The following is a 112667-nucleotide window of genomic DNA, read 5'->3' as shown; positions in this document are numbered from 1 at the left end:
TGGTGTGCAAATGTGAGGTGACCATCGGATGTGATGCCACTGGGGCAGACAGGATGGCTGGCACGGATTCATGCAGGAGGCAAAAGATGGGATCCCTGGTATTGACGGTGGGCACGGGCTCCACCTGGGCGATGCGGGCGGCGCTGGTGTTCGCCATGAGCGGACTGGAGTGGCAGGTGCAGGTGTTCGATCTGGACGACGCAACCGCCCTGGCGCGGCTCAAGCGACAGGCACCGGCCGGGCTGGTGCCCTGGCTGGATCATGACGGGGTACGGGTACACGACTCGCTGGCTATCGCCGAATATATCCACGAGCTGTGCCCGGATCGCCAGCTCTATCCCCCCTCGCTAGCCGAGCGGGCCCTGGCCCGCAGCCTGTGTGCCGAGCTGCATGCCGGTTTTCGCCAGATACGCACCCTGCTGCCCTTCTTTCTGGGAGCGCCGACCCGCGTCGACCCGCCGGTGGAGGCCATCGGCGAGCTGGCCAGATTGCAGGAGATCTGGGGGTTGGCGCGGGGCCCCTTCTATTTTGGCGAGGCGGGCATCATAGACGCCTTCTACGCCGTGATGGCCTACCGGCTGGCGAGCTATGGTATCCAGTTGCCCGGTTTGGCGGGAGAGTATCAAAAGGCACTGCTGGCCTGGCCCCTGTGGCAGGAAACCCTGGTCAAGGCACGGTTGCAATGGCCCACCGAGGCGTAGCGCCAGGATGCCAGCGCCTAGCATCAGGCAAAAAGAGGAGGGGAGCCATGGGCTCCCCTCCTGTCAAATGGCGGGTGTTAAACCGGCTGGCTTACGGTTGGCGCCCGGCGAACACCACCACCACCTTGTCATCTCCCTTCTCCCGCACGAAGGCGTAGGGGGCATCCGAGAGCTTCCGGTGGCTGCCTGCCGCAATGGCCGGATGGGCGGCGCGGAACTGGCCGAGGTGCTGCCAGTGTTTGACCAGCTCGGCCTTCTCGCCGCTGGCCAGCTCCTGCCAATTCATGTCGGAGCGTACGCTTTGGTCGAACACGCCCCCATCCCTGGCGAGCCCGCGGCCGGACTCATCGCCGTAGTAGATCTGAATGCCCCCCGGCAGCAGCATAAAGCTGCTGGCGACCCTGCGCTGCAACGGCACGTCCTGATAGTCGCCGAAGAACAGCTTGGTGTCGTGGGAGCTGATGTAGCTCAGCACGTTAAACCCGGGATCCTGGTTGATACGGCTGGCGTAGCTGGCATAGGTGGGCTCGGCGCCCGCCAGACACTGGGCCTGGGGCAGGGCGAACTCACGCTGGTAGTCGAAGTTGATGAGGGAATCAAAGCCGTTCTGGTACCAGAAGTCCTTGGCGACCCCGTGATCCCACACCTCGCCCACCATGTAGAAGGGCAGGTCATCGAGCTTCTTGTCCGGGTTGGCAGCCTTCCACTCCTTGAGGGCGGCGGTGCCGGCTTGATTGAGCTTGGCCCACACCTCGGGCTCCAGATGTTTGACTGTATCGGCGCGAAAACCGTCGATGCCGAAGCGGCGCACCCAGTCGGTGTGCCAGGTGATCAGGTAGTCGCTCACAGTGGCGTTGGGCAGCGTTTTGGCCCTGGTATCCTTTTTCGCCGTGAGCAGGGGCGGCAGGCCCACCGGTTTGGTGGACTCGGTCAGGAAGTCAGGGAGCCCGGCCACCGAGCCGGCCACGTCGTCGGTGCCGGGTTGCGGATAGCCCGGCAGGCCGGCGCGCACCCAGTCGGGGCCCCACCACTTGCTCCAGGCGGGTGATTGATAGTCGATAAACTGGTTGTAGCCATGCCAGTCGAGGCCGCCGCTCGGGCGCCACTCGTTCCAGCGGCTTGGCAAATTTCCGGTATTTTGGACCAGATCCGTGAGCCCCAGATCTTGTAAATCGGCCAGGGTGGCGTAACCGGCGTGGTTCATCACCACATCCAGGATGATCCGCATGCCGCGTTTGTGCGCCTCGTCCACCAGGATTTTCAGGCTCTCCTCGTCACCGTAGTTGGGATCTATCTTGGTGAAGTCCAGCGCCCAGTAGCCGTGGTAGGCATAGAAGGGAAAGTTGCCTCGCTCGCCGCCACCGATAAAGCCATGCACCTGCTCCACCATGGGGGTGATCCAGATGGCGTTGATGCCGAGCTGCTTGATGTAGTCAAGCTTCTCGGTCAACCCCTTGAAATCTCCACCGTGCCAGGTGGCCACCTCATCCTGACCATCCTTCTGGCGGCCGAAGCTGTGGTCATTGGCGGGGTCGCCGTTGTGAAAGCGATCGGTCAGCAGGAAGTAGACGCTCGCCTGATCCCAGCTGAAGGGAGCCGGTTTGGCCGCCTTGAGCGGTTCGAGCAACAACAGGCCGCCGCTCTCTTTGGCCGGCGTCAGTGTCAACTTGCCCTGTTTCACCATGCCCTCCTGCCCCGAATAAGCATCCCGCAACCGGGTGCCGTCGGGCCAGACCCCGTTTAGCGATACCGTGACCGGGCCGCCATCCCAGCTGATGCAGGGCTCTTGTGGTGGCTGGCGCTTGAACTCGCTCTTTTTGGTGGCGCGCAGCACCTTGAGGCTGGGGGTATCCGGGTTGAAGGTGAACTTGTAGTCCCCCGCCATCATCACCCGCAGGGTAAAGCTCTCTCCCTTGCTGCACTTGTCCATTGGCTGGGCGGTGCCAAAGGGGAGCGGCTTGGCCTCGCTCGGGCCAAAGCTGGAGCCACAACTGTTGGCGGCGTCGCCGATGCGAATTTTGTGGCTGCCCTTGGCCAAGGGATGGGTCAGCGTCACCGTCCCTTTGTCCAGCGCCAGCGGAGTCGCTACTGCCTGACCATCCACATAGAGGTGGATATCGGGGGCGGCCAGAGCTTGGGAGCCAAAGGGCTGGCTGGCCAGCAGGACTAGCCACAAGGGGGAGAGACGATAAGCGCGACGCATAAGCCATTCCTTGAGCGGGGCGAGGTGAAGGTGCGCCCATTCTAGGAGGCAGGCCCTTGGCCCTGGAGCGCAAAAACGCTGATTTGTGACGTTAGTTCAAATGGTTACGTTTTCAAGAAGGGGAAAGTGTGATGCCTGCCGTGTCGGTGTAAAAACCGCTGCCATAAAAAATGCCGGTCAAGGGACCGGCATTGTCAGGCTGTGGTGTCGTCAGACGGTAAAGAACTTGAAGTTGACGAAGGCGACCGCGATGAAGGAGGCCACCATGCCGCTGATGCAGAGCACTGCCGGACGAATGGCCGGCCAGCGATGAGTCATCAGTATGATGGCCAGTAGGGTCGGGTAGAGGCCGAACATGTAGCGCGGCATGGCGTTGAGCCCCGTCATCAGCGGTATGGTGCAGCAGATGAACATCAGGGTCGCCTCGGCCCAGCGCTTCTGGCTGAACAGATAGGCATTCAGGCACCAGCCGAAGATCACCATGATGGAGAGGTAAGCCTTGCGACCGCCGAGCTCGAAACCGCTCAGCCACCAGTCCAGCGGGCTGTCCATGGAACGGCCCCAGGCCACCTGAATGTGCTTGAAGGCAAACGCATCCCCGGTGAGGTGATAGAGGTAGAGCATATAGGCGAACAGGCCAAACGGGATCAGCCAGAGGGTGAATACCACCTTGAAGGCGCGCTCGGTGAAGCGGAAGAACTCGCGCCAGCCGTAGGCTTGCAGCGCCAGGATCAGCACGGGGAACACCATCATGACCCCCAGGTTGCGGGTGGCCGAGATACAGACCCCGAGCGCCGCTACCATCAGCCACTGCTCCCGATAGGCGAACAGGAACATTCCCAGCATCAGCGCCATGAACATCGATTCGGTATAACCGGAGACGAAATAGGCAGAGAAGGGGGAGAAGGCGAGCAGCCAGACACCGAAGCGGGCGGTCTCGTCACCCAGCTTGAGCTGGCGCAGCACCAGCAGCATCAGCGGCATGCTGGCGAAGAAGCCGATGTTGGCCACCAGCATCAGGCCGATCAGACTCTCGACGTTGAGCAGGCTGGAGAGGGTGCCGGCCAGCATGGGATAGAGGGGCATGAAGGCCCAGTTGGCCGCATTGCCCTTGCTGAGCCAGCGCGGGTAGAGGTCGTAGCCGTTTTCGATGATGCGCTGGAACCAGACGCAGTCGAACTGGCAATAGGCCTGCAACGGACCGATATCGGTGGCGCCGTAGAGCTGGACCCCGAAGTAGCCCATGCCATAGAGAGCAACCCGGCTCAGCACGAAGGCGGCGATGATCATCAGCCAGTCACGGCCGCTGATCCGCAATGATGGACGATAGGGGCCCGCCTGCGCGGGGGCCATCATGGTGGTCATGTCATTCATCAGGCAAACACCCAGACGCGAGAGAGGAGATAGGTCAGCACGGTCACGGTCAGCGTGGCGATCACCACGGGCAGCAGACCGGAGAGCCCTGCAAACAGCAGGCCGCTCAGAATGAGGTTACGTACCGCCAGCGAGAAGAGGGCGACCAGCAGAAACTTGCTGGCGGCACCCTGCTTCTGGAAGGTGATGTAACGATGGCCGAAAAAGGAGAACCAGAACGCGATGGCAAACGCCAACGTCGTAACCAGATGCTCGGAGATGGTGGGCCAGGTGTGAAACAGCGCGAACGAGGTGCCGAGATCGACGAGGGTCGCGCCCCCGCCGACAAAACCGAACCGTACCAGCCGCCAGAATTCCTCGCGGGAGATCATTGGGACGCCTGCTCCTGCTTGTCAGCTTCGGGCTTGTCATCCTGCCCTTGGCTGGCCTCCTGCCGGGCATACTGGCCATAGACCCCTTCGATAAGGTAAACAGGGCGCTGCTTCACTTCCACGAACATGCGACCGATGTACTCGCCAATGATGCCGAGCGACAGCAGCTGGATACCACCGAGGAACAGCACCACGGACATGAGGGACGCATAACCGGGGACGTCAATGCCGAAGAAGACCACCTGGGTGATGATCTTGATGAGATAGAGGAAGGCGATGAAGGAGACACCGACACCCACATAGCTCCAGACGCGCAGCGGCCAGCTGGAGAAGCTCAGCAGACCGTCGAGGGCGAAGTTCCACAGCTTCCAGTAGTTGAACTTGGTCTCACCCGCGTGGCGGGCAGGACGCTCGTAGGGAACGCCAACGGCGCGAAAACCGGCCCAGGCAAACAGCCCCTTCATGAAGCGGTTGCGCTCCGGCAACTGTTTGATCGCCTCCACCACACGGCGGTCGATCAGGCGAAAATCGCCGGCGTTTTCCGGCAGCTTGGTGCTGGTGGAGAGGGCGTTGAAGAAGCGGTAGAAGCCACCGGCGGTGACACGTTTCATCGGAGTGTCGGCACTGCGATCCACCCGGATGCCGTAGACGGTGTCATAGTCGCCAGTCTGCCACAGCTTGACGAATTCGAGAATGAGGGCGGGGGGATCCTGCAGATCCACGTCCATCGGGACTATGGCATCCCCTTTGGCCTGGTGCAGACCGGCGGTGAGGGCCGCCTCCTTGCCGAAGTTGCGGGCCAGGTTGACCAGGGTTACGCGGGGATCGCGAGCGATGGCCTGCTCGACCACTTCACGGGTGCGGTCACGGCTGCCGTCGTTGACGAATACAATTTCAAGCTGGTCTTTCAGCGGGGCCAGTTCGTTGTCTATCGCATTGATGAAGGCATCGATGCTCTCTTCCTCGTTGTATACGGGAACGACCAGAGAGAGTCGAAAATCTGGATACGACATAAGAACGTCCTTATTTTGGATAGTTGCTTTTATCAAACCGTGCGCGGGGCAAGGCTCACTGGGCAAGGGTCATGCGTACCGACTGCACATTGATGGGAGTCGGTGCCGACAGGGCCAGAAAGTTGGGGTGTTTAGGGTCTGCCGTCAATGAATTGCCCGGCAGGCTGAGGCGGATCTCGTTGATGCCCGCTTTCGCCAGCTTCACCGTGGTGGTGAAGTTGTTGCCCAGGGCCACCTTCAGCAGGGCGCCGGCTTGCGGGCTGTTGATGCGGGCATGCACGGTCAGTTCATCGGGGTTGGCTGCCTGCTTGGGCAACACGAAATAGAGGCCACCCTGACCGCTAAGCTGGGTGCCCTCGGCGCCGGGTTTCTTGGCCCAGCCTTCACTGGAGAGAAAACGGCTTGGTTTGGTCAGATTGAGCTCGTTGCCCGGCTGATAGGTCATGCTGGAGTTGTGCTCCCAGAAGCGGGTCTTGCCCTCCAGGTAATAGAGCCGGTAGGCCAGGCTCACATTGGGGTGAGCGGCCAGATAGAGGGTGTAGAGGTAAAAACCGCTCAACGCCAGGATTGCAGTCAGAAAACCAAACTTTTTGTACGTCATATCACTCTCTACGCCTGACAAAAAATAGGTAGGCCGATTTCGCGCATATGCTAATCCAATTGCAAAAAAAGCATAGTGGATCACAAAAAAATATTTGCTCACATATTAACCCCTTCACTCCCTGTACCCAACCCCGGGAGTTCAAAAGGCAGGACTTGGTAATTTGCCGCTCAGACGGCAAGGCGTGCTGACGGCAAGAGGGGCGTCGGTCTGGGAAGAAATACGAGCCGATTGCTTGCTGCGTCAGCTTCCTGCACATATAGATCGTCATAGGAGTGCTATCGCCATTTTGGCGAGGCCGTTTTATGATGACTCATCTGTTTGTCAAGGACGACATATGAAATGGACTGCCTACTGTTTGCTGCTTTGCTGCTTTGCTGCTGGATGCCGCAGGCATTTTCCGCCAGCCTCTGCCCGGCTCCACTTCGGGTCGGTTTTGACAACTGGCCACCCTATCACTACTACGACGGGGAGGCACGCCAGCAGGTGCACGGGTTTGCCGTCGAGACGCTCAACGGCGTGCTGGCCCGCATCGGCTGCCAGGCCAATTATGTGGAACTGCCCTGGAAACGGGTGTTGCACGAGATTGAGCTCGGCAAGCTGGATATGGCGATGGAGGTCTATTTCAACGAGGACCGGGCCCGCTACGGCTATTTCTCCGATACCTACAACCCGGGACGCACGCTCCTGTGGGTACGCAAGGGGCAGCATTATCACGAGCAGGACCTGGCGAGCTGGCTGGTCAGTGGTCACAAACTCGGGGTGACCAAGGATTACTTCTATGGTGACGAGGTGATGGCCCTGCTGGCTTACCATGGCGCCCAGGTGAGCACAGTCAACGATGAGCAGAACTACGGCAAGCTGGTGCTCGGGCGGATCGACGGTTTCCTCGGTGACATGCTGGCCACCCCCTGGGGGCTCAAGGAGCAAGGGCTGGCCGGCCAGATCGTACCCCATGGCAAGCCGGTGCATGAGTTGCCCACCTTCTTTCTTTTCAGCAAAAAGCGTTTTTCTCCGGACTTTATTGCGCGTTTCAATCAGGAGCTGGCCGCCTTCAAGGTGACGAGCGAGTATGACGCCATCTGGCGACGTTATGTGTCGCCAGAACTGGCAAAGTGATAGCCATTCGCGCATCATGAGCAGCCCGACCGCAGGGTCGGGCAGAGTAAACAAATCGTTTTTGAGGTATCCATGGGGATGAAGTATTGGCTGGCTCTGGCCAATCTGGTGTGGCTGGGCTGCCTGCCCGCGACTGTGGCACAGGCTGCAGAGACGCCCATCGTGGTGGCTGTCGGTGAAACCCGGCATGACTGGTATCAAGGTTCCCAGGCCGAACTGGCCCGGGCCGAGCTGGAACAGCAGTTGCAGGAGGCTGTGCTGGCCCGCTTGCATCCGGATTTTTTTGCGTTGTGGAAGCGTTTGAACGCCACACCCGCCTCCCAGCGTGGCGCCATTTATGACGAGGTCTTTACCAAGCTCACTCGCTTCCAGCATGCCTGGCGGGGGATGGATCTGGTCTCTCGCGAGCAGATGAAAACCCTCAAACTGGCTCTCAATCAGCCAATCAACCAGGCCCCGACGACTGATGATCTGCTGACTCAGGTCAGGGAGCTGCGTCCGCAGGTCGCCGAGTATGAAGCTGTGCGGCAAAAAGTGCGCAAGTTGCTGGCCATGCCGATGGCTCGCAAGTGGCCTTCCCTCGACATTCCTACCCTGCGTGCCGGTGAAACCTCCGCCGAGCTCGGGACGATCCGCGCCATGCTGAACGAGCTGGGGGATGTCGCACCCCTGCATCAGGATGCCGTTTATGATGCCGAAACAGAACAGGCCATCAAGGCATTCCAGCGTCGTCATGGCCTCACCGCCGACGGCATCATAGGCCGTCAGACCCGTACCTGGCTCAATACCGGCCCCGAGGTGCGCGCCAGCTTGCTGCTGCGCAACCTGTGGCGTCGCGATCTGGTGGATCAGCTCGCCAAGCCCCGTTATGTACTGGTCAATATCCCCGATTACCGCCTGAGCGTGGTAGAGTCCGGCAGCGAGGTGTTTACCAGCCGGGTGATCGTCGGCAAGGAGCAGCGGGCGACCCCCATCCTGGCCAGCGAGATCCGATCCATCGTGCTCAACCCGGCCTGGCATGTGCCGCGATCCATTCTGAGCAAGGATATTCTGCCCAAACTCGGGCGGGATCCCGCCTACCTGAGCCGTGAGCAGTTCGAGGTGGTCGACGGGGAAGGCAATCCGGTGCAGTTTACCGAAGAGGAGTGGCATCAGGCTCTGGCTGCAGGCTTCCCTTACCGCCTGCGGCAAAAGCCGGGGGATCACAACGCCCTGGGGCGCTACAAGTTCTACCTGCCCAACAACGATGCCATCTATCTGCATTCCACCCCCCGCAAGGGATTGTTCGAGCAGGGTGCGCGGGCCTTCAGCTCGGGTTGCATTCGGGTGGAACATGCCGACGATCTGGCTGAACTGTTGCTGGCGGACTCCCGCTATCAGCCGGACAAGGTCGCCAGCATCCTCAAACAGTCCCAGACCAAGTGGCTGCCGCTAACCTCCCCGATCCCGGTGTTTACCGTCTACTGGAGCAGCTGGGTCGACGAGACCGGGCGCCAGCAACTGCGCAACGATATTTACGGATTTGATCGAGTCAGCTTCCAGAGCCGTTTGTTGTGATCCCTGCCACAGTGTGAAAAGCCCGACCCCGGTCGGGCTTTTTCATGGGGCCTTGCGGTTTGACATAGTCCCTCGCACACGGGTAGTTTCAAGCGTCTTTGTCACATTTACTTACCCGTTTTGCATCAATGAGCGATGGATCAACTCCTTATGCTGGAACAAGAGATAAGTCGACGTCGTCTGCTGTTGGGAGCCGGTTGTCTGCTGGGTGGCGCCCTGCTCCCCCTCCCGGCGCTGGCAAGCCGCAGTACGGCCGGGCGTGAACTGAGCTTTTTCAATCTCAACACCGGCGAGCGGGTGCGCGCCAGTTACTGGGAGAATGGTCATTACCTGAGCGACGGACTGGCCGAGCTCAACCACATACTGCGGGATTACCGTCGCAACGAAGTGTTCAATATCGACAGGCGGTTATTCGATCAACTCTATCTGTTGCAGCAAAAACTGGGGCGGCGCAGCGAGATCCAGCTCATTTCCGGCTATCGTTCACCGGCCACCAATCGCCAGAAGCGCAGCAAGAGCCGCGGTGTGGCCAAGCAGAGCTATCACACCCTGGGGCAGGCGGTGGATGTGCGGATCCCCGGGGTGCAACTGGCCCACCTGCGCAAGGCCGCCCTCAATCTGGGGGTCGGCGGGGTCGGTTATTATCCCCATGACAACTTTGTCCATCTCGATACCGGCCCGGTTCGTAGCTGGTAAATGTATCAACAAGCTGACAAGATCGTCGCTCCAGTGAGGAGATAACGATGAAACAGATAATGATTGGCGCTCTGGTCGCCCTCTTGCTGACCGGTTGCAGCAAACTCAACCGCGATAATTACGACAAGTTGAAGATGGGCATGACGTACGCGCAGGCCAGTGAAATCCTTGGCAAGGCGGAGCGCTGTGACGATGCGCTGGGCACCACCAGCTGCGTCTGGGGCGGGGAAGGCAAGAACATCAAGATCCGCTTCATCGCCGACAAGGCGACCTTCTTCAGCTCGGAAGGGATCAACTGACACCTGAGTCTGTCATGACAAAAAAGCGCCCGAGGGCGCTTTTTTGTGTTCTGAATTTAAGCGGCTTTGCCAGAAGCTGGCGTAATCAGTGGGTTGCGTACTGGTAGTTGAAGGTGGGGAGTCCCCACTTGAAACGTACCGCCAGCAGGCGCAACACAAAACCGATACCGATAGACCCGAACGCCGCCCAGTCATTGGGCAACCCCTGCTCCAGAGCAAAGCAGTAGAGGGCGGCTGTCACCAGCGAGATGGCGGCATAGAGTTCGCGGCGAAACACCAGCGGAATGCGCTGGCAGAGCAGATCCCTGAGCACACCGCCAAACACCCCGGTCACCACCGCCATGATGCAGGCGATGCCGGCACCATGGCCCATATCCAGAGCCCTGGCTGCACCGAAGATGGAGAAGACCACCAGCCCCAGGGCATCCAGCGCCATAAACAGCTTGCCGAGGTAGCGCATCAGCGGTGCAGAGATAACTCCCGCCATGGCGGCGCCTGCCACCAACAGCACATATTCCGGATGCTCAACCCAGAGCAGGGGATAGTGGCCCAGCAGCACATCGCGGATGGTGCCCCCCCCGATGGCCGTCGCAGACGCGATGATCACTACGCCAAACAGATCCATCCGCCGCCGACCCGCTGCCAGCGCGCCGGTCATCCCTTCGGCCACCAGGCCGAGCAAGAAGAGAGCATGTAACATGAGTTATCCCAGGGTGCGATTCAGGGCTGCATCCTATCAAGTCGCGACATATGGGACAAGGAAAGCAAACCATCCATTACTTTAATTCATGCGAAATGGAGCGAAAAAGAAAAAGGCACCCTTGGGTGCCTTGATTGCATCAGGTTTGGGGATCAGCGGCCAAGCTGATCCTGGCGGTAGTGATCGACCCACATGGCGGTCGCGCCACAGATGGCGACCGGCATTACGAACAGGTTCACCACCGGGATGGCGGAGAAGAGGGTGACCAGGGCACCGAAGCTCAGGCATTTGCCGCGGCGTTGCTTGAGGGCGTCGCGCATGGTGATGAAATCGATCTTGTGGTTGTCGAACGGATAGTCGACGTACTGGATCGCCATCATCCAGGCACTGAACAGGAACCAGAGCACGGGGGCCAGGGTCTGGCCGACCACGGGGATGAGGAACAGGATGAGACAACCGATCGCCTTGGGCAGGTAGTACTTCAGCTTGATCCACTCGCGGCCGAAGGTACGTGGCACATCCTTGACGATATCCAGCATGCCGCTGTCGTTCGGGGTCTCGCCGGTGAGGATCTGCTCCACCTTCTCCGCCAGCAGGCCGTTGAAGGGGGCGGCTATCCAGTTCGCCACCGAGCTGAACACAAAGGAGAAAACCACCAGTATGGTCACCAGGGCGATGGGCCAGAGCAGATAGTCCAGCCAGTCGAGCCAGGCGGGGATCTGCTGGTGCAGCCAGGCGAACAGACCGTCCAGCTGCAGCAGCAGGGCGTAGAAGGCGCCGGCAAACAGCACGAAGTTGACCAGCAGGGGGATCAGGACGAAGGTGCGGATACCGGGTTGGCGGATGAGAGAAAAGCCGCGCAGGAAGTAATCGGCGCCGCTGATTGAATCTTTTACCATACGGGGTGATTGGCTCATATGAGCTCCATCTGTTCATGGGAAAGTGCCTGCATATTACAAACAAGCCTTTGATTTGGTAAAGTCGCCAGTCCATTCCTTTTCCGACTCGGTTCAGCCGGGCTCCGGATGTTGTTGCGGGGAAGCCGCCTGCCTGTGACAAACCAGGCTCCGGTTTGGATTTGGTAACGTCGGCTGCTCGCCCCCCTCTTTATTTTTTATTTGTGTAGGCCTCCATGCGTCTGAAGTTGATCAAACTCGCCGGTTTCAAGTCGTTTGTCGAACCGACCCGTATCGAGCTTGATGCCGACATGACCGCCGTGGTCGGGCCCAATGGCTGCGGCAAGTCCAATGTGATCGACGCGGTGCGCTGGGTGCTGGGAGAGAGCTCGGCCCGCCACCTGCGCGGCGAGAACATGACGGATGTCATCTTCAACGGCTCCATCAACCGCAGCCCCCATGGGCGCGCCTCGGTGGAGCTGGTATTCGACAACCCCCACAACCGGGTGCCCGGCGAGTTCGGCCGCTTCACCGAGATCTCGGTACGCCGCGAGGTGCTGCGCGATGGCTCCAACCACTACCAGATCAACGGCCAGAAGTGCCGCCGCAAGGATGTCACCGATCTCTTCCTCGGCACCGGCCTTGGGCCGCGTAGTTACGCCATCATAGAGCAGGGCACCGTCAGCCGGCTGGTGGAATCGCGCCCTGCCGACCTCAAACTCTTTATGGAAGAGGCGGCCGGGGTCTCCCGCTACAAGGAGCGGCGCCGGGAAACCGAGCAGCGTATCCGCCACACCCAGGAAAACCTTGAACGCCTCGGCGATATTCGCGGCGAGCTGGGATCCCGCCTTGAGCACTTGAAGTCCCAAGCCGAGACCGCCGAGCGTTACAAGCAGCTCAAGAGCCGCTCGCGCGCCGCCCGTGCCGAGCTGATTGGCTCCGAGCTGTGGGCGCTGGAGACCCGCCTTGGCGAGGCGAAAAGCGAACTGGCCCAGGCCGAGCAGGCGCTGGCGGCGCTCGATGCCAAGCGCACTGCCGACGAGGGGCGCCACGTCACTCTGTCGGTGGCTCGCCAGGAGGCCCAGGCCGAGCAGGCGAGCCGCCAGCAGCAGCTCTTTCTCGGCGGCCAGGCCATCGCCCGTCTCGAGCAGCAGCAACTTCACCAGCACGAACTGGGTCGCGACTGGCAGGCCCGTCAGCAGACGCTGGGGGAGCGGATCGCCCAGCGCAAAGCCCAGCTCGCCAGCCAGCAGGAACAACTGACCGACGGGGTACTCAAAGCCGAGCTGGAGGATGCCAGGCTGGAGCAGTGTGAGCAGTTGCTCACCGAGCAGCAGGAGGCGCGGCTTATCGCCAGCGAACAGCTGGAGCAGGCTCGTCAGCGACAACAGCTGTGGCAACAGCAACTGGCGCAACTGCAGGGGCAGATCAACCAGACTCGCGCCCGGGTCGGAGGCCTGCAGGAGTTGCAAGCCAAGACCCGGCTGGCGCGACTCAAGCTGGAAGATGAGCGTGCCGGTCCCATCAAGGGGGACGATGAGACGCTGCAACCCCGTCTCGACGAGCTGGGCGCCGAGCTGGAGCTGACCCGGGCCGGATTGGGGGAGCTGACCGCACAATTGCAACAGGCGGTGGATGAACATGAGCGGCTCAGGCAGGAGCATGGCCAGCAGCAGGGCTTGCTGCGCGAACTCGAAGCCAGGCTGACCACCCTGGATCAGATCCTCGGGGAGCAGATGGAAGGGGACACCCTGGCAGACCGGTTGCAGGTAGCCCCCGAGTGGGCCCAGGCCCTGGACAAGGTACTTGGCCGCTGGCTCACGGCCACCCCGTCCGATGAGTGCAATTTGGCACAAGAGGGGCTCTGGATTGGTCCAGCCCAGCCCGTGGTTCCCGGCACCCTGGCGGCGCAACTCGATGGCGACCATATTCCCGCCTTTCTCAACGCCATCTGGCTGGCCGATACGCGGGACGCAGCCCTGGCCCGCCAGCCAACGCTGTTGGCCGGTGAGTCGGTGCTGACTCCTGCCGGAGATTGGTTTGGTTCCAACTGGGCCGATCTGGGGCAGGGCGGCACCCTGGGCACCCTGGCGCTGCTCGGCGAGCGTGAGCGGTTGCATACCGAGCAAAGCACGGCCATGGCGCATCTGGCACGGCTGGCCGAGCAGTTAACCGCGGCCGAGGCCGGACGAGCCCGGCTGTCGAGCGCGCAGGAGCTGTCGCAGCGAACCCTGCGCGAGCAAGAGCAAAAGTGGCAGCAACTGCGGGAAGCCTGGAGCCTGCAACAGGGGCAACGGCAGGAGCGAATGCAGCGGCTCGGCCAGCTGGGTGAAGAGCTTGCCCGGCTTGACCAGGAGCAGGCCGACGAGGTGCAGCGGCTGGAGCTTGCCTGCCTGCAACTGGCGCAGGAGGAGGCGCAGCTTGCCGAGTTGCAGGAGCAGGGCGAGCCGCTGACCCATGGGCTGCAAGCCGCCCAGGAGCGGGTCAGCCAATGCGAACGAATGCTGGAAGAGGCGCGTGTGCGGCGCGAGCAGCAAGGGGGGGTCTGTCAGCGTCTGCAACTGGAGCAGCAGAATCTGCGTCAGCTGATCACTCTGGGGGAGGAGGAGCTGGCGCGGCTCGGGCTGGAGCTGGCCAGCCTGAAAGGGCCGGATAGCGAAGGGGTGCCGGATCTCGCTCCCCTGCTCGCCGAGCAGCGCAATCTGGAGGTGCAGCAGCTGGCCTGTCATCAGAGGCTTGCGGAGCTGGAACGTCAGCTGACCGAGCTGGAACAGGCGCGCAGTGCCGATCACAAGCAGCTGGTGGCCTTGCAGGAGAAGCTGGCCCAGCTCAGGCTCGAGCGCGAGCGCAACCTGACCCGCCGCCAGGGACTGCACGAACAGTTCGAGGAGCTGGGCGTGCGGCTGGTGGATCTCGATCAGGCGGTGTTGATTGCCGCCGATCGCGGCAAACTGCGCCAGGAGATCCAGACCCTGGAGGCGCAAGTGGAAGCGCTCGGCGCCATCAACCTGGCGGCGCTGGAGGAGTATGAGGAGGCGAAAACCCGCGCAACCTACCTCGAAAACCAGTGTCAGGATCTTGAGCAGGCCCTCGAAACCTTGAGCCAAGCCATTAAAAGAATTGATAAAGAGACACAAATACGGTTCCGGGACACTTTCGATAAGGTCAACGAAGATTTAAAATCCCTGTTTCCAAAAGTGTTCGGGGGAGGCAGTGCCTGGCTTGAACTGACCTCGGATGATCTTTTGGAGGCCGGAGTGAGCATCATGGCGAGACCTCCGGGTAAGAAGAATGCTACCATTGCCCTGCTTTCCGGGGGGGAGAAGGCGCTAACCGCCCTTGCGCTGGTTTTTGCCATCTTCAGACTCAATCCAGCACCTTTTTGTCTGCTGGATGAGGTGGATGCACCGCTCGATGAAGTGAACGTCGGTCGCTTCTGTTCTCTTGTCAAAGAGATGTCGAGCACAGTACAGTTCGTTTACATCAGTCATAATAAGGTCTCCATGGAGATGGCTGAGCAGCTGGTTGGCGTCACGATGCAAGAGCCCGGAGTTTCGCGCATTGTGTCGGTCGATATCGGTGAAGCCGTCGCTTTGGCTGAGCAAAACTAGAAAGAGAAGCAGCTAATGCAGGAATTGCGTTACATCTTGGTTGCCCTGGGCGGTATTGCCATCGCGGCATTGCTCATTCACGGGTTGTGGAGCAACAGAAAGAATCGTCAGGCACCGATCAAGGAAAAACCGCTTGGCCGGATGGACTCCAAATCGCGGGATCGTGATGACGATGCCTTCGACAGTGATGGCATAGGTCAGGTTCGTGTAGTCAGTGGTGGCCGTCGTGCCGAGCCCAAGCTCCACCGCGAAGAGCGTCAGCCCGAGTTGAGCCGTCGTCCTGCCGCCCCCGCCTTCGATGAAGATGAAGAAGACGATCTGCCGCCCCCCGTCGTGCGCAAGCCTGCCGCCCGTCCGGTTCCGCCCCCTCCGGTTTACGAGGAAGAGGATGCCTTCGACGAGCCGCTGCCCGAGCCGCTGGAAGAGGTGCCTGCCGCCCCCGTGCGCAAGCCTGCCCAGGTCAATCGCCGTACTCCGGTTTACCGTTCCCGTCCCCAGCGTGAACCCGTGATGCCGGTGGCCGACGATGAACCGCTGGTCGAGCCCGCTTACGCCACCGCACCGACCTTCGGTGCCCGCGAACCGGCTCATGCCCCCGAATACCAGGCCCAGCCCCGTCATGTGGCCCCCGAGCCCGTGCATGAGGAGCCGGCCTATGAAGCGCCCGTGGCCGAAGAGCCGCGTCTCGCCCCGCAGCCGGTTGAGAAAATCTGGCAGGATGTTTATGTCATCAACCTGATGGGTCGTCCGGGTCACGATCTGCAAGGGGCAACCCTGCTCTCCTCCCTGATGGCGCTAGGCTTCAAGTTTGGCGAGATGGACATCTTCCACCGCCACGAAGATCCCAACGGCAAGGGCGAGGTGCTCTTCTCCATGATCAACATGGTCAAGCCGGGCACCTTCAATCCGTACCGGATGGAGCAGTTCTCCACTCCGGGTGTGTCGCTCTTCATGCAGCTGCCCCTGCGCAGCAACGCTGCCTTCGCCTTCGAAGACATGCTGCAGGCCGCCGATCAGCTGGCAAGCGATCTGGATGCCATGCTGACCGACATGGAGCGCAGCCCCTTGAGCGACGAGACCATCGCCCGTTACCGCCAGGAGCTGGCGGCCTACGAGGCCAGTCGCGACTAAGACGCCACGGGCTCTGAGCAATAAAAAGTGCGGTACCTGGGTGCCGCATTTTTATTTGTCCCCTGGCAGGTTTTACCCATCACACTTCGAGACTTTTTCATGAGCGATATCCTCTCCCGCCACCGTCAACTGTGTGAGCTGCTGACCGAATATGGGCATCAGTACTATGTGCTGGACAACCCCACAGTGCCGGACGCCGAATACGATCGCCTGATGCGCGAGCTGCTTGAGCTGGAAGCGGCCCACCCCGAACTGAAAACTCCGGCATCCCCGAGCGTGCGGGTAGGGGGTCAACCGCTGTCCGCGTTCAAGCAGGTTCGCCACGAGATCCCCATGCTGAGCCTGGACAACGTATTCAGCGACGAGGAGCTGCAAGCGTTCGAGCAGCGCATGAGCGATCGCCTCAAGCGCGAGGTTCGCTTCACCTTCTGCTGCGAGCCCAAGCTGGACGGTCTGGCGGTGAGCCTGCTCTATGTGGATGGCCAGCTGGTGCAGGCTGCCACTCGCGGCGATGGGGCTACCGGTGAGGAGATCACCGAGAACGTGCGCACCATCAAGGCCATTCCGCTCACCCTGCGGGGCACGGGCTGGCCGGCAAGGCTGGAGGTACGCGGCGAAGTCTTTATGCCCAAGGCCGGTTTCGAGGCGATGAATGCCAAAGCGCTGGCGGCGGGCGAGAAGGTGTTCGTCAACCCGCGCAACGCCGCCGCCGGCAGCCTGCGCCAGCTCGATTCGCGTATCACCGCCGCCCGTCCGCTGGCCTTTTATGCCTACGGTGTCGGGGTCGGTGGCGACGAGCTGGGGGATTCCCACTTCGGCCGCCTAAATCAGCTGAAAGCCTGGGGGTTGCCGCTCAGTCCCGAGGTGAAACTCAAAGAAGGGGCGGCCGGTTGTCAGGCCTTCCACGACGACATCCTGGCCCGCCGTGGCGAGCTCCCTTACGAGATTGATGGCGTGGTCTACAAGGTCGATAACATCGCCCTGCAGCAGGAGCTGGGCTTTGTGGCCCGTGCCCCGCGCTGGGCCACCGCCCACAAATTCCCTGCCCAGGAGGAGATGACGCTGCTCGAGAACGTCGAATTCCAGGTCGGTCGTACCGGCGCCGTGACCCCGGTGGCCAAGCTCAAACCGGTTTTTGTCGGCGGTGTCACCGTCTCCAACGCCACCCTGCACAATGCCGACGAGATCGAGCGGCTCGGCGTCATGGTCGGCGATACCGTGATCGTGCGCCGGGCGGGGGATGTGATCCCGCAGATTGTCGCCGTGGTGGAGGCGCAGCGCCCGGCGGATGCCCGCGCGATCCTGTTCCCGACCCAGTGCCCGGTGTGCGGCTCCGCGGTGGAGCGGCTGGAAGGGGAGGCGGTGGCCCGCTGCTCCGGCGGCCTGTTCTGCGAGGCTCAGCGCAAGGAGGCGATCAAGCACTTTGCAGCCCGCCGCGCCATGGACGTAGACGGCCTTGGCGACAAGATTGTCGAGCAACTGGTGGACAAGGGGTTGGTGAAGACTCCGGCCGATCTGTTTGCTCTCAACGCCATCCAGCTGGCTGGGCTCGAGCGGATGGGGCAAAAGTCTGCCCTCAATCTGGTGGCCGCCATCGACAAAGCGCGCAGCACCACGCTACCGCGCTTCCTGTTTTCCCTCGGTATTCGCGAAGTGGGGGAGGCGACCGCGCTGAACCTGGCCAACCACTTTCTGACTCTGAATGCATTGCGCGCGGCTTCCGTCGAGCAACTGCTCGAGGTGGCGGATGTGGGGGACGTGGTGGCCAAGCATGTCTACTACTTCCTGCGCCAGCCCCACAACGTGGAAGTGCTGGAGGCCCTGCTGGCGGCCGGCATTCACTGGCCCGCCATCGAGAAGAAGGAGGCTGCGGAGCAACCCTTTGCCGGCAAGACCTTCGTGCTGACCGGTACCCTCACTACCCTGTCGCGCAATGATGCCAAGGCGGCGCTGCAAGCGCTTGGCGCCAAAGTGGCGGGGTCGGTATCGGCCAAGACGGACGTGCTGGTCGCCGGTGAAGCGGCGGGCTCCAAACTGGCCAAGGCCCAGGAGCTCGGCATCACCATCTGGACTGAAGAGGAGCTGCAGGCGGCGCTGCAGGGCTGACCATTGGGTACGTCGTTTCATCATGAAAATCCGGCCATCAGGCCGGGTTTTCATTTTGGGGGATTAGTCACGCCATTGGACCTTGTTTTGCCATCTTTCTGGCAGGGTCAGGCCCCAGCGGGCCAGTTCGTACTTGCTGAAGACATACTCTCCGCGCAGCGCAGCCCGGGGGGATAAGCGTCGGGGGAAGGTACCGGCCAGTATGGTGTTGATCAGTTCGGCGGCCTTGATCCCCTGTTCGTGGCCATCCAGCACCAGACCGCCGATGCTCTTGCCCTTGCCTACCGAAAATTCCCAGAAACTGAACAGGGGAACCGGGCTGTGAGCACTGGCCCAGGCCAGCGCAGTCTGCTCGTTGACATGCTGGCCGTTGGGGTCCGCCAGGGTGTGGTAGAGGCCGATGAAGATGGCCTGGTAACCATTTTTCCTGGCATCGAGAATTGCCTTCTGCCAACTGGCGTAGTCCCCTATCTGCTGACTGTCGATCAGGGTACGGCCGATGCGCAGGCTGGTCTGCTGCTTGAATTCGTACTCGATGGCGGTGCGTGCCACATGACTGGCATCAAACAGCACCAGGGCTTTGCCAAGGCCGCCCATCAGCTGGCTCATCTCGCTGATGCTGCGCTTGAGCAGGGGGCGCTCCAGTACCCCGGTGATCTTGACGTGACCGACCAGTCCGTTGTTGCGGGGGTTTTCGTTCATCCCGAGAAAGACTACAGGGGTGCCGAAGGACGCGATATCGTTGGCCAGATACTGAATGGCGATGTCGTCTCCCAATACCACCAGATCCGGTTTGACCCTGTGGTAGTAGACGAGGGCCCTGTCGGCTACCTCGTCGTAATTACTGGCGGGGTGGCGTTTGGTATCCATGTAGAAGTGGCTGAAGGTGTGATCACCCTTGAGGCCTTCACGTAGCCCCTCGTTGTAGCTCTGATCCCATGAATAGCCGGCGTGATAACTGCTGATCACCAGAATATGGGCCGCCCACAGGGGAAGCGGCAGGGTGCAAAGCAGAACCAGCATCAGGGATTTGAGCATGCAGTTTCCCGTTTTTTGTATGTGGTGTGTGTCTTGCCAGTATGCGGGGGCAGGGGGCGGCTTGTCATGTGTCGCATGCTGGCGCAGGCATCAAATTTTCTGATGAGGCCGGATCGGACGCCAGCCCGCACCCCCATTGAGAAGAGGTCTGTTTGGCGCTCTTTTTGGCTGGTTGTGATCTGTCCCGCCAATGGCAAAACCTGTTCTGGATCAATAAATGATGGTCGGCTTTCGGGCCTAATAGACCCCACATATAGGTCTGCATTCGATTTTAATCCCTATATGTTGTGTTATTAAGCTGTGTATAAGCTGTTCCCTTTCTATCTTCAGCCCTGGCTTGTCAAGCCTCGGCTGAATTTATTTGCGTCCAGGACGAGATGCGGGGAGGGGAGCTCAACAAGGGTGAGCCATCGGCACAGAGCCTGGCCTTTTAACGGGGAAAATCCATGAAACCGGTTGTGATCAAACGTGACGGATGTCGCGCACCATTCAATGCCCAACTGATCGGCGAAGCGGTCAGTCGAGCGGCGGAAGCGGTCAATCAGGCCAATCCTGCCCTGGCGGAGCGCATTGCCAATGCGGTCAGCCAGGAACTGGAGGGGCGTGGTGAAGTTGATATCCACGAGATCCAGAACCGGGTCGAAAACCATCTGATGGCTTCCGACGACAAGGCCATCGCCCGCGCCTACATCGAATATCGTCACGATCGGGATCTGGCCCGCGAGGCCCGTGGCCGCCTGGCCCAGGAGATCCGCGGCCTGGTGGAGCAGACCAACGCGGCCCTGCTCAACGAGAACGCCAACAAGGATTCCAAGGTGATCCCGACCCAGCGCGACCTGCTGGCGGGCATCGTCGCCAAGCACTACGCCACCAGCCACATGCTGCCCCGTGATGTGGTCCAGGCGCACGAGAGCGGCGATCTGCACTTCCACGATCTCGACTACTCTCCCTTCTTCCCCATGTTCAACTGCATGTTGATCGACCTGAAGGGGATGCTGACCCACGGCTTCAAGATGGGCAACGCCGAGATCGATACCCCCAAATCCATCAGCACTGCCACCGCGGTGACCGCCCAGATCATCGCCCAGGTAGCGAGCCACATCTATGGTGGCACTACCATCAACCGCATCGATGAAGTGCTGGCGCCCTATGTGACCATCAGCTGGGAGAAGAATCGCCAGGTGGCCGAGGAGTGGGGCATTGCGGACGCCGAGGGCTACGCCATGGCCCGCACCGAGAAGGAGTGCTACGACGCCTTCCAGTCCCTCGAATACGAGGTTAACACCCTGCATACCGCCAATGGCCAGACCCCGTTCGTCACCTTCGGCTTTGGCCTGGGCGAGAGCTGGGAGTCGCGGATGATCCAGCGCGCCATCCTGCAAAACCGCATCGCCGGCCTTGGCAAGAACAAGAAGACCGCCGTCTTCCCGAAACTGGTGTTTGCCATCAAGGATGGTCTCAACCACAAGCAGGGCGATCCCAACTACGACATCAAGCAGTTGGCCCTGGAGTGCGCCTCCAAGCGCATGTACCCGGATATCCTCAATTACGACCAGGTGGTCAAGGTGACCGGCTCCTTCAAGACTCCCATGGGCTGCCGTTCCTTCCTCGGTGCCTACGAGGAGAATGGCGAGCTCATTCATGAGGGGCGCAACAACCTGGGGGTAGTGAGCCTCAACCTGCCGCGCATCGCCCTCAAATCCCGCGATGAGGCGGACTTCTGGGACAAGCTGGATGCCGCCCTGCGGGTCGCCAAGAAGGCGCTCATGTACCGCATCAAGCGTCTGGATGGCGTCAAGGCGCGGGTTGCTCCCATCCTCTATATGGAAGGGGCTTGTGGCGTGCGTCTGAAAGCGGACGACAACGTCAGCGAGATCTTCAAAAATGGTCGCGCCTCCATCTCGCTCGGCTATATCGGGATCCACGAGACCATCAACGCCCTGTTTGGCGACAAGGTGCACCTGTTCGACAATGGTGAGCTGCAACAGAAGGCCATCGCCATCGTCGAGCGCCTCAAGGCGGCCACCGACGAGTGGAAGGAGGAGACCGGATACGGTTTCAGCCTCTACTCCACCCCGAGCGAGAACCTCTGCTCCCGCTTCTGCCGCATTGATGCCAAGGAGTTTGGCGTGGTGCCGGGGGTGACCGACAAGGGTTACTACACCAACAGCTTCCACCTCGACGTGGAGAAGCAGGTGAACCCCTATGACAAGCTGGACTTCGAGGCGCCCTATCCGCCCATCGCCAGCGGCGGTTTCATCTGCTACGGCGAGTACCCCAATATCCAGCACAACCTGGAAGCGCTCGAGAACGTCTGGGACTACAGCTATGACAAGGTGCCCTACTACGGCACCAACACTCCCATCGACGAGTGCTACGAGTGCGGCTTCACTGGCGAGTTCGAGTGCACCTCCAAGGGCTTCACCTGCCCGCGCTGCGGCAACCACGACCCGGCCAAGGTGTCGGTGACCCGCCGTGTCTGCGGCTACCTCGGCAGCCCGGATGCGCGCCCCTTCAACGCGGGCAAGCAGGAAGAGGTCAAGCGCCGCGTCAAGCATATGTAAGCGCAATCGTGATGAAGAGCTGGCCCCTGACTCAAGGGGCCATTTTCATTGGGCGGCGACAGGTTTCTGTCGTTGCCTGAGCGAGGCAGGAGAGAAGCGATGCACTACCACCAGTACTACCCGGTCGACGTGATCAACGGCCCCGGCACCCGAGCCACCCTGTTTGTCTCGGGTTGTGAACACCAGTGCCCCGGCTGCTACAACCAGAGCACCTGGCGGCTCGACGGTGGCCACCCGTTCGATCAGGCCATGAGCGATCGCATCATTCGGGATCTCAACGACACCCGCATCAAGCGGCGGGGTCTGTCGCTCTCCGGCGGCGATCCGCTCCATCCGGCCAACGTGCCCTACGTGCTGGCGCTGGTGAAGCGGGTGCGTGCCGAGTGCCCCGGCAAGGACATCTGGTGCTGGACCGGCTATCTGCTTGGCGAGCTCTCCGATGCCCAGCGCGAGCTGGTTTGCTTACTGGACGTGCTGGTGGATGGCAAGTTCGAGAAGGGGCTGGCGGATCCCGGTCTGCTCTGGCGCGGCAGCAGCAATCAGCAGATCCACGATCTCAACGCCTGGCGGGAAGGGGGTGAGCGCATTCCCTGTCTGGTTTGCAGTTGAGGCCAATGCTGTTTATGGTTAGGCCACCCAAGTATCGTGACAATCTTTGATGAGGCATTGCGAGATGAACAATCTGCTCAAGATCCTGCTGGCCATTTTCCTGCCCCCTGTGTGCGCCTTTATCCAGGTCGGTTTCAGCCTGCATTTCTTAATCAACATAGTGCTGACCCTGCTCGGCGGCTTGCCCGGCATGGTTCACGCGCTCTGGCTGGTGGTGAGCGACAAGCGCGCCTGACGATCTTCCCTCGTCATCCCGCTCAATTGCTGAAAAAGAAGGGCCAACCTCACGGGTTGGCCCTTTTGTACATGTTCAGCCGACAGCTTTTTCGTTAGGATTCATCACTGACCAAATGGAGAAGCCCGATGGCTTGCAGGCCCGGCAGAGAGAACAAGGAGCGTGGTATGAAGTGGAAGATGGCAATCTGGTCAGGGGTGATGCTGGCACTGCTGCAAGGGTGCCTGTCCCGCGAGGTGGCGGTGGTCGACCGTGAGCCTGTCGCTGTGACGCTGGCACAACTGCCGCAGTACTGGATACAACAGAACCAGCGTTCATGGTTTGCCAGCGATGAAGAAGCGCTGCCCACCAAACCGGTCAAGGGCTATGTGGACGTGCGTTATGTGATTGATAAGGATGGCAGGCCGACCAAACCCGAGGTGGTGGCGGCCGAGCCGCCCGGCGAGCTGGAGCAGAGCGCCCTGGCGACTCTCTCGCGGATCCGCTACAGCCCGGCAGAGGACAATCCGGACGCCATTCCGGTGCAGGTGACCAACCGTTTCAACATCGAGGTCAATTGACCCGAGCGCGATGACATCAGACCCCGGCCGTGCCGGGGTCTCTCTTATTGCTGTTTGCACTCCCGATAGGCGATCTGCCACTCCCCTTGCGGATCCCTAAGCTCGACAAAACCTTCTTCCCCCTTGTTCCACCAGACAGCCTGGAACTCGTCGCTATAGCGGGCCCCCGACGCGGAGACGGCTTGGGGCAGGGTGTAATCCTTGCCATCCGGTAGTGCCAGCTTGATAAAGTCGAGGCTCTGATCGGAGAGGGTGAAATAGCGTACCTGTACTTTTTGCCCCTGCTCGCACAGGTAGTTGACTGGTTCGCCACCGGTGGCGACCAGGGTGCCATTCTGGGCACAGCCGGTGAGCAGGGCAAACGCCAAAGCCGAGGTGGTGAAAAGGGAAATGTGGCGCATGATATGGACTCCTTGCTATCTAACGCCGTGAGCCTAACAGGTTGGGCAGGATCTGCAATTGTCCGTTTTTGGGATGCGTCGACGGCTGTCCATAGTGCTTCTGCCGCCACGCCATAGGGCTTGGCCATAAAAAAACGCCCCGGCAGGCGGCGGGGCGAAAAGCGGATCATCCTTGAAGCACCATGAAAAGTCAGTAGCCGAAGCGGGTCGCCTCAAAACGGTTGAGCAGGCGATGGATGAGGTAGCAGGCGAGCAGGGTGGCGACGATGGCAAACAGTATGCTGCTCACCCGGTAGAGAGCGCTGAACACCAGATCGTTGCCCGGGGTCAGGTACTGGCCAAACAGGATCCCCAGGGTGGTGAGGGCGCCGAAACCGACGCCGGAACCGCTTGCCTCCTTCACATGGGCATGGCTGAACAGCATGGCGCCGAACCAGAGCAGGGGCGCGACCAGGATCAGCTGCCCGGACCAGTCATAGAGCAGCAGCTGGCCGATGAGGCCAAAGCTCACCCCGAGCAGGGTGCCCATGGCCCGCTTGCGGGCATAACTCAGGGCGCCATTCCAGTGCATGGGAAACAACAGCAGCAGGGTGGTGGCCTGGGCCGACATGGAGTCGCGCAGATCGAAGGCCTGGAACACCAGGAAGGAGAGGGTGGCGATGCTGGCTCCCAGCAGCGCCTCGTGGCGCATTCGGTACGGAGCCTTGGGGGCAGCCGCCGGCGTCGGGCGTGGCTCCACATCCGGGAGCAGGGCCGTCATCAGGTAGGCGATCAGCACCGACAGCACGCTGGCCCACAGGTTGTTGAGGATCAGGTCGTTAAGATCGGTCTGGGGATAGCTGGCAAAGTGCAGCATGATGCTCAGACTCAGCACGCCATTGGCACCGAACAGGAACAGGCTACCCCGGGACATGGCGGCAAAGCGATAGAGAAACAGCAAGAAGACCAGGAGGGTCATCAGCGCCGGGTGGCTGCCAAACAGTCCCCCAAGCAGGCCCACCTCCACCCCGCAGACGATGGCGGAGGCGATCAGCTGGCGTGCCGCATGACCATTCATCACCGGCACCATGCCCAGCAGCAGGACGGGCGTCACCGTGTAGAAGACGCCATAGTTCCAGCCGAAGATCTTGCAGAGCAAGAACCCCGTGGTGCTGCCAAAGGCGATGCGCAGGCATTGGCGCAACTCGTTGCCGGTCAGGGGCCTGTGCCACAGAGTCATGGTCGCTACCTTAATAGATGTAGTGCAGCAGGCTGAGCAGATGGATCTGGGCGCGAGCCAGCATGGCGGTCAGGCCGTTGTCCGGCAGCAACTGCACGGTGGCGCGGGCGCCGGCCGGCAGATGGCTGGGCAGTTGCTCCAGGGTCAGGTGCAGGCGCAGGCGTTGGGCATCCCGCACCCAGCGATCCGACTCCACCGGAGCCGCCAGGGTGCCATTGGCATCGAACTGGCCGGCGCTCACCCCGGCGTCCAGGCTGCTGACCCGGGCCGGGTAGAGTTCGCCTGGATTGCCGTCGAAGGCGACCAGTGCCCGGGTCTCATCTCCCACATGGCGCAGGCTCTTCTCGCGAAAATCGGCGATCACGTCCACCTGATCCGCCACCAGCGCCAGCAGCGGACCACCCGCCGTCGCCATGCTGCCCGGTTTGAGTTGCAGGTTGGTGATGATGCCATCCTGATCGGCATGAACCCGGCTGTAGGCCAGCGCCAGTTCGGCCTGGGCCAGCTTGTTGCGCGCCTGGCGCAGCAGCAGGTTGTCCTCACCGCTGGCACCGCGGCTGGCCCTGATCTCGTCCCGTTTCGCCTTGCTGGCCGCCAGGTTGGCCCGGGCGTTGCGCAGGGCGCTGTCCGCTTCGTCTTTTTGTTGCAGTGACACCATGTGGCGCTGGTAGAGGGAACCAATCCGCGCAGCTTCCCGTCCCTTCTGGCTGGCGAGGGCCTCCTTGGCATTGATATCCGCATCGGCGGCGGCCAGGGCGGCATCCAGCTCGCTGTTTTGTTGCTCGGCCTGATCCAGGGCGAGCCGGGCCTGTTCCACCGCGAGTTCAAAGGGCACGGGATCCAGGGTAAAGAGCAGATCCCCTTTCTTGACATGCTGGTTGTTGTGGACGGCCACTTCCACCACCTTGCCGCTGACCTGGGGGGCCAGCTTGGTGACGACCCGGGTCGCCATGGCCTGGGGGGTGAGGGGCATCAGCAGATCGGCTACCAGAAAGTAGGCAAAGAGGATGACGAAGCCGGCCATGGACCATCTGATCCAGCGAGCAAATTGTTGATCCGGGGTCATTTTACTCTCCTGCTTTAGGGTGTTTCTGGTGGTCGGCCAGTTGCTCGTGGTGCCACTCGATCCTGCCGAGGGCATTGGCCGAGATGCGCTGCACTATGGCTTCAAACTGGCGCAGGCTCTGTTCATCTATGCCGACCAGCAGCTCCTGGCGAACGCGCATGATGCGACCGGCAATCTGGTCGAGCAGGGCCTGGCCCTCGACGGTGACGCAGACGATGCGAGCCCGTTTGTCCTGGCTGCAGCAGTGGCGTTCGATCAGCCCCTGTTCCTCCAGCTGGCCCAGGGTGCGCATCAGGGAGGGCAGCTCGATCTCGAGGGCGTCGGCCAGGGTCTTCTGGCTCACTTCTCCCCCCATGCGGGAGAGTTTCCACAAGGCGGTCCAGCGAGGATGGGTGAGGCCCAGGGGCGCGAGCTCCAGATCGGCGGCGGTGCGCCAGAGTCGGTGCATACGGGCTATCTGTTCGGCGAGGGAGAGCTCGCGCAACCTTTCCAAATCCTTCACGTCGGTCACCTCAGTTTACTTAGCTTGCTAAGCATTATATTTATTTAGCAGGCTAAGTAAATAGTGTGATGTGGATCATCTTTTGGCGCAGGGTGGCAGGTGAGCCTTGAAGTGGTGTCGATAGAGTCTTTTTTTTGCGATGATACGGACAGAGGAAAATAGTGACTCATTATTTTCAGCGTATTTTCATGTCTATCGTGCAGCTTGTTTTTTATTCGCTAATATTATTCAGGTCTGGATCAGGGAGGCATTTTGCGATGGAGAAATATGAGGTGGATGGGGGATATCTGGTACTGGATCGCCTGTTAAGCGATGCAGAAAATGCATCTGGATTTCATGCGGGAGCGGGTTGGGAGAGTAGCGAAATATGTCATGAATTTGACCCTGCCAATATTCCTGTGTTGCTGGCGGAATAACTGGAGCATCTATATCTGCTCGAATGAATAAACCGGTATGCAGGTATTGGCCGGTTTGTTCTGGCTCTCTCTCACGCACTCATTTTCCCATCACCTTTCCCGCGCTCTGCCGACGGGAGCGCTGGCTCCCTGTATGGCGATACGGCCTGGATGACTGTCTGTTGCTGACGAGAAGAATCTGGGGTCGCCATACTCCTCTTTATTATTGTTGGGCCTGGCGTCCTGATTGGCACTGGCAGTTGCTCCGGTTTCTCACAGGTGAATGCTGCATGGAGGAATAATGTGAAAGGCTGGCTGCCTGGTTGCCATGCCCCGGTGTCGGTAAAGCATGTCGGGATGGGAGCCGTGGTGTTTAAGTTTTTAATGTTTTTATATGATTTTGTCGCTTGGTTAAATGACGACAGGGATGACACGCAATAGAGTGCAGGATGAAACACACGCAGTATCACAATAAATGGCGACCCCGCACGGGGTCGCCAATAATATCCGCCCGGTGATATACCTGCTCCGTACGAGGGATACTGCCATCATAGAGCCGCACGCGTCGAAACGCTGGCATCCATGATTGACCCTGCCTCCCAGCATCCGCACTATTGGGTGGCGTTCTGACGTTGTAAGGTTTGTGCATGAAACTTCGCCACCAACTGGTGACCCTCTCCCTCGGCTTGTCCCTGCTGCTGATCCTCATTCTGGGCTCGCTGCTCGCCCTCTTCATCCGTCATCTGCTGGAGAGCAATCTGGAGGAGAAGGGGGGTGATCTGGCCCGCATCATGTCTGCCGACCGCCGGGTGGTCGCCGCCCTGCAACGCGGTGAGGATCCCGCCCTGCGCGACTATGTGGAAGGGATTTGCCGGCGCACCGATGCCACCTACATGGTAGTGACCGACGAACATGGCCGGCGTCTGAGTCATCCTAGAGCCGAGCTGATCGGCCAGCAATTTCGCGGCGAGGATATCTGGCCTGCCCTGCAGGAGCGGCGCAGCTACTGCTCCCGTGACGAGGGGACCCTGGGGCTGGCGATCCGCTGCTTCTCTCCGGTGATCGGGGCCGATGGCCGTCCCATGGGGGCGGTCGTGGTGGGTTATCTGATGACGGCGGTGGAGGGCATCTATCTGCAGCGCATCTCGCTGCTGGTCTGCGCCATCGCCGCCGTATTCGGTTGCGCGCTGGTACTGGCATTCTGGATGCAGCAGCGGCTGCGCAAGACCCTGCTCGATCTGGAGCCCGAGGCGATCGTGCGCCGCTTCACCCTGCAGGATCTGCTGCTCGAATACATCACCGAAGGGGTGATAGCGCTCGATGACAACGGCAACATCAGCATGATCAACAGCACCGCTTGCTACCAGTTGCGCCTGCCCGGCACGGGTCGCCATGCCCTCCTGGGGCAGTCGCTGGCCGAACTGGTACCATCGCTGGCCCCTTGTCTGACGCAGGAGGGGGGCGAACTCAGCTTCGCCATCCAGGGGGAGCCCTTTGTCGGGCGCTGGCAGGTGGTCAATGGCCGGGCACCGTGGCGGCTGTTCATCTTCAGTCGTCCCGAAGTGGCGGCGAGTCTCGGGGTACAGGTGACCCACCTACGCCAGTATGCCGAGATGTTGCGAATGCAGAGCCATGAGTTTGCCAACAAGCTGAGCAGTCTCTCCGGTCTGCTTCAGCTTGGCCACGTGGATCAGGCGGTGGAGCTTATCCAGCAGGAGAATGAAGCCTGCCAGACCATGCTGCAGGAGTTGTTGCGGCTCATCGACAACAAGCCGGTGGCCGGTCTCATCCTCGGCAAGTTCAGCCGTGCCAGGGAGCTTGGGGTGACGCTCGAGCTCGACCCCGATTCGTCGCTCGGGGAGTACTCCGCCTCGGTCTCGGCGGATCTCATTACTCTCATCGGCAACCTGCTGGACAACGGTCTGCAGGCCGCCTGGCGCAACCGCCAGCAGTGCCCCCCCAGGGTGCTCTTGTCACTGTGCGATGTGGGGCGCCGGCTGGTGATCGAGGTGGAAGACAGTGGCGAAGGAGTTGACGAGGAGCTGGCCGATCATCTGTTCGATTACGGGGCGACTCGCCAGAGCGGTGATCACGGGGTGGGCCTGTTCCTGGTCAAGGAGACGGTGGGGCGACACCAGGGTGTGATAGAATGGCGGCGAACTGCCGAACGGACCACATTGTTTGGCATCTATTTGAATAAAAACCAGTTAATGTGAGCCATGGACCCAATAATCACGCTTGTTATTGAAGATGACGATCGGATCGGCGCCATCCTGTCGGAACTGGTGGCGGCGACCCCGGGGTTTTCCCTGCTGGGGCGGGCCGGCACTCTGGCCCAGGCCGACGAGATGATGGCCGGGGTGGTGCCGCAACTGCTGCTGGTGGATATCTCCCTGCCCGATGGCTCGGGTCTTGAATGGGTGAACCGCCTGCGCAGTCACAACCGTGAAGCCTATGTCATCATGGTGACTGCCTCCCGCGAGGTGGAGACCATACAGCAGGCGCTCAATCTCGGGGTGCATGACTACATCATCAAGCCGCTGCGGCTGTTTCGCATCCAGCAGAGCCTGGATGAGATCCTGCAACTGCATCGCAAGCTGTGTGAACGGGGGCGGCTGGAGCAGGAAGATCTCGACAAGCTGCTGGGCAAGGGGCGACCCCAGGCCAGGGAGATGCGCATTACCCCCAAGGGGATTGACAGCATCACCCTGCGTCAGGTGCTTGAGTTGCTGGCAGGGGAGCCTGACAGCGTTTTCTCCACCGATACTGTGGCGCTGCGCCTCTCCCTGAGTCGCACCACGGCGCGCCGCTATCTGGAGTATCTGGAGTCGGAAGACAGAGTGGATGTGGAGCTCAACTATGGTCAGCGGGGCCGGCCGGAGCGCCGCTATCGCTGGCGTCGGGATAGCTGATCTGCCAGCTCGCCATGCATACACAGACGAATATTCAGACAAAAGGGAGCCGAGGCTCCCTTTTTTACTGTTTGTGATCCCGTGTCCTTGCGAGGGGAGCGCCGTTTTCATGCCTCTTGGGCAAGGGTGGGGCGGACTCTTGGCTGGCGCTGGGCGAGCATGACGCCCCCCAAGATGAGGCTGCCCCCCAGCAGGTGATAGCCGTGGATGGGCTCCCCCAGGGTGATGACAGCGATCAGCGCCGTGCACAGTGGCATCAGGTTCATGAAGACCGAGGTGCGCTCCGCCCCCAGGCTGGCGAGGCCGCGCATCCAGCAGTAGGCGGCAAACAGGGAGGAGGCGATGCCGGCGAACAGCACCATGCCCCATCCCTCCCTGGGCACCGCCAGCGACTCGGCGCTGAGGGCGACCGGGACCAGCAGCAGGACCGCCAGCAGGATCTGCAGGTAGAGGTTGAGCCAGGGGCCGAACGGCAGTTGCCAGCGGCGGATCAGGAGGCCATAGAGCGCATAGCTGGCGGCCCCCAGCAGCATCATGCCATCCCCCGGGTTGATGCCGGTGTGCAGCAGCGCCTGCGGCTCGCCCTGGCCGAGCAGCCAGAGCACTCCGAACAGGGAGAGGCTCATGCCGAGCAGGGCCTGTCTGCCGGGGCGCTGACCGAAGAAGAGCGCGCCTTGCAGCAGGGTCAGCAGGGGCAGCAGGGAGCCGATGACCCCCATGTTGGTGGCCGAGGTCGAGTGGGCGGCGTAGTAGGCGAGGCACTGGTAGAGCACCATGCCGAGCAGGGAGAGCACCAGCAGCTTGCCGAACCAGGGGCGGATCTCGCTGCGCCGGCGCCACAATGCGGGCAGGCAGAAGGGGCTCAGGGCCAGAGCGGCGATCACCCAGCGGTAAAACGAGATGGCGGCGGGATCCACCACGCCGGCGGCGGCCTTGGAGACCACGGTATTGGCGGCCCAGATCAGGATGGCGAGCAGGGGGAAGAGAATAGGCATAGGCACTCCTTGAGTCGATGGCGAGAGTCTAGCCTTGTCTTGAACGATGCAAGTAGCGTAAATAAGACATCTCATAACCGGTTTGGGACATTCTCCATGGGTGACCTCACGATGGCCGAGCAGGATCGCCTGCTGGCCGCCCCCAATCCTCTCTACTTTCGCTATAGCCAGATCCAGGGAGGCAACGCCTGCGCCGAGCACGCCCACCCCTGGGGCCAGCTCAGCCTCATCAGCCTGGGGGTCATGGTGGTGGAGGTGGCGGGGCTGCGGCTGGTGGCGCCGCCCGACTACCTTATCTGGGTGCCGGCCAACCTGCCCCACAGCGCCTTCAACGAACAGACCCTGGACTACACCTCCATCTATGTGGGACACACCCTGGCAGAACGCCTGCCAAGGGAACCCGTGCTGCTGGCGCTGACCCCCCTGCTGCGCGCCCTGCTGGAGGACTTCACCCAGCGCCGGCTCGGTCATATGGAGGATGAGTGGGACCGGCGCCAGGGCGAGCTCTTCATCGAGAAGCTGGCCCGTACCCGCTGTCAGCCGAGCTATTTGCCCCAGAGCCGTGATCGCCTGCTCGCTCCCTTGTTGGCGGCGCTGCAGGCCGCGCCGGAGGACAACCGAACCCTGGCCGAGTGGGCCAGTGTCTTGCACACTACGGAGCGCACTTTGGCGCGACGCTGCCAGAAGGAGCTCGGCATGAGCCTCGGCCAATGGCGTACCCGGCTGCGCATGGTGCGAGCCCTGTCCTGGCTGCGCGGCGAGATGCCGGTGCAGGAGATCGCCTGGCGCCTCGGCTACACCTCCACCTCGGCTTTTATCGCCATGTTCCAGCGCGAGCAGGGCTGTGCCCCCCAGCGCTATCGTCAGCAGCTGGGTCAGCCCGGGTGATCCCTGTGGCAGTTGGGAAGCGTTCGACGGAAAAAAGAGAGGGCGCCTTACAGGCGCCCTTTTTATCAGCGATGGCCGGTTTAGAAGAAGCCGAGGGGGTTGATGCCGTGGCTCACCAGCAGGTTCTTGGTGTTCTGGTAGTGGTCCAGCATCATCTTGTGGGTCTCGCGGCCTATCCCCGACTTCTTGTAGCCGCCGAAGGCTGCGTGGGCCGGGTAGGCGTGGTAGCAGTTGACCCAGACCCGGCCGGCCTGGATGCCGCGACCCATGCGCCAGGCCAGGTTGCTGTCGCGGGTCCACAGGCCCGCCCCCAGGCCGTACTGGGTGTCGTTGGCAATCGCCAGCGCATCCGCCTCGTCCTTGAAGGTGGTCACCCCGAGGGCCGGGCCGAAGATCTCCTCCTGGAACACCCGCATCTTGTTCTGGCCGTGGAAGATGGTGGGCTGGATGTAGAAGCCCCCTTCCAGCCCGTTCACCTTGGCCGCGCCGCCGCCGATCAGCATTTTTGCCCCTTCGCCGCGGCCGATCTCCATGTAGCTCAGGATCTTGTCGAATTGCTCGCGGGACGCCTGAGCGCCGACCTGGGTGGCAGTGTCGAGGGGGTTGCCCTGCACGATGGTGCGGGCGCGGGCCAGCACCCTGTCCATGAAGTCGTCATAAATACTTTCTTGCACCAGGGCGCGGGAGGGGCAGGTGCACACCTCGCCCTGGTTGAAGAAGGTCATCAGCATGCCTTCCACCGCCTTGTCGATGTAGCTGCTCTCGTGCTGCATCACGTCGGCGAAGTAGATGTTGGGGGACTTGCCGCCCAGCTCCACGGTGGAGGGGATCAGCTTGTCGGCGGCGCAGCGCAGGATATGGGCGCCCACCTCGGTGGAGCCGGTGAAAGCGAGCTTCTGGATCCGGTTGCTGGTGGCCAGCGCCTGGCCCGCCTCGGCGCCGAAGCCGTTGACCACGTTGACCACGCCGGGGGGCAGTATGTCCTTGATGAGATCCATCATCAGCATGATGGTGACCGGGGTCTGCTCGGCGGGCTTGAGCACGCTGCAGCAGCCGGCGGCGAGCACGGGAGCCAGTTTCCAGGCGGCCATTAGCAGGGGGAAGTTCCACGGGATGATCTGGCCGACCACGCCGATGGGCTCCTTGAAGTGGTAGCTGACGGTGTTCTGATCCAGTTCGGCGGCGGAGCCCTCCTGGGCACGGATGCAGCCGGCGAAGTAGCGGAAGTGATCCACCACCAGGGGGAGATCGGCGGCCAGGGTCTCGCGCACCGCCTTGCCGTTCTCCCAGGTCTCGGCGATGGCGAGCACCTCGATGTTCTGCTCGATGCGATCGGCGATGCGCAGCAGCAGGTTGCTGCGTTCGGTGACGCTGGTCTTGCTCCAGCTGGCGAACGCCTTGTGAGCGGCGTCCAGTGCCAGCTCGATATCGGCGGCGTCGGAGCGGGCCACCTCGCAGAACACCTTGCCATCCACCGGCGAGATGTTCTCGAAATAGCGGCCGGCGCGCGGCGCCACCCAGTCACCACCGATGAAGTTGTCGTAACGGGACTTGAAGCTGACCAGGGCACCTGCCTGACCGGGAGCGGTATAAATCATCTCATCATCCTTATGTGTGTGGTCCTGACCGGCCCGATAAAGGGGCTGGTTGCCACGGATATCGCAAAGGGCGTGCCAGAGGGTCTGACCAGCGCCTCAAAAGTTACAAAAACGTTATCAAACGGGATGTGGCAGCGTATCTTGGTTAACCAGTGACCCCGGCTGTGACCATGAAACTGTGCCATTTCTGGACAGTGGTCGTGACAGTCGTGCCATTTGTGAACAGGAGGCGTGATGAGCGAATTTCCCCAATCCGGCCCTATCCAGCGCTCCTGGCAGCGCTGCCTGCATCAGGGGTTGAGCCGCCAGCAGAGCGCCGAGCTGGATCTGTTGCCAAGAGGAGAGCTCACGGCGAGATTGGAGGGGCACAGGGAGCTGATTGCCTGCTTTGAGCGTTTCGTGCTGCCGCTGTTTGGCCAGCTGCTGGCGGGGCGACCCTGCCGCCTGTTGCTGTGCGACGCAGAAGGGGCGATTCTGGCCGCCAGCGGTGACGACGGCTTCGCCCGCCATGCCGAGCGTATTTTTCTGCGCAGCGGCGCCCGCTGGGGAGAGGGGAGCAAGGGCACCAACGCCATCGGCACGGCGCTCGCCGAGCAGAGCGAGGTACAGGTGCTCGGTGCCCAGCACTTCTTCGCCCAACACAGCTTCCTGAGTTGCAGCGCCTGCCCGCTGCTCGGGCCCGACGGCAGACTGCTCGGGGTGCTCGATATCTCCACCGAGGCGGCCCACCACGGCGGCGATATGCTGGGCACGGTTCGGCTGTTGGCCATGACCCTGGAAAACGCGCTGCTGGCGCGCCAGCCGGGCTGGCTGGTGGATCTCGAGCCCCAGAGTCTTTGGTCCGCTCGCCTGCTGCTGGGGGAGGGGGGCGAGCTGCTCGGTGCCAACCGGGCCGGCCGGCTCTGGCTTGGCCAACACTCCTTCGATGGCAAGCAACTGCTGCGCGAGGGACGCGGCTTGCGGCTGGTGCCCGAGCCGGTCGAAGGGCCCTCGCCGCTTCCGCCATTGGGGAGCGGGCGGGAATCCTTGCCAGAACCTTCACAGGTACCGCTCAAGATGCTGGAGCGCGGCATCTCCCTGCTTATCGAAGGGGAGACCGGCAGTGGCAAGGAGCATCTGGTGCGAGCGCTGCATAGCCAGTCGAGCCGCCAGGATAAACCCCTGGTGTGCGTCAACTGCGGCGCCCTGCCGGCGGATCTGGTGGAAGCCGAGCTGTTCGGCTATGTGGGCGGGGCCTTTAGCGGTGCCCGCAGCCAGGGCAGCCAGGGCTATCTGCGCGCCGCCCACGGCGGCATCCTGATGCTGGACGAGATCGGCGAGCTGCCGCTCTCGGCCCAGACCCGGTTGCTGCGGGTGCTGCAAGAGCGAGCCGTCACCCCGGTCGGCAGCACTCGCCCCGAGCCGGTAGATTTCTGGCTGGTCAGCGCCAGCCACCGGGATCTGGCGGCCATGGTGGCGGCCGGCAGCTTTCGTGAGGATCTCTACTACCGCATCTGCGGCTGGCGTCAGCAATTGGCGCCGCTGCGCGACTGGCCGGCCCACGAGCGGCGGGCACTGATCCTGCGGTTGCTGACCGAGATGGATCCGGCGCTGCAGCTGACCCGGGAGGCGGAGCAGCAACTGCTGGCTCATCCCTTGCCCGGCAACGTGCGCCAGCTCAAGCAGGCGCTGGAGGTGGCCTGCGTGCTGGCGGAGGGACAGGGCTGGATTGAGCCCGCCCACCTGCATCTGCCAGCGGTCGTCTCTGCGCCCGCGCTGGTGCCTGTTCCGCCATCCACTTCAGTGACTGCGGGCATCACCAGCTTGCGCGAGCAGAGCCGGCAACGGGTGCAGCAGACCCTGGCGGATTGTGGTGGCAACGTGAGCGAGGCGGCGCGCCGGCTCGGCATCAGCCGCACCACCCTATATCGGGCATTGAAAGCATGTAACTGATGGAATTTTAAGTATTTTCAATTAATTGCATGCTTGTTCCCGCCATCCTTTGTATCATGTCGGACCAGAACGGCGCTGAACCATGAGTGGATTCAGTGCGACCCTGCCCCGTTGGGCAGCTGCGTCAATCGTGATGCCAGGCTAAGCATGACCTCTTCCTACATTCGTCTTGTCGACCGCTCTTTTCGCGCCCTGCTGGGGCTGACCCTTGCCGTCATCCTGCTGTTCGAATTCGGCCCGGAGCGGGTACTGGATCTGCAGGAGTGGCCCGTTATCGTCACCGTGCAGCGGGCGGCGGATGTGACGCCGGAGCAGGCGCGCTATCTCTCGTCGCCGGAAGGCAAACCTGGCGTGCAATGCATCCTGCCCGCCCGCCAGCACATAGTGCCGGGCTGCAGACTGACCTTGCCCCTGACGCTCCCCGATGAGGGGATCGATCTCGCCCGCTTCGATACCCTGCATGTGCGCTTGAGCGTGACTGGCGAAGGAGGTCAGGATTGGCGTCTCTATCTGCGCAATCATGATCCGGCCAGCGATCTGCCCGAGGATCCCCTTGCCCCCAAGTTCAACGAGATCATCTTTCGTCCGGCGGATTATGGCAGGCTCCACAAGGTGCCCCTTGACGTGTTCGCACCGGCAACCTGGTGGATCAAGCAATACAATGTGCCGCTGCAACAGCAAGGGCCTGACTTGCACCGGGTCTATGCCATCGAGCTCGCCGCCGGTTACGATATGCAACCTGGCACACACGGGGCCATTATCGAGGAGTTGCATTTTCATGGCCCCTGGCTCGATGCCAGCCTCTTCTATCGCCTGATCCTGGCGGTCTGGTTTATCTATGGCTGCATCATACTGGTGGCCAACCATCTGCATATGAAACAGCGCCTGCAGCATGCCCATCAGGCCAGACTGGCGGCGGAGGAACACAATCGCACCCTCTGTGAGGAGAGTCGCCGCTCCCGCGAGGAGGCTACTCATGATCCCCTGACCGGCGCCTTCAATCGTCTGGGCGGAGAAGAGCTGCTGAAGGGGTTGGGTGAGCGCGCTTTTTCCCTCATCTATCTGGATGTGGATCACTTCAAGCAGATCAACGATGGCCATGGCCACCCGGTGGGGGACGAGGTGCTCAAGCATCTGGTCAGCCAGATCCTGCGCCACTGTGATACTTTCTGCCACCTGGTGCGCTGGGGCGGGGAGGAGTTCGTGCTGATCTGCCTTCACTACGATCAGGAGCAGGCTTGCGCACTGGCCGAGCGGCTGCGCCTGATGCTGGCGGCGGATCCCCACTGGCCCGAAGCGCTCAGGGTGACCGTCTCGTTCGGGGTGGCCGAGCGCGCCGGCGATCCGCTGGAGCAGGTGATCCGGCGGGCAGATGCCGCCCTCTATCAGGCCAAGCAACGGGGCCGCAACCGGGTGGAGACAAGCTCGCCAGTCTCTCCCTCCATACTGACGACAAGGGAAACAACATGACGGGACAAACAATCGGTGCTCTGACCCTGCTGGTGGCCGACTACGACGAGGCCATCGCCTTTTTTACCCGGGGGCTTGGCTTTACGCTGCTGGAAGACACACAGCTTGACGAGCCGGGCAAACCGGGCAAGCGCTGGGTGCGGGTCGCCCCGGCGGGCGGGCAGGGCTCGGCCCTGTTGCTGGCCCGCGCGGCTACCCCGGAGCAGCAGGCCGCCATCGGCCGGCAGGGCGGCGGGCGGGTCTTCCTGTTTCTCGAGACCGATGACTTTTGGCGGGATTACGAGCGGATGCAGGCCCATGGCGTGCATTTTTGCGAGCAGCCGCGCAGCGAACCTTACGGCACAGTGGTGGTATTTGAGGACATCAGTGGCAACCGCTGGGATCTACTGCAACGCACGGCTGCCAACTGAATCTGAAAACGTTTATCATCCGCCCTGTCATCGAGTCATAAAAGTGTCACAGAAAATTCTAATAATTGGCGCACCCATCTTCACAGAGGAGAGAGAAGGGAATGGCTAAGCGAATTCTGGTGGTTGAGGACGAGGCACCGATCCGCGAAATGCTCTGTTTCGTGCTGGAGCAGAAGGGATACGAGACGATTGAGGCGGAAGATTTTGCCGATGGACTGGCGAAGGTGCGTGAACCCTACCCCGAACTCATCGTGCTGGACTGGATGATGCCCGGTGGCAGCGGTATCCAGTTCATCAAGCAGCTCAAGCAGGATGAGGTGACCCGCCAGATCCCGGTGGTGATGCTCACCGCTCGTGGCGAGGAAGAGGACAAGGTCCGAGGTCTCGAGGCGGGGGCCGATGACTACATCACCAAGCCGTTCTCTCCCAAGGAGCTGACTGCTCGCCTGCATGCGGTGATGCGCCGGGTCTCTCCCACCTCGGTGGACGAGGTGATCGAGGTGCAGGGGCTCAAGCTGGATCCTGTCTCTCATCGGGTCAGTGCCGAGGAGAAGGCGCTGGACATGGGGCCGACCGAGTTCAAACTGCTGCACTTCTTCATGACCCATCCCGAGCGGGTCTACAGCCGCGAGCAACTGCTGAACAATGTCTGGGGGACCAATGTGTATGTCGAGGACAGAACCGTGGACGTGCACATTCGTCGCCTGCGCAAAGCGATCGAAGAGACTGGACACGACAGACTGATCCAGACGGTACGTGGAGCCGGATACCGTTTCTCAACCCGTCTCTAAGAGGCAATTATGTTGCAACCTTACGCCTGGCGGCGACAGTTGTGGCGAATGGTATTCTTCTATTCGCCGTTCGTGTTGGTCGGCTGGTTGATTGATCATCTTGCCCTTTGCCTGCTGGTGGCAGCCCTGCTCCACCTCGGCTGGCACTACCGCTTCCAGAAGCGCCTGTCGGACTGGCTGTGGCACGATCGCAGCCTGGTTCCCCCCCATGGCAGTGGCAGCTGGGAGCATATCTTCAACGGTATCTACAAGTTGCAGCAGCGCCACCGGGCCAGACGGCGCGAGCTGGCGGGCCTCATCCGCCGTTTTCGCGAAGGGGCCGAGGCGCTGCCCGATGCGGCCGTGGTGATCCGTACCGACGGCAGCATCCTCTGGTGCAACCGGCTGGCCGAACAGCTGCTGGGGTTTCGCTGGCCGGAGGACGCGGGCCAACACGTGGGCAACCTCATCCGCAATCCGGCTTTTGGCGCCTACCTCGGCAAGGGGGAGTATGACGAGCCCCTCGAGATGAACTCCCCGGTCAACGAGGAGAAGTTTCTCGAGTTTCGCATCATGCCCTATGCCGAGGATCAGGCCATGCTGGTGGTGCGGGACGTGACCCGGCTGCGCCATCTGGAGAAGACCCGCAAGCATTTCGTCTCCAACGTCTCCCACGAGCTGCGCACCCCGCTCACCGTACTCAAGGGCTATCTGGAGATGACCGAGGAGCCGCCGCCCCCCGCGGTGTGGGCCAAGGCGCACAGGGTGATGATGGAGCAGACCATCCGCATGGACAACCTGGTCAACCAGCTGCTCACCCTGTCGCGCATCGAGGCTGCGCCGTCGGTGGATCTCTCCCATCTGGTGGACATGCCCGCCATGCTGGGGCTGCTGGAGCTGGAGGCCAGGGCGCTCTCCGGCGAACGGGGACACCAGATCGAGTTCAATGTGCAGTCAAACCTGTTCGTGCGCGGTGATCAGGAGCAGTTGCGCAGCGCGGTGTCCAACCTGGTCTACAACGCCATCCACTACACCCCGGCGGGGCGCAACATCACGGTGGAGTGGCGTGCCCAGGGCACCATGGCGCTGTTTGCGGTCAAGGATGAGGGGGAGGGGATTGCCCCCGAGCACCTGGCGCGGCTCACCGAGCGTTTCTATCGGGTCGACAAGGCCCGCTCGCGCCATACCGGTGGCTCGGGGCTGGGCCTTGCCATCGTCAAGCATGCCCTCAGTCATCACGACTGTCACCTCGACATCGAGAGCCGGATCGGCCTTGGCAGCCGCTTCAGCTTCCTCATACCGGCACGCATGGTGGTGATTAAATAATCTTTTTAGACAATGAGTTAGATACGAAGGAAGGGCTGCATCCGCAGCCCTTCCTGCATTTGTGCAAATCCTTGCCCATGTCATTAAAGTGTCACATTAAATCCATAAATTTGTCACTGCCAGGTCAGATACTGGCGCCGTTTCAAGAACGGACCTTCTGTAACTTTGGAGAGGGTGATCGGGTTTGAACCATGTATCAACGTCATACTGACGATTGCCTTCTGCAACCTTGGACTTGGAGAGATTGGATGAAACTCAACAAACTGGCTGGTGTTATCGGATTCACCGCTGCAACCCTGTTTTCTGCCAGCACCCTGGCCTATGGTGTCGATAAGGATCTGCCAGAGTACGCCCCGACCAGCGGCATCTCCGGCAACCTGTCTTCCGTCGGCTCGGACACCCTGGCCAACATGATGACCCTGTGGGCCGAAGAATTTAAGCGTGTCTATCCCAACGTCAACGTGCAGATCCAGGCCGCCGGTTCTTCCACCGCGCCGACCGCCCTGACCGAAGGGGTTGCCCAGTTTGGCCCGATGAGCCGCGCCATGAAGGCGGGCGAGATCGAGGCGTTCGAGAAGCGTTACGGTTACAAGCCGACCGCCATCCGCGTGGCCGTCGATGCCCTGGCGGTGTTCGTCAACAAGGACAACCCCATCAAGGGGCTGACCATGCAGCAGGTTGACTCCGTCTTCTCCAGCACCCTCAAGTGCGGCGAAGCCAAGGCAGCCACCAAGTGGTCTGATCTGGGTCTGGAGGGCAACTGGTCCAGCAAGGATCTGCAGCTGTTCGGCCGCAACTCCGTCTCCGGTACTTACGGCTACTTCAAAGAGCACGCCCTGTGCAACGGCGACTTCAAGAGCGGCGTGAACGAGCAGCCGGGTTCTGCCTCCGTGGTGCAGTCCGTCTCCGCCTCCCTGAACGGCATCGGCTACTCGGGCATCGGTTATGTCACCTCCGGGGTTCGCGCCGTACCGCTCTCCAAGGATGGCAAGACCTTCGTCGAGGCGACCTCCGACAACGCCATCACCGGCAAGTATCCGCTCTCCCGCTTCCTCTACGTTTACGTGAACAAGCACCCGAACAAGCCCCTCTCCCCGATGGAGCAGGAGTTCGTGAAGATGATGTTGTCCAAGGCGGGCCAGAGCATCGTCGCCAAGGACGGTTATGTGCCGGTACCGGCCAAGGTCGCCATGGCCGACCTGAAGAAGCTGGACATCATGTAACACTGCTGCCAGCCCGTGACGCAAAAACGAGCCCCCTGCGGGCTCGTTTTGTTTTATGGGACGCCGTTTTGGCAAGTCGGGCAGGATCTTCTCGGCCATTTTTCGGCTATTGAAAAATGCACTCCCTTGCGTCCCGAGTCGGCATTTCCGAAAATAGGGCAACGTTATGGTTAAGGAGTCTTTCATGACCGCCCCGTTTTACAAGTTTGGCCTGGCAGCTCTGTGCACGTCTCTGCTGCTTGGTTGTGCCCAGTCACCGACCGGTCGCAGCCAGATGTTGCTCTACTCTCCCCAGCAGATGAGCCAGCTGGGAGCAGACTCCTTCGAGCAGATGAAGAAGCAGGAGAAGGTGAGCACGGATGCGAGGCTTAACGCCTATGTCTCCTGTGTCGCCAAGGCGGTGACCGCCCAGGTGCCCGCCAGCTATGGCATCAGCAACTGGGAAGTGGTGGTGTTTGACTCCAAGCAGGTCAACGCCTTCGCCCTGCCCGGTGGCAAGATCGGGGTCTACAGCGGCCTGCTCAAGGTGGCCAAGAATCAGGATCAGCTGGCCACCGTCATCGGTCACGAGCTGACCCACGTGCTGGCCCAGCACTCCAACGAGCGTCTCTCCCGCAGCCAGCTGGCGGATATCGGTCTGTCGGTGGCGGACATTGCCATGGGCACCAGCGAATATCGCGGCGCCACCATGGCGGCCCTTGGCCTTGGCATGGAAGTCGGGGTACTGCTGCCCTATGGTCGCGAGCAGGAGAGCGAGGCAGACCGTCTGGGGCTGGATCTGATGGCCCGCGCCGGTTTTGATCCCGCCGCCGCCATTCCCCTGTGGCAAAACATGAGCGCAGCCTCCGGCGGCAAGAATCCGCCCCAGCTGCTCTCCACTCACCCCAGCAACGAGAGCCGCATCGCCGAGCTGCAGGCGCAGCAGGCCGAGGTACAGCCTCTCTATCAGCAGGCACGTGCCAACGGCCTGGTGCCCCAATGCAAGGCATAAGCCTGCGCATGGCGCGGCCCGATGACGCCGCCGCCATGACGGTGATGCAGCGGGCCAGCTGGCTCGCCGCCTATAGCCAGGTGCTGGGCCAGGACATGCTGGCCCAGCTGGACGTGACCGAGCATCTGCAGATCTGGCAGGGCCGGCTCGCCGAACCAGGTCCGCGCCCCATGTTGCTCTGCCTGGATGAGGTGGTGATAGGCCTTCTTTACTGGCAGCAGGAGCAGGAGGAGGGCCTCGCCACCGCCAGGATCCGGGCGCTTTATCTGCATCCGGATCACTGGCGCCATGGGTATGGCAAGCGACTGTGGCAGGCGGTGGCGATGCAGATGCGGCGCAGCGGCTGCGAGTGCGTCAGATTGTGGCTGCTCGATGGCAACCGGATCGGTGAGGGGTTTTACCTGCGCCGCGGCTTCGTGTTCGACGGCAAACAGCGGACCCTGACCAGCCTTGGCCAACCTTGTCTACAGCGGCAAATGTTCCGTCTGCTTTGATCCCGCTTTGGTTTTACGCCCCGTGTCACTTTATTTTTTTTGCGAATTAATACAATGTCCCCCCAGAACTGATCCGGATGACAGCTAACAGACAAGGGAGTGCGGGCATGTATTACGGCTTTGATATCGGTGGTACCAAGATTGCCTTTGCGGTGTATGACGGAGCCTTGAATCTCTGTCATGAGGAGCAGGTGGCCACACCGGGCAATGATTACGAGGCGTTGCAGCAGCTGATCCGCGAGCGGGTCGAGCAGGCAGACGCCCGCTTTGGTGCCAAGGGGGCGGTCGGCATCGGCTTTCCCGGCATCCTCAATCGTCACGACCACTGCATAGTGGCGGCCAACCTGCCCGCCATCAACGGTCGCCATCTGGGGGCCGATCTGGCGGAACGGCTGGATCGCCCGGTCAAGGTGGACAACGATGCCAACTGTTTCCTCTGGTCGGAGGTGCACAAGGGAGCGGCGGATGGCGCCGGCAGTGCCCTTGGGGTCACCATCGGCACCGGTATTGGCGGCGCCGTCTACCTCGCAGGCACCCTCATCCAGGGGCGCAACTGGCTGGCCGGCGAGATAGGCCACTACCCGCTGCCGGCCACCATCCTGATGAAATACCCCGAGCTGCCCCGTCCCCGCTGTGGCTGTGGTCGTCTGGTCTGTTTCGAGACTTACGCCTCCGGTACCGGGCTGGAGCGGCTCTATCACCATTTTCACGGTCAGCGTGCCACGGGGCGCCAGATTGTGGCACGTTTCGAGGCCCATGAGCCCCATGCGGTGGCCACGATCGATTGCTGGCTGGAGATCATGGCCGCCGGCCTGGCTACTGCCATCTCGGTGATCGATCCCGAGGTAGTGGTGCTGGGCGGGGGCCTGAGCGGCCTGCCCGCTCTCTACGAACAATTGCCGCTGCGCCTGCCCGGCCATTTATTGCCCGGGGTCGCCCTGCCCGAGATCCGCCAGGCCCGCTTCGGCGGTGCCGGTGGCGTGCGTGGTGCAGCCTTGCTCAACCTGTGAGATCGGATGTGGGGTCTGATCTCCCCGATAAAGGAGTCGTCATGACCCGTCTTGAAATCTGCATCGACAACCTGGAATCCCTGTTTACCGCCCAGCAGGCGGGGGCGGATCGTATCGAACTCTGCTCCGCCCTGGGGCTGGGTGGCCTGACCCCCTCCCATGGCTTCATGCAGTTGGCGGCGCGCCATGCCACCGTGCCCGTCTATGCCATGATCCGTCCCCGTGCCGGCGACTTCTGTTTCAGCGATGGCGAGTTCGAGATGATGTTGCAGGACATTGCCGCGGCGCGTTCGGCCGGTTTGCAGGGGGTCGTCGTCGGTCTGCTGGATGCAGAGGGGCGGGTGCCCGCCGCCAGGCTCAAGCAACTGGTGGAAGCTGCAGGCCCCCTTGGTGTCACCTTCCACCGCGCCATCGATCTCTCCTCCGACTGGCGGGCGGATCTGGAAATCATCGTCAATGCCGGTTGTGAGCGCATCCTGAGCTCAGGCCATGCGCCGACCGCACTGGCGGGGCTTGAGACTCTGCAGGCCATGCAGCAGGCGCTGGCGGGCCGTGCCAGCCTGATGCCGGGGGCCGGAGTCAATGCCGACAACGTGCGCACTATCATCGAATTTACCGGGGTGAGCGAGGTACACATGTCCGGCATGGGCTGGCGTGGCGGCATGGTGCCTCACGGAGTCAACATGGGCACCTCGGACGATGGCCGGGTCAATATTACCGATGGTTCCAAGGTAGCGGCGGTGCGGGCTTTGCTGGATCGACCCTGATCCTCTGATCAACGCCGCCTGCGGGCGGCGTTTTTGTCGCGGCATGTGAACTCACTCCCACGGACGGGGAAATCAGGGGCGGCGCCGGCAGCACCTGGCACAAAAGTCTGATATCATCCCGACTCTTTTACATCAGGACCCGGAGCAACATCTCAATGTCCCAATACGACTCTATCGAACAGAAGGCCAGCTATGGCATCGGCCGCAACATGGGTGATCAGCTGGCGCAGCAAGCCTTCGCCGGTCTGGATATCCCGGCCCTGCAACAAGGCCTGGCGGATGCCCTGAACGGTCTGGAATTCGCGGTAAGCCGTGACGATATCAATGATGCCTTCCAGGTCATCACCGCCCGCATGCAGGAAGAGCAGGAAGCGGTCGCCAAGGCAGCTGCCGCCGAAGGCGAAGCCTTCCTGGCCGACAACGCCAAGCGCGCCGAAGTGACCGTGACCGATTCCGGTCTGCAGTATGAAGTGCTGGTCGAAGGCAACGGCGCCGTACCGGTAGCCGGTCAGTCCGTGCGTGTTCACTACCACGGTACCTTCACCCACGGTGGCGTATTCGACAGCTCGGTCGCTCGCGGCCAGCCGGCCGAGTTCCCGGTGACCGGCGTGATCAAGGGCTGGGTTGAAGCCCTGCAGCTGATGCCGGTTGGCTCCAAGTGGAAGCTCTACATTCCGCAGGATCTGGCTTACGGTGCCCGTGGCGCCGGCTCCATCCCGCCCTACTCCGCTCTGGTATTCGAAGTGGAGCTGCTGGACATCCTGTGATCCGGCTGGCGTGATGCAAACGGCGACCCTCGGGTCGCCGTTTGTTTTTGGGCGAGTTTGCTGGTGGGTTAAAGGTGGCGACGAGCACTCATGGGGGGCTTTTTTCGCCGCCGGGAACCGTCATACTGCAACTGAACCCCAGTTGAGGTGTGTCCCATGAACAAGATGATGAAGGTGGCGTCGGCCATGGCTGCGCTGCTTGCCACACTGCCTGCCAGCGCCGATGCGATGCGTTGCAAGAATGCGTTGATCACTGAGGGCGACAGCACGGCCCTGATGCTGCTCAAGTGTGGAGAGCCCATGCTGCGCGAAGAGCTCAGTCGCAATGAGGAGAACCAGTTCGGTTATCTGGTGCCGGTGAAGTATGGCGAGCGCTGGACCTACAACTTCGGCAAGAGCGAGTTCATGCGCTTCGTCACCGTGCGCAACGGCGTCATCACCGATATCGAAAACGGCCCGCGCGGCGAGTAGCCGGCGGGCAAACAGCATGGAAGCATTAAGGACAGGAGGGCAAATCCCCTTGACTCACTGTTCCGGCAAGGGCTCGGCGTGACTGAGCTGGCGCAGGGCCTGGTTGATCTGGCCTGCCAGTCTCAGGCGCCGGTGGCAGCTCAACCCGTGCAGACTGAGCCTGCCTGCGCTGAATTCAAATGTTCCCCATGACTCGATGGCAAAGGAGCCCCGGTGGAAGCTCTTGATATATCTTGCGATCTGCCGCGGGGATAACTGCTTGAAAACCTTCATCACAACGTCACCTGCTTGCTTGAACAGGGCACACTATGGGGGCGGTTGATGACAGCCATGTGACGTTTCATCGAGTTTTGCATGAATCCTTTTTTGGTGATCCCTTCGGGCAAAGCAAGGGCACCATTTGAAAAAGTAGTGCCATTACAATCCCTTGCACCGATATACTGCGGGCAGTCGAATGGAATGAGCAAAAGGGCCTGCACGTGGAATGGGTTGATGTGGTGGATGAAGAGAACCGGGTGATCGGGGTGGCCGAGCGGGCCAAGGTGCGACGGGAGAATCTCTGCCATCGTGCCAGCTACATCCTGGTGCTCGACGAGGCGGATCGCATCCTGGTGCAGCGCCGTACCCTCTGCAAGGATTTCTGCCCCGGCATGCTGGATGCCTGCGCCGGTGGCGTGGTGACCGCGGGCGAACAGATGGAACCCTCTGCCCGGCGCGAGCTGGCCGAAGAGCTTGGGATCCACGATGTACCGCTGCAAGGCTTCGGTACTTTTTATGCCGAGGGGGAGGGGTATCGGGTCTGGGGTGGCCTCTACAGCTGCCGCTATCAGGGACCGCTTCAGCTGCAGGCCGAAGAGGTGAGCGAGGTGCACTGGATGAGTCAGGCCGAGATTGCCGCGCGGGCCGACGAGTTTACCCCGGACTCCCTGCTCGCCATCGCCACCTGGCAGGCTCGGCGCTAACAGCAATCTCATCCGGAACAATACGGGCAGCCAGTGGCTGCCCGTTTGCGATCCTAGTCCAGCTTTAACCGCCGGTTGGTGCGTCCGCAGGGGCTGGGGGTCGCGAGCCAGTGCCCCTGCCAGTCGGTGACAAGGCGCAGCAGTGGATACTCCAGATCGAGCCGGGTCACCACCAGCTGTCCGCTCTCCCCTGCGTTTACCGGCTGGCCGCTGGCCGGGTCGATGATCTCCACCAGGCAGCTCTCGTTGACGATAAAGCCCTCGCCGGGCTGGCTCTCGTAGGCCACCACGCCTATGTCCTGCCAGACCAGGCAGTTGAACGCCTGAATACCGTAAATGGCCTGTAGCGGGGCCGTCTCGGGGTGGGTAACCTCGCACAACAGGGCGGTTTGCAGGGAGTCGGTGGCCACCTCGGCCGCCTCGGCGGCTTCCAGCAGATCCAGCAGGGTGACCAGCGGGCCGACAAAGCCGGTAGGCTGGTAGCGTTGCAGCGCCTCCAGCTGGCGCTGGGTGTCATGAGGGCCGCAGGGCACCACGGGAGCGCCGAGCTGGCGGGCGCCGTTGTCGAAGATGAAGGCGGTAGGGCCGGCGTGGTAGTCGTGGCCGTTGAGCATCACCTCGCCGGACTTGAAGCCGGCGGCAAACAGGGCGCGCGCGGCCCCCCACCAGTCCGCCCCCGCATATTCGGGAATGGCCAGCTGGCCCGGGCTTGCGAAGGCGCGCAGTGCCTGGCTGGCGGGGCGACCGGTCAGTCCGGCAAACGGCGGATGGGCCTGCTGGGCGGCAAACAGTTCGGCGCTGTCGAGCAGGGGCAGGGTGGCCAGTTCGGCCAGATCCTCGAGACGGCATTGACGATAGGCACTGGAGTAACCGGCGCAATACTGGCTGACGTGGGTAAGTTGATGATTAAGCTGGTCCAGTTGCTGTTGTGCACGCAAGGCGGGGGGACGAATTTCCAGACCATCGTAGTAGTGTTGCATGGGGCCTCCTGGCGCCGTGAAACCTGCTCAAGATTAGTCTGCCTGCTGGAAAAATGCCTGCCGGGGAGCGGGTCGTTGCGATGGGATATGACGGATGGCTGCGCTAGACTGGGGCTTCACCAATCGACTCGGGACGAGAGATCATGATTGCAGTTGGCCAACCCTTGCCTTCGGGCGAATTTACCTTCATCACAGCCGCGGGCAAGCAGATACAGGATGTCCAGACCCTGTTTGCCGGCAAGAAGGTGGTGCTGTTCGCGGTGCCCGGTGCTTTCACCCCCACCTGCTCCAACGCCCATCTGCCGGGCTATGTGGTGCTGGCCGACCAGTTTCAGGCCAAAGGGGTGGACGCCATCTGTTGTCTGTCGGTCAACGATGCCTTCGTGATGAAGGCGTGGCAGGAGGGGCAGAACGCCGACGCCATCACCATGCTGGCGGACGGCGACGGCAGCTGGACCCGAGCCCTTGGCCTTGCCAAGGAGACGGGGGCCTTTGGCGGCCTGCGTGCCCAGCGCTTTGCCCTCATCGCCAACGATGGTGTGGTCGAGCAGCTCTTTGTGGAGGAGCCGGGCAAGTTCGAGGTGTCGGATGCCCAGAGCCTGCTGGCGGCGCTGTGAAATCATCAATCGTCGTTTGATTTCCCCTTGAAATAGAAAGGCGGCCCGCTACACTGGGCCCGCTTCTGGAAGAAGCCAGGCCCGTGCCTGGCTTTTGTGTTTGCAGACCATGGAATAGAGACGATATGACCCTGGCTTTTGTTGCCCTGATTGCCGGACTGGCGCTGCTGGTCTGGAGTGCGGATAAATTTGTCGATGGCGCCGCCGCGACCGCCCGTTATGCCGGCATGCCACCGCTGCTCATCGGCATGGTGATCATCGGTTTTGGTACCTCGGCCCCCGAGATGGTGGTGTCGGCCCTGGCCGCCTCCCAGGGCAACCCCGGGCTGGCGCTCGGCAATGCCTATGGCTCCAATATCACCAATATTGCCCTGATCCTGGGTTTGACGGCTCTCATCAGCCCGATTGCCGTTGCCTCCCAGGTGGTGCGCAAAGAGATCCCCATCCTGCTCGGTATCACCCTGCTCTCCGGTGCCCTGCTCATCGACGGTCATCTGGGCCGCACCGATGCGGCCATCCTGGGCGTCGTGTTCGTGGCGCTGATGGGCTGGTCCATCTGGGCCGGCATGAACGGCAAAGGGGATGCGCTGGATGCGGAGACCGAAGAGGACATCGAGAGCGAAGGCATGTCCCTCAAGCTGGCTCTGTTCTGGCTGGTGGTGGGGCTGGTGCTGCTCATCGGTGCCTCCCGTCTGCTGGTATGGGGCGCGGTGACCATCGCCCAGGGCTTTGGCATCAGCGATCTGGTGATTGGTCTCACCATAGTCGCCATCGGCACCTCGCTGCCGGAGCTGGCCTCCTCCCTTATCGCCATTCGCAAGAATGAGCACGATCTGGCCCTCGGCAACGTGCTGGGTTCCAACCTGTTCAACACCCTGGCGGTGGTCGGGATCGCGGCAGGGATCCATCCGCTGGATGTGGCGCCGGAAGTGCTTTCCCGCGACTGGAGCCTGATGATGGGGCTGACCCTGCTGCTGCTGGTGATGTGCCTGGGTCGCAAGGGGCAGGGGCGGATCAACCGGCTGGAGGGGGGCGTGTTGCTCTCCTGCTTCGTGGGTTACACCGGCTGGCTGCTCACCAGCCAGTTTATCTGACGATTCGCCAGACAATAAAAAGAAGGGGGAAGCATCGGCTTCCCCCTTCTGTTTTTGGCGAAGGCCAATCAGGCCACGGCCACCAGCTTTTGCCCCTGCTGGGCGCTGTCCAGGATCAGGATGCTCGCCTTGGGGAAGAAGTTGAAAGTGGAGGCCGATGCCCAGGTGTAGGCCCCCATCACCCGGCCGACCACCAGCTCGCCAATCTCCAGATCCGGCAGCATGATGCCGTCGCGGATCACGTCCACGCTGTCGCAGGTAGGGCCGGAGAGCACGGCGTTGTGCAGCTCGCCGTGGGCATAGGGGGTGCTGACCGGATAGGTGACGTGGTCATAGAGCTGGCCGTTGTAGCTGCCGTAGAGACCATCATCCAGGTAGTACCAGATCTTGTCGCCGCGGTGGGCCTTGCCCATGACGCTGGCCACCGAGGTCATGGCTGGCGCGCTGATGAAGCGGCCCGGCTCGGCGATCTTCTGCACGGTGGCGGGCAGCTTGGCCAGCGCCTCGCGGATCGGGGCGCAGAAGCCGTCGATGTCGAACTCGCCGCCGTCATAATCCACCGGGAAACCGCCGCCGATATCCAGCACCCAGGGCTTGAGCCCGAGCTCCCAGGCCTGCTCCATGATCTCGCGACAGGCGTCGATGGCCTGCACGTGGCGACGGGCGTGAGGCACCTGGGAGCCGACGTGGAACGACAGCCCCATCACCTTGATCCCCTTGGCCTGGGCCAGCTGCAGCAGGGGCAGCGCCTGCTCCGGTGTACAGCCGAACTTTTTGGAAAGATCGACCTTGGTCTCGGGATTGGGGAAGCTCACCCGTAGCAGCAGCTTGACCTCGTCCTTGTAGGGCAGGAACTTCTCCAGTTCCAGCGGGTTGTCATAGACGAACACGGTGCAGCCGTATTCCAGCGCGTAACGGATGTCGCTGTCGCGCTTGATGGGATGGGTATGAATGCAGCGCCCCGGGCGGACACCCTGACTGCGCACCAGATCCACTTCGCCATTGGTGGCCAGATCGAAACAGGCCCCCTCTTCCTTCAAGACAGAGACCACCGCCTCGTGGGGCAGGGGTTTGAGTGCATAATGCAAGCGCACATCGGGCAGGGCGGCCGCCAGGGCCCGATACTGTTTGCGGACGGCTGCCTTGTCGAGCAGCAGCAGGGGGGAGCCGAATTGTTCAACCAGCTGACGGTAATCTTGTGCGACCAGGGTTTCGTTCATTCTCTTTTGAAAGTCCTTAGGGGGCGTGATATGCCCAAGCCATATGCGATTGAACCGGCGACGGCCGGGTCAGGCGAGCGGTCCGGCGGGACCAACCTGGCACAGTGCATAAATTGAGAGCAAGGTGCTTGGTTATGCGCGGGATTATCGGCTTATTGAGTTTCTGTGCAAGCATTTTGATTGGATATGTTGTTGAGTTTTTCTGCATGAAACGAGATAGAGAATTGCTTTTTATCCCGTCATCTTGTGCGTCGGGACACGTTTGATGCAGGCCAGGTTAACTCTATGATTGTTAACCACTATTTAACATCTTGCCGATGAGATGGCCGATCATGAAAAAAGTGCGGGAGCGGGCCGGCAAGTGCGAGACAGCTCACAATTTTTGGATTACCATGCCCGCTTCCTAATCCAAATTAGTTCGGATGAAGGTAGCAGGAGAGCGATGGGCAACCATCCACCGAAGAAGTGAATCTTTCAGGTACCGGGCAACCGGTGTGGACTGCTACTGGACGATACTCTGGAGAGACCCGTTGAATCGGGCGCCGAAGGAGCAAGGCACCATGATTGCATCGCAATCTGGCGCCGGAAACTCTCAGGCAAAAGGACAGAGGGGATGGGATGGTTGTACTTTGGGTTGTACTTTGGCTTAGCCCGCATCCGATCGCCTCTGGCCGATCGCGACACCTATGGGAAGATCATCCTTCTCCTCCTTAATTTCTGTTTCTTAAGGAGGATGCATGTCATCAATTCAAACGGCGCTCACCGCCATCGATAGTTTTGTCTGGGGGCCACCCCTGCTGATCCTGCTGGTCGGGACCGGCATTTACCTTACCCTGCGTCTGGGACTGCTTCAGCTGGTGCGTTTGCCACTCGCCCTGCGTCTGGTATTCGGCCGTGATCAGGGCCAGGGCAAGCAGGGGGATGTCTCCAGCTTTGGCGCTCTGTGCACCGCCCTCTCTGCCACCATAGGCACCGGCAACATCGTCGGCGTTGCCACCGCCATCAAGCTCGGTGGTCCGGGCGCCCTGTTCTGGATGTGGATGGCAGCCCTGTTTGGCATGGCCACCAAGTACGCCGAGTGCCTGCTGGCGGTCAAATATCGCCAGCAGGATGCCAACGGCCAGATGGCCGGTGGCCCCATGTACTATCTGGAAAAGGGGCTTGGCTCCAAGGTCCTCGCCAAGCTGTTCGCCCTGTTTGGCATCGGCGTGGCCTTCTTCGGGATCGGGACCTTCCCCCAGGTCAACGCCATCTCGGATGCCATGACACTGTCGTTCTCGGTGCCCCGCGAGGCGACCGCCGTGGTACTGACCCTGCTGGTGGGCCTGGTGACTCTGGGGGGGATCAAGTCCATCTCCAGCGTGTCAAGCAAGGTGGTCCCCTTCATGGCCCTCTTCTATATCGCCGCCTGTCTCGGGGTGCTGTTTGCCAATGCCGCTGCCTTGCCGGATGCGGTGGCGCTGGTGTTGCAGAGCGCCTTCACCGGCCATGCGGCCACCGGTGGCTTCGTCGGTGCCGGCATCATGCTGGCGATCCAGTCCGGGGTGGCGCGCGGCGTCTTCTCCAACGAGTCCGGGTTGGGCTCGGCTCCCATCGCCGCGGCGGCGGCCAAGACCAATTCCTGCGTGGAGCAGGGGCTGGTTTCCATGACCGGCACCTTCTTCGACACCATCATCATCTGCACCATGACCGGCCTGACCCTGGTGGTGACAGGAGTGTGGAGTGGGGATCTCAGCGGCGCCGCCATGACCAGCCAGGCGTTCGTCCAGGGGCTGGATGCCCATATCGGTCAGTATCTGGTGAGCATCGGCCTGCTGTTTTTTGCCTTCACCACCATCCTTGGCTGGAACTATTACGGCGAGCGCTGCACCGAGTACCTGTTCGGGGTCAAGGCGATCAAGCCCTACCGCCTGGTCTATCTGGTGCTGGTGGCGTGCGGCGCCTTCCTGCATCTCGACATGATTTGGCTGCTGGCCGATATCGTCAACGGTCTGATGGCGGTGCCCAACCTCATCGGCCTGATTGGCCTGCGTCACGTGGTGATTGCCGAAACCAGGGCCTACTTCAGCCGGGGAGCGGATACCGAGTCCGAGCCTGAGCCGCAGACCGCCTGATTTCGCCACCGCGTCTCACGTTCCCCTTGAAAAAAGCAAGCCACGACCCAGGGTCGTGGCTTTTTTGTGGGTGCGCCGAATGGTTGGTGAACCAAGAGCGTAATGTGGGTAAGGGCTAGTTGCCCGCCAGCAACCGTTGCAATCTGTGGTTGACCTCGGCCACCAGTTCGCCATCGCTCCCTTGCCAATGGATGGCTTGCGCGAGCGTGGTGGAGGTGCCCGGCAAAAAGCGCAGTTCCCCGCCCGCCAGCTCGTAGAAGCGGCTCGCCATCCGGGTACCCTCATCCACATCCCCCGTCACCAGCAGCATGGCCTGGGCCAGCACGGCGCCGCCGTGATCCTGACCCGGAGCCAACCAGCGCTGGGCGGTGCCGGTTATCTTGCGCCCCCCGATCACCAGGTTGTACTGGCCGTCACAAAACGAGCCGGGCACGAAGTCATAGCTCCCCTCAAGGCCGTATTGCGCCAGCAAACTCAGCAGCGGCGCGCCCAGCTGCCGGTAGTAGTGGGCGAGATCCGTGGTGGTGCGGGGCAGCAGCAGGGAGAGGTTGAGGATGCCGGCGCCGTGAGGCACGGCGGTGCCACCGCTGTCGCGTACAAACACGGGCCAGCCTTCGGCGGCGAGCTGCGCGCAGGCCGTCTCATAGCGGGGAAGCCGCGTATCCTTGCGGGTAACGATGAGGCATTGGGGCGCTTGCCAGAGGTGGGTCATGGCCATGCCAGTATGGGCGCAATCGCGCAGCCAGTGCTGCTCCCGAGCGAGGAGCTGAGCCGGGGTATGGCTTTCAGGCAGAGGGGGAAGCATGGAGTAGGGCATGGTGGCATCCTGAAGCATGACAGGCTTTGCACACTACCCGTGGCGGGTAGCCAGGTAAAGCCCCGCATGGCGGGGCTTGATGGCCGTTAACGGGGAGCTTGGGCGCAGGGCTTGCTGCGTTTGGGCAGCAGCAGGTTCAGGACGATGGCGGTGAGGCCACCGGTGGCGACGCCGTAGGAGAGCACGCTCTTGGCCAGCTCCGGAAGATGCTGCAGCACCTCCGGCACCTGGGCGACCCCCAGCCCCATGGCCAGCGACACCGCCAGGATCATCAGGGCACGGCGGTCGAGCTCTTCGCGGGCAATGATGCGCACCCCGGCGGCGGCTATGGTGCCGAACATGACGATGGTGGCGCCGCCCAGTACGGGCTCGGGGATCTGCTGCACCAGGGTCGCCACCGCCGGGAACAGACCGAGCAGGGCCAGCATGGCGGCGATGAAGAGGCCGACGTGGCGGCTGGCCATGCCGGTGAGCTGAATGACCCCGTTGTTCTGGCTGAAGGTGGACATGGGGAAGGTGGAGAAGAGCGCCGCCAGCATGGAGTTGCAGCCGTCGGCCAGCACGCCGCCCTTGATCCGCTTCATGTAGACCTTGCCGCTGACCGGCTCGCCGGAGACATCCGAGGTGGCGGTCATGTCACCGATGGCCTCGAGCGCCGTCACCACGAAGATGATGGCAAGCGGCACGAACAGCTGCCAGTCGAAGCCGAGACCGTACTTGAGGGGGACGGGTACCATCAACATCGGCCCCTCGAAGGTAGGGGCATTGATCTTGCCAAGCAGCAGCGCCACGGCATAGCCCACCAGCATGGCGATCATGATGGCGGAGAGGCGCAGCCAGGGGTTGCGGCTGCGTTGCAGCAGGACGATGAGACCAAGCACCAGCAGGGAGAGAAACAGGTTGCTGTGGCTGGCGAAGCTGCCATCGGCGAGGGCACCGTAGCCGCCCCCCATGCTGATGAGGCCTACCTTGATCAGGGTCAGACCGATGAGCAGCACGACGATGCCGGTCACCAGCGGGGTGATCACCTTCTGCACCAGGTGCAGGCAGCGGCTCAGGATCACCATGGTGAGGGCCGCCACCAGCATGGTGCCGAACAGGGTGCCCAGCATATCGTCGGTGGGCATGGCTGCCTGTTTGAGGGCGAGGCCGGAGGCGATGATTGGCCCGAGGAAATTGAAGCTGGTGCCCTGCACCGAGAGCAGGCCGGAGCCGACGGGACCGAAGCGGCGGGTCTGGATGTAGGAGGCGATGCCGGACATGACCAGCGACATGGAGACGATATAACGGGTATCTTCGGCGGGCAGGCCCAGGGCGTTGGCGATGATGAGGGGCGGGGTGATGATGGCGACAAACATGGCGAGCATATGCTGCAGGGCGGCGAACAGCGTCTGGGGCAGGGGCGGGACATCGTCTATGCCGTAGACCAGTTCGCTGTGTGCCCGCCTGGGGGGATGGGCCTCGGGGGCGGTCTGCGTGGTGGCAACCTGTTCCATAAAAACCTCAAAGTATGTGGGGATGGGGAGAAAAATTGGGCGCTATTGTAGAGATTGGCACGCCGCTGACCAGCGTTTATTAATCAGAAAAAGGTTTATTTTTCGGTGGGTTGAAACGTTTGCGCGCGGCGATTATGATATGTCGCTTTGTGTGAGCCAGATCTCCTTTTTATTCGTTGCGCAAATGACATTCTTACCACTTAGTAGGTGTAAAATGGGCCCCCGACCTTGATGTGGAGCCGCTGGATGCTCAAGTTGTCAGAGTTCTGGAGTGCCAAGGCACACTCCGAAGACTTTACCCGCACGCGCATGGGCTTTATGACGGTGCGTTTGCGTTTGCTCACCTGCCTGTTGATCGTCGGTTTGCCCGCCTGGGCATTGGTGGATTGGCTGACCCTCTCCCGCGCCCATTTCGAAGAGCTGCTTCAGGCCAGGATCTTCTGTGCCCTGGCGCTCTCGCCACTGATCCCGCTCTCCTACCTCATCAACTTCAGACTGCAGCGCATGAAGCTGGCGCTCGGCTACCTGATGGTGGTGATGATGCTCTTCTCACTCGTCAGTTTGCACAGCTTCGGGACCGAGCAGCAGCTGCAGGTAGGCTATGTGGTGTTCCCTTATCTCTTGATCACCCTGTTTGCCATCTTCCCCATTCCCCTCTTGCGCGGTTTGCAACTGGCCGGCGTGGTGCTGCTGACCATGGTGCTGGGGCGCTGGTTATTGGTGGGGCAGACTCTGTGGAGCCAGGCCACCCTGAACCAGGTGTGGGTGCTCAGTCTGTTTGCCATGGCCAGCTGCTGGGTGCAGTGCGGCCAGCTCAACATGCTGCTGCGCCTCTATCGGGAGTCCACTACCGACGAGCTGACCGGCATGATGAATCGCCGCCTGTTGCTCAAGCAGCTGGAGCAGGCCCGGGCCCGGTTGCTGACCAGACAAAAGCCGTTTGCCGTGCTGCTGCTGGATCTCGACCGCTTCAAACGAATTAACGATATCTATGGCCATCTGGCGGGGGATGCGGTGCTCAAGGAGGTGGCTACTACCCTGGATGAACAGCTGGAGTCCGGTATGGTGCTGGGGCGTTATGGCGGTGAGGAGTTTGCCATCCTGCTGCGCAATTGCGGCGATCCATCGGAGGCTGCCCGCATCGCCGAACGGCTGCGGGTATCGGTCGAGGCGCGTCTGGTAAAGAGCCCCACTTCCGATGAATTGCTGGAGGTGACGGTCAGTATTGGCATCGCTCTGGCGCGGAGAGGCGAGAGCATAGATGCCCTTATCAATCGGGCCGATGAGAGCCTCTATCAGGCCAAGATGGCGGGGCGCAACTGCGTGGTGGTGGAACGCCCGCAGGCCGAAAAAGCAGATGCCGCCTGAGGGCGGCATCCTGTGGTTTGCTTGGGCGTGAGGGTCAGCCCAGGCGGTATTTGCCGGAGAGCTGCTGGGCCAGCAGCTTGAACATGTTGAACACCGCCATGGTCTTGCCGGTCGGGGTGCCATCTTCGGCCAGGAAGTACTCCCCCTTGAACACCAGGATCTCCCCCTTCTGCTCCACCGAGTCGGCACGCATGCCGTGGATGAAGTCTTCGTGTTCCCGGATCATCTTGTTGGCCATCTCCAGCAGGGCAGTCTCGGTGATCAGCTCTTTCTGTGGTTGCATGCTCGTCTCCTTAAACGACTACTGGACAGGGGCATAGCATGCCCTGCCTCTGATTGAAGAGGGGGCTAGCATACTGCAAACGGGGTTTTTCTGTCATTGATATGACCCCGGGTTTGTTCTCCCCTATCCCATCACCAGGTTTCTGAGCCAGCGGCGCTGGCGGATCCTGTGCTGCACCAGCAGTACCTTGCTGAGCTCCTCCAGCAGTACCACGGCGACCACCCATGAGAGAGGCCAGCCGAGCAGGCTCACCGCCACCCAGGCGAGCGGCAGGCCGATGCACCACATGCCGACAATGTCGATGAAGATGCTGTAATTCACATCGCCCCCCGAGCGCAGCACCCCTATGATGCCCACCATGTTGAACACCTTGAGCAGCATGCCAAGACACATGATGGCGAGCACCTGCCCCGCCTCGCCCATCAGCTCGGGGGGGAGGTTGCCGACCCACTGCAGCAGGCTGGTTTGCAGCAGCCAGACCGCAACGCCAACCAGCAGGGCGCCCACGGGGGCGATCACCAGAAACAGCTGGGAGTGCTGCCAGGCCGCCTCGTACTCCTCGGCCCCGAGCCGGTGGCCGAGCAGGGTGGAGCAAGCCACCGCCAGCCCGAAGAAGAGGGAGATGAGGATGCTCTCGAGCGTCCCGAGGGTGGTCATGATGGCGAGCGAATCCGTGCCAAGGTGAGCATAGAGAAAGCCGTAGAGCAACATGCCGAAGGCCCAGAGACCGTCATGAAACAAGAGCGGCAGGGCGATCAGGGTAAAGCGCACCACCTCCTTGCGTTTGAAGGCGGCCAGCCAGTCGACAGCGCGCGGAACAAGGCGCGACTCGTGACATCTCACGTAGAGCAAGAGCAAGGCGGTCTGCAGCAGTCGGGAAAGTGTGGTGCCCCAGGCCGAGCCGGCCACCCCCATGGCCTCGAAGCCGAAGTGGCCGAAGATGAGGACATAGTTGAGGATGACGTTGGCAATGATGGCGATGATGCCGATGCGGGTCGGCGCCGTTGCGTTGCCGATGGAACGCAGGGCTGACTCCAGCGGCACCACAATGGCGGTGCAGAGGATGGTGGCGCCGGTGATCATCAGATAGTGGTCGGCGAGCGGGCGCAACTCGGGATCCTGGCTGGCAGAGCCCAGCACGCTACCCGGTGAGAGCACGTAAACGAGGGCAAACGGCAGGCTCACCAGGGTGGCCCCCACCAGCGCCAGCGCCAGGGAGCGGCGCACCCCGGCCATCTCGCCGCGACCATAATATTGTGCCGCCAATACCGAAACCCCGCCTGCGAGGCCCGCTATCACCAGCAGATTGAAGAAGAAGACCCGGTTACCCAAGCCGACTGCCGCCACTGCCGTGGTGCCAAGCTGGCTCACCATCATGATGTCGATGAGACCGAGCAGGGAGAACATCATGGACTGCAGTGAGACGGGCAGGGCCAGTCGCCACAGTCTGGACATGAACTCGCGATCGGTGGTTTGTTTTAAAATTGCTTGCCAATAATTCATTTGTGTTAACCGGGTATAAGAAAAGCAAGGCTTGTCAGGGGTATGATAAGAGGCTAAGCGGATGGTCTCACTGTGAGTGAGTCTCGGTTTTCTTGTGCAAAACTATCCTGTTGGGGTGTTATGGGATTTGTCAGCGAGTGTCTGGAAATTGCACCGTCTTGCGAAGAGCGGATGCTGGGGCGTGAAGGTCTGCCCCTGCTCGGCGAGGCGGGCATCTTCCTGACCGGCTTGTCGGTGATCCGCGAACACTACCTTATTCGTCGCAACCGACCCGAGTTTCACATCCTGATGGTGAGCCACGACGAGGGGGGCGCACTGCTCACCGACGGGGGAGAGCAACCCATTCCAGCCGGGTCGCTAATCTTTTTGCCCGCAGCCGTGCCGGGCGGCCTCAAGCTGGTGGGCGAGCAGTGGCACACCAGCTGGATCCTGCTCGACGACGTGCCGCGCTGGCAGCATCTGCACCGGCTCGGTCATCGCATCTGGCAGGGGGATGGCGGAGAGCAGCTCCATCATCTGCTCAGCCTGATCCAGGGAGAGGGGGTCCGCTCGCCCTTGCAACCCCAACTGCTGAGCCTGTTGCTGGCGCTCCTGGAGCGTACCCTGCAGGGTGAGGTGCGTGGCACTCCCGAGATCCGGTTGCAGGCGCTGTTTCGCCGGGTGGAGGCGCATCTCGACGAGCCCTGGAGCGTGGTTCTACTCGCCGATCAGATGGCCTGCTCAGTACCCCATCTGCATCGCCTCTGTCGCCAGGTGTTCGGCATGGGGCCCATGGCCTGGCTCACCCAGCTACGGATGAACAAGGCGCGCCAGCTGCTGCTCTATACCAACTGGCCGCTGGCCGAGCTGGCCGGCCGGGTCGGTTACAGCGATGGCGCCAACTTTGCCAACCGCTTTCGCCGGCTGACCGGCCAGACACCGGGCGCCTTTCGTCGCCTGGGTCGCAAACCTTTTGCAACGGATGTGCAAACTCTTTGAAATTAACGGCGCAAGCCCATAGGATCGGCTGGCCCCAACGTTTAGGTACCAGACCCATGTTTGAAGATAATAATCAGAAACGTCCTCTCTACATTCCCTACGCCGGTCCGGCCCTGCTGGAGACCCCGCTGCTCAACAAGGGCAGTGCCTTCACCAGCGAAGAGCGCAGCAACTTCAACCTCGAAGGACTGCTGCCCCACAACATCGAGACCATCGAGGAGCAGGCGGAGCGGGCCTACCGTCAGTTCATGGCGTTTGGCAACGACATGGACAAGCACATCTACCTGCGCAACATCCAGGATACCAACGAGACCCTGTTCTACCGTCTGCTGCACAACCACCTGACCGAGATGCTGCCGGTTATCTATACCCCGACCGTGGGCAAGGCGTGCGAGGAGTTCTCCAACATCTATCGCCGCGCGCGCGGTCTGTTCATCTCCTATCCGGACAAGGACAGGATCGATGACATGCTGCAAAACGCCACCAAGCAGAACGTCAAGGTGATCGTGGTCACCGATGGCGAGCGGATCCTGGGTCTGGGGGATCAGGGGATCGGCGGCATGGGCATTCCCATCGGCAAGCTCTCCCTCTACACCGCCTGTGGCGGTATCTCGCCGGCCTACTGCTTGCCGGTGGTGCTGGACGTGGGCACCAACAACCAGCAACTGCTCAACGATCCCTTCTACATGGGCTGGCGCAATCCGCGTATCTCGGGTGAAGAGTACGCCGAGTTCGTCGATGCCTTCATCCAGGCGGTCAAGCGCCGCTGGCCGGAGATCCTGCTGCAGTTCGAGGACTTTGCCCAGAACAACGCCATGCCGCTGCTCAACCGCTACAAGAACGAGCTGTGCTGTTTCAACGATGACATCCAGGGCACCGCCGCCGTGACCCTGGGCAGCCTCATCGCCGCCTGCAAGGCCTCCGGTGCCAAGCTCTCCGAGAAACGGGTTGCCTTCCTCGGCGCCGGCAGCGCCGGTTGTGGCATCGCCGAGCAGATCGTGGCCCAGATGAAGGCCGAGGGGCTGACGGATGCGCAGGCGCGCGGCCGGGTTTTCATGGTGGATCGCTTCGGCCTCATCACCGACAAGATCCCGAACCAGCTCGACTTCCAGCGTCGCCTCTCCCAGCCGGTGGAACGGATTGCCGACTGGCCGGTGGGGGACAACATCTCCCTGCTGGAGGTGATGGAGCACGGTCGTCCGGACATCCTGATCGGGGTCTCCGGCCAGCCGGGGCTGTTCACCGAAGAGGTGGTGAAGACCATGCACAAGCACTGTGCCCGTCCCATCATCTTCCCGCTCTCCAACCCCACCTCCCGGGTCGAGGCGACCCCGGCGGATCTGATCCGCTGGACCGATGGTCAGGCCCTGGTAGCGACCGGCAGCCCGTTTGCACCGGTGGAGTACAAGGGCAAGCGCTACGTCATCGCCCAGTGCAACAACTCCTTCATCTTCCCGGGGATTGGCCTTGGCGTCATCGCCTCCGGTGCGACCCGGGTGACCGATGCCATGCTGATGTCGGCCAGCCGCGCGTTGGCCGAGTGCTCGCCGCTGGTGAAAGGGGAAGAGGGGTCACTGCTGCCGGATCTGGCGGACATTCATGAGGTCTCCCGTTACATCGCCAAGATGGTAGCCAAGACCGCCATGCTGCAGGGCAAGGCGGTGCAGACCCCGGATGAGGTGATCGATCAGGCCATCGAGGCCAACTTCTGGCACCCCGAGTACCGTCGCTATCGCCGGACCTCCTTCTGATCCGGTCGTGCGAGTAAAACAAAAGGGATGCAGCAGCATCCCTTTTTTGTGCACCTCTGTCATCGTAATGGCCTCATGAAGCGGGACTACTCACCGACCTGCTGGGTACCGGTCACCCGGATCTCGACCCGGCGATCCGGGGCCAGGCAATCGATCAGCGCGGCTCTGGCCTTGATGCCATCACACTGGCTGCCAGTGACCGGGTTGCTCTCGCCGTTGCCCTGAATACTGACCTGATCTGCTGGCAACCCCTTGTTAATCAAAAAGTTGGCGACCGTCGTTGCGCGAGCCTCCGACAGGGTCTGGTTGCTGGCATCCGAGCCTATCCGGTCGGTATAGCCCATCACCATGGCACTGCCATCCTTGGGTTTAACGTCGACGATCTGCTGGTAGAGTGAATCGAGCGCCTGCATGCCTTCCGGTTTGAGGTCCGCCTTGCCAAAGGCAAACAGCACGTCCGAACTCAGGTTGAAGGTCTGATCCACCGGTTCGGGGGCGGGCGGCGGTACTGGCACCACCATGGGAGCGGGTTCAGGTTCGACCGTTTTGCTGCGGTTGGGATGGATCACCAGCTCCAGGGTGGCTGCACTGATGTCACTGACCCAGCGTTGGGTGCCGCTGCCGACCTTGTCGTTGTCCGAATCATCCCCGACCCGCACCATATAGCGGTAGCGCGCCTGAATATCGATCCAGTCGTGCACTCTGGCGGTCAGCCCGAGCCCGGCCAGCGGAGCCAGGCTGTCATCCCCTCCGTTGATGGAGTTGACGTGGTAGATATAGCCACCCCCTTCCGCAAACACCGAGAAGATATCGTTGAGAGGCAAGCGGCCGATGACGGAGAGGGTCGCCCCCTTGCTTTTGAAGTCCGTGCCATTGATATCCCAGTCACCGGTGGAGAGGTAACCGAGTTCGGCGCCCAGGTTCTCGTTGAAGTTGTAGCCCCCGAACAGGGAGAGTGCGGTCGCGTTCTTGTCGGCATCCTGGCTGAAGTCATCCAGATCGTGGGCGATGGCGACGCCGCCACCGATCCCGCCGTACCAGTCGTTGGCATGGGCCGCCGAGGGCAGTGTCACGGCCAGCGCCACCGCGAGCCAGACGGGTTTGAGTGTCTTGTTCATCTTGTATCCTCATTTGTTGTTATCTGGGGCTGCCTTCCAGTTTTCAGGTAGCTGCCGCTCTTAGTTATAGGTGATACCGACTGTTTAACCAGTCAGGCACTGCGAGGGGGAACACTCATGGGGCAATGGGTGGCCGGGAGTGGCCTAATGGCGCGCAAAAAAAGAGGGAGCCCTTGCGGGCCCCCTCGGCTTGTATGCATCGGGTTGCGAGATTATTCGGTCACTTGCTGTACGCCGGTGACGCGCACTTCTACGCGACGATCCGGGGACAGGCAGGAGATCAGCTCGGCCTTGCCCTTGACACCGTCACACTGGTTGCCGGTGACCGGGTTGGCTTCGCCACGGCCTTCGATGGAAACCTTGCCGGCCGGCAGGCCCTTGCCGACCAGGAAGTCGGCCACGGTACGGGCACGGGCTTCGGACAGTTTCAGGTTATAGGCGTCAGAGCCGATGCGGTCGGTGTAACCGACGACCACGGCGCTGCCATCTTTCGGCTGCACGTCGACGATGTCCTGATACAGGGTGTTCAGCGCTGCGGCACCTTCCGGCTTGAGGGTGGATTTGCCAAAGGCAAACAGCACGTCAGAGCTCAGGGCGAAGTTCTTGTCGACGACGACCGGCGCGACAGGCTCGGGCTCGGGAGCGGGAACCGGTGCAACGTAAGAGGTGCGGTTCGGGTGCAGAACCAGTTCCAGGGTCGCCACGCTCATGTCGGTTTCCCAGGTCTTCGGCTCGTCGCCCAGGTTCCACAGATAGCGGTAACGGGCCTGCACGTCGACCAGGTCGGAGAGCTTGGCGGTCAGACCGATGCCGGCCAGCGGCGCAGTGCCGTTGTCACTGTCGCCATTGCCATTGCCGCTGACGTGGTTGAAGTAGGCACCACCTTCCGCAAACAGGGAGAAGACATCACCCATGGGCAGACGAGCAATACCGGACAGGGTGGCACCCTGGGTCTTGAAGTCGGCGCCATCGATGCCGCCCTTGCCGGCATAGAGATAGCCAAGCTCGGCACCAAAGTTCTCGGTGAAGTTGTAGCCGCCGAACAGACTCAGGGCCGTGGCGTCCTTGTCTACATCCAGACCCTGAACATTGTTGTCCAGATCGTGGGCATAGGCCCAGCCTGCACCGATACCGGTATACCAGTCACCAGCGGCTTGGGCAGTGGTACCGGTGGCCGCGATTGCCAGCGCAATCAGAGTGGGAGCCATTTTGATTTTCATCATTTTATCCTCGTTGCGTGAGCCCCTTGAGGGCATTCTGTGCACTTGTTTTTATGGTGGCGAAAAAATTGCCAACAAGATGGATAGCAGATGGCTTCGGGACACTCATGATGCGTCTACATCATGGACAACAGGCCGGACAGAAGCGCTTTTTAGTGCTTATCCAATGCCTTAGAGGCTTAGCTACTTTATGCTTTTGAGGTAGTACAGGCAAGCTAAGAGTCAAATGTGACAGGGGGATGTCAGGAAGGAAGAGGGGATAAACAAATGGGGATGCTATTGCATCCCCATTTCGCACTTTATCTTGCGCAGTTCAGATTATTGCTGAACTTCTTGTACGCCAGATACGCGAATTATTGCTGAACTTCTTGTACGCCAGATACGCGAACTTCTACACGACGGTCCGGGGCCAGGCAGGAGATCAGCTGAGCCTTGGCTTTCACGCCGTCACACTTGGTGCCGGTAACCGGGTCAGCTTCGCCACGACCTTCGATGGCAACCTTGCTGGCAGCCATACCCTTGCTTACCAGGAAGTTGGCAACGGTGCGGGCACGGGCTTCGGACAGTTTCTGGTTGTAAGCGTCGGAACCGATACGGTCGGTGTAACCAACGACAACAGCGCTGCCATCTTTCGGCTGGAATTCAACGATTTGCTGGTACAGAGCGTCCAGAGCCTGAGCACCTTCCGGCTTCAGGGTGTCTTTGCCGAAGGCAAACAGCACGTCGGAGTTCAGGGCGAAGCTCTTCTCGACAACTTGCGGAGCCGGAGCTTCTTCAACAACCGGAGCCGGAGCCGGTGCTACGTAGGAAGTACGGAACGGGTGGTATACGGCTTCCAGGGTAGCCACGCTCTGGTTGGACTTGTAGTGGGTGCCTTCTACGTTCAGGTCAGCCACGTCCCACATGTAGCGGTAGCGAGCTTGCAGATCCAGGGCGTCGTTGACTTTGTAAGTCACACCGGCACCGGCCAGCGGGGATACTTTGGTATCGCTGATGCCCAGACCATCGGTGTGAGCCCAGTAGGCGCCGCCTTCAGCGAACAGGGAGAAGTCGTTGCCCAGCGGCAGACGAGCGATACCGGACAGGGTGGCACCCTGGTTCTCGTAGCGCAGACCTTCGGTGTTGCCACGGCCAGCGTACTGATAGCCCAGCTCGGTACCGAAGTATTCGTTGAAGTTGTAACCCACGAATGCGTTGGCAGCAGCCGCGTCTTCTTCACCGTTGTTCACGCCTTCGATCTTGTTCAGACCGTTGAAGTGAGCAGCACCGACACCGGCACCGAAGTAGATGTCGTCAGCAGCGTGAGCAGCAGTAGCACCCATGGCAGCCATGGCGATGGCGATCAGGGAAGGAGCCATTTTCATCATAAAAAAATCCTCGTTGAGAGCGCACGTTATTCACATGCTTCGCACTTTGTCATTTATGTAAGCTGCAGGCTCCGCCGAACGGCTGGCGTCGAGTCTGGCAGATGACCCGGCAGATTCCGGGTCGCACACTCTCCTGGTGTGTCGAGCAACTTGGTCGGGCACGCAAAGGTGAAAACCGCGACCAGGCAGCAGGTGTCATTCCGATGACGAGGCGCACTCTATGCCGTTTTTAAAACATGATCAAGCTCACAAATGCACCGGATACAAAATTATCAGGAAGGGATAACTGGCTGTTTATGCTGATTAATTAGTGATCCAGGTAGGCACGGTGCAGCTTTTTTTCCAGTCTCATATAGGCCTGAACCCAGTCGGAATGCGGGTTGGCCTGATTTTCCCTGGCGGCAAAAACGGCGAGATAATCGGCCTCTGTTGCGCTTTGTAACAGCGGAATGAAGCTCGTCAGAAAATGACGCGCCAGATAAGGGTCCAGTGGCCAGATGTTGAGAATGGCACGAGCCACCGGTTGGACCGCCGCCGGACAGATGAAATGAAGGTGACCTGCCTCCAGCCAGGTGGCCATGTCCGGCATGCCGGAGACGGGGACCAGGCCGCCATCGCCAGGGGTCACGGCCAGCCCGAGAACCTGACCGTTGCGGGTGAGCAGACGACCATGACTGTCCTGGCCACCATCGTGGCTACGCAGGGAAAGGGTCGGTTCATCCTGTTCCAGATAGAGGCTGCATTTGTCTGACAGCTGGGCCAGTACCTCGTTGGCATGATGCTGCAATGCCGAAGGGAGCCAGAAGGCTTCGGCGCGATACTGTTCACCCTGGGTCAGTTGTTGTTGCAGTTGGGATACGTTCGGGACGGTGTGCAGGCGGGAAATAATGCCGGGAAACGCCATACTAATTCCTCTTTATGGGTAGCTGGCGAATTATACGAGCAATTCTGTTGCCAACAATAAGGGTTTCTTTTCGAGACTGTTTACCTGAGGCGGCTGAGCGATTACCATCCCCGTTGATAGCAAGGGTTGTCGCCGAAAGGCGCTCATAAAGATAGAGACTCGACCATAACGAGTCCGTACAAAACTGATACACTTGACTACGAGTCGTCGCGAAAAATAAAAGGCGGAGTACATCCGCCAAACGGAGTATGGAACAATATGAATTCAAATATCGTCACTGTTGGCAAGAAGATCCGTCAGATCCGTGAAGCAGTCGGTTTGAGCCGTCCTAAATTTGCTGATTTGCTGGGTGTTCCCCCCACAACCCTGAAGAACTACGAGCTGGGTTATCGTGAAGTTGGTGGCGCCTTCCTGGTTGCCCTGGCTCACCACCCCGAGCTGCACAAGTTCACCCTCTGGCTGCTGGCTGACAAAAAAGTCGCCGAAATCGGCCAGATCGGACCGGACGACCTCGCCAAGGCGTGAGTGTCACTGTGACAGAAAATGCCGCCATCGGGCGGCATTTTTTTGTCTGGAAAACAGGACTGATAACCGGATGTAGCGCAAATCGTGCTCCAGATAGCGCTTTCCCCTGAAAAATATTGGCAAGCAATTACAAACCTCAGAAACTTCCTACCCTTTAATCCGCTACCCCGCATGATGCGACAGAGAGTGAGACAATAATGAGTCAAACCACCCCCAAGGCCAGAGACGGCTTTACCAGCAAATTCGGCGTGCTGGCCGCGACCCTAGGCTCCGCCGTCGGTCTCGGCAATATCTGGAAATTCCCCTACCTGACCGGTGAAAATGGTGGCGCCGGTTTTCTACTGGTGTATGTGATCGCCACCCTGCTGGTGGGGCTGCCGGTGATGATCTCCGAGATCATGCTGGGTCGCAAAGGCAAGTCAGATGCGGTCAGCACCCTGACCAAACTGGCCCCCAAGGGGCAATCCTGGTGGCTGATCGCGGCCATGGGCGTGCTGGCCGCCTTCCTTATCATGTCGTTCTACTCCGAAGTGGCGGCCTGGGTCTTTGCCTACATCTTCAAGGCGATCGACGGCTCCATCCTCTCGACCAACCCGGAAGTCACCGGCGCTGCGTTCACGGCGCTCATCACCAATCCGCTGCAGAGTCTGCTGTGGCAGTGGCTGGTGCTGATCCTGATGGGGGGCATACTGCTGATGGGGGTCTCCAAGGGGATTGAGGCGGTGACCAAGAAGCTGATGCCGGTGCTTTTCATCCTGTTGCTGGTGATCGGCATTCGCAGCCTGACTCTGCCGGGGGCGAGCGAAGGGCTCTCCTTCCTGTTCTCTCCGGACTTTTCCAAGATCACCGGTGCCGTGGTGCTGACCGCCATGGGGCTGGCCTTCTTCAAGCTCTCCATCGGCATGGGCACCATGATGACCTATGGCAGCTACTTTCGGGCGGATCAGAACATCCCCGCGACCGCGTTTCGGGTGATGTGCGCCGATCTGTTCGTCTCCATGTTGGCCGGCATCGCCATCTTCCCGGCGGTGTTTGCCTTCGGTTTCGAGCCGACCGCCGGTCCCTCCCTGCTGTTCATCACCATACCGGCAGTCTTTGCCAGCATCCCGTTTGGCCACGTCTTCATGGTGCTCTTCTTCGTGCTCTCCGCCATTGCGGCCACCGGTGCCATGCTCTCCATCCTGGAGGTGCCGGTCTCGGTGCTCTCCGAGCGCTTTGGCATGAGCCGCCGCCGGGCTACCCTGATCAACCTGTTGGTGCTGGGGGCGGTGGGTTCCACCTGTGCGCTCTCCAACAGCACCATGGCGGACGTGCAGATCGCCGGCAAGACCTTCTTCGATCTGTTCGACTACCTCTCCTCCAACGTCTTGATGCCGCTGGGTGGCATCTTCCTCTGCCTGTTCGTCGGCTGGGTGTGGGGCGAGGAGCGGATGAGAGAGGCACTGACCAATGGTGGCGAGCTGGCGTTGCCCATCCTCAAGCCGCTTTTCTTTATCATCCGTTACGTATCGCCGTTGCTGATCCTGATCGTGATGCTCAAGGGGCTGGGACTCTTCTAGGTTTCGCTGAGCCGAATAGCAAAAGAGCGCCGCAAGGCGCTCTTTCTGTTTTGCTTGTGTGTTGGAGGATGATCAGAGCACCCCGAGTCGCCCCAGTTCGTCCTTGAGCTGATCCAGGCTGCGCTCGACGCAGGCCTCCCCTTCGTTGATGGCATCGACGGCGCGATGAAAATCCATGATGGAGAAGCTGCCAAGGCGAGGGCAGAGCTGGATCTCCGGCGGATCCCCCGCCATCCGGGCCCGGGTGATGCGCTCTTGCATGATGTTGATGGAGCCTGTCATCACGCTCCACATGCCCGGGGTGGCGGGTGTGCTCTCGCCCCGGTTGAGCCACTGGCTGAGCAGGCCGCCGTTGCTGACCTGATCCGGCTGGTCGGTCCAGGGTTGGTGCATGTCGGTGTTGAGGTTGACCGCGATCACCACCTCGGCCCCCATGGCGCGCGCCAGGGAGATGGGCACGGGGTTGACCACGGCGCCATCCACCAGCCAGTGATCGTTGACCCGGGTCGGGGTCAGGATCCCCGGCATGCCGCAGGAGGCGCGGACCGCCTGGCGCAGCGATCCCTGCTGCAGCCAGACCTCGCGGCCGGTATCGAGTTCGGTGGCGACGCAGGCGAAGGGGAGGGGAAGGTCTTCCAGATCCGGGTTACCCAGGTAGTTGGCGGCGATGCCAAACACCTTCTCGCCGCGAAACAGGCCGCCTGAGAGGGCGGGGTCGAGCAGGCTCACCACCTGCAGCCGGGTAAAGTCGCGCACCCATGCTTCCAGTCGATCCAGCTCGCCGGCGGCGTAGGCGCCCCCCACAAAGCTGCCGATGGAGCAACCTGCGATGAGATCCGGCTTGATACCGAGGCGTTCAAGGGCACGGATGACGCCGATATGGGCCCATCCTCTGGCGGCTCCGCTCCCCAGCGCGAGCCCTATGCGGGGTTTTCTTGGCACGACTTTCCTCCTGAAAGGGGTTGGAACATCAGCTTACCCCGTGTGTTCGCAGGCGTCACTCTGCCATCTTTCACTGCGGTTGCGGCCATTGGCCTTGGCCTGATAGAGCGCCACATCGGCGCGGCGCACGGCCTCGTGGTGGGGGATATCCTCGCAACAGGCGTGGTGGCCCAGGCTGATGGTGACGGCAAGACCGGGAGCGATGGCGCCCCAGTCATGCCCGGCGACGACGGCGCGCAGGCGCTCGGCCACCTCGGCGAGCAGGGCACCGTCGCTTTGGGCGATCAGCACCAGAAACTCCTCGCCGCCCCAACGGATCAGGCAGTCCTCGCGCCTGAGCTGCCCCTGGCACAGTCGCACCAGGCGGATCAGCACGGCATCACCGACACCATGGCCGAAGGTGTCGTTGACCCGTTTGAAGTGATCCGCATCGAACATCAGAAAACCGGTCTGCTGCGCCGGCGTCAGGGTGTTTTGCTGCTCCAGCTGCGCCAGGTAATGACGGTTGAAGGCCCCGGTCAGATTGTCGTGGCAAGAGAGGTAGTTGAGTCGCTGGTTGAGCCGCCTGGCCCTGAGATTGGAGAGCGCCGCCAGCAGCATGAAGAGGATGGCCAGCAGGGTGGGGCCCGACTGGCAGATCATGGCCAGCAGCAGGGGACAGAGGGAAATGGTGTGGATCAGGCGCAAGGGGGTGTCCGGAATGGCCAGGATCAGGCGCAAGGTGCCCTGCTGCCAAAGATAGGTAGAGGAGGGTGTCAGATCGGCGGGCGCGACCGCGTTTGCCGCGCTGCTGGCCAGCACCTGGCGATACTGGTTGACCAGCATGTAATCCCCGAGTTCCGGGATCAGCTCGTCAAGCTGCTGATGCAAGCGCGAGAGCTGGATATCCATGCTGAGCATCCCCACCAGATGCCCCTCCTGATAGAGAGGGCGTGACAATGTGATGAGCTGGCCTGTCCCTGCGAGGTCGTTGAACGGGCGCGAGATAATGGTGCCCCGCTCCGGGTTATGGGCTGCCAGGGCATCCTGCCAATAGGTGCTCTGGTAGAGCGAGGGAGAGAAGCGAAACCGGCTGGAGGGGACCCAGGGATAGAGGTAGATAAAGTGGTCCACTCCGGTGAAGTAGACCCAGGCTATCTCATTGTCAAACTCCCGGCTCGCGGTGGAAAGCAGGGGCGAGAGACTCAGGGCCAGATGCAGTCTGGCTTCCCGTTTGCTCCCCGTTGGTGGCAAGGGACCTGCGCCGGTCAGGTTGCCTACCAGCTTCCGGGGCAACTCGAGTGGTCGATGGTCAAGCGCCAACCCCAGGCCCGGCAAGGCTTCGATATGGTGATAGAGCTGGTGGGTCAGGGCTGACTGGGGTGTGCTGCGCAGCCGCTCCTCGGCCTGGCCGTGCATCGCCTCCAGAAACACCTGGCTCTGCCTGAATTGATCCCGCAGATGGATGGCACTGTTGAGGGTGTCGCTCTGGTAGACATCCTCTATCTGCCTGAGCGACTGGCGCAGAGCCAGGATGATGAGCAATGCGGCCAGCGCCAGCAACGGCCAGGTGAAAGGGGAGAAGAAGCGGCGATCAAACAACGTCGATAGGAACAAGGTGTCCACACCTGTTGGTAATGGAGAGCCTCCATTTTATGCCAATCTGTTGAGGAATTAATCATTTAATCACCAACACGATGATCTTCCTCCCTTTTTGTTACGTTTTGTCACATTTGCTCATAGTCACGGCATAGTCAGGGGCTAAAATGGCCCCTATCCGGAATATCTTTCCTTCTACTCTCCATGGATCGTTCGATGAAAATGCGTATCTGGCTCAGCCTGGGACTTCTTTGTGTCGTGGTGGCCGCCGTCTGGGCGTATCGCCACAGTGAGCCTGCCGCCAAGGCACCCGCCAGACAAATCAATATCCGTACCCAGACCGTGACCCAGAGTCTGGCGGAGCCGACCCTCAAGCTGGTGGGCAAGCTCACCGCCAACCGTTCCGTCATCATCAGCCCGGAGGTCACGGGCCGCATCGTCAACATAGCGGTGCAGTCAGGCCAGACGGTGGCCAGGGGCGAGACCCTGATCGCGCTGGACTCGGGCAAGCAGCAGGCGGAACTGGCCGAGCAGAGCGCGAGCCTGCGCGACGAGACCCGCAAACTGAATGAGATGCGCAAGCTGGTGGCCCGCGGCGCCGTGACCCAGTCCGAGCTGGAGGGGCAGCAGGCCGCCGTCGATCAGGCGAAGGCGCGGCTCGATGCCGCACGTTACGAGCTATCCCTTCGTACCCTGCAGGCCCCGTTTGCGGGCCGGGTGAGTCTTATCGATCTCAGCGAAGGGGCTCTGGTCAACAGCGGCGACAACCTGCTTCATCTGGATGAAGTGGACAAGCTGCGCCTCGATCTGGCGGTGCCGGAGCGCTATCTCTCCCTGCTGCACCCCGGCATGGCGGTGACTGCCACCAGCAGCGCCTGGCCGGATCAGCACTTTGCCGGCACCCTCACCACCCTGGACAGCCGGGTTTCCAACGACAGCCAGAACATCAAGGCGCGGGTGATGATCCCCAACGCCAATGGCCAGCTGCGTCCCGGCATGCTGCTCAATGTGGTGCTGGCCCTGCCGGCCCGCCAGCTGACCCTGATCCCCGCCCAGTCGGTGGAGTACGTGGGGGAGCAGCGCTTCGTCTATCGTCTCGAGGCCGATGGCCGGGTCAAGCGGATACCCGTGGTGCTGGGTGAAACCGAAGGGGAGACCGTCTGGGTCACCGAGGGGCTCGAGGTCGGCGATCGCATCGTGGTCGAAGGGTTGGTCAACCTGCGCGATGGGGTGCTGGTGCACGATCTGGCGGAGGTCAATGGCTGATGTGGCTCTCGGATATTTCGGTCCGCCGCCCGCTGGTGGCGGTCGTGCTCAGCGCGTTGCTCACCGTGTTCGGTCTGGTGGCGTTTTCCAAATTGACGGTGCGGGAGATGCCGGACGTGCAGACTCCGTCCGTCTCCATTACCACCACCTATGAGGGGGCTGCCCCCTCGGTGATGGAGAGTCAGGTCACCAAGCCCATCGAGGATCAGCTCTCCGGCATCAGCGGCATCAAGAACATCAACTCGGTGACCCGCAAGGGGCGCTCCATGATCACCGTCGAGTTCAAGCTCGGCTGGAACATGGTGGAGGGGATCTCGGACGTGCGCGATGCCCTCTCCCGCGCCCGGCCGCGACTGCCCGATGAGGTAGACGAGCCCCTGGTGACCAAGGACAGCGGCAACGGCGACGTGGCGGTCTGGCTCAACTTCAGCAGCAGCCAGATGGACCGCACCGCCATGACCGACTACGCCAACCGGATCCTGGTCGATCCCTTGAGCCTGGTGGACGGGGTGAGCGAGGTGATGCTCTCCGGCGATCTCACTCAGGTGATGTATGTACGGCTGCGCCCCGCCGACATGGCGGCCCGCGGCATCACGGTGGCGGACGTGGAGGATGCCCTCAAGCGGGAAAACATAGAGCTGCCCGGCGGGGAAATTCGCAACAACAGCATGACCATGTCGGTGCAGATCGCCCGTCTCTACCACAGCGCCGAGGATTTCCAGAACTTGCAGATCACCACCGCCAGCAACGGCCAGAGCATCTATCTGGCGGACATCGCCGATGTGGAGGTGGGGGCCAAGAACGAAGACAGTGCCTATCAGCGCAATGGCCGCGAGAGTCTGGGGATCGGCATAGTCGCGCAATCCACCGCCAACCCGCTGGCGGTGGCGCAAGGCATAGAGAAAAAGCTCGGCGAAATGCAGCGCTTTTTGCCGGAGGGGGCCGTGCTTGAGGTGGACTATGACTCCACCATCTTCATCAAGCAGGCTATCGACGAGGTGTACGAGACCCTGGCCATCTGCGCCGTGCTGGTGGTGGCCGTGCTCTATCTCTTCCTCGGCCAGGGGCGCACCACTCTCATTCCGGCGGTGACTGTGCCTGTGTCGCTCATCTCGGCCTTTATCGGCGCCTGGTATTTCGGGTTTTCCATCAACCTCATCACCTTGCTGGCCCTCATTCTCGCCATCGGTCTGGTGGTGGATGACGCCATCGTGGTGGTGGAGAACATCCACCACCATCTGCAGCGTGGGGAATCTCCCTTGCTGGCCGCCTGGCACGGTACCCGCGAGGTGGGCTTTGCAGTCATCGCCACCACCGCCGTGCTGGTGATGGTGTTTGTGCCCATTGCCTTTATGGATGGCATGGTGGGCAGGCTTTTTACCGAGTTTGCCATCCTCTTGTCGCTCGCCGTGCTCTGCTCCTCCCTGGTGGCGCTTACCCTGACCCCGGCCATGGGCTCCTGGCTGATGCGCCCGCTGGACAGGCCCAACGCCCTGACCGCGGCCCTCGATCGCGGCCTCGGCTGGGTGGAGGGGCACTATCGCACCCTGCTTGGCGCCGTGCTGCGCCGCTCCCGCTGGACGCCGCTGGTGCTGCTGCTCTGCCTTGGCGGCATCGGCGCCCTGTTCCAGCAGCTGCCCACCAGCCTGACCCCGACCGAAGACAGGGGCGTGGTTTATGTGTTCGTCAAGGGGGCAGAGGGGACCAGTATCGAGCGGATGAAGCGCAACATGCAGCAGGTGGAGGCCGCCATCATGCCCATGTTGGGCAAGGGGCTGGTGCAGGCCATGAGCTTCAGCACCCCGGCTTTTGGTCGTGGCGGCGATCAGACCGGCATGGTGATCATCCAGCTCGCCGACTGGGCCGAGCGGGACATCACCGCCACCGAGTTCTCCCGCTCCCTGGGGGGCAAGCTGGCGGGCATTCCCGACGTGATGATCCGCACCTTCCAGCCGGGTTTTCGCGGCGGTTCCACCGCGCCGGTGCAGTTCGTGCTGCAGGGCAACGACTATGACGAGCTCTACCAGCAGGGGCTGGCGCTGCAACAGGCCGCCCAGGGCAGCGGCCTGATGCTGACGCCGGATCTTGACTACGCCGAGAAGACCCCGGAACTTCGCGTGACTATAGATCGCGACAGCGCCAGCCAGCTCGGCATTCCGGTCTCCACCGTGGCGAGCACCTTGCAGGCCTTGCTGGGCGGAGTGAGCAAGACCACCTATGTGGACAGGGGCGAGGAGTATGACGTCTACCTGCGGGGCAACCAGCAGGAGTTCAACGGCGTCTCGGATCTTGGCCGCATCTATCTCAAGGCCGCGAACGGCGAGATGGTGAGCCTCTCGACCCTGGCCACCGTCAAGCAGGTGGCCACCGCCAACCGTCTCAACCACTACCAGCGACAAAAGGCGATCACCCTGACTGCGGACGTGCACCCGGATCACACCCTGGGGGAGGCTCTCGACTTTCTCGATGGCTGGGCCAACACTCACTTGCCCACCGGCATGACGGTGGATTACGCCGGCGACTCCAAGGATTATCGCGACAATCAGGGGGAGATGGCGCTGGTGTTCGGCCTCGCCCTGCTGGTGGTCTATCTGGTGCTGGTGGCCCAGTTCGAGAGCACCCTGACCCCGGCGGTGGTGATGATGACGGTGCCGCTTGGCATCTTCGGCGGGTTGCTGGGGCTCTGGCTGACGGGGCAGGAGATGAGCATCTATAGCCAGATCGGCATGATCATGCTGATCGGCATGGTGACCAAGAACGGTATCCTCATCGTCGAGTTCATCAACCAGTTGCGCCAGCGCGGTGAGTCGTTCGAGCAGGCGATCATCGCAGGCTCGGTGCGCCGCCTGCGCCCCATCCTGATGACCTCGCTTACCGCCATTATCGGCGCCGTGCCGCTGATGCTCTCCATGGGGGCGGGCTACGAGAGCCGGATGGCGGTGGGGACCGTGGTCTTCTTCGGCCTCTCTCTGGCGACTCTGGTCACCCTGCTGGTGGTGCCTGCCATCTACCACCTGATCGCCCGCCACGCCGGCATGACGGGGGCGCGGGATCGCCAGGTGGACGAGGCGCTCAGTTTGAACCAGACCAAGGGCGAGCAGCCGCCACTGCCTTAAGTGGCAGTCCATGTCATCCAATAGCAAAAGGGCGCCTGCGGGCGCCCTTGTCGTTTCACATGCCTATGTACAGGTAGTGCTGACGCGCCACTTGTATTCGGGCGAGAGAGGCGGCCGCCCCCTTATCCCGCGCGACTTATGGGGGCAAAAAGCCATCGCTCCCCTTGGCTGCAATCGGTATAATGCGCGACCCGAATTGTTCCAGGTGGTTAAAATGCAGCCGGTACCCAACCTTTTCTCCTATCCCCGCTACTGGGCCGAGTGCTATGGCACGGCGCCCTTCCTGCCCATGTCCCGCAAAGAGATGGACAAGCTGGGCTGGGACAGCTGCGACGTCATCCTGGTAACCGGCGATGCCTACGTGGATCACCCGAGCTTCGGCATGGCGGTGATTGGCCGCATGCTTGAATCCCAGGGCTTTCGGGTCGGCATCATCGCCCAGCCGGACTGGTCATCGAAAGATGACTTTATGCGTCTGGGCAAGCCCAACCTCTTCTTCGGGGTGACGGCGGGCAACATGGACTCCATGATCAACCGCTACACCTCCGATAAAAAGCTGCGCCACGACGACGCCTACACCCCGGGGGATGTGGGCGGCAAGCGCCCCGACCGCGCCACCCTGGTCTATACCCAGCGCTGCAAGGAGGCCTTCAAGGAGGTCCCGGTGGTCATCGGCGGCATCGAGGCGTCCCTGCGCCGCATCGCTCACTACGACTACTGGTCCGAGACCATCCGCCGCTCCATCCTGCTCGATGCCAAGGCCGATATCCTGATTTACGGCAACGCCGAGCGCCCCCTGGTGGAGGTGGCCCACCGCATAGCAGGCGGCGAGACCATCGAGACCATGCAGGACATTCGCGGCACCGCCGTTATTCGCCGCGAACCGCTGCCGGGCTGGCGCGGGGTGGATTCCAGCAAGCTCGACCAGATTGGCCGCATCGACCCCATCCCCAATCCCTATATGGAAGGGGCTCCCTGCAGCGACGACGAGGGCACAGCGCCAAGTGAACAAGAGGCCAAGCCCATCCTGGTGCAGCCGCCAAAGCAAAAGCCGTGGGAGAAGACCTACGTCAAGTTGCCGGCGTTCGAGCGGGTGAAAGAGGACAAGGTGCTCTACGCCCATGCGTCGCGCATCCTGCACCACGAGACCAACCCGGGCTGCGCCCGTGCGCTCTCCCAGGCCCATGGCGATCGCATCGTCTGGGTCAACCCGCCCGCCTTCCCGCTCGAAACCGACGAGATGGATGGCGTATTCGGCCTACCCTACCAGCGGGTGCCGCACCCGGCCTATGGCAACGCGAAGATCCCGGCCTTCGACATGATCAAGACCTCGGTCAACATCATGCGTGGCTGCTTCGGCGGTTGCTCCTTCTGCTCCATCACCGAGCACGAGGGGCGCATCATCCAGAGCCGCTCGGAAGAGTCGATCCTGAAAGAAATCGAAGATATCCGCGACAAGGTGCCGGGCTTTACCGGCGTCATCTCGGATCTCGGCGGCCCCACCGCCAACATGTACAAGCTGCGTTGCAAGAGCCCCAAGGCCGAGCAGACCTGTCGGCGCGCCTCCTGTGTCTGGCCCACCATCTGCCCGCACATGGACACCGACCACAGCCCGACCATCAACCTCTACCGCAAGGCGCGCGACCTCAAGGGCATCAAGAAGATCCTGATCGCCTCCGGGGTGCGTTACGACATCGCGGTGGAAGATCCCCGCTATATCAAGGAGCTGGCCAAGTACCACGTGGGCGGCTACCTCAAGATCGCGCCGGAACACACCGAGGAGGGCCCGCTCTCCAAGATGATGAAGCCGGGCATGGGCAGCTACTACCAGTTCAAGGAGCTGTTCGACAAATACTCGAAAGAGGCGGGCAAGCAGCAGTACCTGATCCCCTACTTTATCTCGGCCCACCCGGGCACCACGGATGAAGACATGATCAACCTGGCGCTCTGGGTCAAGGAGAACCGCTTCAAGCTCGATCAGGTGCAAAACTTCTACCCGTCGCCGCTGGCCAACGCCACCACCATGTATTACACGGAGAAAAACCCGCTAAACAAGGTGAGCCGCGAGGGGGGCGATGTGTTCGTCGCCAAGGGCGAGCGTCGCCGCCGCCTGCACAAGGCGCTGCTGCGCTATCACGATCCGGCTGGCTGGCCGATGATCCGCGAAGCCCTGCTCGCCATGGGCAAGGGTCACCTGATTGGCAACGGCCCCGGCTGTCTGGTGCCGCCGGAAGGTCGCAACGAGCGTGCAGCCTCAGGTAAAGGGATGAAACCGGCCCTGACTCGCCATAGCAACATTGCCCATCAGCGTGGCAATGGCGCAGGCAACAAGGCAACGGGCGGCAAACCGGTGGGTTCCCAGCTGCAGAAAGGGGCGGCTAACGGCAAACCGGCCGCACAGGGCGAAGGCAAGAATGCTGGCCAGAATGCGGGTAAGAGCAAACCTGCTGGAAAACCCGCCCACAAGGGTAAAACCCCGACTCGCGCTGGCTCCGCCAAGCCGGGTGCCAAACCCGCAGCTCAAGGTGGCAAGCCTGCGGCTAAAGGCAATGGTGCCAAGCGACCGGTGCGGTGAGGTTTCCTGATTGGCAAACGATAGAAATAAAAAAGGCGACCAGAAGGTCGCCTTTTTAAGAAAGTAATAATGGATAAACATACATTTAATATACTAGTGATATTGTCACTATATTAATAAGAGTAATAAAAATAGAGATAAGGAGGGATTTTATATTCCTTCCCATCATAGACTAGTGTGTCGACTCGCCGGTCTGTTTCAAACTCCTCATTAATGCACTCCACGCTTCCTCCATTAAATTTCTCGGTCGACTTGGTGTTACTGGATATACTAGTCAGAAGAATATCCTTGTAACCGGATGATGAGTCATTTTTTCGGACATGAAGCAATGATTTTCTGACGGCATATTCAGCGCTGCACATCTGATTACTTTTGCCAAGCCGATGGTGGGAGTCAACAATCAACCCTTTCATAACCAAGGCAAGAGACCCATTATCTTTCGGCTGGAACAGGTTCAAGGTAGTAGCAAGACGGCGCTTTGTATCCCAGTTAATTCTTAAGCCAAACGCAAGATGTGAAGGGTTCAACTGATATGGTGCGGTATCAATAAACATATCACCATCGGAATAATCCTCATGTTCGAGGAGGTCGTGACGCACCGTTCTATATTTGATGCTCATATCATTACTATCAATGACTGCAACATCCAGACTGGAGTACATCATTTGACCATGGGCTCGCAATGGAATCGCGATGATCACCATATTGTCATGCGCAGGCCATGTTTTACACGTATAATTCTGTGTTAATCCCTGATACTTCTTTCCATCATGTACTATCTCGACATGATCATTGTAGTTTGCTGCAGCCAGAAGTGACTTCATGTACTGTAAACATGGGTCGGCAGATGCATTGGCACTAACCAAAATAAAAAATGAAAATAACAACCTAGATATCATATCTCTTACCATTTGACCTATCGAAAAATATAACGCTCATACAACATATACCACTATTTTTACTTTCATTATCCTAGCTAGATCAGCTTCATGGCAGTACACAACATTTATATCTTAAACGCTATGAAATAATGAAACCTGGGTAAATGGACATCCAACTTTTTGCTGCTGCGCTACCACGATCCGGCTGGCTGGCCGATGATCCACGAAGCCCTGCTGGAGATGGGCAAGGGCCACCTGATCGGCAACGGCCCCGGCTGTCTGGTGCCGCCGGAAGGCCGCAATGAGCACTCCGCCTCAGGTAAAGGGATGAAACTGGCCCTGACTCGCCATAGCAACATTGTTTACCAGCGCGGTAATGGGGCTGGCAATAAAGGTGTTGGCAGTCAGAGCCATGGTGCGGCTGCCAACAAGAGCGGAAAAGGTAATGGCAAGCCTGCGGTAAAAGGGAACTGTGCCAAGCGACCGGCTTGGTGATTCCCCTCGTTTTGAGAAGATCTAGAAACAACAAAGGCGACCATCTGGTCGCTCTTGTTTTACTTACTTACTTCTTTGATTGCTTGAGTTACAGGTGTAGAGAGAATTTCAACAACAGATTTCTGATTTGAAATGTCATTATCGGAAGATGCATATCCAGTTGATTGAGGTGAAAATATACAGGAGGCAGCTTGAAGAAGAACTGCATCACGAATTCCATCATTACCAGATGCTTCACCTAGGGCGGAATGAGTCATCAGAGCATTTTGTCTATGTTTATTGATAATGGCGTTATGTTTATGATTTAAAAAATTTTTCGCCGATAAAAAAAGCATATAAGCCATGACAGAGAAAATTAAGAATTTACTTATGGATAGTTGAATTGCATCATAAGTACTCTCTGGTTTTAAGAAAGGTATCTTATGTATAAAAAGAGAGAAAAAAGCAAATAGACCCAAAGCAATTGATAGTTTAACTGAATATCCTTGCCATTTTTTTGCCTCATATAAGTGTAGGTTGTATTCTGCATTAAAGTGAGACGCTTGTTTTGTTACGCCTTCTTCTGCTGCAACTCGTCTAATTTCATTTAATACATCACTGGCATCTTTCTCATGTCTAGATAATTTATTAGCAATTTTCTCTGACTTGTCTTCAATAGCTTGAAGGGTAGCGCGCGCATCAGAATCCAAACGTTGAAAATCAGCCGATCGATGTAAAGAATATGATATGTATGGATGCAGAGCTTGAAAGGCTGGTTGATATGCATTCTTTAAAGAGGATATTAAAGAAGTTCTGGCGCTAGTTGGGCTTTGTTATTCCAAATCAAAATCTAATATCTGTGAAAATATTTTGAAATGGCTATTGGAATTATCTCTAATTTTAGTTAACCCGTCATCAGGAAAATCTTGTAGTGCTGTGGTTGAAAGCCTATTGTAAAGGTCTATTAATAATTTGGCATATGAGATAGCTTCAGAAAAATTGAGTTTTTGTCCTAGTTCTGATTCTCTTGCTAAAGAATTAGGATCAAAGTTTTGAATGCGAGTTAATGACTGCATAGTCTCATTATAAATGGATTCAGTTCCTACAAACATATGTTATCCCCAGTATTTTATTAGGCCATTTTTAGGCGTTACGTAAAATAAGCCAAGTTATGGTAATTTAAGTTTTAGTCGCATGAAGTTAATTTTTTGTGGATGTTAAAATATATTTCCTTCTAAATGAAATGTATTTTGTAAAACTAGTTCTTATGATTGCCTTGCCATTTGGTGAAAAGCCAACATGACCAATTATAATCACATCGGAACCATCCAATTCTGAAACTGTATTTAATTTAAAGTTTTTTATAAGCTGCCCTGTTAATTCTGGTGTAAACATTATGCTCGGTTCTTTGCGGTAGTCACCATAGTTGAGCCATAAAACGCCTCTTTGGTCAATGTTGAGGTTGTTTATCGTACCCCAAAAAATACATAGTCTACCTATATGATTTTTAGTTACCTCTTCAATTTTGACTAAATTATCTTGTAGCGTACCATTTAAAATCACTCGTCCAGAATCAGCGACAATACTGATGTCTTGTCCTTTCTCTGCGTAATTTTTATTGCGACATAAATTTGTCAATATTTGTTTGAGAGACTTATTTATAGGAAAGCCAGATATATTTCCTAATGCTTTTTTTGGCCTATGTGTTTGCCATTCAGATTCAATGTCATCATGTTTTTCGTTAGCTTGAGATATATAAATAGATGAGCTGATGTTTTTATCTAAATCAACTCTAATATTTGAGTTGTTTTTACTTTCATCAGATTCAATTTCGTCATCATCATCTGAGCCTATCTCAATAGTGGAGGCTTTGCACTCTTCTTTGTGGTGAGCCGCAAAGCAAGCTACACGTTCAAATTTTTCTGTTGTGTAGCTTTTTATATACCAAGCTTTTCTATTGCACTCTAAGCAATAGATTAGCCCCCTATATTTATCTGATTCTTTCTCATAATCTAATGTTGTGCAAACAGTGTTATCCTCTATATATAAGCATTTTAACATATGGAATATCCTTAAACTTTAAAATTTTATTTATGAGGAGATTATGAGAGAGATTAAAAATCTTATATGTTGGGCTAAAAATCGTAGGTCTGGGCAGAACGAAGTGAAGCTCAACGTTTACAGCGAAAATAGATCTTTAATTTTGATGCGTTGATCAATTCCATCCACGATTGTCCCGTTTTGGTGGGGCGATAATTCTCGTCTGTTGGGCTTCGCTACGCTCTGCGCCAACCTACAAAAAACACGCTACCGCCCGTGGATTACAGCTTCCAAAGTGCTCAATTAATCAGCAGGGCAGTTACCCATTACTGATTAATAGGCACCGTATGGGAATGTTAACCATGCGAGGCTGCTGATGCGAGCACAAATTTGATATAACTATCAGAAAAGCCTCCTTTTTTGAGCTGCATCATCAAAGTTCTTGGGGCAGGCGATAAAGGCAGCCAGGCGGAGGCAGTTTTGCTATCTTGCCGGCCGATTAACAGGGGGAGGCCTGATGGCGTCCCCGAGCGCATCGCAGCCATTTTTTCCGGCATAGCTCCGGCATAACGCTGGCAAAAAACGACATAGAACCGATACGGCACAGGCACAGGAGTAGTGAGATGGCAGTAAAAAGCAAATCCAGAAGCGAGAAGATCGGTAGCGGGCTTGGGCTGGTGTTCGGGATCATCGGCTTCAATATGCTGGTGCCCGTGTTGTTCGGGCCGCAGGCCGGGTTTGAGCTGGTTCCGATGATCCTGGCCATGGTCAGTGCCGTGGTTGGCTCCGAACTGGGGGCCATGATCGGCAAGCGGATCGATGCCCGTAAGCAGGCGAAGCCATAAGCCATCACCACAGAGCAAATAGTCAGGGCGACAGAAGTCGCCCTGATTATTTATGGTTATCGCGCTACCCGCGCCTTGGGCACAGGCGCTGGCTTATACCCTCAGTGGCAAGGGCGTGCTACCTTGCCCACCACAGTGTTGATGACAAGGAGTTGCAATGCGCATTGCCCTGATTGGTCTTGGCGATATCGCCCAGAAAGCCTATCTGCCGCTGCTCGCGAGCGACGAGCGGATCACCCCGCTGCTCTGCACCCGCAATCCGGTTGTATTGGAGAAGCTGGCCCGCCAGTACCGGGTCGCCGAGTGCTTTACCGAGGTGACGGCCATGCTGGCCAGTCGCCCCGATGGGGTGATGATCCATGCCGCCACCGCCGTGCATAGCGAGATTGCCGAGCAGTGCCTGCGCGCCGGCATCCCCACCTTTGTCGACAAACCCTTGTGCGACAACCTGGCTGACGCCGAGGGGCTAGCTAATCTGGCCATCGCGCAAAACTGTGCGTTGTTTACCGGTTTTAACCGCCGCTATCTGCCGGCCATGGCGCCTACCCGCGCCCAGCCGCTCACCGAACTCAACTGGCAGAAACACAGATTTGTTCTGCCCGGGCGAGCACGGGATTTTCTGTTCGACGACTTTATCCATGTGCTCGACGGCCTCTGCTTCTATGGCGGCGTGCCGGACGGGGAGCTACATGCCGTGCTAAGGCGCAGCCCAACCGATGCCAGCCAGCTGGCCGGGGTGAGCGTGGCCTGGCAAAGCGGCGATCGCGCCATCAGCGGCAGCATGAACCGCAGCGCCGGCATCACCGAGGAGCGTATCGACGCTTACGGCGACAACTGGTCGCTTCATCTGGAAAACTGCACCCGCGGCATCGTCGCCCGCGACAAGACGGCGCAGGCGCTGGTGCCAAATGACTGGCAGCCGGTGCTGGTCCAGCGGGGCTTTGCCGCCATGCTGGAACACTGGTATCAGCAAATTGAGAAGGGCCGTGCCGATGGCGAGCTGATCGCCTCCTACCTGCACGGCCACCGGCTGGCGGAGCAGCTGGTCGCCCTGGCGGGGGAGTAACCATCCCTCAATCCGGTGCAAATGACGGTGTCGTTCATACTTGGGCTGCCTGCGGGCAGCTTTTTTATTGGGCGCCAGGCGGCCTATCACCACGCAATGAAAGGGAGAGAAGGGATGAAAGGGATCTGTGCACTGATGGCGGCGCTGCTGGCCGCCCCGCTCTGGGCCGCCAGTCTGACCTATCAGGTCGCCGGAAGCGACTTTGAAGGCTACCAGACCAGGGGGCGCGACGGGGGGCCGATTATTTTGCTGATCCACGACTGGGACGGGCTCACCGATTACGAGATAAAGCGCAGCAAGATGCTGGGCAAGCTCGGTTACAACGTCTTCGCGGTCGATCTGTTTGGCAAGGGCGTCAGGCCCGCAACGATAGAGGCGCGCCGTGAGGCGACCGGGGCCCTCTATCAGGATCGCGCCCGCATGCGCCAATTGCTGGAAGGTGGACTCACGGCGGCCAGGCAGGCGCTGGGGGAGGGGCCCGTGGTGGTGCTGGGTTACTGCTTTGGCGGTGCCGCGGCCCTTGAGATGGCGCGAAGCGGCAGCCCGCTTGCCGGGGTGGTGAGCGTACATGGCGGTCTGGCCACGCCGCCGGATCAGGATTACGGCAAGACCCGGGCCGCGTTGCTTATCCTGCATGGCTCGGCGGATGCGTCCGTCTCGCTGCAGGAGTTTGCGAGCCTGGCCGAGCAGCTGGAAAAGGCGGGCGTGCGCCACGAGATGACCAGCTACAGCGGGGCTCCCCACGCTTTTAGCGTGTTTGGCGGAGAGCGCTATCACCAGGAGGCAGATGCCAAATCCTGGCAGCGGCTGATCGGCTGGCTGGCAGAGGTGACGGGGCGCGCCGGTTGAGATGAAAACAGGCGGCAGGGTTGCCCCTGCCGCCTGTCGCTATTCCCCGGGCCGCCGTCGTGGGGCCTGCACATCAGGGGATCAGATGCATTTTACCGGCTTGGGCAGGCCGCCAATCTTGGTTGCCTGCTTGGCGGGCCCTTCCGGGAACAGTTTGTAGAGGTAGCGGCTGTTGCCCTTCTCGGGGCCGTACTGTTTTTCCATCGCCTTGACCAGCGCGCGGATGGCCGGGGAGGTGTTGAACTCCAGATAGAAGGCGCGCACGAAGCGCACCACTTCCCAGTGCGGCTCCTCCAGCACGATTCCCTCCTGCGCAGCCAACACCAGCGCCAGTTCCTCGCTCCAGTCGTTGCTGTTGAGCAGGTAGCCCTTGGCATCGGTCTCGATGAGTTGGCCGTTGAATTCCAGCTGATGTTTGTCGGCAGACATGAGGGCTCCTCGCTAATGGGGCTATCGGGATTGGGCGGGCATGGTAGCGCCTTGATCCCCGGTGAGCAACCGGCTCTCGTTGGCAAGGTTAAGCAGCTGATCCGCCAGCTCGCTGATGAGGTTGAGTTGCTGGGTCAGCATCAGCTGCTCCTCGCTGCACTCCTGCGCTTCATCCGGGGTGATCAGCAGGCGCTGGCCGCCAAGGGAGCTGGAAGGAGTACCCGCCAGATGACCCGCCGCCTGCTCCAGGGTGTGGCAGATATGGTGGCGCATCTCGTCGAGCCCGCTGATGGCCTCCAGCTTGTCGCGATGAGCCCCGAGCGCCGAGATGTAGGAGAGCAGGGCGTGGTTGCGCCAGGTGAGGGTAAAGCAGAGATCGAGGAAGCGGCGGCGCTTTTGCGGCTCCACCAGCATGCTCTGCCAGGCGGTGGCCAGTTCGCTGTCCGCGAGATGGGCGCTCTTGCGCGCCACCCGGTAGTCGATGGATTCATCCCGCTGCGGCTTGAGGCTGGCCAGCACCGCCGATAGGTAGCGGGCATTGGCTGACAGCGAGTTGGCAATCAGGGTCGGCAGGCGCTTGTATTGCCAGTCCGGCCAGAGCCAGGCCACCAGGGCGTAGGCGATAAGGCAGCCGAGCAGGGTATCGAGCAGGCGCGGCCCCAGGATGGCAAAACCGATGCCGTCCAGCAGGTTGAATGCCATCAGCACATAGAGGGTGATAAAGCAGACGGCGGCGCTGTAGTTGTTGCGCACCTGGGTGAAAAACAGAAAAGCTGCGAGCCCCATCACCACCAGCTGGACGTGCAGCTCGGGGAAGAGCCAGAGCACCGGGATCCCCACCAGAATACCGGCGAAGGTGCCGAGCATCCGCTGCACCAGCCGGCGGCGGGTGGCGCTGTAGCTCGGCTGGCAGACAAACAGCACGGTGAGCAAAATCCAGTAGCCCTTGTCCATGTCAAAGGCTTGCAGTATGCCGTAGCCGATCACCAGCCCCAGCGAGAGTCGCAGGGCATGGCGAAACACCATGGAGTGCAGGGTGAAGTGCTGTTTGAGCTGGGCCAGAAATGGCAGGCGAGGGGGGGTTGCCAGCGGCGGCAGGCTCTGGGGGGCCTGATCCGGGTTTTGCAGCCCCTCGGCGCTGCCCAGCAGCTGGTTGATGCTGGCCAGGTTGCGGCGCAAAAACTTCATCGGCGTCAGCAGGGTTTTCGGGTAGTGCTGCTTGAGGTGGGTGAATTCCAGCTGATCGCCAAGGGCCTCCAGGGTCCAGTGGATGCGCTTGTTGTGGGCATAGGGCTTGTGCACCAGGATGGCGTAGCCGAGCCGCTGGCACGCCTCCGAGAGCTGCAAAAAGACCTCCTGAAAACCGTCCAGCACTATCCCCTGCTTGAGCTCGGCTTCCAGCCGGCTGTAGGGATAGTGGCTGGAGGTGGCCCGCTCGTGAATCTCCAGCGCCAGCAGGTAGAGGCGCAGCAGGCTGGCGAGCTCGGGGCTTGCCGGATGGCGCGGGGAAAGGCGCGCATTGAGGGCCGACTTGGTGAGGTTGAGCGCACTCACCAGATTGATGTTGAGCTGGGCCAGATTGTGGCGAATGGCCTGGGCGCCGTGCTCGTCCGCCGGGAAGAAGCGGGATTTTTCCAGCAAGTAGCGGCCGAGGGCGAAGTAGCTCTGGGCCAGCTGCTCGTGCAGTGTCTTGTAGGGCAGCAGCCAGAGCCAGAGCAGCGACACCAGGCCGTACCAGAGGGCGCCGGCGCCGAGCGCCAGCGGCTGGTAGAAGAGGCTCGGTGCATGGGCGGCCCCCAGCATGGTGTAGATGGCAATCAGCAGGGTGCCGAAGCTGATGGTGGCGTAGCGGGCACCGAGCGCCCCCACCATCACGAAGATAAAGGTGGAGCTCGCCAGCCCGATGGCAAACAGCCAAGGGGTGGGGTAGAGGTACTGCACGCACAATGAGGCAAACAGGAAGCAGAGCAGGGTCATCCCCAAATTCTTCACCCGGCCCCACAGGCTGTCGTCGGTTTCGGCGATGGCCCCCGCCACTACCCCGAGGGAGAGCAGCACGGTGAGCTGGATATCGCCGGTCGCCAGGGTGAAGGCGAGCAGACCGAGGATGGCCAGCAACACCTTGAGGGCGAAGTAGATATGGCTGTCGGTCAACAGGCGGCGCAGCAGGCCGGAAAAGTCCATCGGCATGGAAGTGAGAACAACCCTTTAACGAAACGAGTGCGGGATGGTAACCCGCCAGGATCGGCATGGCCCTGATTTGGATCAGGGCCACTTGGCTTCATCTCCTTGATCTGCAACTTATCCTGACAGAATCGTGCGCCAATAAAAACCCCGCCGAAGCGGGGTCTTGTTCATCATCGGCATCTATCAGTTGCGGTTGCCGCCGAGCAGGCTCAGCAGGCTCAGGAAGATGTTGTAGATGGAGACATACAGGGTCACGGTGGCGGAGATGTAGTTGGTCTCGCCGCCGCGCACGATCTGCTGGGTAGTCAGCAGGATGGCGCCGGAGGAGAACAGCATGAACATGGCGGACAGGGCCAGGCTCAGAGCGCTCATCTGCAGGAAGATGTTGGCGACCATGGCCACCAGCAGTACCCAGAAACCGACGAACAGCATGCCGCCGATAAAGGAGAGATCACGCTTGGTGGTCAGGGCATAGGCAGAGAGGCCGAAGAAGGTCAGCGCGGTACCACCCAGCGCGGTCATCACGATCTCGCCGCCGCCATTGTTCATGTACATGTTGATGATGGGGCCCAGGCTATAGCCCAGCAGACCGGTCAGGGCGAAGGTGAACACCAGACCCATGCCGTTGTTGCGGTTCTTCTCGGTCAGGAACATCAGACCGTAAACGCCGATGAGGAAGATGGCCCAATGCAGGGGCGGCATGTTCATCACGGTTGCGACCCCCGCCACCACGGCAGAGAAGCCCAGAGTCAGGGAAAGCAGCATATAGGTGTTACGCAGTACCTTGTTGGTATCGCGTACGGCACTTTGGGTGCCTGTGTAGATAGAACGGGTATCCATCTTGGTGTCCTCTTGATTTCCGGGTGAAGCGGCAAATTCCGCTTCGTTCATCGCATTGTATGCACTGAAGGTTGGGATGACGAGTGCTGATTTCAAGCGACACCCCAGCTCATTGCCTCCTACTATCCCAAAACAAATATGTATTGCATATGAACAAGGGCTTGACGTAGTATGCACGCCGTTCGGAGGGGTGGCAGAGCGGCTGAATGCACCGGTCTTGAAAACCGGCGATGGGCGACCATCCGTGGGTTCAAATCCCACCTCCTCCGCCATATTGACGAAAAAGCCCGGTCGATGATTCGACCGGGCTTTTTCGTATCTGTGATTCGGGGCAGGGTGGCCCGGCGCGCCAGGGCGTCAGGCCAATCTGCACTCAGTGCGGCTGGTGATGCAGCATGCCAGCCGCCACCATCGCCGTGGTGGCCACGGCGCTGCAGCGTGCCGAGTCCGCGCAGCCTTGCGAGGTGCCGGCGCTCTGCGTGTCACGTTGGTAGACGGGGACCCCCTCTTTGATCGTCTCCTCGACCCGGATATCGGCCAGGGTCTCGGGTTTCACCTTGAGCGGGTTGGCCGAGAGCACCACCATGTCCGCCAGCTTGCCCACCTCGAGAGATCCCTTGTTGCGCTCCTCCTTGTATTGGGTCGCCGCCCACAAGGTCTGGGCTTTCAATCCTTCCAGCGCGGAGACCCGCTGATCCGGTCCGATGGGGCGGCCGGTGCGGCTGACCCGGTTGACGGTCGCATAATAGACCCGCATGGAGTCAGGCAGTGCCACCGGCGAGTCGTGGTGGGAGGTGAAGATCATCCCCAGCTCGCGCGCCCATCCGGTGGGGGAGATATGTTGCGCCCGCTCCTTGCCGAGCACTGAGTCACTGTGCCAGTCCCCCCAGTAGAAGGTGTGCATCGGGAAGAAAGAGGGGAAGATGCCGAGCCGCTGGAACGAGGCGACCTGATCCTTGCGGGCGGTCTGGGCATGGATGGCGACGAAGCCGCGATCCGGCTTGCCATGCTGTTTCTCGCTGGCCTCCACCCCCTTGATCAGCTGATCGATGGCGGCATCCCCGTTGACGTGGGTCAGCAGCTGCCAGCCGTTGCGCTGGGCCAGTTCGATGTAATGGGCGGCCTGCTCGTCGCTCATGCTGGGGTAGCCTTTGTAGCCGGCCTTTTGTCCGGCAGGGGGGACGAAATAGGGTTGGGTCAGCCAGGCGGTCTTGCCCTGGGGGGAGCCATCGAGATTGAGTTTGGCCCCTGCGACCCGAAAGCCGTTCATGTACTGCTGGGCGTAGTAGGGCGGGGCGATGACATCCCGCGCGATCTGGATATCGGGATAGGCCGCCACATCGAGGGGCAGCTTCTCTTTCTGGGCCAGCTGGTACATGGTCTTGACGGCGGATGAAGAGGCGCGCCCCTCTTGGGCCGTGGTGTAACCGAAGCTGGCGTAGAGCGCCATGCCCGCCTTGAAGATCGCCTCGTTCTCCTGGTTGTTCAGCTTGGCGAACATCGGCAACAAGGCGCCGAAGAAGGCGGTCTCCTCCAGCACGCCGTTCGGGGTCTTGCCATCCGCTTCACGGCGGATCTTGCCCCCTTCCGGATCCTTGCTCTGCGGGCTGAAGCCGGCCAGCGCCAGCGCCTTGCTGTTGAGGGTGGCGAGGTGGCCGGACTGGTGGATGATGATCACCGGCAGATCCTCTGAGACCGCATCCAGCTCCTGACGGGTGGGGTGGCGTTTTCCCTTGAGCTGGGAGTCGTCATAGCCAAATCCCAAAATAATCCCGTGCGCCTTGTTTTGCGGTTTGGCGACCCAGTCGCGCAGCCCTTGCTGCAGCTCCGCTATGCTGGTCACAGCGCCATCGGGCGGGGCCAGCAGGTTGGCCGAGAGCGCCTGGATGCCGGTGTTGAAGACGTGACCATGGCCATCGATAAAGCCCGGGATCAGGGTCTTGCCCTGCAAGTCGACCACCCGGGTCGCCTCATCGCGCAGCTTGAGGATGTCGGCCTCGCTGCCCAGCGCCAGAATGCGGCCATTCTTGATGGCCAGCGCCTCGGCCGTCGGCGCCGCGTCGTTGACGGTGACTATGTCGCCCCCGAGGTAGATGGTCTGGGCGGTGGGTTTGGCGGGGCTGACGGCATAAGCCGAGCTGGCGGCCAGCAGGGCGATGGCGATGGGGGCTAGTTTCATCTGGCATTCTCCGTGCGCGTTGTCGGTGCACCTTGTCCGTGCAGATTGTCCATGTAAAGAATGACCCGGGAGGGTGACGGTACCCTGTCACGCAACAGGGCGATCACGTCCCGACCGGGCAGGTTTGCTTCGCAGCAAATGAATGAATATACAAGGAATTACCCTGCTCAAAAGTGATGCTGCAGCCAAATTGACCGATTTCATCATAAACGCGGCGGGGGGGCCACCAGGCTCCCCCGCCGTTTCCTTTTCCGGCATTTTCTCATGCTGGCAGCCCTGTTTATGACTCAGTGGGCCACTCCCGATAGTTGGCGAGGCGATAGCCCCGTTTGGCGATGAGTGGCGGCAGGGCCGGGTCGGTCAGGATGGCGAGCTCGGTGAGGCGGGGTTGGCAATAGGAGCTGCCCTGCATCTCCAGATCAATGAAGGAGGGGTGGCACATGATCTCGAGGGAACTGGCCCCAAGTTCATCAGCCTCGTCCAGCAGCTGCAGCAGGGTGTCCCGGGTCAGCTGCTCCCCGTAGAAGCGGGCGTCAAACTGATCGCAGCTCAGGGTATGGTGCACGCTCAGGCCATGGCGGGCAATCTCGCTGCGGTCGATGCGAAGGGGCAGTCGGTGCTCCATGGCAAAGGCCTCCACCAGCGGGTAGAGGGTCGGCAGCATATGCACATGGTGGTGGCTGTCGATATGGGTGGGCGCCTTGCCAAAGAGGGTGATAAAGCGCTGGTACTGGCTTGCCAGCTCACAGCGGACCTCCTCTGGGTCGAGGGTGCCCGCCTCGCTCTTTTGCCAGATCCCCTTGTCCAGCATCCCCTGTTCGTTGACCAGGCAGGTGAGCGGGGTGAGCGGGCGTCCCCAGCTCAGCATGAAGTGCAGCCCGACCGGCAGCTCGGGGAAGCGCCCGGCCAGCCAGGCGGCATGTTCAATGGCCGGGGAGGTCACGATGGCGGTGGTGGAGCTGACGACGCCTTGAGTGAAGGCCTCGATGATGCCGTAGTTCTGGGCGCGGCACAGACCGAAGTCGTCGGCATTGATGATCAATCTCTTGCTCATGACGGTTCTCTTCCTTTCAGGCGCCCCGCTCGTAATCAAACGGGGCGCGATGGTCTCAGGCGAGGGCGTCGATGGCGGCAGCGAAGTTCGGCAGGTGTTCGCGGTGGGCCAGCAACAGCTCGCGGGCAACGAGGCGGGCATCGTTGTCGGAGTGAATGAGCGGGTTGAGGTTCATGGCGAGCAGCAGATCCTCCATGTTGCCGCTGATGGCGGCTTGGGAGGCGGCGATCTCGAAGCTCTTGATGAGGTGTACCAGACCATTCACCTTGTCGTCAAAGCGGGTGAGACGGGGGTGGGGGATGGCGCCATCACGTCCGATCCGGCAGGTCATCTCCACCGTCCAGTCGGCCGGGATATTGGTGACATGGCCCTGGTGGGGAATGATGACATAGTGTTCGCTCTGCTTGTCGTTGTAGATGGCGCTGATCACCTCGCAGGCGGCATCCGAGTAGTAGGCGCCGCCGCGCAGCTCCAGCTCCTTGGGTTTTTCGCACAGCTCGGGGTTCTGGTAGAGATCGAACAGCTTTTTCTCGACCTCCTGCACCACCTGGGCGCGGGCTCCGCCCTTGTAGAACTCGCCCATCTCGATCCCCAGCATCTCCTTCTCCTTGAAGTAGTAACGCAGGTAGGAACAGGGGAGCAGACGCAGCCCGCGGATGAGGCTGGCATCGAAGGGGAGGTCGAAGATGTTCTTGACCGAGCTGGCGCGGGTCAGGGTGCCGTCGGCTACCCCTTCCAGCAGCTCGTCGAAGCGGGACTCACCGTTCACCAGCACGTCGCCGATGAAGACCAGGTGGTTGAGGCCGAACAGATCCATGGAGAGGTGATCCTGCTCGGTCAGCTTCAGGGCGTCCTTGACGAACATCTTCATGCCGACCGGGATGTTGCACACCCCGACAAAGCGGCGGAAGTTGGTGTGGCGGTGGACCGCCTCGGTCACCATGCCGGCCGGATTGGTGAAGTTGATGAGCCAGGCATCCGGGCAGAGCTCCTCGATGTCACGGATGATGTCGAAGATGACGGGAATGGTGCGCAGCCCCTTGAACAGGCCGCCGGCGCCGTTGGTTTCCTGCCCCAGCATGCCGTGGCTCAAGGGGATGCGCTCATCTTTTTCTCGCGCCTGCAGCTGGCCGACCCGCAGCTGGGTCGTCACGAAGTGGGCGCCTGCCAGCGCTTCACGGCGATCCAGGGTCTTGTGCAGCGTCATGGGGATGCCGGCCTGGCGGATCATCCGCTGGCACAGACTGAAGATGATGTTCAGTTTCTCTTCGCCGGCGGGAATGTCGACCAGCCACAGCTCGCTGATGGGCAGCTCGGCATAACGCTTGATGAAGCCATCGACCAGTTCCGGGGTGTAGCTGCTGCCGCCGCCTATGGTGACTACCTTGATCTTCTCGTTCATAAATCCCTCTTTCATCTTTCTCTATCTGGTTGAACAGGGGCCGCTCTGCTCTGGCGCCGAGCCAGGGATGAGCGGGGCCGCAGCCGCCTGATGCAGGGGCTGGTCAAAATGGGCGAATTGTTATCTAACTCACTGTTTTACATCGGTAACAGGGCCCCGCCTCAGGCAGGGGTTTCAAATTTCGGGTAGAGATATTTGCGATAGCTCCCCGGGGTAAACGAGGTCAGTTTCTTGAAGTTCTTGATAAACAGGCTGACGTCGTTGTAGCCGGTCTCGAAGGCGATGTCGGCCACCGAGTTGTTGGTCACTTCCAGTTGCATCTTGGCGTAGTTGACCCGGATCTCGTTGATGATCTGCATCGGCGTCTTGTTGTAGTAACGCCGGGTGGCCCGGGTCAGGTATTCCTGGCTCTTGCCGCAGAGGGAGACCATGTTGGCCAGCGCATCTTCGGCAAAGAGGGGACGGTTGTGCATCTTTTCCACTGTCTCGTGGAGCCAGAGGGGGAGATCCTCGCTGGCGGAGGCCTCCTTGTAGTGACGCAGCCGGTTCATCACCGCAAAGGTCACCACCTCGAGAAATTCGGTCAGCGCCTCTTCGCGAAAACCGGGGGAGACCAGCACCGATTCTATGTAGCTGAGAAACTCGCTCTTGAGCTGATAGGCCTGGGAGGCGACGAAGTGATCCGGCAGCAGGTATTTGAAGTGCTCGTCAAAGTAGCTGCGGCTGATCCCGACGTTGAAGATGCGGGTGGTGCCGAACTCGTAGAAGCTCTGGTGGCTGGAGCCCAGCGGGATGAAGACCACGTCTCCCCGCTCCAGCAGCACCCGCTTGCCATTGACCTCCTGATAGTAGCGACCGGTCAAGACCAGGGTGAACTCGTAATAGTCGTGCTGGTGCAAACCGGTTCCGCTCACCTGTTTGTTGTAGATGAACATGTGGAACGGTTTGTTGTTGAACAGCTCGGTTTCCCGGATTGTCTTGACGCTCATGAGTCGCTTCCTGATCTGCGAACCTATGGCGGGGCAGGGTGCCCCGCCTTGGGATTACTTGCTCTGCAGCTTCTCGTGCAGCTCGATCAGCTCGCTGATCAGCTCACGGGCCAGCATGGAGGTCATCAGGTGATCCTGGGCATGCACCAGCACCAGGGTGACCGGGATCTTGCCTTCCCCCTGATCCCCCTCGATCAGCTGGGTCTGCACCAGGTGGGCGGCATTCAGTGCCTCGCGGGATTGGGCCATCAGCTGGTGGGCGGCGGCCAGATCCCCCTCCTTGGCTTTCTTCAGGGCGGTATAGGCCAGGCTGCGGGCCTGCCCCGAGTTGATGATGAGCCCCATCACTACCTCTTCCAGATCGCTGGCGGTATCGCTCTCTGCGGGGATTTGATCCAGATCGAACATGTTTGCTTTCTCCTTGATTGAAACCGGTTAATTGAAGCCATGGTGACGGGCGACGTCGGCAAACCAGTGACCGCTCTTCTTGATGGTACGCTGCTGGTTTTCGAGATCGAGGCGCACCAGGCCATAGCGGTTTTTATAGGCATTGAGCCAGGACCAGTTGTCGATAAAGGTCCAGAGGTGATAACCGCGACAGGCGCTACCCTCCTCGAGGGCGCGGTGCAGCCACTCAAGGTGCCCGCGGATGAAGTCGATGCGGTAGTCATCTTCCACCCGCCCTTGCGGGCCGATGAAGCGCTCCTCCCCCTCGACTCCCATGCCGTTCTCCGAGATGTAGCAGGGCAGGTTGCCGTAGTTGATCCGCAGATCGGTGAGAATGTCGTAGATCCCTTTCTCGTAGATCTCCCAGCCGCGATGGGGGTTCATCTTGCGCCCCGGCATCTCGTAATAGTCGAAGAGATCCTCCGGGGTGCGGGGCGTGCCTGACCAGGGTTCGTCCTTGGCCTTGACCCGGCGCGGCTGGTAATAGTTGATGCCGAGCAGATCCACCTTGCCGGCGGCGAGCAGCGCCTTGTCCCCTTCCGCCACCTGGGGCAGCAAGTCGTACTGCTCCAGCAGGGCGATCAGCTCGGGGTCGTAGCAGCCCTTGAGGGCCGGGTCGAGAAAGCTCTTGTTGAGCAGCAGATCCGCCCGGCGGGAGGCCAGCAGATCGGCAGGCTCCCGGGAGCGGGGATAGGTTGGCGTCAGATTGAGGATGATGCCAATTTCGCCATCCTCCTGGCGTGCCCGGTAGGCCTGCACCGCGCCGGCATGGGCCAGCGCCGTGTGGTAGGCGACGGTGACCGCCCGGCCAAAATCGACCACGCAGGGGTAGTGATGGTGACCCAGGTAGCCACACTCGACCGGCACTATGGGCTCGTTGAAGGTGAACCAGTGCTTGATGCGATCGCCAAATAGGGCAAAGCAGTGGCTGGCGTAGTGGATGTAGGCGGCGACCACTTCCCGGCTCTCCCAGCCGCCACGCTCCTGCATGCACATGGGCATGTCGAAGTGGTAGAGGTTGATGAGCGGGGTGATCCCCTCGGCCAGCAGGCGGTCAAACACAGCGTTGTAGAAGGCGACGGCCTCGGGGTTGATCTCGCCGGTGCCATCCGGGATCAGCCGTGACCAGGAGATGGAGGTGCGAAAGCTGTTGTGGCCCAACTGCTTGAGCAGGGCGATGTCGCTCTCGAAGTGGTCGTAAAAGGTGGAGGTATCGGTCGGGCCTATGCCACCGTGAAAGCGCTCCGGCGCGATGGCAAACCAGTGATCGAAAATGTTGGCGGACTTGCCGCCGCGAGCGGCGGCGCCCTCCATCTGTGGTGCCGAGCTGGCACTGCCCCACCAGAAGTTATCCGGAAAACGATACTGCATACTGCGTTTCTCCAAACTGGCGGGAGGAGCCGGGCTCCTCCCGCGCGTGTCGTCAGAACTTCAGAGCCTGAGCGATATCTTCCTCGCTCTCTTCTTCCTCTTCGATGACGTTCTGGGCCTTGTTGGCGATGATGACGAACGGCACATACATCATGGTGGCCACCCCCAGGTTGAACAGGGCCAGCAGGAAGGCCGCCACGCTGCCGTTGGTGTTGAAGAAGGCCCCCAGCCCCGCCGGCATGGTCCATGGCGCCATGTTGGTGATGGGTGGAATGAACCCCGTGTAGTAGGCAAACAGGGTGATGCCCGTCAGTACCGGCTGCACCATCACGAAGGGGATGAGCAGCACCGGGTTCATGATGACCGGCAGGCCGAACAGGATGGGTTCGTTGATCTGGAACATGCCGGAGGGCAGGCCCAGCTTGGCGACCTGACGGTAGTCATCGCGGCGGGAGACCATGAAGATGGCCAGGATGAGGCCGAGGGTCGCACCGGTACCACCCAGATAGATGTAAGAGTCGAGCATCGGCTTGGTCCAGACATGGAACTCCTTGCCGGCGGCCAGCGCCGCTTCGACCGAGCCGTACTGGGTGTAGAGCGCCACGTTCTCCAGAGTAAATGGCACCAGGATGCCGTTCTCGAGGGCGGAGAGCGCCAGGGAGCCGTGTACCCCGAAGAACCAGAGCAGCGGGGAGAAGAGCACATAGACCCAGCCCACCAGGCCACCCATGCTGGCCAGCGGCGTGGAGATGGTATCCATGATGAGCTGGTGGAAGTTGGTGCCGGCGTTGCCGAGCAGGTAGGCAATTACCCCCATGATGGAGAGGATGATGAAGCCCGGGATCAGCGCCGAGAAGGAGCGGGAGACGGAGCCTGGCACGCTGTCGGGCAGGCGGATCACCCAGTTGCGGCGCACGATGAAGGTGAACATCTCGGCCACGGCGATACCGATCAGCATGCCGGAGATGATGTTGGCGCCGCCCAGCCAGTTGGCACCGACGGCGTAGGCCTCACCGACGCTGAACGGAGTGACCGTCATGAAGGCGGCAACCGACAGCAGACCGGCGGCGAGCGGGTCAACCTTGCGCTCTTCCGCCAGCGCCATGCCGATGAAGAAGGGGGTCATCAGGGACATGATCCCCAGGGTACCGTTGTAGACGCTGCCCCCTATACTCTTGAAGCCATCCAGGGTGGCGATGGTGGCGGGATCGAGCCGCACCCCCATGGAGTAGAAAAAAGAGCCCTCGCCAAAGCTCAGAAACACGTTGTTGATCAGCACAAACATGGCCCCGGCGAGCGTCAGGGGCATCAGTTTGATAAAGCCGTTCTTGATGGCATTGACGTGAGGCTGTTTGCCCAGCTTCACGGCAATCGGCAGGATTGCCTTCTCCATCGATGCGATAAGGTTGCTCACATCCCTCTCCTTACTGTGCGCTGTGCTGCTTGATGGCCGCGACGGCCGCCTTGAGAACACCCAGACCGTCCACTTTTCCGTACAGGATGGAGTCGATCACCTCGACCGGCTTGCCCGGCAGCTGTTGCTGGATTTCCGGCAGCATGTAGGCGATTTGCGGGCCCAGCAGGATCAGATCGGCATCGACCCCCTTCTCGGCGGCCAGGGTCTCCGGATAGGCATCGATCACCACGGGGACATCATATTTTTCTGCCTGCGCCTTCATCTTCGAGACCAGCAGTGACGTGGACATCCCGGCAGAGCAAAACAGGTAGATGTGCTTCTTTTCCATAACCATTCCCTCAACGCTTGAAAATCAAATGAACAAACCGGTCGAGACGGCGGCGAGTCGCGCTGCAAGCCTTGATCATCTCCAATTGACCTTATTGTATCGACACATCCTGTTTGACTGGTATTTCGTGGTCTAAATCAATTGTCTTTGGTTGACCAAGTGATCTGCCGCTCTTCACAGTTTTCGATGTGCCATGATTGGAAAAAAGACGATATAACGAAGATAAAAAGAGAGGTTGATGATTTATTTTATTTAAATCAATTAATTATGTGTTTTCTGTGGGTCGTTGACCTGCTTTGCTAGAAAAATGCGAAATTGTCTTCACCGGTTCAAATTCACAAGCTAATGCAATCTGATTGATATTCCTGCCAGATCTTTCAGATCGTCTGAATATCACTCAGATGGGGTTTTATTGACCTCGCGTTAATGAGGAATCAACCAGAGAGGTGGTCTCGGTCAGGGCGCCTGAAAGGTGAGAGAGGGGCAAAAGAGATAATAAGGAAGAGTGACAAGCGCTAACTGGCAAAGAGCGGGAGAGGCTGCAGAAAGCGGGACAGGCAAAACAGAGCAGTCGGTGAAGCAAGCAAAGCGGCTCAGATAAAGAAAGCTGAGCCCGTAGAGGAGGGAAACGCCTTGGCTTGCGTTCTCTCTCCCCCCTGAAAAGGCCAAGGCGCCAAGGCGAGAGAAAAGAAGCGGCCCCGGTACAAAGTGCCGGGGCCGCTGGTCGTCTCTTGCAGGGCGCAGACGCCAGTATGTCAATGTTGGTGAATTATCCCACCAGACCCATCGCCTGGGGCAGTGCCATCGAGATAGCCGGCACATAGGTGACCAGCAGCAGCACCAGCGCTATGACCGCGAAGAAGGGCAGCAGCGGCTTGATGACCCCCTCAATCTTGATCTCCCCAATCTTGCAGCCGGTGAACAGGATGGGGCCGACCGGGGGCGTGATGGTACCGAGGGAGAGGTTGAAGATCATCATGATGCCGAACTGCACCGGATCCATGCCGAACTGGGTGCAGATGGGCAGGAAGATAGGGGTGAATATCAGCACTGCCGGGGTTGGGTCCATGAAGGTGCCCACCAGCAGCAGCACCAGGTTCATGATCAGCAGGATGATCAGGAAGCTGTCGGTGAAGGAGAGCAGGCCGGAGGCGATCAGGGCCGGTATCTTGGTGAACGCCATCACCCAGGACATGATGGAGGAGGCGGCCAGCATCAGGATCACGATGGCCGTCATCTTGGCGGTCGCCAGGAAGATGGCTGGCAGGTCGGCCGCCTTGATGTTCCGGTAGCAGATGCCGAGCACGAGGGAGTAGACCACGGCAATGGCAGAGGCCTCGGTGGCCGTGAAGATGCCGCCCAGGATGCCGCCAATGACCACCACTATCATCATCAGGCTGGGAACCGCATCCAGCAGCAGCTTGAGATGCTGACCCTTGAGGGAGTTTTTCTCCGCCACATAGCCACGACGCTTGGCGATGAAGCCCGCTACCAGCATGACCCCCAGTCCCCACAGGATGCCGGGGACATATCCTCCCATGAACAGGGCGGTAATGGAGACGCTGCCTGCCACTGTGGCATAGACGATCAGGGAGTTGCTGGGGGGGATCAGCATGCCGGTCGGGGCCGAGGCAATGTTGACCGCGGCGCTGAAGGCGGGATCGTAGTTATCCTTCTTCTGGATCGGGGACATGATGCCGCCGATGGCCGCTGCGGAGGCGACACCGGACCCACTGATGGAGCCAAATAGCATGTTGGCGACCACGTTGGTCTGGGCCAGGGGGCCGGGCAGGAAGTTGCTGACGATCTTGGCGCAGTTGATCAGCCGGATGGCGATGCCGCCATTGTTCATCAGGTTGCCGGCCAGGATGAAGAAGGGGATGGCCAGCAGGGCGAAAGAGTCCAGGCCGACGAAGACTCGCTGGGCCGAGGTCAGGATGGCGCCATCAAACGGCAGGATCATCGCCATAGCCAGGAAGGAGGAGAGCCCGATACTGATGCTGATGGGGGTGCCGATGAACAGCAGGATAAACGCACCGATGAACATCACCAGCGCAACAACAACCGCAATATCCATGGTTACACCTTTTGCTTGAAGGAGAATTGCTTGGCCAACCCGTACTGGTTGTACAGGCAGTAGAAGACAGCCAGCACGCCGCTGATGGGAATGGCGGCATAGATCACCCCGATAGGGATCTGCAGCGCGGAGTCGAGTTGCCCCATCTGGCGATTCATGCCGATATAGCCACCCACTGTCAGGACCAGCAGGGCAAAGGCCGTGGTGGCCAGCTCGCCGATCATCTCCATCAGGATGCGCACATTGTGGGGCATGCGATCGCGCATGAAGGTGATCGCCATGTGCTCACGCAGACCGAAGACGTAGGCGCCCCCGATCAGGACCAGCCAGATGAACAGGTAGCGGGAAAGCACTTCGCTTACGGCACTGGGGCTGTTGAACAGATAACGAGTCACGACCTGATAGGTGACCAGCAGCGTCATCACCCCCACGAGGGCGATGCAAAAGTAGGAGACGGCAAGATCCACTTTCTGCTTGATGCTGGTCAGGGTGGCGCAGAAGCCCTTCTGAACAGCGGGTTCACTTGGTGCAGAGAAAGGAGTCGGTTGTTCAGTGGGTTTCATGACTGATCCTCATAAAAGGGGCTGCGATGGCAGCCCCTGGCAACAAGCGGCATTAGTTGGCCAATGCGCGGATCTTGCTGAAAATGTCTTTCTGTTCCGGCGTGGTCAGCAGGGTCTCCTGCAGCGGCTTGCAGCGAGCCTGGAAGGGGGCGATATCCACCTCGGTAAAAGTGGCGCCCTGGCTGGTAGCAGTCTGCTTCGCGCTTTCCAGTGCCTGGCTGAAGAGGTCAAACTCGGTCGAGGTACTCTCCTTGGCCAGCTTGCGGAAGGTGGCCTGATCCGCGGCATCCATCTGGCTCAGGAAGTTTTCGTTGACCACCAGCAGGTCGGCCACCATCACATGACGGGTATAGGAGAAGTGTGGCGCCACCTCGTACTGTTTCAGGTCGGCATAGGTGATCTCGTTATTCTCGGCACCATCCAGCACCCCTTGCTGGATGGCTGAGTAGACCTCGCCCTGTCCCATGGGCACACCGGTTCCCCCCATGCAGCCCAGCATCTTGACCATGGTGTCGGACTGCATGACCCGGATCTTCTTCCCTTTCATGTCTTCGGGGGTCTTGATGGGGGCTCCCTTGACATACATGCTGCGTGCGCCGGCGGTATAGGCGGTCAATACCTCGAAGCCGTTGCCCTTGGTGGAGCTGAACAGGGCATCCAGGGTTCCGCCGGTGAACACTTTGTGCTGGTGCTCGGGGCTGTCATAGATGTAGGGCATAGCCAGTACGGAGAAGTTCTTGTTGAAGTTCTCGACCAGGGGGTTGGCGACCACCGCCAGCTGGATGGCGCCGGACTGGACCAGCTCCAGCGCGGCACGCTGATCACCCAGCAGCTCGTTCGGGTGGATCTCCAGCTTGTATTTTCCGCCGGTGGCGGCTTCCAGTTTCTGGCTGAAATCTTCAAGGGCCTTGTACTGGGGGTTGTTTTCGGACTGGTTGAACGCTGTTTTCAAAATCACGGGACCAGCAGCCTTGCTGTCTTCACCACATCCAGTCAAAAACAGACCAGCGGCTACAACAGTGCCAATAAGAGACAACTTGGGCAGAGCATTCTTCGTACGCATGTGTAACCCCTCTATGGGTTGGTTATCTTGATGGTGTTCATGCTACGTGAATCCGGCACGATTTCAGTGATCAAACTCAAAATAATGAAATGGTGTTTCTATTTTGTGAGAATTTGAAATCATTTTTTGTGGGATGGCGGTGTTGCATTCCGTTACAGGCGGTAAGGCAAGGCTGCAAACCGGCTCTCAACGCGGGGTGCACGGGGGCGTGGGAACTTGCCAATGGGCTCTTGGGCTGGCTGTGTTGGCGATCCAAAAGGGGATAAAAACAATCAGCCCCCACAAGGGCGGGGGCTGTATCGCAGACGTTGGCCCGGATTACTGCGCGGCCAGCCAATGTTTGCAAACCTTGAACACGGCCTTCTTGATCCTGGCTGGTGCTCGTACCTGGCAGGTGGGTCTGTGTACCTCGCCGGGGTAGAAGATGGCGAAGTCACCGCGCTCGAGCTGCAATCGGGTGGTGATCGCCGGGTTCTCCAGAAAGAGCAGATCCGGTTTTGTTTCCGGGTAGGTATGAGGAGAGCTGACGGTGGCGCTAGTGGCGATCATCTCCTGGCCATCCAGCACTATCTGGATATCGAGGTAACGATCGTGAAACTCGCTCTTCAGGTTTGCCTCCTGAGCCGTGGTGGGATGCGAGACGATATAGAAGACGGCATCGTCGATGAGATCGTATTTCCCCTCCTCCTGTTGCTGCAGGCGAGACAGAGACAGCTCGTCCCGAGTCAGGAGTTGTAGCAGCGGGGCGGGCAGCATGGCGATGTCGAGCCGGTTAAGATTGCCAGTGATCATGGCGTGAGCTCCTTGGATGGAGCCGGCGACTTACTCGTGTTGCATCGCCGGATCCGGGGTGACGTGACGGACCCGCGAGAGGGGTCTGCGCAAGGTTACAGGGCGGCCATGGCCTCCTTGGCCAGTGCACCAATCTTTTGCCATTCGCGGTTGTCGATGAGGTTGGCGGGGACCATCCAGGTGCCACCACAGGCAAAGACGGCGGGCAGGGCCAGATAGTCTTTCACATTGCTCGGGCTGATGCCGCCAGTGGGCATGAAGGAGACCGGATAGACGGCGCTCATGGCCTTGAGCATGCCCAGTCCACCGGACGGCTCTGCCGGGAAGAACTTGAGGGTATGCAGACCCAGCTCCATGGCCTGCTCCACCAGGCTGGGGTTGTTGACGCCCGGGATGATGGGCACGCCGCGGGCCTGGCAGTATTGCACTATGCGCGGGTTGAGTCCCGGGCTCACGATGAAGTCTACGCCGGCCTCGATGGCCTGATCGACCTGGGCCGTGGTCAGCACGGTACCAGCACCGATGATCATCTCCGGAAAGGCTTCCCGCAGGCGGCGGATAGACTCGGCGGCAGCCGGAGTGCGGAAGGTGATCTCTGCGCTGGGCATGCCGTTGTCCATCAGGGTCTGGCCGAGAGCGACGGCATCATCGGCATCCTTGATGGCGATGACGGGGATGATCTTCAGGGCGGAGAGTTGTTCAAGCAATATCGACATGGGAAGCCTCGTTGGCTGAGTGGTCAGGAGTAATGTGGGGTGGCATCGCCGTCAGGGGGATGATGGCACCACGGTGTTGAATAACGGTGCTTGCCAGCAGGTGGGCATAACGCGCTGAGTCGGCCGGGGATTGCCCTGCCAGTCTGACAGCAAGGTAACCCGCACTGAACGAGTCACCGGCAGCGGTCGTGTCGATCACGCACTCTTTTACCAGCGCTACGGCCGGCACTTCACAGCTGTATGCCTGCTGGAAGATGAGGCAGGGGGCGGCGCCACGCTTGATGACGATCTCCTCGACACCCAGCTCGCGAGTGCGGGCCAGGCATTGGGCCTCTTCGCTGTCGCCCCAAAGGGCAAACTCGTCATCCAGGGTCAGGAAGGCGATGTCGGTCAGGGCCAGCATGGCGCGATAGGCTTGCCTGGCCGCTTCCCGGTTCTCCCAAAGGCGTGGTCGATAATTGTTGTCAAAGACGATTTGGACGCCGGAGGCCCGGCACTCGGCCAGCCGCTGCAGCAGAGTCTGACGATCCTCATCGGAGAGGATGGCGAGGCTTATGCCGCTCAGGTAGAGGTAGTCAAACGTCTGCAGCTGGCGGCAGATCTCGCCGCTTTTGGGTGTCTGCAACCAGTAGCGGGCCGCCGCGTCGTTGCGCCAGTAGTGGAAGGTTCGTTCCCCCCGCTCGTCCGTCTCGATGAGGTAGAGGCCGGGCAGCTTGTGGCCGAGCCGCTGTACCAGTTCGGTGTGTACTCCCTCCTGTTGCCATTGGGCCAGCATGGCACTGCTCATGGGATCCGTGCCCAGGGCGCTGACATAATGCACGGCGACATCTGGATTGGCGCGTGTCAGATAGACGGCGGTGTTGAGGGTGTCCCCCCCGAAATGGCGCACTATGCCGTCCCGGTTTTCGGACAACTCGATCATGCACTCGCCAATGACGGCGACTTTGATAGCCATAATTTCTCCCGCGTACTTCGCGTTGGTGACCCGACCATTTTATTTAATTGTCATTCAATTGAAATAAAATAAAACGTAATTTCATTAAATTTGTGACATCGGTCTTATGTATGACAAGATGACGAAATGCGCCCGCCAAAGGTGTTTCTACTATCGAGGGAATACAGGGCGAGAAAGAGGGGCCATGGAGCGGGTGAGGTGGTAACAGCGGGACGAAACCTGGTCGTTCCCGTGTGGTGAAGAGAGGGGACTCAACGTGAGCAAGGCCACATAATGTCCTCATTATTCACTGATTTATCTGGATAATCGCCACCAACTCTATGACTGCCAGTTCATTTCAAATACAATGAAACAATCAATCATTTTTTTTGGAAGTAGACATGTCTGTGATAGATAACTCGCCTGATTCAGTCTCATCTGTGCTCAAGGTGTTTGGCATTTTGCAGGCGCTCGGGGAACAAAAAGAGATCGGGGTGACGGAGCTTTCCCAGCGCATCATGATGTCCAAGAGCACCGTCTACCGCTTTTTGCAAACGATGAAAACCCTGGGATATGTCTCCCAGGAAGGGGAAACCGACAAGTATGCCCTCAGTCTGAAACTGTTCGAGCTGGGCGCCAAGGCGTTGGAGCACCAGGATCTGGTCAAGATCGCCGATGAGCAGATGCACCGTCTTGGCAAGCTGACCAAGGAGACCCTGCATCTGGGTACGCTGGATGAAGACAGCATCGTCTATCTGCACAAGATCGACTCCGAATACAACCTGCGGATGTACTCCCGTATCGGCCGCCGTCGTCCCCTTTACAGCACTGGTCTTGGCAAGGTGATGATGGCCTGGTTGCCCGAGACCGAGGTGCGCGCCATGCTGGCCGACGTGACCTTCGAGCGCTTTACCGAGCACACCCTGAAGGATGTCGATGCACTGCTGGTGGAGCTGGCACAGGTGCGGGAACAGGGTTATGCCGAAGACAGGGAAGAGATGGAGCATGGCCTGCGGTGCTTCGCCGTTCCCATCTACAGCCGTATGGGGCGGATCATTGCGGGGCTCTCCCTGTCACTGCCCCTGGTGCGTTTCCATGAGGAAGACAAGGAGACGCTGGTGGCTCAGTTGCATGATGCCGCGGCCAAGATTTCCGCCGGTCTGGGCTTCCACGACTATCCCTTTGGGATGAACGACCAGCGCGGATAAGGTTCATCCGTCATAAAAGAGCAGGCTTGGCCTGCTCTTTTTTTATGTGTGGTATGGGACTGTTTGCCTGCGCAGTCAGGCGTTTTGCGGTGTTGCCCGGTAGAGCTTGAAGATGGTGTGGCTGTTGATGACGAAGAAGATGCTCTCCTGCAGGATGCCGCCGATGGATCCCGCCCAGACATTATGGGTCAGCCAACAGACGGTACTGCTCAGCATGCAGAGCCTCAGAGCAATGCCGTTGAGGCGAAACAGGGCATAGGTGCTCAGGGTGGTGCCGAGCAGGGTCAATATCTGCACCGGATGGGTAATCTGGGGGATGACCAGCAGCCAGGCCAGCGCCAGAAACAGCACCATGACGCCCAGGCCGCGGTAGTAACCCGAAACCCAGTTGCGTACTGCACAGAGCAGACAGTTGATGGCGGCCACGGAGGATCCCAGCAGCAGGAAGTGCAGCCCCATCAGGGTGCCGTTGAGAGTGAGGTGGAGTCTGAGCTTGTTGTCCTGGCGTTGCATGAAGGCCGTGGCGCCAACGAGGCAGGCCAGCAACCCCACGGATTGGGCAAACCAGTTGCTATCGAGAAACATATCGCCCTCCTGTCAGGGGTCAATGACAAAAGGCGCCTTGCGGCGCCTTGTCACATTGCGCTGGATCAGCGGGCCAGCCAGCCGCCATCGACGGCAATCGTGTAGCCATTGATGTAGTCGGAGGCGGCGGAGGCCAGGAATACCACAGGGCCCATCATGTCGTCCGGTACACCCCAGCGCCCTGCCGGGATCCGCTCCAGAATGGCGGCATTGCGGTCATCGTCGGCGCGCAGGGCTGCGGTATTGTTGGTGGCCATGTAGCCGGGGGCGATGGCGTTGACATTGATCCCCTTGCTTGCCCATTCGTTGGCCAGCAGGCGAGTGATGCCCATGACGCCGCTCTTGGAGGCGGTGTAGGAGGGGACGCGGATCCCGCCCTGATAGGAGAGCATGGAGGCGATGTTGACTATCTTGCCGCCTGTGCCCTGGGTGATGAACTGTCTGGCTACCGCCTGGGACATGAAGAAGACGCTCTTGATGTTGATGTTCATCACGTCGTCCCAATCTTTTTCGCTGAAATTGATAGCATCTTCCCGGCGAATGATGCCGGCATTGTTCACCAGCACATCCACATGACCGAAGTGGGAAACTGCCTGATCCACCAAGGCGGGCAGGCTCTCCACCTTGCTGACGTCGGCCTTCAGGCTCAGGAAGCGGCGACCAATCGCCTCCACTTTGGCGATGGTCTCGGTCGGCTCGACGATGTTGATACCGACGATGTCACAGCCCGCCTCGGCGAGCCCGAGAGCCATACCCTGACCCAGCCCGGTATCACAACCGGTGACGATGGCGACCTTACCTTTCAGATCGAATGCATTAAGAATCATAACGTTACCTCTAAACCACGGGACGGTGGAGTGTCTTGCCACGGCGAAGCGGCCACCCTGGCCGCCCACCATTCATTGTTTTGATCAGCGCAGGTCGCGGACCGCGACATGGTCCATGTCACCGAACACCTGATTCTCGCCCACCATGCCCCAGATGAAGGTGTAGGCCTGGGTGCCGACGCCGGCGTGAATGGACCAGCTCGGGGAGATGACGGCCTGTTCGTTGTGCACCAGCAGGTGACGGGTTTCGTCCGGCTTGCCCATCATGTGGAAGACGGCGGCGTCTTCCTTCATGTTGAAGTAGAAGTAGACCTCCATGCGGCGCTCGTGGGTGTGGCAGGGCATGGTGTTCCACAGGCTGCCCTCTTCCAGTTGAGTCATGCCCATCACCAGTTGGCAGGTCGGTAGCACGTCCGGTACCAGATACTTGTAGATGGTGCGACGGTTGCTGGTGGAGGCATCGCCCAGGGTCGCCGGAGAGGCTTGGGCCTGGGTGACCTTGCGGGTCGGGTAGTGGGTGTGGGCGGGGGCGCTGTTGTAATAGAACTTGGCCGGTTGGGCGGCGCTGACGCTGGCAAAGCTCAGTTCCCGTGCGCCCTGGCCAACGTAGAGGGCTTCTGCATTGCCTACCTCGTAGGTGGTGCCATCCACGACCACCACTCCCGGGCCACCGATGTTGATGAGGCCAAGCTCGCGCCGTTCGAGGAAGTAGGTGACGCCAAACGCCTTGCCCAGCTCGTCGGAAAAGGTCAGCGTGGTATCGACCGGCATGAGACCACCGAACACGATGCGGTCGATGTGGCTGTAAGTCATGGTCAGCTGATCCGGGGTGAAGATCTCTTCCACCAGAAACTCACGGCGCAGGCCCTGGGTATCCAGTTGCTTGGCATGGTCGCTATGGATGCTTTGACGAGTTTGCATAATGAACCTCAATTTCAGGGCCTTGGCGGCATAAATGACAACGTATCTGGGAATTCTCTTTGTTGAAAACACGATACCAACAAAAAGAAATGCCATCAACATAAAAACAAAACGATGTTTTATATTTGTGAGGTGGTCGTTTTTATTCGAACCGGCAGACAGGCAAAGCGAAGCATCGGGCGACGGATGTTCAGGGGGAAGGAGCGGAATGCTAGGGTGGTGAAATCAGAGTGATGTGCCTTGTCAGCAGCTTGCGCGACGCGCTGGGGCCGGGTCATCCAGGGACAGTCTTGATGGGGTTTAAGCCTGCCGGCTGCCTTGGCTCAGAAGCAAGGTCGCCAGGCTGAAACGATAGCAGCCCCGGCACAGGGTGCCGGGGCTGCTGGTTAAGAGGAGGGGCTCAGATCCGTCCCTGATAGCGCAGGGGGAAACGCCCCTGACTGTCGGGCTGGCCGAGGAGGGGGAGTCCCTGCTGCATCTGGGCGGGCAGATCCGGCCCCGGCTTCAAGCTGCCCTGGAACAGGTACTGGCCGTTGGCCTGCAGCTCCAGGCGACCCAGGGTCTCTACCGCATTGGAATCCTGCTTGAGTTCGGCCACTACACTGGAGTCGAGGCAGGTGAGTTTTACCTCGGGGTCGGCCAGCGTCAGCTTGCCGGCCGGTGTATCGGCAATGGCGTCATACCAGTCGAGGTTGCCGTAGAGGTTGTCGCACCAGGGAGCCCCCTGGGCAAACTGGTCGATCTTGAGTTGCAGCTGGCCGGCCACGGTGAGCGGGAAGGGCGGGCGCAGCGGGAGGCGGGCCAGCAGCCAGGGCGCCGGGGCGTTGAGGGTGAGATCGCGGGCAAACAGGCTGCCCTGCCAGCCGATCACCCCTTGGCCATTGAGGCCGTGGCGATCGCCAAAACGCACCGACAACTCGGGGGCGAGGCGCAGCAAAGACCAGCCATTGAGCTCCCAGCGCAGTTGGTTCACCGATTCGCTGGCGTATTGCAATCGGGCTATCTGGCCACTCCAGAGGGTGCCGCTGACCCCCTCCAGCTTGAGCAGGTTGGCCATCTGGGCAGGCAGCGGCAGATAACGGGTCACCAGGGCCGCTGGCAGGGTGGCCAGCTGGAAGATGAGATAGGCCACCAGAAACAGGGTGGCAGTCAGGATTCGCTGTTTCATTGGGGGCGACTCAGTTGCAAACGTCTGACCTTGACCAGGCCCGGGGCCAGGTCTTCGCGGGCGATCTCGATGACCTGGATCTGGATGCCGTGCTGCTCCACCAGGGTGGCTAGCCAGAGCAGCAGATCATCGAACTGGACCGTATCGATCCACACCTGTAGTTCGCTGCCCTGGGGTTGCAGGCGGGCAATCTTGATCTTGTGGTTGAAGGCGGTACGGTTGACCGTCCCTTCCAGGGTGCCGCCGGTATCAGCCGGCACCACCTGGTTGCCGCGCATGGCGATCACTTCGGCCCCCTTCTCCTTGAGCCAGGCCAGGGTTTGCTGCTGGTTTTGCACCTGGCGTTCCCGCTCCGCGATGCGGTTGTTGAGGGGATGCCAGACGCTCCAGTAGCAGAGCCCGATCAGCAGCAGTATGCCGCCTGCCGCCACCAGCCGCTGTTCCCGGGCGGTGATGCCGTGCCACCACCCATGCAGTTTTGCCATCATGATGATTTGTCCTTGAGCACCAGTGCGCCCTCTACCTTGCCCTCGCTGCTGCGTACCTCGCCCTGCTGCACCTCGAAGCGCTTGCCTGCCAGCTCGCGAAAGCGCTCTATCTCGCCATAACCGGGAGCGCTGACCTGCAGGCGCAGCTCGCTGCGGCTGGCATCAAAGCGCAACACCTGGGGCTTGAGACCGGGGATCTCGGCGAAGGTGGGGGCCAGTTCGGTCAGCATTAGCAGGATGCCGTTTTGCGGGGCCTGTCCCAGTTGCTTGAGGTGCTGGGCCATCTGGCTGCGTACGTTCACAATGCGGCTCTCCCCGGGGAAGATGCGGGTGTAGACCTGGCGGATCTCCCCCTTGAGCGCCTTGTCCTGCTGTTCCAGCTGATAGAGCTGCGCGCCACGCTGGGCCAGAGCCACCAGCAACAGCAGGGTGGCAGTGATGGCCACCTTGCGCCACAGCTGCCAGTAGCGGGCATATTCGGTCTGGGGACGGTAGGGTCCGGTGAGCAGGTTGGCGCGACAGGCGAGCGCCCCCCTGGCCAGCAACAACATGGGCAGCTCGGGCTCGGCGGCCTGCCAGTTGGCACTCGTCATGGCGGGGGGCGACGTATGGCTGTGGATGATGACCGGCTCGGCCTCGGCCGCCAGCAGCAGGGCCAGCAGGGCCTCGTCGGTGACGATCCCCTGCCAGGGGCCCTGACGGATCAGCCACTCTTGCTCCAGTTGCAGAGCCGACCAGCCGTCGCTTGCGGGGGGCAGGGCCAGCACATCCGGTAGCAGTTGCAGGCTCTTGAGCCCGGCGGCCTCGAGCCAGCCGAGCCACTCGGTCATCTTCTGGCGATCCACCGCCATCAAATCCACGTTGGGGCCATCGTGGGTCAGCACTACCAGGTGGAGATCCTCCACATCGGAGGCGATCTGTTCCTCCAGCAGGTAGGGGAGGGCCGCTGCCGACTGGCGGCTGTAACGGCCGGGCAGGGTGACGCGCCGAAACAGCAGATCGCTGCCCGGCACCAGGGTGACCACGGGACGGCCACCGGCCCGTTCCTGCAGCTCGCTCAGCGCGTCGGCCGAGGGGAGCTGGCCGGAAGCGATGATCTCCTGCTCCTGGGCAGACCAGACCAGCCAGGCCACCGGTTGTTGTTTATTGGTCCCCAGACGGATGACCAGACTCTCGCTCACGCATCTCTCTCCTGCGATGCCGGCGTACCCCGAGTGGGCCGCCGGTGCGCAGCCTGCCGGCTGCATCCAAAATCGGTCGGGTGCCGAAGGCTTGCTTCGGCTTCCCTCATTCGGCGGTGCCGTTCAAACGGCGCAGCACCACCAGTTTGTTGTCCTTGCCGCGCTGGAACAGGGTCTCCAGCCAGGCGCGGGTGTCCCCCGTCTCGGCGACCACTCGGGCGGCAAAAAAGTCGCTCTTGACCACCATGGCCTCCTTGAGCCCCTTGATGCTCTCAAGGGGGACACCCATGCGATCCGTCATCAGCTTGATCTCTTTCCACCCCTTCTTGGGGCGCTCGGTCAGCAGCCGTTTGGCATCGTCCGGTCCTATCTTGCCCCGGTAGAGTGCCACCAAGAGGGCCGGCTGCTCCGGATCCAGCGTGTTGATATTGATCTTCAGCTTGCTGCTTGGCAGGGCGCAGACATAGGGGGCCAGTTTGGCATAGACCCTGGCCGTGACCCCGCGCACCGCCCTCAGCTCATCCTTGCCCAGCATCCACTGGTTGGCTGTCAGATAGGGAGGCTTGAGCCCTTCGTAATAGGCGTCCTCGGCCCCCAGACTCGAGACCAGCACAGTATCCTTGTCGACCCAGTCGCGCACGGCATCGGTAAGCTGGGCCGCTTCGTAATCCTCCATCCCCAGCTGGCTCAGCAGTTCGCGAAACACCTGCACCGGATAGGGCTGCTGTTCCAGCTCCTCGCCCACCCCCGCAGCACTCGCCACGGCCAGGCTGTTGAGGTTGAAGCAGGATTGCAGGTCGGTCACCTCGCCACGCAGCTTGCCATCCTCCAGCGGGAACACCGCCTCCTTGCGGGCCCAGTTCTGCCCCAGGCTCACCACCTCGGGGTCATCCTTGAAATCCTGGGTCAGCACCTTGCTCACCAGTGCCTCCGCCGACATGGCATACCACCAGGCCTGCTTGCCCGCAGTGAGGTTGGCGGTGCGGCGCAGCTCCAGCTGCAGGCGGCCGCTCATGTTGCTGGCGACGATCACCATCACGGAGAGGATGAGCAACACCACCAGCAGGGCCATGCCCCCCTGGCGGTCCAGGCGGGCGCTACCCCTCATTGGGAGTGACTCCACTCTGGTTGTCATTCACGTTTCCGCCATTGTTGTCTGTTGTGCCCCCCTGATCGGTGCCGCCGTTGCCGGTGTTGTTCCCGTTGTTGCTATCCGGGTTGTCCTGGCTCTGGCTGTTCTCTTCGTAGCGCTGGCCGCCGGCACCGATCAGGAACTGGCGGCGAATGGTGCCGTAATCCTCCAGATCCAGCTCGACCGCGAGCCCGTAAGGCAGCACGCTGCGCTGGGTCCACTCCTCTCGCCAGCGTCCCTGATCGTAGAAATAGAGGCGCAGGGCTGTGACCCCCTTGAGCACCGGCTGGATGCGCGGCTCGCTGCCGATCACCGGATCCGGGTAGAGATAACTCAGCCGCTCCAGGGTCTGATCCTTGAGGCGCCATCCCACCCGCTGCAGCTGGGAGCGGGGCAGCATGCCATCCGGGTTGAGCCAGCCGCTGCGCATAAACGCCATGCCCCAGTCATCGCTCTGCTGGCCGAAGCGCGATGCCGCCAGCAATACCTTGTTGCTTTCGCCCTCGATGCGGCCGCTTCTGGGCACCATCTGGGTGACATCCCGCTCCAGCAGGGTGAAGGCGAGTTGCAACTCGTAGAGCCTGGCCTCCTTGCGCTTGGCCACCTCGTCGCTGGTGAGCACCCCCTGCAGCACCTGATAGGCGCCCAGACTCAGGGTGGCGAAGATGGCTATGGCCACCAGCATCTCAAGCAGGGTAAAGCCGGCGTGACGGGGACGGTGGCGCATCATCGGTTGATATAGGTCCGCAGCATGGCGACCGGGCTCGCTGATTTCGCCTCGGTGCGCACTTCCATATCCAGCGCCTTGAAGTTGTTGTCGCTGGTGGCGACGCCGCGATAGCGCCAGTACCAGGTCTGTCCGGCCAGCTGCTCCTCTCCCTCCACCCAGCTGTCGCCGGGCCACTTCTTCTCGAGTTTTTGCTGCACCAGCTGGTTCTCCACCACCCAGGTGGCCAGCGTCTTCTCTTCCAGGTAGTTGAGGGCCGAGAGGTGCTCGCTGGCTGTCTTCATCACCGCAAGACCGGCGATGGCGAATACCGCCAGCGCGACCATCACCTCCAGCAGTGTCATGCCGCGCGCCTTCATTCGGGCTGCTCCTCATCACCGGTCAGCAGGGTCAGGCGACCGAACTCGTCCCCCTTGACGATGCGGATGTAGCGGGCATCGTCATCCTGCTGGTTGAAGGTGAGGGTAAACGACGTGAGCTCGCCCCCCGGGAAGATGAGCAGCTGGGGCGTGCGTTCTTTCTCGTCCCGTTTCTGCTCGCGCTCCTCGTCGGGATCGGGCTGCCAGCCAAAGCCGCCGAGCTCGAGGCCCAGCGTCATGTTCTCTGGCAGCCCGACCTGGCCGAGCTGTCTGTCATCGGCGATCGGCTGCCATTTGCGATCCCGGGCGGCGCGCTGCATGTACTGCCAGCCGTTCTCCTCGATGCGAAGACCCACCAGGCGCCCCTCCATCACCGCATACTCCTGCGCCAGCTGCAGGGTCGCCATCAGGCGGCGTGCCTGCTGGTCGAGCTCTCTGTCGCCGCGGGCGCCCCCCATGCTGAGGGTGACAGCGGTGGCCACCAGCCCCATCAGCATGGCGACCAGCAAGACCTCCAGCAGGGTAAAGCCGGATTGGCGACGAGGGGCCTGACTGACTCTCACGCAGGCCTCAGCGGGCAGGGCGAAGCAGGATGCAGGGGCAGGCATTCACTTACTGGAAGTCCTTCAGGTTCCAGTTGCCGATGTCATCATCGCTGCCGGCTTCGCCATCCGGTCCCATGGTGAAGATGTCGAGCTTGCCAAACTGGCCCGGGCTCAGCAGCTGATACGGGTTGCCCCAGGGATCCTGCGGCAGGCGCTTGATGTAGCCACCCTCGCGGTAGCTGCGCGGCGCCGGATCGACGGTCGGCTGGGTGACCAGGGTTTCCAGCCCCTGCTCTGTGGTCGGGTAGCGGTTGTTGTCCAGCTTGTACATGTCGAGGGCATTTTCCAGCGCGACTATGTCGGAGACCGCCTTCTGCTGGTCGGCCTTCTCCTTGTTGCCCATCAGGTTGGGCACCACCAGGCTGGCCAGGATCCCGAGGATCACGATGACCACCATGACTTCCAGCAGGGTAAAACCGGATTGACGACGTTTTTGCATGACTGACTCCCTAACGAAATGAGATGGCATGAACCATCAACGATTAATTGTTAAACCGCGATCGTTCGATTACGCCTGTCGGCTAATCGAACCTACGGGTTCGATTGGGTTTGTAGGTTCGAATAGCGAAGCGTATTCGGACACCCTCACCTACAGATTCACCATATTGTTGAGCTCGAGGATCGGCTGCAGGATCGACATCACGATAAACAGCACCACCCCGGCCATGGAGACCACCAGCATGGGTTCGAACACCCCGAGGGCGATGTTGACCTGGGACTCGAACTCCCGATCCTGGTTGTCTGCCGCCCGCTCCAGCATGCTGTCGAGCTCGCCGCTCTGCTCGCCGGAGGCGATCATGTGCAGCATCATGGGCGGGAAAATCCTGGTTTCCGCCAAGGATTTGCGCAGGCTGGTCCCCTCGCGTACCCGCTCGGTGGCCTCGCCGATCCGCATCCGGGCAAAGTCGTTGGAAAGCACTTCACCGGCGATCCGCATCCCTTCCAGCAGCGGTACGGCGCTGGCGTTGAGGATGCTTAAGGTGCGGGCGAAACGGGCGGTGTTGAGGCCGCGGCTGACCCGGCCTATTACCGGCAGGCGCAAGATGACCTGATGCCAGCGACGGCGACGCTTGTCGTCGGTGAGCCACCAGCGCCAGACCAGGCTGCCGACAAACAGCAGCAGCAAGAACCAGAGGCCATAGGCCTGCATCAGCTCGCTGGTGCCGATAAGAAAACGGGTGGTGCCGGGCAGCTGCTGGCCCATGTGCTCGAACTGGGCCACCACCTTGGGCACCACGGCGGTGAGCAGGATGGAGATGACACCGATGGCCACGCAGGTGAGGACGATGGGGTAGATCATCGCCTGCAGCAGCTTGGTGCGCATGTGCTGGCGCTGCTCGGTGTAGTCGGCCAGGCGGTTGAGCACCTTCTCCAGGTGACCGGACTTCTCGCCGGCCGCCACCATGGAGCGAAACAGCTGATCGAACACGTGAGGGAAGGCCCCCAGGGAGTCGGCCAGCGAATACCCCTCCACCACCTTGCTGCGCACCGTCGCCACCAGGCTGCGCAGATGGGCCTTCTCGCACTGTTCGGCGACCGCCTTGAGGGCCTCTTCGATGGTGAGGCCGGCGCCCACCAGAGTTGCCAGCTGGCGGGTGATGAGAGCCAGCTCGGCGGTGCTGGCACCGCGGCGAAACAGGGCAAAGCGGGTCGCTTCCCGTTTTGCTTTCTCGGTGGTCTCGTTCACCTCGAGCGGGGTCAGCCCCTGCTCACGCAGCAGCTGGCGCACCTGGCGGGCGGAATCCCCCTCCAGCACGCCACTCTTGCTGCGTCCCCGGGTGTCGAGTGCCTTGTATTCGAATGCCGCCATCTCAATCTTCCCGGGTCACGCGCAGCACCTCTTCCAGGCTGGTCTGCCCCTTGAGCACCTTGTCGATGCCGTCGCGGCGGATGCTGGGGGTGTTATCGCGGATGAGGCGCTCGATGGCCATCTCGCCACTGGCGCCGTGAATGGCCTCGCGCACTGCTTCGTCCACCACAACCAGCTCGTGGATGCCGGTACGGCCGCGATAGCCGGTGTGGTTGCACTGCTCGCAGCCCACCGGATGCCAGATCTGCTGATCGGCGGTCAGTTCGATACCCATGGCGAGACGCTCCTGCTCGGTGACCGGGCGCGGGGCGCGACAATCCGGGCAGAGGGTGCGCACCAGCCGCTGGGCCAGCACCGCCAGCAAGGATG

The 112667-nt window shown here is 60.6% G+C and carries 105 protein-coding genes, 1 tRNA gene, 1 pseudogene and 1 riboswitch (1 of these 108 cut by a window edge); of the genes and pseudogenes, 46 read left to right on the top strand and 61 right to left on the bottom strand.

Annotation, left to right across the window (positions count from 1 at the left end):
* Positions 1 to 86: 86 nt before the first annotated feature.
* Positions 87 to 701: a glutathione S-transferase N-terminal domain-containing protein gene (locus BN1123_RS14655; RefSeq protein WP_042027861.1), complete on the top strand. Its 615-nt coding sequence runs from the start codon at positions 87 to 89 to the stop codon at positions 699 to 701.
* A gap of 91 nt (positions 702 to 792) precedes the next feature.
* Here BN1123_RS14655 and BN1123_RS14650 read toward each other — a convergent pair whose 3' ends face one another.
* From BN1123_RS14650 to BN1123_RS14630, 5 genes are all read right to left on the bottom strand, one after another.
* Positions 793 to 2904, bottom strand: coding sequence for an alpha-amylase (locus BN1123_RS14650; RefSeq protein ID WP_042027860.1), 2112 nt, complete (start codon positions 2902 to 2904; stop codon positions 793 to 795).
* Between the two features lie 210 nt (positions 2905 to 3114).
* On the bottom strand, positions 3115 to 4278 hold the full coding sequence (locus tag BN1123_RS14645; RefSeq protein WP_042027859.1) for a membrane protein: 1164 nt from the start codon (positions 4276 to 4278) through the stop codon (positions 3115 to 3117).
* Positions 4278 to 4649: a GtrA family protein gene (locus BN1123_RS14640; RefSeq protein WP_026456917.1), complete on the bottom strand. Its 372-nt coding sequence runs from the start codon at positions 4647 to 4649 to the stop codon at positions 4278 to 4280. Before BN1123_RS14640 ends, BN1123_RS14645 begins: the two co-directional genes overlap by 1 nt.
* Positions 4646 to 5662, bottom strand: coding sequence for a glycosyltransferase family 2 protein (locus BN1123_RS14635; protein WP_042027858.1), 1017 nt, complete (start codon positions 5660 to 5662; stop codon positions 4646 to 4648). The genes BN1123_RS14640 and BN1123_RS14635 overlap by 4 nt, the downstream gene beginning before the upstream one ends.
* A 55-nt stretch (positions 5663 to 5717) precedes the next feature.
* Positions 5718 to 6263 carry a hypothetical protein gene (locus tag BN1123_RS14630; protein ID WP_026456915.1) on the bottom strand — a complete coding sequence of 182 codons (546 nt, stop codon included), beginning with the start codon at positions 6261 to 6263 and terminating at the stop codon, positions 5718 to 5720.
* A gap of 342 nt (positions 6264 to 6605) precedes the next feature.
* Between BN1123_RS14630 and BN1123_RS14625 the strand changes: the two genes are divergently transcribed.
* The 4 genes from BN1123_RS14625 to BN1123_RS14610 all read left to right on the top strand — a co-directional run bounded on the left by BN1123_RS14625 (position 6606) and on the right by BN1123_RS14610 (position 9934).
* Positions 6606 to 7382, top strand: coding sequence for a substrate-binding periplasmic protein (locus BN1123_RS14625; RefSeq protein WP_156130619.1), 777 nt, complete (start codon positions 6606 to 6608; stop codon positions 7380 to 7382).
* 72 nt (positions 7383 to 7454) lie between these two features.
* Positions 7455 to 8939, top strand: a complete 1485-nt coding sequence (locus BN1123_RS14620) for a L,D-transpeptidase family protein (RefSeq protein WP_042027857.1) — start codon at positions 7455 to 7457, stop codon at positions 8937 to 8939.
* A gap of 150 nt (positions 8940 to 9089) precedes the next feature.
* Positions 9090 to 9635, top strand: coding sequence for a peptidoglycan L,D-endopeptidase MepK (locus BN1123_RS14615; protein WP_042027856.1), 546 nt, complete (start codon positions 9090 to 9092; stop codon positions 9633 to 9635).
* 47 nt (positions 9636 to 9682) lie between these two features.
* Positions 9683 to 9934: a lipoprotein gene (locus BN1123_RS14610; RefSeq protein WP_026458071.1), complete on the top strand. Its 252-nt coding sequence runs from the start codon at positions 9683 to 9685 to the stop codon at positions 9932 to 9934.
* A gap of 85 nt (positions 9935 to 10019) precedes the next feature.
* Here the strand turns inward: BN1123_RS14610 and BN1123_RS14605 are convergent, their stop codons facing one another.
* Together BN1123_RS14605 and cysZ are read right to left on the bottom strand one after the other, a co-directional pair.
* The gene (locus BN1123_RS14605) at positions 10020 to 10634 is read right to left on the bottom strand and encodes a trimeric intracellular cation channel family protein (RefSeq protein ID WP_042027855.1); all 615 of its coding nucleotides are present in this window, start codon (positions 10632 to 10634) and stop codon (positions 10020 to 10022) included.
* A 152-nt stretch (positions 10635 to 10786) separates the two neighbouring features.
* Positions 10787 to 11551, bottom strand: coding sequence for a sulfate transporter CysZ (cysZ, locus tag BN1123_RS14600; protein ID WP_042027852.1), 765 nt, complete (start codon positions 11549 to 11551; stop codon positions 10787 to 10789).
* 215 nt (positions 11552 to 11766) lie between these two features.
* Here cysZ and BN1123_RS14595 point away from each other — a divergent pair, with 215 nt between their 5' ends.
* The 3 genes from BN1123_RS14595 (at position 11767) to ligA (ending at position 18378) form a co-directional block, all read left to right on the top strand.
* On the top strand, positions 11767 to 15141 hold the full coding sequence (locus tag BN1123_RS14595) for an AAA family ATPase (RefSeq protein WP_042027851.1): 3375 nt from the start codon (positions 11767 to 11769) through the stop codon (positions 15139 to 15141).
* Between the two features lie 15 nt (positions 15142 to 15156).
* Positions 15157 to 16272: a cell division protein ZipA gene (gene zipA, locus BN1123_RS14590; RefSeq protein WP_042027850.1), complete on the top strand. Its 1116-nt coding sequence runs from the start codon at positions 15157 to 15159 to the stop codon at positions 16270 to 16272.
* A gap of 99 nt (positions 16273 to 16371) precedes the next feature.
* The gene (ligA, locus tag BN1123_RS14585; RefSeq protein WP_042027847.1) at positions 16372 to 18378 is read left to right on the top strand and encodes an NAD-dependent DNA ligase LigA; all 2007 of its coding nucleotides are present in this window, start codon (positions 16372 to 16374) and stop codon (positions 18376 to 18378) included.
* A 63-nt stretch (positions 18379 to 18441) separates the two neighbouring features.
* Here the strand turns inward: ligA and BN1123_RS14580 are convergent, their stop codons facing one another.
* Positions 18442 to 19416: an ABC transporter substrate-binding protein gene (locus BN1123_RS14580; protein ID WP_042027845.1), complete on the bottom strand. Its 975-nt coding sequence runs from the start codon at positions 19414 to 19416 to the stop codon at positions 18442 to 18444.
* A 446-nt stretch (positions 19417 to 19862) separates the two neighbouring features.
* Between BN1123_RS14580 and nrdD the strand changes: the two genes are divergently transcribed.
* The 4 genes from nrdD (at position 19863) to BN1123_RS14560 (ending at position 23384) form a co-directional block, all read left to right on the top strand.
* Positions 19863 to 21980 (top strand): anaerobic ribonucleoside-triphosphate reductase, encoded by a 2118-nt coding sequence (gene nrdD, locus BN1123_RS14575; RefSeq protein ID WP_042027843.1) that lies wholly within the window; start codon positions 19863 to 19865, stop codon positions 21978 to 21980.
* Positions 21981 to 22079: 99 nt separating this feature from the next.
* Entirely contained in the window at positions 22080 to 22589 is a 510-nt protein-coding gene (gene nrdG, locus BN1123_RS14570; protein ID WP_042027842.1) for an anaerobic ribonucleoside-triphosphate reductase-activating protein, read from the top strand.
* A 64-nt stretch (positions 22590 to 22653) separates the two neighbouring features.
* Positions 22654 to 22824, top strand: a complete 171-nt coding sequence (locus BN1123_RS21005) for a YqaE/Pmp3 family membrane protein (RefSeq protein WP_010673454.1) — start codon at positions 22654 to 22656, stop codon at positions 22822 to 22824.
* Between the two features lie 167 nt (positions 22825 to 22991).
* Positions 22992 to 23384, top strand: a complete 393-nt coding sequence (locus BN1123_RS14560; protein WP_042027839.1) for an energy transducer TonB — start codon at positions 22992 to 22994, stop codon at positions 23382 to 23384.
* A gap of 44 nt (positions 23385 to 23428) precedes the next feature.
* Here BN1123_RS14560 and BN1123_RS14555 read toward each other — a convergent pair whose 3' ends face one another.
* From BN1123_RS14555 to slyA, 4 genes are all read right to left on the bottom strand, one after another.
* Complete coding sequence (locus BN1123_RS14555) at positions 23429 to 23785, bottom strand: MliC family protein (protein ID WP_042027838.1); 357 nt, start codon at positions 23783 to 23785, stop codon at positions 23429 to 23431.
* Positions 23786 to 23975: 190 nt separating this feature from the next.
* Positions 23976 to 25004 (bottom strand): DUF2955 domain-containing protein, encoded by a 1029-nt coding sequence (locus BN1123_RS14550; RefSeq protein ID WP_042027836.1) that lies wholly within the window; start codon positions 25002 to 25004, stop codon positions 23976 to 23978.
* Between the two features lie 10 nt (positions 25005 to 25014).
* Complete coding sequence (locus BN1123_RS14545) at positions 25015 to 26070, bottom strand: HlyD family secretion protein (protein ID WP_042027834.1); 1056 nt, start codon at positions 26068 to 26070, stop codon at positions 25015 to 25017.
* 1 nt (position 26071) lies between these two features.
* Positions 26072 to 26572, bottom strand: coding sequence for a transcriptional regulator SlyA (gene slyA, locus BN1123_RS14540; RefSeq protein ID WP_156130617.1), 501 nt, complete (start codon positions 26570 to 26572; stop codon positions 26072 to 26074).
* A gap of 257 nt (positions 26573 to 26829) precedes the next feature.
* Between slyA and BN1123_RS21710 the strand changes: the two genes are divergently transcribed.
* The 3 genes from BN1123_RS21710 to BN1123_RS14530 all read left to right on the top strand — a co-directional run bounded on the left by BN1123_RS21710 (position 26830) and on the right by BN1123_RS14530 (position 29879).
* Entirely contained in the window at positions 26830 to 26988 is a 159-nt protein-coding gene (locus tag BN1123_RS21710; protein WP_197064520.1) for a hypothetical protein, read from the top strand.
* Positions 26989 to 27614: 626 nt separating this feature from the next.
* The gene (locus BN1123_RS14535; RefSeq protein WP_042027833.1) at positions 27615 to 29183 is read left to right on the top strand and encodes an ATP-binding protein; all 1569 of its coding nucleotides are present in this window, start codon (positions 27615 to 27617) and stop codon (positions 29181 to 29183) included.
* Positions 29184 to 29186: 3 nt separating this feature from the next.
* Positions 29187 to 29879 (top strand): response regulator, encoded by a 693-nt coding sequence (locus BN1123_RS14530; protein WP_042027829.1) that lies wholly within the window; start codon positions 29187 to 29189, stop codon positions 29877 to 29879.
* 107 nt (positions 29880 to 29986) lie between these two features.
* Here the strand turns inward: BN1123_RS14530 and BN1123_RS14525 are convergent, their stop codons facing one another.
* Positions 29987 to 30874, bottom strand: a complete 888-nt coding sequence (locus tag BN1123_RS14525) for a DMT family transporter (protein WP_042027828.1) — start codon at positions 30872 to 30874, stop codon at positions 29987 to 29989.
* 96 nt (positions 30875 to 30970) lie between these two features.
* Here BN1123_RS14525 and BN1123_RS14520 point away from each other — a divergent pair, with 96 nt between their 5' ends.
* A complete protein-coding gene (locus BN1123_RS14520) occupies positions 30971 to 31762 on the top strand; it encodes an AraC family transcriptional regulator (RefSeq protein ID WP_042027826.1) in 792 nt (263 codons plus the stop codon).
* An 80-nt stretch (positions 31763 to 31842) separates the two neighbouring features.
* Here BN1123_RS14520 and exaC read toward each other — a convergent pair whose 3' ends face one another.
* Positions 31843 to 33360, bottom strand: coding sequence for an acetaldehyde dehydrogenase ExaC (gene exaC, locus BN1123_RS14515; RefSeq protein ID WP_042027824.1), 1518 nt, complete (start codon positions 33358 to 33360; stop codon positions 31843 to 31845).
* Between the two features lie 234 nt (positions 33361 to 33594).
* Between exaC and BN1123_RS14510 the strand changes: the two genes are divergently transcribed.
* The 12 genes from BN1123_RS14510 (at position 33595) to BN1123_RS14455 (ending at position 44991) form a co-directional block, all read left to right on the top strand.
* Entirely contained in the window at positions 33595 to 35292 is a 1698-nt protein-coding gene (locus BN1123_RS14510; protein ID WP_042027823.1) for a sigma-54-dependent Fis family transcriptional regulator, read from the top strand.
* Positions 35293 to 35439: 147 nt separating this feature from the next.
* A complete protein-coding gene (locus tag BN1123_RS14505) occupies positions 35440 to 36762 on the top strand; it encodes a GGDEF domain-containing protein (protein WP_042027820.1) in 1323 nt (440 codons plus the stop codon).
* On the top strand, positions 36759 to 37172 hold the full coding sequence (locus tag BN1123_RS14500; protein WP_042027819.1) for a VOC family protein: 414 nt from the start codon (positions 36759 to 36761) through the stop codon (positions 37170 to 37172). The genes BN1123_RS14505 and BN1123_RS14500 overlap by 4 nt, the downstream gene beginning before the upstream one ends.
* A gap of 101 nt (positions 37173 to 37273) precedes the next feature.
* Positions 37274 to 37963: a phosphate regulon transcriptional regulator PhoB gene (gene phoB / locus BN1123_RS14495; RefSeq protein WP_026457670.1), complete on the top strand. Its 690-nt coding sequence runs from the start codon at positions 37274 to 37276 to the stop codon at positions 37961 to 37963.
* 9 nt (positions 37964 to 37972) lie between these two features.
* Positions 37973 to 39268 carry a phosphate regulon sensor histidine kinase PhoR gene (gene phoR / locus BN1123_RS14490; RefSeq protein ID WP_042027818.1) on the top strand — a complete coding sequence of 432 codons (1296 nt, stop codon included), beginning with the start codon at positions 37973 to 37975 and terminating at the stop codon, positions 39266 to 39268.
* A 248-nt stretch (positions 39269 to 39516) separates the two neighbouring features.
* Entirely contained in the window at positions 39517 to 40491 is a 975-nt protein-coding gene (locus BN1123_RS14485; protein WP_026457722.1) for a PstS family phosphate ABC transporter substrate-binding protein, read from the top strand.
* Between the two features lie 184 nt (positions 40492 to 40675).
* Positions 40676 to 41482, top strand: a complete 807-nt coding sequence (locus BN1123_RS14480; protein WP_042027817.1) for a M48 family metallopeptidase — start codon at positions 40676 to 40678, stop codon at positions 41480 to 41482.
* Entirely contained in the window at positions 41470 to 41976 is a 507-nt protein-coding gene (locus BN1123_RS14475; protein WP_042027816.1) for a GNAT family N-acetyltransferase, read from the top strand. The genes BN1123_RS14480 and BN1123_RS14475 overlap by 13 nt, the downstream gene beginning before the upstream one ends.
* A gap of 107 nt (positions 41977 to 42083) precedes the next feature.
* The gene (locus tag BN1123_RS14470) at positions 42084 to 42986 is read left to right on the top strand and encodes an ROK family protein (protein WP_042027815.1); all 903 of its coding nucleotides are present in this window, start codon (positions 42084 to 42086) and stop codon (positions 42984 to 42986) included.
* A gap of 41 nt (positions 42987 to 43027) precedes the next feature.
* Positions 43028 to 43753, top strand: coding sequence for a copper homeostasis protein CutC (locus BN1123_RS14465; protein WP_042027813.1), 726 nt, complete (start codon positions 43028 to 43030; stop codon positions 43751 to 43753).
* Between the two features lie 155 nt (positions 43754 to 43908).
* Positions 43909 to 44520, top strand: coding sequence for a BamJ family beta-barrel-assembly machinery protein (locus BN1123_RS14460; RefSeq protein ID WP_026458368.1), 612 nt, complete (start codon positions 43909 to 43911; stop codon positions 44518 to 44520).
* A 156-nt stretch (positions 44521 to 44676) separates the two neighbouring features.
* The gene (locus BN1123_RS14455; RefSeq protein ID WP_042027811.1) at positions 44677 to 44991 is read left to right on the top strand and encodes a DUF2845 domain-containing protein; all 315 of its coding nucleotides are present in this window, start codon (positions 44677 to 44679) and stop codon (positions 44989 to 44991) included.
* Between the two features lie 54 nt (positions 44992 to 45045).
* Here the strand turns inward: BN1123_RS14455 and BN1123_RS14450 are convergent, their stop codons facing one another.
* A complete protein-coding gene (locus BN1123_RS14450; RefSeq protein ID WP_042027810.1) occupies positions 45046 to 45264 on the bottom strand; it encodes a DUF1107 family protein in 219 nt (72 codons plus the stop codon).
* Positions 45265 to 45470: 206 nt separating this feature from the next.
* Between BN1123_RS14450 and yfcD the strand changes: the two genes are divergently transcribed.
* On the top strand, positions 45471 to 45953 hold the full coding sequence (yfcD, locus tag BN1123_RS14445; RefSeq protein ID WP_042027808.1) for an NUDIX hydrolase YfcD: 483 nt from the start codon (positions 45471 to 45473) through the stop codon (positions 45951 to 45953).
* Positions 45954 to 46006: 53 nt separating this feature from the next.
* Here the strand turns inward: yfcD and BN1123_RS14440 are convergent, their stop codons facing one another.
* Positions 46007 to 46933, bottom strand: coding sequence for a phenylacetate--CoA ligase family protein (locus BN1123_RS14440; protein ID WP_042027807.1), 927 nt, complete (start codon positions 46931 to 46933; stop codon positions 46007 to 46009).
* Positions 46934 to 47076: 143 nt separating this feature from the next.
* Here BN1123_RS14440 and BN1123_RS14435 point away from each other — a divergent pair, with 143 nt between their 5' ends.
* Positions 47077 to 47550 carry a peroxiredoxin gene (locus tag BN1123_RS14435; RefSeq protein ID WP_042027805.1) on the top strand — a complete coding sequence of 158 codons (474 nt, stop codon included), beginning with the start codon at positions 47077 to 47079 and terminating at the stop codon, positions 47548 to 47550.
* A gap of 125 nt (positions 47551 to 47675) precedes the next feature.
* Positions 47676 to 48644 carry a calcium/sodium antiporter gene (locus tag BN1123_RS14430; protein ID WP_042027804.1) on the top strand — a complete coding sequence of 323 codons (969 nt, stop codon included), beginning with the start codon at positions 47676 to 47678 and terminating at the stop codon, positions 48642 to 48644.
* Between the two features lie 68 nt (positions 48645 to 48712).
* Here BN1123_RS14430 and BN1123_RS14425 read toward each other — a convergent pair whose 3' ends face one another.
* Positions 48713 to 49864, bottom strand: a complete 1152-nt coding sequence (locus BN1123_RS14425) for a type III PLP-dependent enzyme (protein ID WP_042027802.1) — start codon at positions 49862 to 49864, stop codon at positions 48713 to 48715.
* Positions 49865 to 50371: 507 nt separating this feature from the next.
* Positions 50372 to 50482: riboswitch (glycine riboswitch) on the top strand.
* Positions 50483 to 50601: 119 nt separating this feature from the next.
* Between BN1123_RS14425 and BN1123_RS14420 the strand changes: the two genes are divergently transcribed.
* Positions 50602 to 51978: an alanine/glycine:cation symporter family protein gene (locus tag BN1123_RS14420; protein WP_042027801.1), complete on the top strand. Its 1377-nt coding sequence runs from the start codon at positions 50602 to 50604 to the stop codon at positions 51976 to 51978.
* A gap of 115 nt (positions 51979 to 52093) precedes the next feature.
* Here BN1123_RS14420 and BN1123_RS14415 read toward each other — a convergent pair whose 3' ends face one another.
* Both BN1123_RS14415 and BN1123_RS14410 read right to left on the bottom strand, forming a co-directional pair.
* Positions 52094 to 52795 carry a lipoyl protein ligase domain-containing protein gene (locus BN1123_RS14415; protein WP_042027800.1) on the bottom strand — a complete coding sequence of 234 codons (702 nt, stop codon included), beginning with the start codon at positions 52793 to 52795 and terminating at the stop codon, positions 52094 to 52096.
* An 86-nt stretch (positions 52796 to 52881) separates the two neighbouring features.
* Positions 52882 to 54291, bottom strand: a complete 1410-nt coding sequence (locus tag BN1123_RS14410) for a nucleobase:cation symporter-2 family protein (protein WP_042027797.1) — start codon at positions 54289 to 54291, stop codon at positions 52882 to 52884.
* Between the two features lie 246 nt (positions 54292 to 54537).
* Between BN1123_RS14410 and BN1123_RS14405 the strand changes: the two genes are divergently transcribed.
* Positions 54538 to 55659: a GGDEF domain-containing protein gene (locus BN1123_RS14405; protein ID WP_042027796.1), complete on the top strand. Its 1122-nt coding sequence runs from the start codon at positions 54538 to 54540 to the stop codon at positions 55657 to 55659.
* 34 nt (positions 55660 to 55693) lie between these two features.
* Here the strand turns inward: BN1123_RS14405 and BN1123_RS14400 are convergent, their stop codons facing one another.
* Together BN1123_RS14400 and BN1123_RS14395 are read right to left on the bottom strand one after the other, a co-directional pair.
* Positions 55694 to 55942 carry a YciN family protein gene (locus tag BN1123_RS14400; RefSeq protein ID WP_026458620.1) on the bottom strand — a complete coding sequence of 83 codons (249 nt, stop codon included), beginning with the start codon at positions 55940 to 55942 and terminating at the stop codon, positions 55694 to 55696.
* Between the two features lie 123 nt (positions 55943 to 56065).
* A complete protein-coding gene (locus BN1123_RS14395; RefSeq protein ID WP_042027793.1) occupies positions 56066 to 57445 on the bottom strand; it encodes an MATE family efflux transporter in 1380 nt (459 codons plus the stop codon).
* A 120-nt stretch (positions 57446 to 57565) separates the two neighbouring features.
* Here BN1123_RS14395 and BN1123_RS14390 point away from each other — a divergent pair, with 120 nt between their 5' ends.
* Complete coding sequence (locus BN1123_RS14390) at positions 57566 to 58423, top strand: helix-turn-helix transcriptional regulator (RefSeq protein ID WP_042027790.1); 858 nt, start codon at positions 57566 to 57568, stop codon at positions 58421 to 58423.
* Between the two features lie 56 nt (positions 58424 to 58479).
* Positions 58480 to 60174, top strand: coding sequence for an NAD-dependent malic enzyme (locus BN1123_RS14385; protein WP_042027788.1), 1695 nt, complete (start codon positions 58480 to 58482; stop codon positions 60172 to 60174).
* An 86-nt stretch (positions 60175 to 60260) separates the two neighbouring features.
* On the opposite strand, the gene BN1123_RS14380 is transcribed toward BN1123_RS14385, so the two are convergent.
* The 4 genes from BN1123_RS14380 to BN1123_RS14365 all read right to left on the bottom strand — a co-directional run bounded on the left by BN1123_RS14380 (position 60261) and on the right by BN1123_RS14365 (position 64783).
* Entirely contained in the window at positions 60261 to 61292 is a 1032-nt protein-coding gene (locus tag BN1123_RS14380) for an OmpA family protein (protein WP_042027787.1), read from the bottom strand.
* Between the two features lie 212 nt (positions 61293 to 61504).
* On the bottom strand, positions 61505 to 62512 hold the full coding sequence (ompA, locus tag BN1123_RS14375) for a porin OmpA (protein WP_042027786.1): 1008 nt from the start codon (positions 62510 to 62512) through the stop codon (positions 61505 to 61507).
* Between the two features lie 353 nt (positions 62513 to 62865).
* Positions 62866 to 63879 carry a porin OmpA gene (gene ompA, locus BN1123_RS14370; RefSeq protein ID WP_042027784.1) on the bottom strand — a complete coding sequence of 338 codons (1014 nt, stop codon included), beginning with the start codon at positions 63877 to 63879 and terminating at the stop codon, positions 62866 to 62868.
* Between the two features lie 307 nt (positions 63880 to 64186).
* Entirely contained in the window at positions 64187 to 64783 is a 597-nt protein-coding gene (locus BN1123_RS14365; RefSeq protein ID WP_042027783.1) for a hypothetical protein, read from the bottom strand.
* A 258-nt stretch (positions 64784 to 65041) separates the two neighbouring features.
* Between BN1123_RS14365 and BN1123_RS14360 the strand changes: the two genes are divergently transcribed.
* Both BN1123_RS14360 and BN1123_RS14355 read left to right on the top strand, forming a co-directional pair.
* Positions 65042 to 65308: a helix-turn-helix domain-containing protein gene (locus BN1123_RS14360; protein WP_026456659.1), complete on the top strand. Its 267-nt coding sequence runs from the start codon at positions 65042 to 65044 to the stop codon at positions 65306 to 65308.
* A 197-nt stretch (positions 65309 to 65505) separates the two neighbouring features.
* Positions 65506 to 66867, top strand: coding sequence for a sodium-dependent transporter (locus tag BN1123_RS14355; RefSeq protein ID WP_042027782.1), 1362 nt, complete (start codon positions 65506 to 65508; stop codon positions 66865 to 66867).
* A 72-nt stretch (positions 66868 to 66939) separates the two neighbouring features.
* Here BN1123_RS14355 and rssA read toward each other — a convergent pair whose 3' ends face one another.
* Together rssA and BN1123_RS14345 are read right to left on the bottom strand one after the other, a co-directional pair.
* Positions 66940 to 67809, bottom strand: a complete 870-nt coding sequence (gene rssA, locus BN1123_RS14350; RefSeq protein ID WP_042027780.1) for a patatin-like phospholipase RssA — start codon at positions 67807 to 67809, stop codon at positions 66940 to 66942.
* A gap of 33 nt (positions 67810 to 67842) precedes the next feature.
* Positions 67843 to 69405 (bottom strand): sensor domain-containing diguanylate cyclase, encoded by a 1563-nt coding sequence (locus tag BN1123_RS14345; RefSeq protein ID WP_156130615.1) that lies wholly within the window; start codon positions 69403 to 69405, stop codon positions 67843 to 67845.
* A gap of 198 nt (positions 69406 to 69603) precedes the next feature.
* Here BN1123_RS14345 and BN1123_RS14340 point away from each other — a divergent pair, with 198 nt between their 5' ends.
* The 3 genes from BN1123_RS14340 to BN1123_RS14330 all read left to right on the top strand — a co-directional run bounded on the left by BN1123_RS14340 (position 69604) and on the right by BN1123_RS14330 (position 76344).
* On the top strand, positions 69604 to 70653 hold the full coding sequence (locus tag BN1123_RS14340) for an efflux RND transporter periplasmic adaptor subunit (protein WP_042027778.1): 1050 nt from the start codon (positions 69604 to 69606) through the stop codon (positions 70651 to 70653).
* The gene (locus BN1123_RS14335; RefSeq protein WP_042027777.1) at positions 70653 to 73769 is read left to right on the top strand and encodes an efflux RND transporter permease subunit; all 3117 of its coding nucleotides are present in this window, start codon (positions 70653 to 70655) and stop codon (positions 73767 to 73769) included. Before BN1123_RS14340 ends, BN1123_RS14335 begins: the two co-directional genes overlap by 1 nt.
* A gap of 214 nt (positions 73770 to 73983) precedes the next feature.
* Complete coding sequence (locus BN1123_RS14330; protein ID WP_042027776.1) at positions 73984 to 76344, top strand: YgiQ family radical SAM protein; 2361 nt, start codon at positions 73984 to 73986, stop codon at positions 76342 to 76344.
* Between the two features lie 113 nt (positions 76345 to 76457).
* On the opposite strand, the gene BN1123_RS14325 is transcribed toward BN1123_RS14330, so the two are convergent.
* Positions 76458 to 77168 (bottom strand): PA3715 family protein, encoded by a 711-nt coding sequence (locus tag BN1123_RS14325; RefSeq protein WP_156130612.1) that lies wholly within the window; start codon positions 77166 to 77168, stop codon positions 76458 to 76460.
* Positions 77169 to 77408: 240 nt separating this feature from the next.
* On the opposite strand from BN1123_RS14325, the pseudogene BN1123_RS14320 reads away from it, so the two are divergent.
* Positions 77409 to 77720, top strand: a pseudogene (locus BN1123_RS14320) (DUF3362 domain-containing protein); the annotation flags it as partial.
* 59 nt (positions 77721 to 77779) lie between these two features.
* On the opposite strand, the gene BN1123_RS21485 reads toward BN1123_RS14320, so the two are convergent.
* The 3 genes from BN1123_RS21485 to BN1123_RS21000 form a co-directional block, all read right to left on the bottom strand.
* The gene (locus tag BN1123_RS21485) at positions 77780 to 78409 is read right to left on the bottom strand and encodes a hypothetical protein (protein ID WP_156130610.1); all 630 of its coding nucleotides are present in this window, start codon (positions 78407 to 78409) and stop codon (positions 77780 to 77782) included.
* 123 nt (positions 78410 to 78532) lie between these two features.
* Positions 78533 to 78811: a hypothetical protein gene (locus tag BN1123_RS21480; protein WP_156130608.1), complete on the bottom strand. Its 279-nt coding sequence runs from the start codon at positions 78809 to 78811 to the stop codon at positions 78533 to 78535.
* An 88-nt stretch (positions 78812 to 78899) separates the two neighbouring features.
* A complete protein-coding gene (locus tag BN1123_RS21000) occupies positions 78900 to 79760 on the bottom strand; it encodes a hypothetical protein (RefSeq protein ID WP_082037550.1) in 861 nt (286 codons plus the stop codon).
* Positions 79761 to 80362: 602 nt separating this feature from the next.
* On the opposite strand from BN1123_RS21000, the gene BN1123_RS14310 reads away from it, so the two are divergent.
* The 3 genes from BN1123_RS14310 (at position 80363) to BN1123_RS14300 (ending at position 82499) form a co-directional block, all read left to right on the top strand.
* Positions 80363 to 80584: a hypothetical protein gene (locus tag BN1123_RS14310; protein ID WP_026458329.1), complete on the top strand. Its 222-nt coding sequence runs from the start codon at positions 80363 to 80365 to the stop codon at positions 80582 to 80584.
* A gap of 157 nt (positions 80585 to 80741) precedes the next feature.
* Positions 80742 to 81650 (top strand): Gfo/Idh/MocA family protein, encoded by a 909-nt coding sequence (locus BN1123_RS14305; RefSeq protein WP_042027770.1) that lies wholly within the window; start codon positions 80742 to 80744, stop codon positions 81648 to 81650.
* Positions 81651 to 81764: 114 nt separating this feature from the next.
* Positions 81765 to 82499 carry a dienelactone hydrolase family protein gene (locus BN1123_RS14300; RefSeq protein WP_042027768.1) on the top strand — a complete coding sequence of 245 codons (735 nt, stop codon included), beginning with the start codon at positions 81765 to 81767 and terminating at the stop codon, positions 82497 to 82499.
* Positions 82500 to 82580: 81 nt separating this feature from the next.
* On the opposite strand, the gene BN1123_RS14295 is transcribed toward BN1123_RS14300, so the two are convergent.
* The 3 genes from BN1123_RS14295 to BN1123_RS14285 form a co-directional block, all read right to left on the bottom strand.
* Positions 82581 to 82928 carry a TusE/DsrC/DsvC family sulfur relay protein gene (locus BN1123_RS14295; protein ID WP_042027767.1) on the bottom strand — a complete coding sequence of 116 codons (348 nt, stop codon included), beginning with the start codon at positions 82926 to 82928 and terminating at the stop codon, positions 82581 to 82583.
* 21 nt (positions 82929 to 82949) lie between these two features.
* Positions 82950 to 85118: a YccS family putative transporter gene (gene yccS, locus BN1123_RS14290; protein ID WP_042027766.1), complete on the bottom strand. Its 2169-nt coding sequence runs from the start codon at positions 85116 to 85118 to the stop codon at positions 82950 to 82952.
* 180 nt (positions 85119 to 85298) lie between these two features.
* Positions 85299 to 85955 carry a Bax inhibitor-1/YccA family protein gene (locus BN1123_RS14285; RefSeq protein WP_026457102.1) on the bottom strand — a complete coding sequence of 219 codons (657 nt, stop codon included), beginning with the start codon at positions 85953 to 85955 and terminating at the stop codon, positions 85299 to 85301.
* Positions 85956 to 86139: 184 nt separating this feature from the next.
* Between BN1123_RS14285 and BN1123_RS14280 the strand changes: the two genes are divergently transcribed.
* Positions 86140 to 86227: transfer RNA gene (locus BN1123_RS14280), tRNA-Ser, on the top strand.
* Between the two features lie 101 nt (positions 86228 to 86328).
* On the opposite strand, the gene BN1123_RS14275 is transcribed toward BN1123_RS14280, so the two are convergent.
* The 14 genes from BN1123_RS14275 to kdgK form a co-directional block, all read right to left on the bottom strand.
* A complete protein-coding gene (locus BN1123_RS14275; RefSeq protein WP_042027765.1) occupies positions 86329 to 88134 on the bottom strand; it encodes an amidohydrolase in 1806 nt (601 codons plus the stop codon).
* A gap of 280 nt (positions 88135 to 88414) precedes the next feature.
* Positions 88415 to 89188 (bottom strand): chitin disaccharide deacetylase, encoded by a 774-nt coding sequence (gene chbG / locus BN1123_RS14270; protein ID WP_042027761.1) that lies wholly within the window; start codon positions 89186 to 89188, stop codon positions 88415 to 88417.
* A gap of 55 nt (positions 89189 to 89243) precedes the next feature.
* Positions 89244 to 90590 carry a 6-phospho-beta-glucosidase gene (locus BN1123_RS14265; protein WP_026457345.1) on the bottom strand — a complete coding sequence of 449 codons (1347 nt, stop codon included), beginning with the start codon at positions 90588 to 90590 and terminating at the stop codon, positions 89244 to 89246.
* Positions 90591 to 90751: 161 nt separating this feature from the next.
* The gene (gene chbR / locus BN1123_RS14260) at positions 90752 to 91579 is read right to left on the bottom strand and encodes a transcriptional regulator ChbR (RefSeq protein WP_026457346.1); all 828 of its coding nucleotides are present in this window, start codon (positions 91577 to 91579) and stop codon (positions 90752 to 90754) included.
* Positions 91580 to 91633: 54 nt separating this feature from the next.
* A complete protein-coding gene (gene chbA, locus BN1123_RS14255) occupies positions 91634 to 91987 on the bottom strand; it encodes a PTS N,N'-diacetylchitobiose transporter subunit IIA (protein ID WP_026457347.1) in 354 nt (117 codons plus the stop codon).
* A gap of 27 nt (positions 91988 to 92014) precedes the next feature.
* Positions 92015 to 93397 (bottom strand): glycoside hydrolase family 1 protein, encoded by a 1383-nt coding sequence (locus tag BN1123_RS14250; RefSeq protein WP_042027757.1) that lies wholly within the window; start codon positions 93395 to 93397, stop codon positions 92015 to 92017.
* 52 nt (positions 93398 to 93449) lie between these two features.
* The gene (gene chbC / locus BN1123_RS14245) at positions 93450 to 94811 is read right to left on the bottom strand and encodes a PTS N,N'-diacetylchitobiose transporter subunit IIC (RefSeq protein ID WP_042027756.1); all 1362 of its coding nucleotides are present in this window, start codon (positions 94809 to 94811) and stop codon (positions 93450 to 93452) included.
* Positions 94812 to 94821: 10 nt separating this feature from the next.
* Complete coding sequence (locus BN1123_RS14240; protein WP_026457940.1) at positions 94822 to 95142, bottom strand: PTS sugar transporter subunit IIB; 321 nt, start codon at positions 95140 to 95142, stop codon at positions 94822 to 94824.
* A gap of 769 nt (positions 95143 to 95911) precedes the next feature.
* A complete protein-coding gene (locus tag BN1123_RS14235; protein ID WP_042027755.1) occupies positions 95912 to 97219 on the bottom strand; it encodes a TRAP transporter large permease in 1308 nt (435 codons plus the stop codon).
* 2 nt (positions 97220 to 97221) lie between these two features.
* Positions 97222 to 97782, bottom strand: coding sequence for a TRAP transporter small permease (locus BN1123_RS14230; RefSeq protein ID WP_082037549.1), 561 nt, complete (start codon positions 97780 to 97782; stop codon positions 97222 to 97224).
* 52 nt (positions 97783 to 97834) lie between these two features.
* Positions 97835 to 98845, bottom strand: a complete 1011-nt coding sequence (locus BN1123_RS14225; protein ID WP_042027753.1) for a TRAP transporter substrate-binding protein — start codon at positions 98843 to 98845, stop codon at positions 97835 to 97837.
* 318 nt (positions 98846 to 99163) lie between these two features.
* A complete protein-coding gene (locus BN1123_RS14220) occupies positions 99164 to 99637 on the bottom strand; it encodes a NanQ anomerase/TabA/YiaL family protein (protein ID WP_042027750.1) in 474 nt (157 codons plus the stop codon).
* Between the two features lie 95 nt (positions 99638 to 99732).
* Positions 99733 to 100353 carry a bifunctional 4-hydroxy-2-oxoglutarate aldolase/2-dehydro-3-deoxy-phosphogluconate aldolase gene (locus BN1123_RS14215; RefSeq protein ID WP_042027749.1) on the bottom strand — a complete coding sequence of 207 codons (621 nt, stop codon included), beginning with the start codon at positions 100351 to 100353 and terminating at the stop codon, positions 99733 to 99735.
* Positions 100337 to 101308, bottom strand: a complete 972-nt coding sequence (gene kdgK / locus BN1123_RS14210; protein ID WP_156130606.1) for a 2-dehydro-3-deoxygluconokinase — start codon at positions 101306 to 101308, stop codon at positions 100337 to 100339. The genes BN1123_RS14215 and kdgK overlap by 17 nt, the downstream gene beginning before the upstream one ends.
* A gap of 380 nt (positions 101309 to 101688) precedes the next feature.
* On the opposite strand from kdgK, the gene kdgR reads away from it, so the two are divergent.
* Entirely contained in the window at positions 101689 to 102495 is an 807-nt protein-coding gene (kdgR, locus tag BN1123_RS14205) for a DNA-binding transcriptional regulator KdgR (RefSeq protein WP_042027746.1), read from the top strand.
* A gap of 75 nt (positions 102496 to 102570) precedes the next feature.
* On the opposite strand, the gene BN1123_RS14200 is transcribed toward kdgR, so the two are convergent.
* The 13 genes from BN1123_RS14200 to gspE all read right to left on the bottom strand — a co-directional run.
* A complete protein-coding gene (locus BN1123_RS14200) occupies positions 102571 to 103080 on the bottom strand; it encodes a YgjV family protein (protein ID WP_042027744.1) in 510 nt (169 codons plus the stop codon).
* A 65-nt stretch (positions 103081 to 103145) separates the two neighbouring features.
* The gene (gene kduD / locus BN1123_RS14195) at positions 103146 to 103907 is read right to left on the bottom strand and encodes a 2-dehydro-3-deoxy-D-gluconate 5-dehydrogenase KduD (protein ID WP_042027742.1); all 762 of its coding nucleotides are present in this window, start codon (positions 103905 to 103907) and stop codon (positions 103146 to 103148) included.
* A gap of 84 nt (positions 103908 to 103991) precedes the next feature.
* On the bottom strand, positions 103992 to 104828 hold the full coding sequence (gene kduI, locus BN1123_RS14190; protein ID WP_042027741.1) for a 5-dehydro-4-deoxy-D-glucuronate isomerase: 837 nt from the start codon (positions 104826 to 104828) through the stop codon (positions 103992 to 103994).
* 400 nt (positions 104829 to 105228) lie between these two features.
* Positions 105229 to 105996, bottom strand: a complete 768-nt coding sequence (gene exeN, locus BN1123_RS14185; protein ID WP_042027740.1) for a GspN family type II secretion system protein ExeN — start codon at positions 105994 to 105996, stop codon at positions 105229 to 105231.
* Complete coding sequence (gene exeM / locus BN1123_RS14180) at positions 105993 to 106484, bottom strand: GspM family type II secretion system protein ExeM (protein ID WP_042027738.1); 492 nt, start codon at positions 106482 to 106484, stop codon at positions 105993 to 105995. The genes exeN and exeM overlap by 4 nt, the downstream gene beginning before the upstream one ends.
* The gene (exeL, locus tag BN1123_RS14175) at positions 106481 to 107665 is read right to left on the bottom strand and encodes a GspL family type II secretion system protein ExeL (protein WP_082037548.1); all 1185 of its coding nucleotides are present in this window, start codon (positions 107663 to 107665) and stop codon (positions 106481 to 106483) included. Before exeL ends, exeM begins: the two co-directional genes overlap by 4 nt.
* Positions 107666 to 107771: 106 nt before the next feature.
* Positions 107772 to 108773, bottom strand: coding sequence for a GspK family T2SS minor pseudopilin variant ExeK (gene exeK, locus BN1123_RS14170; protein WP_042027737.1), 1002 nt, complete (start codon positions 108771 to 108773; stop codon positions 107772 to 107774).
* Complete coding sequence (gene gspJ / locus BN1123_RS14165; protein WP_042028207.1) at positions 108763 to 109524, bottom strand: type II secretion system minor pseudopilin GspJ; 762 nt, start codon at positions 109522 to 109524, stop codon at positions 108763 to 108765. Before gspJ ends, exeK begins: the two co-directional genes overlap by 11 nt.
* Complete coding sequence (gene exeI / locus BN1123_RS14160; RefSeq protein WP_026457827.1) at positions 109524 to 109883, bottom strand: GspI family T2SS minor pseudopilin variant ExeI; 360 nt, start codon at positions 109881 to 109883, stop codon at positions 109524 to 109526. Before exeI ends, gspJ begins: the two co-directional genes overlap by 1 nt.
* Positions 109880 to 110446 carry a GspH family T2SS minor pseudopilin variant ExeH gene (exeH, locus tag BN1123_RS14155; protein ID WP_042028205.1) on the bottom strand — a complete coding sequence of 189 codons (567 nt, stop codon included), beginning with the start codon at positions 110444 to 110446 and terminating at the stop codon, positions 109880 to 109882. The genes exeI and exeH overlap by 4 nt, the downstream gene beginning before the upstream one ends.
* A gap of 49 nt (positions 110447 to 110495) precedes the next feature.
* Positions 110496 to 110927, bottom strand: coding sequence for a GspG family T2SS major pseudopilin variant ExeG (exeG, locus tag BN1123_RS14150; RefSeq protein ID WP_042027736.1), 432 nt, complete (start codon positions 110925 to 110927; stop codon positions 110496 to 110498).
* Positions 110928 to 111077: 150 nt separating this feature from the next.
* Positions 111078 to 112298, bottom strand: a complete 1221-nt coding sequence (gene exeF, locus BN1123_RS14145; protein ID WP_042027735.1) for a GspF family T2SS innner membrane protein variant ExeF — start codon at positions 112296 to 112298, stop codon at positions 111078 to 111080.
* Between the two features lies 1 nt (position 112299).
* Positions 112300 to 112667: the final stretch of a type II secretion system ATPase GspE gene (gene gspE, locus BN1123_RS14140; protein ID WP_042027734.1), read on the bottom strand. 1138 nt of this gene lie beyond the right edge of the window; the window shows 368 of its 1506 coding nt (coding positions 1139–1506); its start codon lies beyond the right edge, outside the window — the gene reads right to left on this strand; the stop codon is at positions 112300 to 112302.

The sequence above is a fragment of the Aeromonas enteropelogenes genome (assembly GCF_000819845.1).
GTDB lineage: Bacteria > Pseudomonadota > Gammaproteobacteria > Enterobacterales > Aeromonadaceae > Aeromonas > Aeromonas enteropelogenes.
This window is presented reverse-complemented; position numbering and strand designations above follow the sequence as displayed.

What these genes read in the sequence shown, in the direction of transcription:
- BN1123_RS14655 (WP_042027861.1), top strand. Translation starts at nt 87, where the DNA reads ATGGGATCCCTGGTATTGACGGTGGGCACGGGCTCCACCTGGGCGATG.
- BN1123_RS14650 (WP_042027860.1), bottom strand. Translation starts at nt 2,904, where the DNA reads ATGCGTCGCGCTTATCGTCTCTCCCCCTTGTGGCTAGTCCTGCTGGCC.
- BN1123_RS14645 (WP_042027859.1), bottom strand. Translation starts at nt 4,278, where the DNA reads ATGAATGACATGACCACCATGATGGCCCCCGCGCAGGCGGGCCCCTAT.
- BN1123_RS14640 (WP_026456917.1), bottom strand. Translation starts at nt 4,649, where the DNA reads ATGATCTCCCGCGAGGAATTCTGGCGGCTGGTACGGTTCGGTTTTGTC.
- BN1123_RS14635 (WP_042027858.1), bottom strand. Translation starts at nt 5,662, where the DNA reads ATGTCGTATCCAGATTTTCGACTCTCTCTGGTCGTTCCCGTATACAAC.
- BN1123_RS14630 (WP_026456915.1), bottom strand. Translation starts at nt 6,263, where the DNA reads ATGACGTACAAAAAGTTTGGTTTTCTGACTGCAATCCTGGCGTTGAGC.
- BN1123_RS14625 (WP_156130619.1), top strand. Translation starts at nt 6,606, where the DNA reads ATGGACTGCCTACTGTTTGCTGCTTTGCTGCTTTGCTGCTGGATGCCG.
- BN1123_RS14620 (WP_042027857.1), top strand. Translation starts at nt 7,455, where the DNA reads ATGGGGATGAAGTATTGGCTGGCTCTGGCCAATCTGGTGTGGCTGGGC.
- BN1123_RS14615 (WP_042027856.1), top strand. Translation starts at nt 9,090, where the DNA reads ATGCTGGAACAAGAGATAAGTCGACGTCGTCTGCTGTTGGGAGCCGGT.
- BN1123_RS14610 (WP_026458071.1), top strand. Translation starts at nt 9,683, where the DNA reads ATGAAACAGATAATGATTGGCGCTCTGGTCGCCCTCTTGCTGACCGGT.
- BN1123_RS14605 (WP_042027855.1), bottom strand. Translation starts at nt 10,634, where the DNA reads ATGTTACATGCTCTCTTCTTGCTCGGCCTGGTGGCCGAAGGGATGACC.
- cysZ (WP_042027852.1), bottom strand. Translation starts at nt 11,551, where the DNA reads ATGAGCCAATCACCCCGTATGGTAAAAGATTCAATCAGCGGCGCCGAT.
- BN1123_RS14595 (WP_042027851.1), top strand. Translation starts at nt 11,767, where the DNA reads ATGCGTCTGAAGTTGATCAAACTCGCCGGTTTCAAGTCGTTTGTCGAA.
- zipA (WP_042027850.1), top strand. Translation starts at nt 15,157, where the DNA reads ATGCAGGAATTGCGTTACATCTTGGTTGCCCTGGGCGGTATTGCCATC.
- ligA (WP_042027847.1), top strand. Translation starts at nt 16,372, where the DNA reads ATGAGCGATATCCTCTCCCGCCACCGTCAACTGTGTGAGCTGCTGACC.
- BN1123_RS14580 (WP_042027845.1), bottom strand. Translation starts at nt 19,416, where the DNA reads ATGCTCAAATCCCTGATGCTGGTTCTGCTTTGCACCCTGCCGCTTCCC.
- nrdD (WP_042027843.1), top strand. Translation starts at nt 19,863, where the DNA reads ATGAAACCGGTTGTGATCAAACGTGACGGATGTCGCGCACCATTCAAT.
- nrdG (WP_042027842.1), top strand. Translation starts at nt 22,080, where the DNA reads ATGCACTACCACCAGTACTACCCGGTCGACGTGATCAACGGCCCCGGC.
- BN1123_RS21005 (WP_010673454.1), top strand. Translation starts at nt 22,654, where the DNA reads ATGAACAATCTGCTCAAGATCCTGCTGGCCATTTTCCTGCCCCCTGTG.
- BN1123_RS14560 (WP_042027839.1), top strand. Translation starts at nt 22,992, where the DNA reads ATGAAGTGGAAGATGGCAATCTGGTCAGGGGTGATGCTGGCACTGCTG.
- BN1123_RS14555 (WP_042027838.1), bottom strand. Translation starts at nt 23,785, where the DNA reads ATGCGCCACATTTCCCTTTTCACCACCTCGGCTTTGGCGTTTGCCCTG.
- BN1123_RS14550 (WP_042027836.1), bottom strand. Translation starts at nt 25,004, where the DNA reads ATGACTCTGTGGCACAGGCCCCTGACCGGCAACGAGTTGCGCCAATGC.
- BN1123_RS14545 (WP_042027834.1), bottom strand. Translation starts at nt 26,070, where the DNA reads ATGACCCCGGATCAACAATTTGCTCGCTGGATCAGATGGTCCATGGCC.
- BN1123_RS21710 (WP_197064520.1), top strand. Translation starts at nt 26,830, where the DNA reads ATGGAGAAATATGAGGTGGATGGGGGATATCTGGTACTGGATCGCCTG.
- BN1123_RS14535 (WP_042027833.1), top strand. Translation starts at nt 27,615, where the DNA reads ATGAAACTTCGCCACCAACTGGTGACCCTCTCCCTCGGCTTGTCCCTG.
- BN1123_RS14530 (WP_042027829.1), top strand. Translation starts at nt 29,187, where the DNA reads ATGGACCCAATAATCACGCTTGTTATTGAAGATGACGATCGGATCGGC.
- BN1123_RS14525 (WP_042027828.1), bottom strand. Translation starts at nt 30,874, where the DNA reads ATGCCTATTCTCTTCCCCCTGCTCGCCATCCTGATCTGGGCCGCCAAT.
- BN1123_RS14520 (WP_042027826.1), top strand. Translation starts at nt 30,971, where the DNA reads ATGGGTGACCTCACGATGGCCGAGCAGGATCGCCTGCTGGCCGCCCCC.
- exaC (WP_042027824.1), bottom strand. Translation starts at nt 33,360, where the DNA reads ATGATTTATACCGCTCCCGGTCAGGCAGGTGCCCTGGTCAGCTTCAAG.
- BN1123_RS14510 (WP_042027823.1), top strand. Translation starts at nt 33,595, where the DNA reads ATGAGCGAATTTCCCCAATCCGGCCCTATCCAGCGCTCCTGGCAGCGC.
- BN1123_RS14505 (WP_042027820.1), top strand. Translation starts at nt 35,440, where the DNA reads ATGACCTCTTCCTACATTCGTCTTGTCGACCGCTCTTTTCGCGCCCTG.
- BN1123_RS14500 (WP_042027819.1), top strand. Translation starts at nt 36,759, where the DNA reads ATGACGGGACAAACAATCGGTGCTCTGACCCTGCTGGTGGCCGACTAC.
- phoB (WP_026457670.1), top strand. Translation starts at nt 37,274, where the DNA reads ATGGCTAAGCGAATTCTGGTGGTTGAGGACGAGGCACCGATCCGCGAA.
- phoR (WP_042027818.1), top strand. Translation starts at nt 37,973, where the DNA reads ATGTTGCAACCTTACGCCTGGCGGCGACAGTTGTGGCGAATGGTATTC.
- BN1123_RS14485 (WP_026457722.1), top strand. Translation starts at nt 39,517, where the DNA reads ATGAAACTCAACAAACTGGCTGGTGTTATCGGATTCACCGCTGCAACC.
- BN1123_RS14480 (WP_042027817.1), top strand. Translation starts at nt 40,676, where the DNA reads ATGACCGCCCCGTTTTACAAGTTTGGCCTGGCAGCTCTGTGCACGTCT.
- BN1123_RS14475 (WP_042027816.1), top strand. Translation starts at nt 41,470, where the DNA reads ATGCAAGGCATAAGCCTGCGCATGGCGCGGCCCGATGACGCCGCCGCC.
- BN1123_RS14470 (WP_042027815.1), top strand. Translation starts at nt 42,084, where the DNA reads ATGTATTACGGCTTTGATATCGGTGGTACCAAGATTGCCTTTGCGGTG.
- BN1123_RS14465 (WP_042027813.1), top strand. Translation starts at nt 43,028, where the DNA reads ATGACCCGTCTTGAAATCTGCATCGACAACCTGGAATCCCTGTTTACC.
- BN1123_RS14460 (WP_026458368.1), top strand. Translation starts at nt 43,909, where the DNA reads ATGTCCCAATACGACTCTATCGAACAGAAGGCCAGCTATGGCATCGGC.
- BN1123_RS14455 (WP_042027811.1), top strand. Translation starts at nt 44,677, where the DNA reads ATGAACAAGATGATGAAGGTGGCGTCGGCCATGGCTGCGCTGCTTGCC.
- BN1123_RS14450 (WP_042027810.1), bottom strand. Translation starts at nt 45,264, where the DNA reads ATGAAGGTTTTCAAGCAGTTATCCCCGCGGCAGATCGCAAGATATATC.
- BN1123_RS14440 (WP_042027807.1), bottom strand. Translation starts at nt 46,933, where the DNA reads ATGCAACACTACTACGATGGTCTGGAAATTCGTCCCCCCGCCTTGCGT.
- BN1123_RS14435 (WP_042027805.1), top strand. Translation starts at nt 47,077, where the DNA reads ATGATTGCAGTTGGCCAACCCTTGCCTTCGGGCGAATTTACCTTCATC.
- BN1123_RS14430 (WP_042027804.1), top strand. Translation starts at nt 47,676, where the DNA reads ATGACCCTGGCTTTTGTTGCCCTGATTGCCGGACTGGCGCTGCTGGTC.
- BN1123_RS14425 (WP_042027802.1), bottom strand. Translation starts at nt 49,864, where the DNA reads ATGAACGAAACCCTGGTCGCACAAGATTACCGTCAGCTGGTTGAACAA.
- BN1123_RS14420 (WP_042027801.1), top strand. Translation starts at nt 50,602, where the DNA reads ATGTCATCAATTCAAACGGCGCTCACCGCCATCGATAGTTTTGTCTGG.
- BN1123_RS14415 (WP_042027800.1), bottom strand. Translation starts at nt 52,795, where the DNA reads ATGCCCTACTCCATGCTTCCCCCTCTGCCTGAAAGCCATACCCCGGCT.
- BN1123_RS14410 (WP_042027797.1), bottom strand. Translation starts at nt 54,291, where the DNA reads ATGGAACAGGTTGCCACCACGCAGACCGCCCCCGAGGCCCATCCCCCC.
- BN1123_RS14405 (WP_042027796.1), top strand. Translation starts at nt 54,538, where the DNA reads ATGCTCAAGTTGTCAGAGTTCTGGAGTGCCAAGGCACACTCCGAAGAC.
- BN1123_RS14400 (WP_026458620.1), bottom strand. Translation starts at nt 55,942, where the DNA reads ATGCAACCACAGAAAGAGCTGATCACCGAGACTGCCCTGCTGGAGATG.
- BN1123_RS14395 (WP_042027793.1), bottom strand. Translation starts at nt 57,445, where the DNA reads ATGAATTATTGGCAAGCAATTTTAAAACAAACCACCGATCGCGAGTTC.
- BN1123_RS14390 (WP_042027790.1), top strand. Translation starts at nt 57,566, where the DNA reads ATGGGATTTGTCAGCGAGTGTCTGGAAATTGCACCGTCTTGCGAAGAG.
- BN1123_RS14385 (WP_042027788.1), top strand. Translation starts at nt 58,480, where the DNA reads ATGTTTGAAGATAATAATCAGAAACGTCCTCTCTACATTCCCTACGCC.
- BN1123_RS14380 (WP_042027787.1), bottom strand. Translation starts at nt 61,292, where the DNA reads ATGAACAAGACACTCAAACCCGTCTGGCTCGCGGTGGCGCTGGCCGTG.
- ompA (WP_042027786.1), bottom strand. Translation starts at nt 62,512, where the DNA reads ATGAAAATCAAAATGGCTCCCACTCTGATTGCGCTGGCAATCGCGGCC.
- ompA (WP_042027784.1), bottom strand. Translation starts at nt 63,879, where the DNA reads ATGATGAAAATGGCTCCTTCCCTGATCGCCATCGCCATGGCTGCCATG.
- BN1123_RS14365 (WP_042027783.1), bottom strand. Translation starts at nt 64,783, where the DNA reads ATGGCGTTTCCCGGCATTATTTCCCGCCTGCACACCGTCCCGAACGTA.
- BN1123_RS14360 (WP_026456659.1), top strand. Translation starts at nt 65,042, where the DNA reads ATGAATTCAAATATCGTCACTGTTGGCAAGAAGATCCGTCAGATCCGT.
- BN1123_RS14355 (WP_042027782.1), top strand. Translation starts at nt 65,506, where the DNA reads ATGAGTCAAACCACCCCCAAGGCCAGAGACGGCTTTACCAGCAAATTC.
- BN1123_RS14340 (WP_042027778.1), top strand. Translation starts at nt 69,604, where the DNA reads ATGAAAATGCGTATCTGGCTCAGCCTGGGACTTCTTTGTGTCGTGGTG.
- BN1123_RS14335 (WP_042027777.1), top strand. Translation starts at nt 70,653, where the DNA reads ATGTGGCTCTCGGATATTTCGGTCCGCCGCCCGCTGGTGGCGGTCGTG.
- BN1123_RS14330 (WP_042027776.1), top strand. Translation starts at nt 73,984, where the DNA reads ATGCAGCCGGTACCCAACCTTTTCTCCTATCCCCGCTACTGGGCCGAG.
- BN1123_RS14325 (WP_156130612.1), bottom strand. Translation starts at nt 77,168, where the DNA reads ATGAAGTCACTTCTGGCTGCAGCAAACTACAATGATCATGTCGAGATA.
- BN1123_RS21480 (WP_156130608.1), bottom strand. Translation starts at nt 78,811, where the DNA reads ATGTTTGTAGGAACTGAATCCATTTATAATGAGACTATGCAGTCATTA.
- BN1123_RS21000 (WP_082037550.1), bottom strand. Translation starts at nt 79,760, where the DNA reads ATGTTAAAATGCTTATATATAGAGGATAACACTGTTTGCACAACATTA.
- BN1123_RS14310 (WP_026458329.1), top strand. Translation starts at nt 80,363, where the DNA reads ATGGCAGTAAAAAGCAAATCCAGAAGCGAGAAGATCGGTAGCGGGCTT.
- BN1123_RS14305 (WP_042027770.1), top strand. Translation starts at nt 80,742, where the DNA reads ATGCGCATTGCCCTGATTGGTCTTGGCGATATCGCCCAGAAAGCCTAT.
- BN1123_RS14300 (WP_042027768.1), top strand. Translation starts at nt 81,765, where the DNA reads ATGAAAGGGATCTGTGCACTGATGGCGGCGCTGCTGGCCGCCCCGCTC.
- BN1123_RS14295 (WP_042027767.1), bottom strand. Translation starts at nt 82,928, where the DNA reads ATGTCTGCCGACAAACATCAGCTGGAATTCAACGGCCAACTCATCGAG.
- yccS (WP_042027766.1), bottom strand. Translation starts at nt 85,118, where the DNA reads ATGCCGATGGACTTTTCCGGCCTGCTGCGCCGCCTGTTGACCGACAGC.
- BN1123_RS14285 (WP_026457102.1), bottom strand. Translation starts at nt 85,955, where the DNA reads ATGGATACCCGTTCTATCTACACAGGCACCCAAAGTGCCGTACGCGAT.
- BN1123_RS14275 (WP_042027765.1), bottom strand. Translation starts at nt 88,134, where the DNA reads ATGAAACTAGCCCCCATCGCCATCGCCCTGCTGGCCGCCAGCTCGGCT.
- chbG (WP_042027761.1), bottom strand. Translation starts at nt 89,188, where the DNA reads ATGAGCAAGAGATTGATCATCAATGCCGACGACTTCGGTCTGTGCCGC.
- BN1123_RS14265 (WP_026457345.1), bottom strand. Translation starts at nt 90,590, where the DNA reads ATGAACGAGAAGATCAAGGTAGTCACCATAGGCGGCGGCAGCAGCTAC.
- chbR (WP_026457346.1), bottom strand. Translation starts at nt 91,579, where the DNA reads ATGAGCGTCAAGACAATCCGGGAAACCGAGCTGTTCAACAACAAACCG.
- chbA (WP_026457347.1), bottom strand. Translation starts at nt 91,987, where the DNA reads ATGTTCGATCTGGATCAAATCCCCGCAGAGAGCGATACCGCCAGCGAT.
- BN1123_RS14250 (WP_042027757.1), bottom strand. Translation starts at nt 93,397, where the DNA reads ATGCAGTATCGTTTTCCGGATAACTTCTGGTGGGGCAGTGCCAGCTCG.
- BN1123_RS14240 (WP_026457940.1), bottom strand. Translation starts at nt 95,142, where the DNA reads ATGGAAAAGAAGCACATCTACCTGTTTTGCTCTGCCGGGATGTCCACG.
- BN1123_RS14235 (WP_042027755.1), bottom strand. Translation starts at nt 97,219, where the DNA reads ATGGATATTGCGGTTGTTGTTGCGCTGGTGATGTTCATCGGTGCGTTT.
- BN1123_RS14230 (WP_082037549.1), bottom strand. Translation starts at nt 97,782, where the DNA reads ATGAAACCCACTGAACAACCGACTCCTTTCTCTGCACCAAGTGAACCC.
- BN1123_RS14225 (WP_042027753.1), bottom strand. Translation starts at nt 98,845, where the DNA reads ATGCGTACGAAGAATGCTCTGCCCAAGTTGTCTCTTATTGGCACTGTT.
- BN1123_RS14220 (WP_042027750.1), bottom strand. Translation starts at nt 99,637, where the DNA reads ATGATCACTGGCAATCTTAACCGGCTCGACATCGCCATGCTGCCCGCC.
- BN1123_RS14215 (WP_042027749.1), bottom strand. Translation starts at nt 100,353, where the DNA reads ATGTCGATATTGCTTGAACAACTCTCCGCCCTGAAGATCATCCCCGTC.
- kdgK (WP_156130606.1), bottom strand. Translation starts at nt 101,308, where the DNA reads ATGGCTATCAAAGTCGCCGTCATTGGCGAGTGCATGATCGAGTTGTCC.
- kdgR (WP_042027746.1), top strand. Translation starts at nt 101,689, where the DNA reads ATGTCTGTGATAGATAACTCGCCTGATTCAGTCTCATCTGTGCTCAAG.
- BN1123_RS14200 (WP_042027744.1), bottom strand. Translation starts at nt 103,080, where the DNA reads ATGTTTCTCGATAGCAACTGGTTTGCCCAATCCGTGGGGTTGCTGGCC.
- kduD (WP_042027742.1), bottom strand. Translation starts at nt 103,907, where the DNA reads ATGATTCTTAATGCATTCGATCTGAAAGGTAAGGTCGCCATCGTCACC.
- kduI (WP_042027741.1), bottom strand. Translation starts at nt 104,828, where the DNA reads ATGCAAACTCGTCAAAGCATCCATAGCGACCATGCCAAGCAACTGGAT.
- exeN (WP_042027740.1), bottom strand. Translation starts at nt 105,996, where the DNA reads ATGAAACAGCGAATCCTGACTGCCACCCTGTTTCTGGTGGCCTATCTC.
- exeM (WP_042027738.1), bottom strand. Translation starts at nt 106,484, where the DNA reads ATGATGGCAAAACTGCATGGGTGGTGGCACGGCATCACCGCCCGGGAA.
- exeK (WP_042027737.1), bottom strand. Translation starts at nt 108,773, where the DNA reads ATGAGGGGTAGCGCCCGCCTGGACCGCCAGGGGGGCATGGCCCTGCTG.
- gspJ (WP_042028207.1), bottom strand. Translation starts at nt 109,524, where the DNA reads ATGCGCCACCGTCCCCGTCACGCCGGCTTTACCCTGCTTGAGATGCTG.
- exeI (WP_026457827.1), bottom strand. Translation starts at nt 109,883, where the DNA reads ATGAAGGCGCGCGGCATGACACTGCTGGAGGTGATGGTCGCGCTGGCG.
- exeG (WP_042027736.1), bottom strand. Translation starts at nt 110,927, where the DNA reads ATGCAAAAACGTCGTCAATCCGGTTTTACCCTGCTGGAAGTCATGGTG.
- exeF (WP_042027735.1), bottom strand. Translation starts at nt 112,298, where the DNA reads ATGGCGGCATTCGAATACAAGGCACTCGACACCCGGGGACGCAGCAAG.